This is a genomic window from Paenibacillus sp. CB74 (genome assembly GCF_055687625.1).
Map to the genome: position 1 here is coordinate 4,785,472 of NZ_CM146009.1, position 115,343 is coordinate 4,900,814.

Consider the following 115,343-nt stretch of genomic DNA (forward strand, 5'->3'; position numbering starts at 1 on the left):
ACCAAACTCCATGTCATTCAGCTGTCCGGCAATTCGGTCCAACCATACCTCATCCACTTTTAACGGCTTAGCCATAGAGCCGCCTCCTCTTCTCGGGCTGCTGCCCGTCATATTCCTAAGTCCGTTGTCAACCAACATATTTATAAATCATTCTTATCCAACCTATATACTTGGTTTATACATTATCAGGGCTTCCAGTAGCTGTCAATCTGTATTTTCTTCTTCTCATAATATGAAATTGATCCGCTTTGTATCACTTTTCCGAAACCGCTTTGTGTCCAAGCCAGCTCTTGAGTAACAACGTGGCGAGAGCCAAAATCAGGAGCAGGGAAGCTACGGCAAATGAAGCCGAGAATTGATATTCGTTATACAAAATTTCCACATGCAACGGTAGCGTATTCGTCTCTCCGCGGATATGTCCGGACACCACTGATACCGCTCCGAACTCGCCCATAGCACGGGCATTACACAGAATAATACCGTACAGCAGCCCCCATTTGATGTTGGGCAAGGTTACGCTCCAGAAGATTCGCCACCCGGAAGCACCCAGCGTAACCGCTGCTTCCTCTTCCCGGGTTCCCTGGTCCTCCATGAGTGGAATTAACTCCCTGGCTACAAAGGGGAACGTAATAAACAGCGTTGCAATGACGATGCCTGGCAGCGCAAAAATGATTTTGATATCATGTTCGGACAGCCATGGCCCAAACCACCCATTCGAACCAAAGACCAATACAAAGATCAAGCCGCCCACCACAGGTGAGATCGAAAAGGGAAGATCAATCAGGGTGATCATAAGTCCCTTGCCTTTGAACTGGAACTTGGTAATGACCCAGGCAGCAGCCACACCAAATATCGTATTCAGCGGCACGGTAATCGCCGCAACCAATAATGTGAGTTTCAGTGCAGACATGGCATCCGGCTCGGTAAGAGCCGCAATGTATACGCCCCAGCCCTGTTTCAGTGACTCCATGAGCACGATCACCAGCGGCAGAATAAGCAGCCACAATAACACCAGACTTGCAAGTCCGATCAATAACCATTTGACCCATCGAGCTTCTGTTGTTGCACGGTTGGTTCCGCGGCCAGCTCGTACGGGTGGAACAGGGCTCAGTGGGACAGAACCCGCCATATGCTGCACCTCCTTTGGTTTGGGTGAGTGACGTTTTTATCTTTAAATATCCTTATTCCATCATGCTTCATCGTCATGCCCTGCCCGCCTTCCGACTCCAACGTTGCAAGGAATTAATGATCAACAACAGGATGAAAGAAACCAGAAGCAGCAGCAAAGCTACCGCTGTAGCGCCTGCATAATCGAACTGCTCCAGCTTGGCCATGATCAGCAAGGGCGCAATCTCTGTTTTCATCGGCATATTACCTGAGATAAATACAACGGAGCCGTATTCACCAATGCCCCGGGCAAATGCCAGAGCGAACCCGGTCAATAGTGGCGGAATCAGATCCGGCAGCAGAATCGTACGGAATATCCGCCATCTTCCTGCGCCCAGTGTGGCAGCCGCTTCTTCCACCTCCGCCTCCAGCTCCTCCAATACCGGTTGCACCGTACGAACCACGAACGGAATGCCAATAAACATCAGCGCCAGCGTAATCCCAGCCTGGGAGTATGCGAGCTTAATACCCAAAGGCTCTACAAACTGTCCAATCCAGCCATTGCCGGCATAGATCGCCGTGAGGGCTACCCCCGCTACCGCCGTTGGCAAGGCAAAAGGCAGATCAATAACCGCATCGAATAGCCGTTTGCCCGGGAATTCATACCGAACAAGCACCCATGCCAGGAGTAGCCCCAGCACGAGATCGATCAGGGCCGCTGCACCTGCGGTCAGAAAGCTGACCTGGAAGGAAGCCAGCACCCTGGGATTGGTCGCAACCTCAATCATGGTTGCCCATGTCAGCCCTGTTGAGTTAAACAACAGCGCTGCCAGTGGAATAAGTACAACCAGGCTCAGGTAGAGCACACTGTAACCCATCGTTAATCCGAATCCCGGCAATGTGCGTCTCCTCGCCAACATCACCTTGCTCATGTACGTTCATCCTCTCTGCCTTCAGCCGGTAAGGCTGGTTGGCCGCTTACAGCGCGATTGATCGGGTCTTCTAATGAACAGAGCAATCTTAGCTGCCTGGAACATAGATCTGGTCGAAGATACCACCATCATTGAAATGTTTGGCCTGAGTATCCCGCCATGTACCGAATACATCTTTCAATGTGAACAGTTCAAGCGCCGGGAACTGATCTTTGAATTTTTCCTCCACGCTGTCCAGCGTTGGGCGGTAATAATTTTCAGCGGCAATCGTCTGTCCTTCTTCACTGTACAAATATTTCAGGTAGGCATCCGCCACGTCGCGGCTTCCTTTTTTGTCTGCATTTTTGTCCACAATCGCAACCGGGGGTTCTGCTAAGATACTAACCGAAGGCACGACAATATCGAATTTGTCCGGACCCAGCTCTTTTACCGATAGGAAAGCTTCATTCTCCCAGGCAAGTAGCACATCCCCAATGCCACGTTCAACAAACGTTGTCGTAGATCCGCGAGCACCCGAATCCAGCACAGGCGCATGTTTGAACAATTCACCAACGAATTCCTTCGTTTTCTCTTCATCATTGTTATTGTGCTTAAGGGCATACCCCCATGCCGCCAGATAATTCCAGCGTGCCCCGCCGGACGTTTTGGGATTCGGGGTGATGACTTGGGTATCCCCTTTGATCAGATCATCCCAGTCCTTGATGCCTTTGGGATTGCCTTTACGTACAAGGAATACAATCGTAGAGGTATACGGAGAGCTGTTATGCTCGTATTTGTCCTGCCAGCCTTCGTTAATCAGACCTTTATCTTCAATCGCATCAATATCGTATCCCAATGCCAGTGTCACCACGTCTGCATCCAGTCCGTCGATAACCGAACGACTCTGTTTGCCCGATCCCCCGTGGGATTGCTTGATCGTCACTTCCTGGCCCTTCTCTTTCAACCAATGCGCCGCAAACGCTTTGTTATATTGCTCATAGAGTTCCCGTGTTGGATCGTAGGAAACATTCAGCAGTTCGATAGGCTTAGTCCCTTCCTTGCCACCTTCCGCTCCCCCCGATGTTCCTGCTGCACTGGACCCGCCGCTATCCGACCCACATGCTGCCAGTACCCCTGTTAACACCAGTGCCAGACCAACCAGAATACCCTTGTGAATTCTCTTTTTCATCAAAAACACTCCCCCGATATCAATCTGCATGACTACCTCAGGCCGGCTGAACAGGATCGAACGCCCCGTAAAAAAACAAGAAGACGGAGGAACCCCCGCGCACTTCTCCCCATAAAGTCATGCCGGCCCTGGGCCGTGTATGCTTTCATCCGGAAAGGATGCGCTGCGGTGTTCCTCCGTCTATACGGTGAGAACGTTATTCTGTTCAGGTTGCATGTTTTATTATTCCTACCTGTTTAGTAAGTTATATACGTATAATAAAGGCAGTCTATATACCTGTCAAACGTTTTTTCCGATTTTTACCGGATTTCTGCACCATTGGCAAAAAAAAGAGGAACAACGAACCATCGGCCGTTGTTCCCTTCAGCGAATCCCATGCTTCGCTGTTTACGATAAACATGTGCGGAGTTGGTCAGCCACACCTTGTCCATTCCTCATCTGCCCGCATACCGGATATTCGGTACCGGTGGTGGGTTCATGCCTTCGCCCAGATAAAAGCCGGTGTGCGGCGGCTGATTATAGGCTACATTTTGCCAAGCGACGCCAAGACGGTACACCGGATCATGCATCAGCGTGTAGATGCGTTTGTCGGTAACTGCTGTTGTGGTATAGATCCGCAGTGCTGAGCTGTCATTGGTCCGCCACACGACTTCCTCTCTCCAGTCCCCGAAGAGATCGGCCTGCAGATTCGGCGTAGACTTGGTTCCGTTGTTGGAAGAAACGCCGGATGCAGTGAGCAGGTTCATCGTTGTGCTGTTGGTATAATTCCACTTGTCGATTCGGTTGCTGTCCAACAGTTCACGGAGCAGGTCGCCATCCCACCAGATCCCAAAATTCGTGGAGGAAGGCAGGGTTGTCCCGAGTTTCTGCCCTTTGGCTGTGTACAGGCTGCCGTCTGCCCACACTTCGGCACCTTTATATCTTGGATCAATATCTGCTGCCATGCCACGTCCAATATCCTTCGTTGTTTTGACTCCCCAGATTAATTGGCCTGTACGTGCATCACGGAATTCCACTCCGGCATTGGACGGTGTCTCATGGACCTGAAACACCTCAAGTCCAGGGCGGTCAGGGTCCAAGTCACTCAGATGCATGGCATCGCCATGATGAAGCCCTGTCGTATATAAGCCTTTGCCGTTATCATCCACCGCCATGGCGCCATAGACAATCTCGTCTTTCCCATCTCCATCTACGTCCGCCACACTCAGATTGTGATTGCCCTGTCCGGCATAACCCGAATTGCCCGAGGTATTGGAATCAAATGTCCACTGTTTGGTCAGCTGTCCATTCCGCCAGTTATACGCCACCAGTACTGTGCGGGTGTAGTATCCACGGGCCATGACCAGGCTTGGGCGCTCCCCATCCAGATAAGCAATGGCAGCAAGGAACCGGTCCACCCGGTTGCCATAGTTGTCTCCCCAGTCGGATACATTGCCACGCGCCGGTTCGTAATTTACCGTGGAGAGCGCTTTGCCAGTCTGCCCATTGAAAACCGTCAGGAATTCGGGGCCAGATAATACATAACCGCTGGAATTGCGGTAATCCTTGCTGGCATCCCCGATGACCACGCCAGTGCCATCCCTGGTGCCATCGGCTGTTTTCATCGCAACTTCGGCTTTGCCATCACCGTCGAGATCGTACACCATGAACTGGGTGTAATGAGCGCCGGCACGGATATTTTTGCCCAAACCAATTCGCCAGAGGCGTGTTCCGTTTAATTTGTAGGCATCGATAAACACTTCTCCGGTATAACCGCTCTGAGAGTTATCCTTGGAGTTGGAGGGGTCCCACTTCACGATCAATTCATACTCACCATCACCATCCAGGTCACCTGCACTAGCATCGTTAGCACTGTAAGTGTAGGCTACTCCATCAGGTGTTGTCCCACCAGCGGGTACACTCAGCGGTACAGATAGATAGTTGTTGCCCCATACGCTTGCTGCCGCTGAAGCAGCCTGCTCCGTTCCACTGACTACTGCGCGAACTGTGTATTTGGAACTGCTTGTCCCGCTTGCATCCTGAAGGTTCGTGCTGTTCGTTATGGGTGTAGCATTCACCTTGGTTCCGTCCCGATAGACGTTAAACGATACATTCGAACCTTCCGTACCCAGAAGCCGCCAACTGACAAAAACACCTGTCCCCGTCTTCACAGCCACCACACCGCGATCGAGATATTCCATCTGTCTTGCCCCCGCTGCATGTGTTACTGGCGTGTTGCCAAGGCCTAGCGAAGTGACCAGTAACGCGGAACTCAGCAGGGATACTCCGGCTGTACGTAATGTGCGCTTCCACAACGATGATCCTTTTCCCATAAACAATTGCCTCCCCAATTGTAGTGGTAAGCCCGCTGCCCTTGTAGCGCCATTTTTTGTGTAAGCGCTTTAATATATTTATTTTAAATTAAACATATAATTCCATCTATAGGTCTAATTTAGTAATTAAATGGATGGCATATAAAAAAGCCGAAGGATTTCTCCTTCGACTTATATAATTACAACTTATACCACAGGCGCAACACATACCGGACGAGGCAGTTCCAGCTTGAACCCGTTATGTGTCAAACGTCCGTCTTCTTCGCTGATCTGGAAACCTACGAGATTATTGCTATCCTGATTCGCCACGACCAGAATCCCACCCGGCAAAATATTGAAGTTACGCGGTGTCTGCCCAATCGTGGACGTCCACTCTACGGCTTCCAGCTCACCGCTCTCTTGGTCAATATGGTAGAGTACGATGCTGTCATCTCCCCGATTGGATGCATACAGGAAACGTCCACATGGAGATACACGGATGTCCGCAGCGGTACCCTCGCCTTTATGCCCTTCTGGAAGTGTGGATATGTGCTGCACCGTAGTGAATTCCCCTCTGCGCTCATCGTATAGGAATGCCGTAACCGTGTTGTTTAATTCATTGATGACATATGCCCACTTCGAGTTGGGATGGAACACAAGATGCCTTGGCCCTGCGCCTGGTGGCTGATCCATCTCACGATGGGTTACCAGACGTCCTTCTTCCAACCGATACACAATGATCTGATCCAGACCGAGGTCACATACGACAGCATACTGTCCGGACGGATCTGGCTGAATGGAGTGTGCATGCGGCCCTTCCTGGCGATCTTCGTTGATTCCACTTCCCGTGTGCTCCACCCATGCACTCATCTCACCAAGCGTCCCCTGATCACCTACCGGAAATACATTGACACTGCCGCTGCTATAGTTGGATGAGAACACCCACTGACCATCCTTCGAGACAGACACATAACATGGAGAAGCTCCACGGGTCTGCTTGCGATCCATCAGGTGCAGTTCACTCGTAGCCGCATCTCTGCGATACACCAACACCTCTCCCTCGTCCGTCTCACTCGCCACATACAGACAGTTGCCATCCGGGCATAGCGCCAGATAAGACGGATTATTCACACCATCCATGTGATTGACGATTCGCATCTCTCCTGTATCCGTATTCAACGCACATAGAAATATTCCTGGTTCTTCCGCTGACGCATACGTACCTGTATAGAAAAGTGTTTCCTGAGTTGTGACTGGTTCCATATCTCAATCTCTCCCTTATCCTATATATTCTCTGGTCTCATTCTTCCCACTATGATGTACTTACCCAATTCACGGGCAACTGCTTCACTTCCTGTAACGTGGCTTTCTATATTCAGAATAACTCCGCTCAGCGCTCTCATATCTGTCATTGACTCCCTTATCCCCGCTCACCATAATACAAAGTATGAGACCTAACAACAGACAACCCCTACAGCGTAAATCTGACGGATTTCGTATGCAAAAACTCATGGTGCTTCCAGACTCACTGCTGCAAGAAACCGCAGCTTATCCGGCCACGTCCGGATTATACGTAACCGATATCGGTTACTTTCACGAAGCGGAACATCATTACCGTGACCGTCCCGATGGTTGTGAATCACACATTCTGATGTACTGTGCCCAAGGCACAGGTTGGTATACGATGGAGGGCAGCAAGACATATGATGTCCGCCCGGGAAACCTTGTCGTATTGCCTGCACATATTCCTCATGTGTATGGTGCCAACGTAGCTGAACCATGGAGTATCTTCTGGATTCATCTGCGCGGGGAACACGCTTTAACCTACATAGAACCATTGCTAACCCATCATATTACTACGATGCCACCGGCCAAGGCCCAAAAATGGCTCGAGCTGTTCCATGAATGTTACGGCGCGCTAGAGACGGGTTACTCCATGCAGACGATGACATATGCCTCCCAGATTATCGGTTATATGCTTGGTATGCTCGCTTATGGACCGGAGACGACAGGAACAGATGGTGGGATTGTGAGCAGCAAACGTGCGGCAGAACAATCCGTTCAATACATGCTGGAGCACCTGGAGAACGGAATCACCCTCAAGGAACTGGCGGCACATGCCCGGCTGTCTGTCTCTCATTACTCACAGTTGTTCAAGCAAGCGACCGGGCATTCACCCATTGATTATTTCCTGAGGCTCAAGATCCAGCATTCCTGCCGCTATCTGGATTTTACCGATTGGACCGTGAAGCAGATCAGTTCCGAGCTTGGATTCAAGGACCCTTACTACTTCTCCCGTCTGTTCAGCAAAATGATGGGACGTTCACCCACGGATTATCGAAATAAATCCAAAGGATAGGTGCCGTATGCTTCACAAGTGCTTTCAACTAAAATCTTTCGGAATGGTTATCTACTCCATTGGAAAATTTCAGCAACCTTTTGAACAGTAGGGTCGTCTATAGGGGCAAATAACTTTTATATAAAGGGATCATCCCTGGAAAAGTGAGGCGAACCTATTATGAAAAAAAATATACTGGCTACATTAACTGCGGGAGCTCTGCTCACGCTGTCTCTAAGTGCAGGCCCGATCAACGCTGCGCAGGCCCAATTCACGGATATTCAAGGTATCACAGGAGCAGACAAAATCGAATCTCTCCATCAGGATGGATTCATCAAAGGTGTGAGCGACAGCTTGTTCAAACCTGAACTGGAGTTAAATAACGCCCAGGGCATTCAACTGATTGCGGACGGACTGAATCTGAATCTGGATACGATTCGGTTTATCAAAATGCCGGTACCAAGTGACTACTTCTCTGCTGTAAAAGATGGCGTGTGGTATAGTGACGCATTTATCCGCGCCCAATATAATGGCATTCAGATGTCACAGGATATCGATCCGTCCAAACCACTCACTCGTGAACAATTCACCCTGTTCCTGATGCAAGGCATCGAGGCCAAGGGCGGTCTGCCGATGATTAATATCAAACCTGTGGACATTACCGATGAAAAGGAACTTACCCCTGCGTATCAAGGCGCCATTCAGCGTTCACTCGTTCTCAAAATTAATGAACTGGATGCCGATGGCAACTTCAAACCGAAACAAACGATTACTCGTGCCGAAGCAGCAGTGATGATGTATAACGCAATTGAATACATGGAATCGTTCCATGCACCGCAAATCCCGGAAATACCTGAAAAGTAATCATTTCATGGTGGAAACCACGAATTCACTTGAGTAGTGAATTCGCTCAAGTGGAGTCACCGTGAGTGGACTTTTCCATACAGCCCCCATATGCCAAACAGCCGCACCTTCCCTCAGTAGGAAAGCGCGGCTGTTTGTATTACACCTATATCACTGATGTGATCATCAGATTCTAGCTTTATAACTTAGAAAGTTCTAACTTAGAAAGAACCTTTAACAACAACCTCAGACAACGGTAAACGTCCTGACGGGCGAGCTGGCTGCGCTGCTTTACCTACAGTGATCAGCAACGTTGGCACAAACCGTGCAGGAATGTTGAAGGTTTCAATCAGTTTTTGTGGATTATATCCACCGATTGGACAAGTATCGTAACCCAGGGAGCGTGCAGCAAGCATGATATTTTGGGAAGCAAAGGATGCATTACGGATCGCTTCATCGCGAGCGATTTGCGGGCTTTGGTAAGCACCGTTGATCTGTCCAACCAATGCGTCACGAACCTCAGCAGTCAGTGCGCCTGCTTCAACAGCATGATCGTAGATTACAGTGTTACGGTTCGCTTCCAAATCTCCGAGAACAGCAATGGTAACTGAGCTTTCCACGATCTGACTTTGACCGTAAGCAACTGGCAGCAATTTCGCTTTGTCTGCTTCGGATTCAATGACGAGGAATCTCCAGTGTTGCAGGTTCCATGAAGATGGTGCTTCCGCAGCTGCTGTCAAAATCGCATTGAGATCAGCTTCAGGCAATACAAACCCTTTTTCGTACTTTTTGACAGCATGGCGTTCGCTAATGACGCGAAGTGTTTCATTTTTTTCAATGCCTGACATGTGTTCCACTCCCCAGAATCTATTTTTTGTGTTTTTCTTCTACTTTCGCAAAGGATCTTGAAGTCTACTCTACCGAGTATTGCCTTCCGAAAATAACATCAGCGCAGACGCTCTCTCCTCATCTGTGTTCACGTTATGCCCGGAATCGCTTTAAAACCATCGATGGATCTTTCACCGGAGCATAAGCCCATACCCTAACCAGTCGACCATATGAACCTTACCACCATGCCTGACTAAACCAAAGCCATATCTCGAAAGACCTTTGATTATGGAGTCTGTCAGGACTTCTCTTTTACAGACAATCCGTCTAATGCTAAGTCACATGCATCGCCACGACCTATACGTTCTTTTACGTCCTGAATGGATATACGGTCAAAATAAGCACTTAGCGCCTCTTCGCCCCCGTTATATATGTTCCCCATCACATCCTGCATATTGGAAGATACCACGCACGATGAACCGGACTCTCCTGAACACCAGCTTGGACCGAGTGAACCGCCGGCTACCAGTCTGTACAATTCGCCAAGCTTAATCTCTTCACTTGCACGGCTAAGCAAGTACCCACCATGAGCACCTTCCTTGGTCGTCAGGTAACCATGCTTACGCAGAACACTTAGTACCTTACGGACTCTGGCCGGGTGTGTACCCACACTCTGGGACAAATCTTCACTATTGGCCATACACTCATCTCTCATCGACAGAAAAACAAGACAATGCACCGCTATGGTAAATTCGCTGTTCATTACTTACTCCCTTCCCGGCTTACAACACCGATGAACTTCACCCAAGGTAAGTATAACTGTCATTATATGAATAACAGTTATGTTTGTCAACTTTCACCCAGGATGGGGATCACATATGATTTTTCCTGTTATACCAATACTTACAGCTCGTCCACACCATTAAGCTAGGATCAAGTTCTCATCTGCGTTTTAATCCAAAAAGAACAAAAAAAGTGAGCCTTTCGCTAGGCGAAGGGCTCCAATAAGATAGACATATGAAAGGGCTTACGTGATTATTATAATCGGTAATCTTCATTTTGAAAACGCTTTTTTTGTAAAGTGGCTCATTATTTAAAAAAATATTTTATTGAACAAAGTAAACTCCGGCTATTGCCAAAACTAATGTCATTAGTTATTATACTAATATCATTAGTTTTAAGGAGGATTCCTCGATGCGCATTACCCGAGAATTTGATGTCGTTCAGATTACGTTTTTTCCGAGACTCTTCCCTGTGAACGTATACCTGGTTGAAGAAGAAGATGGATTAACCCTGGTTGATGCCGGAATACCATTCAGTCTTAAGGGCATCTTGGCAACTGCCCAGTCCCTTGGTAAGCCCATTACCAGGATCATTCTGACTCATGCTCATAGCGATCATATTGGCGCATTGGATCTTCTCAAAGAAGCACTACCCCAAGCCGAGGTCTACATCTCCAGACGGGATGTTCGGCTATTGGAGGGAGATACTTCCCTTCTTCCCGGTGAGTCTCAAACCCCGGTACGCGGGGGCGTGCCCAAGCCCAAAGCAGTACGTACCCAGCCAGACCACTTGCTGGATGATGGTGACCAGATTGGTTCGCTGGCTGCCATTGCCTCACCAGGACATACGCCGGGGCATATGTCCTTCATGGATACGCGCAGCCGTGTGCTTATTGCTGGCGACGCGTACCAGCTGCAAGGCGGCCTTGCTGTATCCGGCCGCATGCGCCCGCTCTTCCCGTTCCCCGCGCTGGCGACGTGGAACCGCGAAGCGGCTCTGGCCAGCGCGAAGCGCTTGGCGGAGCTGGAACCGTCCGTACTGGCTGTAGGCCACGGACGGATGCTGCGCCAGCCCGCGGCCGCCATGCGCGCGGCAACCGCTGATGCTCAGCAGCGGTTCGGCCTTGCCGGGGGGCAATTATGAGCCCCCGGCAAGGGCTGGATCGCGGCGCTCTGCTCAGCGCCGCCGCCCAGCTTGCTGACAGCGACGGCTTTCAGGCGCTGACACTGGCCGCACTCGCCCAGCGTCTGGATGTGCGCTCGCCGTCGCTCTACAACCACATCAGCGGACTTCCCGGGCTTCGCCAGGAAATGGCGCTGATGTCCGTACAACAGCTCAGCCGAGCACTAACCACGGCTTCGGCTGACCGCACAGGCGACGATGCTATCCAGTCCATCGCTGCGGCATACATTGGCTTCGTTCGCGAGCACCCTGGGCTCTACGAAGCCTCATTTCATGCCCCGGACCGCGAGGAGCCACAGCTAGCCGCGGCCAGCACAGCCACATTGGAGCTGCTGCTGCACAGCTTGCAGCCCTACCCGCTAACCGAAGCAGAAGCCTTGCACGCTGTTCGTGGTTTGCGGAGCCTCTGCCATGGATTTGCCTCCATTGAGGCACAAGGTGGCTTCGGCATGAATTTTGATCCAGACGAAAGTCTGCGTCTGACCGTATCCGCCTTCCTGCATGGACTCCGGCATCTTCATCAGGACTAACAAGGCAAGCATTTCATCATGAAAAAGGACTGCAGATCCGCTGCAGTCCTTATTGCATTGCCGTGTACTACGGGTATCCCCCATGAATTCGACAATCATAATGTTATAGTTACGCCAATTACGCTAAGTACTTTCAACACAGTAACACCCACTTTGAACTCGACTTTCATCGCATTGCGTTATTTACCATTTCTGTTGATACCAAAGAAAAAGAGCGTTTTGGTTGCGAGATACCTTGAATGGTGCCTCTGACTAGCCCTGTAACTGAAATCTAACGAACCGAGGACACTCTATAACGACGATTAGAGTAATTAACAAAAACTAACGAACTCCACACGTCTTATTTCGCAGAAAACGGGCAGTTGGACAGTAAAAATGAGCGTATTCAGCCATTTAACGTGTCTGTGATTCGTTACATCTGCCAATGTACCCCATTGGGCCGAAGTAAGATGTGCTGGTTTCGTTAGAACGTGCTACGTACGGGTACTTCTGATCATAATGCAATATCGGTGCACATCGAGACACACTTTGTGTTATGGACTCTACATACGCGGCGAGCGCGATGTGTTGCAATGGAATTTGCATTGATTATGCTGGTACAAATCCAGATACCTAGCTTACTCTGATCATAATGCACACAGTAGTACCACTGTTTTAATACCATTCCTGCTATAGCTCACGCCGCCCGCAGTGGGATGATTCTTTTCACCGATCCAGCGACAGATCCTATTCTTCATGGTGGTAAGGGTCTAACCTTCGAGCTACCCATATCGCATTGTACATAGCAAGCAAGATTCTGCCTGATATGCATCGCGCTCCAACCACACTTTTACGCCTTACCTCTACACACCTTCTCTAATATGTACATCTCCCGTTCCTCAGTCGGGTAGAACGGCCTTTCGCCGTCTGTTCCCCATCCGAACGTTTTTCTTTACAACCATCCTATGGCCATTGCTGCCGTCCATCCTGCACTTCCTCTAAAATATGCTTCATCACGGGCACATACACCTTCCAGTAGAACATGTCAGGAATATCTTTCTGATCTGGCGTAAGCTTGGACCGGATGACCTCCCATCCCCGAATTCGACGCCAGAAGGAATAATGCTTCATCTCTCCGAATGACCCTGCCATGTAATACGATCGATTATAGTCGTCGTAGCGCACAAGTGCAGCAAATTCCGCAGGTATTCCTGCATTCGCCAGCTTCTGCTGGCCTGTCTCCGTCAGATCAGTCTTATACCAAGCCAATATGGAATCCTGTTGTTGCGGCAAAATGATATCAAACCAGCCACTGTATTGAATGTCCTGGCTTATGCCACTCCAATCTCTGCCTTCCTGTGTAAATGCAACCTGTACATCTCCTGTCTTTACGTCCGTGCCTTTCTCCAGCACGATGACCTGCCCATCTGCACCAACTAGCAGAATACCGGCTCCGGAATAAGGCCATTTTTTCTTCTCTCGCTGCTCATAACTCGCCTGAACCCACTGAGGGACTTCTTCCATGCTTTGCAGATTAGATACCGATTTCCCTTGCCATCCACTGCTGTTCACCCCCAAGATGGGATACAGCTGCTCTCTCGTCATCTTCGAAGCCGTATTCGCCATTGCACTGTATTCGGCAACAATCGTTACCCCTTTATACGCAGCCTCGCGAATCTTCTGCGTATCATATATCGTTAGTCCTTCATAGATTCCGTCTTGTTTTCGTCCCTTCTTCTGTGCAGACAGACTACTCCGGTTCGCCGTCAGATAGATCAGATCCGTATCAGTGACCTCATCTGGCAGCAGTTGCTTCATCCGGGGAAGCCCGTTCTGAATATCATAGCCGTAATAATCCTCTTCGTATGAGTAGTATTCCCCTGTGTGCTGTACAATCTTCTGCTGATTCAGAAGCCAGACTAATCCCTTATGCCCCTGATAGGACGAGTCTGGTCTGCTTTTGTCAATAATCATGATGTTCAGCGGGACAGGGGCCTGAGATTGCCACATAATCCAGGGGACAACCAGCACCACCGATACCACTGTAAAACAAGCCAGTGTCCACATCGTGGCTGGCCTGTAACTTTTTTTCATGAAGCATCTTCCTCCTTGCTTTGTTCCAAGGTATGGCCCAAGTTACCGTTAGATTACCCCAATCCATTCCTGATCTCCTTCTCCTCTGCCTTCCTCAATCCCATAGCATGCAAGATGCCAATCATACGAAATATATTGTTCAGCGGTCTGAACCAGAACGTCTCCGAACAAGCGTATACTAGCAGACGCGTCACCTCTCTGGACGTGTACGCTTTGCGTGAACACCATATTTCGAACATGACCATACCTGCGGAAAACAGTGAACCGTAGAGCATCAGCAGTAGAGCAATAATGATGCACAGGTTGATATCTACCAACTGAAGTCCTATGCCTGAGATGAACAGCAATAACGCTCCCAGTTCCATCACAGGTCCCAGCAATTCGATCAGAATAAAATACGGGATGGATACCATCCCCATCCAGCCGAAGGCTGGATTAAAAATCATGCTCCGCTGGGCCCATAGACTGCTCGCAAGCTGCATATACCAGCGGGTTCGCTGTCTGCGCAGTTGACGCCATGTACCCGGCACTTCTACCCTGCAGATCGGATCGGGAATGTATATAATACGACCCCGTTCCCGAATTCGCTTCATATGTTTTTGCAACCGCATCACAAGTTCCATGTGACCGGCCTGATCACCGCGCCTATAACCACCGACTTCCATCACCCGGTTCTTTTTGAATACACCGAATACTTGAGCCGTAAATAAAAGCACATTAATATTGTAACGAACGAGTCCCACCCCGCCAATTAAAAAAGCACGCACGTATTCAATGCTTTGCATCACATACAACGTACTGCCCGTCGGTGTTGTGCTATTATCCGTCAATTCCGCATGAGCCGTATTTCTAGGAACCATAAGATCTACTCGTCCACTACAAGCAACGACCTCTTCTCCTGGTAGAGCATCCATAACGGGTTTCATAATCTTCACCAGTGCATCCCGTTCCAAAAATGTCCGGGGTCCAACAGAGGCGATATAAGGATATTGCGAGATATTCAGACCTGCATTCAAGGAGTCCATTCGTCCTCCATACGCCTTGTCGATCACAATCAGACGATGATGCAGCCTGGATTGGTAGACACCTTTAATCTGAGCCGTCTCCTGACCGAGTCCCGAGTAATGAACTTTACTCCGAATGGGCATCAGATCATAGGTTTCCATTAACCGCGGCATTGTTCCATCCTCTGATCCGTCATTAATGATAATAACTTCATAGCGTGCATATTGAATCTCCAATAGACCGTTAATTCGCTGCACGATCGTATTCTCGCTATTACGCGTCGGAACAAGCAGAGATACCGCCGGAGCCAATTCTTCGTCCAACATCTCATGATATTGCAGCGGGTCCAGATCCCTTCTCAGGATCATTGTGCGAGCGGCAGCAACTACCAGAACACTGCACATCACAATCGCTAGCACCAGATAGACAAATATCCCCTCGTAACATGCCAAAACAAAACTCCGCAGCATCTCAATCCATCTTTCGTCCATACTGCATCCTTTCCAGCGTTTCTTCCGCTATCTGCCTTGCATACCTATCCGGATGGTTTACAGCTGTATCCCGGAGTTCTTCAAGTCCCTGGTCGTAACGGGCGAGGGAATTCGCCGCCTCCTGTCTGATCTGAAAAGAAGGATCTCCCATCATCACCTTCAGGCGAGGAATAAAAGCATCCGCATGAATATCGCCCATAAGCCGGGTCACTGTTAGTCTTTCAGAACGTTGTCTTTCCTCGCCAGCTTCGTTCCATACCAGCAATAGACCCTTCAGCATATCTTCACGGTATCTGCCCACTTGAGCCAATGCCTGATAAGCATGGGTACGCAGCAGTGCATCCTCTTCAAGAATGAGCTTCTCCAGCAAAATAAAAGCACTCTCCGTCTGGTCATCCCGAATACGAATGGCATGGACGATATTGGACTGGACCTGATAAGGTACATTCTTGAAATGATCCTTCAGACGAGTCCAGGACGAATCGGTAAGCAGCAGCAGAATCTGCAGAACCTGCGAATTGGACCATACACATTGCTCACGCATCAATTCCTTCACAATTCGGAAATAACCGGTTCTGGCATATATGCGCAAAATGATGAAGCGTTCAAGCGGTGTGCAGGAGGTAACACGGAGCATATCCTCTAACTTCGGCAGAAGCTCCACCATATGAAACTGTTCAATATATAACAACGTGTTGACCCGTTCACTCCACTTTCCCGTCTTCAGAACGGACCGGTATGAACTTCCGAAGACTTGCCAGGATAATAGACGAATTCGCAGAATCTCCTGCTCTACCGGACCTTGAGCGAGCCTTTCCAATAACAACTGCTGCAAAACGATCTGTTGATCTCCAGTCATATTCAATACATCTACACCGATTTCTCCGTTGTTCAGATATTGCTGTAGATATGAACCTTCTGCAAGTAATTCCTGCCTCAGTGTTGTCTTAACTTTTTCCCTGCGTTTGCTGTTATACTTCAACCATAAAATATAACTATAGATAACCAGCAAAAGAATCAGTACACTTGCACATATGAGGCTAACCACATGTACCAGCCAATCTGTATTACCTGCAAGCCATCCCGTATGGTGTGAACCGATGAGCTTAGTATACATCCATTGTTGTCCAATCATTGTATGATTTCCCCTTAATCGAATAAACGGCCTTACAACGGGCACAATAATACAAAAATTTCAAATAAACCCTGTGAATACATATCGGGTATATGATACACTAAGCTTTCTATCGGCTATATGCGTTTGTGATATAATAGGAACTGAAAATTCCGGCAATTCGTACTGGGTTCCGGATCTACGGATAATATATTATTCCAGAAAGAGGGAGTTCTACGTGGCTCAAATCAGTCCGTACTACCTGCAAATTGGAGCAACCGTGGGCATGCTCGTCATGGCACTGCTTGCCATCTTCATCCGCATGAAAGCCAGTCACAGACCGGTGACCATTCGCAAAATCCTTATTCCCCCGCTCGGCATGAGCACAGGATTTCTTATGTTTGTTGTACCGGAGACACATATTCCTTTACTCTGGGCATTCATTGCATTTCTGGTGGGCTGGTTCCTTTTCTCCTATCCCCTCATTCGCAGTACACGGTTTGAACGAGTAGGTGAAGAGATTTTCGCCACGCGCTCCCGCAGCTTTGCTTTCATTCTGCTTGGATTGCTGGCCGTACGCTTAATTCTGCATGAAGTCATTCAGCGATATGTAAGCATTCCGCAAACAGGCGGACTATTCTTCCTATTGGCCTTCGGCATGATTGTACGCTGGCGTGTATATATGTACAAACACTACAAAGAAGTGCTGGTTGCCGAACACTAGTCATCATAAGCAGCCCACACACAGATCTACAGAAAAAAGACACGTTCTGATACACCATCGGTGTGCAGAACGTGTCTTTTCGTTTTCATCTACTTATTAAATTGTAAAACCATGCGATATCTATTCTGGATCTGCAACCTTAACCAGCTGCTTGCCCAGATTATCTCCAGAGAATAGGCCCATGAATGCTTCCGGCGTCTGTTCAAACCCGTCCACAATGTTTTCTTCATACTGGAGATGACCTTCCTTGATCCATTTCGCCAACTTGGCGCGGCCTTCCTTGAAGGATTTGGTGTAGTCACCCAACAGGAACCCTTTCATTAATGCTGTATTGGTTAAGAGCAACGTCTGTGGACGCATCCCGATATCCGGTTTCTCCAGATTATAAGACGAGATCTGACCGCATAACGGAATACGTGCATTCCGATTAATGTGGCGCAAGACTGCATCCGAGATGTCGCCGCCCACATTGTCGAAGTAGACGTCCACGCCATCCGGGCAAGCCCGTTCAATGGCCGCTGACATATCCGGCTCTTTCTTGTAGTTCAATACCACGTCGAAGCCCAGTTTTTCTTTCAAATAGACGCATTTCTCATCAGAGCCTGCAATACCGACTACGCGTGCTCCTACGATTTTACCAATCTGACCTGCGATCATGCCTACCGCTCCGGCTGCTCCCGATACAACAACCGTTTCGCCGTCCTTCGGCTTGCCGATGTCTTCCATGCCAAAATAAGCTGTCAGACCCGTCAGGCCCAGTGCGCCCAGGTATGCCGTGATTGGTGCCTCTTCGGTATCAATCAGCGACAGATCCGTTGTATTCACTGCGGCGTATTGTTGCCAGCCCCACATGCCGGATACGAGATCTCCTTTGCGCAGATTAGGTTCCGAAGATTCCACAACCTGCCCAATGGCTCCACCCTTAATCACTTCATTCAACGCGTACGGTGCAGCATAGGATTTTGTATCTTTCATGCGGCCCCGCATGTACGGATCGACCGACAAATATAATGTACGTACCAGGACTTGCCCAGCTTCCGGTTCAGGAAGAGGTGCATCAATAAATTTGAAATTTTCTCTGGATGGGGCACCTTCGGGACGAGACGCAAGTACGATCTGTTTATTTACAGACACCAAAATTACCTCCTTGTTGCCAAGTGGACGCAAGGTTAACCCTTGTCAGCTGAGATCCCTCACCACTGGCTCTGTGTTATCACTTCTTATTAGTTTAAACCGAAACAGGCGGATCACAAACGTGGGCCGCCTTGAAATATGCAAATATCGTCACATTGTAGCTGCTTTTAGCTATTATTGTGCTGTCAAAATCACAGGACCGTCTGCTGTGATTGCAATCGTATGTTCATACTGGGCAGACAGACTTCCATCCATAGTACGTGCAGTCCATCCATCCGAATCCAGCTTGCTGCGATACGTACCAATGTTCAACATCGGTTCAATCGTAATAACCATACCTTCCTTCAGGCGCGGACCCCGATGTGGCGGACCATAGTGAGGGACTTGTGGTTCCTCATGCATCTTCTCACCAATGCCGTGTCCAATAAACTCGCGTACAACCGACAGACCTTCACCCTCTGCATAGACTTGAATGGCATGGGAGATATCGCCGATCCGGTTACCCACCACGGCCAATTCAATACCTTTGTACAGTGACTTTTTGGTTACATCCAGCAGATGTTGCGCTTCTGGGGTTACTTCACCTACAGCATATGACCAAGCCGAATCGGCGAGCCAGCCATTCAGATTAACCACCATGTCGATTGTGACGATATCGCCGTCTTTCAGTGCATATTTTCCCGGAAACCCGTGACAGATCACATCATTAACCGACGCACATGTCGCATATTGGTATCCGTTATATCCCTTTTGTTCCGGCGTAGCGCCATTTTTCTTCATAAAAGCCTCTGCAAACTGGTCGATCTCCTGTGTCGTAATGCCCGGACGAATCATCTTTGCAATTTCTCTATGGCACGCGGCGAGAATTTCTCCGGCTTTTTTCATATATTCAATCTGCTCTTTGGTCTTCAACGTAATCATAACAACTACTCCTGTCCGTTAAAATCTTATCCTGTCCTCTATTGTAACGCTAAACGCGCAAAATAAAAAATGTCGTGCAACAGCAACATCCTATTATACGCCAAGCTCCTGTCCAATGAATACAATTATCCATGAAAAACTCGAAACCCCTTCGGATCTGGCCACGTATATGGTTAAAACAGTTGAAGTCGAAAGGGTGAAAGCTCATGTTCAAAAAAATCATCGGTAAACTTATCGATTCCAAATCTTCATCTCACCGCAAACGTTACAGTTCTTCGGACAGACGCTCATATAAACGTCACAGCAGTTCCTCCGGCAAGCGTTCCTACAAGCGCTATTCTTCTTCGGATGTGAAATATAGGGACAGCCGCAGTGGCTCCGGGTATTACAAAAGCAGAAAATACAGCTCCAGCTAAGCGGCCTTTACTCCTGCTACTAAAAAGTAATCATCAGCCTGCTCAGTGGACAGGTCCATATATCAATGATGTAACAAAAATAAAGGGGTGTTCGCTAGCCATACACACGGCTAACAGAACACCCCTTTATTGTTTCTTTATATGTATGTATCAATTTTGCTGATTTTGATGTCTTAATGCCTCAATGAAGCAAATTCGCTTATCCACCGAGAACGAGTAATACACTTTAAATAGAGCTTTGTTTCTTCCTGAGTGAAACGAACACTGCCGATTTGAGCGAGAGCCTGTCTTGCTGAAGGTGTCCACTGGATCAACATCTATAAATTCCCTTTTTCAATTGCGTCAATTATATCATCTGTGGAGTAGACCCTACCCGAAGAGATATCCTTCTTGGCATGTAAAATTAAAGTTTTGAGTTCGTGATCACTTTCTATTTCTTCCTGAACGACGTTTTCCAGCGGCTTGATTAAATAATGCTTTCCTTCGATATCCACTATGGTGTCTTTTTTGCTATGAAACCACGTTTTAAATAATTCGGCATGATCGCCTTCCAGTTTTTTAAGCATATGATGAATCGCCTCCTTCAACGTATAATTGTTATTCATTATATCATTCAACCCACTGTTTTGATACGTTATGCATGTATCAGTAAAAAGGAAAAAGACCCCTACAGATATCATACGAAGAGGTCACGAATAACCAATATAGGTCCGCCTATAGAACTTATTCATCTTACCTTCATCAACACACGTTCCATCTCTGCCCGTAACTCCATTGCTCCGCCTTGATAACCCGGGCGAAGTCCCAGGAGCCGCTCCAGCATCTGGTGCAATTCCCGCGTAAGCTTAAGTTCCTCCTGCCAGCTGGCAGGTTCACGACCCTTCTCTGGCTCGTAAGCCGAATACAGCATAAAGAGAAGAAAGTGGCCGATATCCTGCAAGTCATGATCCGGTGTAGCGAGTTCATCTTCAGGCTCAGGGACTTCACGCATACGTCGCTTTAGCTCAGGCAACAACGGCTCCCCCAAGCGTCTCGCCAGGCCAAAGTCAATTAGATGCACCTTCCCTTCACGTAAAATAACATTGGGAATCCGCACATCTCCATGAATATATCCCTGCTCATGCACATGAGCCACTGGCGCCAGTAGTTGACCAGCCAATTCCAGACATTCCCGCTCCGTATATCGAAGACCTTGCTCAAATATGCAATCTTCCAGCGTCTGGCCACGAATATACTCGGTAACGATATAACTTCGTCTCCCGAATGTGAACACATCCAATAGATCGGGAATCGCCGGATGATGCAGAAGTTTCATCACGTCCGCCTCCCGCTCCAACAGATGTGCAGCGAGTCTTCCCTTGCTGGGCTTGGACTCCTTCAACGCCACTTCCCTGCCGTTCTGCTCATCTGTACACAGGTATGTCAGCCCATAGCTCCCCATACCCAGCAATTCCTGTATTGTATATCGCTCAGCAAGGGCCGTCCCTTTCCGACGAGGACGGTCTGTCCACAGTCCGAGCAATCTTTGCCAACTTCGTCGCAGCTCCACAGATCCTCCCACACCAGCTTTCCGAACTCATCCCGGTCTGTTTCTATACCGAGCGATCCATGGCCAGTCTTCATGTTGTATGGAGCTTATTATATCAGGCCGATCATGCAAAATCACGATGAGCCATAGTCCGTTGCTTAAGCTTCCTTATGCTTCTTGGGCAGGAATCCAAACAACATACGCAGGGATACTCCTTTGGGTTTGCGTTTTCTTCCCTGGAAACTGCGCAGATTGGTCACGAGTTCGCGATCTCGCTCTTCCTCCAGCTTTTCGTTCATCCATAGGCGTTGTTTCTCCATCTGTTCCTGAAGAGCCATATGTGTATCAGCCAGATGCTGAAGGGTCAACTCCAATTCATCAACCCGCTGTTGCAGCAGCTGTACCCGATCGTCCTGCTGCTGTTCTACAGCACCGTATGTTACCTCACTTACCAGTTGTCCCAGACCCTCATAGGATCTCAGATTGCCGATGGATTCCGGGCCCTCAGGAGATATTGATGGCATGACTGTCACTGCACATTCGGACTCTGAAAGACCTTCAATCCCCACCACAGGTACATCTATTTCCGCTACAGCTACAGGTGCCTCTGGGGCCAATACAGTCACCACAGCATCAGCCAAGGGCAGATTATGCTCTCTGAGTTCGGTCATCAGGCGTTCAATGCACTCGATGTCGTCGGACTTGAATAGTCTGGATTTGTTGGCGGAACGTTCGAACCGGTATCCCTGCTCTTCCAGTGCCGCCGCATATTTACGAAGAGTACTGGCACCTATGCCCAGGCTCTTGGCCGTTTCCGTCGTTGCTCCTGCTTCTTCAATCATCATTAATTCCCTCCCGGAATGAAGTCTTTTGGGAATCCATTTCATAATACCTTTAGTGAGTTATGAAATGGACTCTTGGATAAAACATTACGGCTTCAGCGTTCCTTTTTGGAACCGTCATCGGATCGGGGCAACCTGTCTCATGGATCAAGTATGTTAATCTTTTGCTTGTCCGTATGTATTCGTCGGCTTCTCGGCAGATCCCTTTGACGGTTTTGTTCTGTTTCTGCGGATTCCTAAGAAGTTTTGTCAGGTATATATTCCGCACAAATAACCCCGAATCCGACAACGAGCATGAATGCTGTCATGTCGAATGACACAGGTGCAAATGCCGTCAAATCATATGATTATAAATTATTCATGTCAATTTTGTTAACTCCGTTACTCCAATACGCTCCCGCGATAGCGGATATCATTGCTGTACTGCTTTTTCATGTGTTATCTTATGTAACGTAGAAGTGCATTCCGGCATAAAATAAAGGACTATACTTAACATAGAACGCGTTAGTAACGGAAAATATCAATCTAATTGGGGGCTGAACGGAAGTGTTAGGCAAATCAGGTAAAGTAGCGGTGATCGGGGCGGGCCTTGTCGGTTCAAGTTGTGCGTATTCCATGATCAATCAATCCATATGCAGAGAAATTATGATGGTTGACCGGACTTATGACCGTGCCGTAGCACAGGCACTGGATTTCTCCCATTGTATGGACTTTACACATAACCGAACCAAAGTATATGCGGGCACGTACGCGGATTGTGGCAATATGGATGTGATTATCTTAACCGCAGGGGCGAATCCGAAGCCAGGACAGACACGGCTGGATATTTTGGAGGAAGCAGAGTCCATCGCCAAAGACATCGTGGTTCCCATCATGAACAGTGGATTTAACGGGATTTTTGTCGTCGCTGCTAATCCGGTTGACATAGTAACTTATATGGTATGGAAGTTATCAGGTCTTCCCCGTGAGCATGTTATCGGCACAGGGACGTCCATTGACTCTTCACGACTCAAAACGCTGCTGTCTGAAGTCTTCTCCATCGATCCACGCAGTGTGCATGGTTATGCGCTCGGGGAGCATGGAGAATCCCAGTTCGTGGCCTGGTCACATGTGACCATTGGTGGCAAACCGATTATGCACATTTTGGATCAGCACAAGGAGCGCTTCAAACATCTGGATCTGAACGATATTGCCCGCAAAACGAAGGATGCCGGTTGGGAGATCTTTACCCGTAAAGGCTCTACTCAATTCGGAATCGGCAATGCCCTCGCGCACATTACCCGTTCAATCCTCAATGATGAACACAAGATCATCGCCGTATCCGCTATTCTGGATGGTGAGTACAATCAGCATAATGTCTGCGTCGGTGTTCCTGCAATCATCGGAGGAGATGGCATTCAAGAGGTGATTGAATTGAATCTGGATGCGGCGGAACGCCAAAAATTCAATAATTCCTGTGAGATACTATCTGGCAATATCAATCGTCTCACATTAGCATAACTCATTCGTGTACCGCTCTACTTCGATATGCTTCGGCTCATCTTCAGTAGCCTGTCAACGCAAACACGCCAATCACACTCCATCTGAGGAGTATGATTGGCGTGTTTGCGTTTGTTATTTTCACAGCTACATCGTTATCGTTAACAGATCGTTATTCAGTTCGGTGCAAGCTGGGGTTCGTCCCTTGGCCCCCATTGCTGTAACACCCGTTTCAACTCACTTAGCATGACCGGTTTGCTAATAAAATCACGCATACCAATCTCCAGACAAGCTTCCTTATCCTCACGTTTGGCATTGCCTGTAACTGCAATGATTGGAGGTATACGATCCCTTGGAATCAGGCGGTGTAACAGGTCTGTCGCCTTAAGTCCATCCATCACCGGCATATGAATATCCATCAGAACAATATCATAAGCATTCTGAGAGATGGCATCAATTGCTTCTACGCCGTTGGTACACACATCTGCCTGATACCCCAGCTTCTCCAGATATTCTCGCAAAATCTTGCGGTTCACTGGATGATCCTCTGCCACCAGAATACGCATGGCGACCTTGTCACTCTGACGTGTACGATCATGATGGAATTGACTTGCTGTCTGTTCGGCTGAAGCATCTACACTTGCCGCAGGAACAGCAAATCGGAAGGTTGAGCCTTCCCCTTCTGTACTCTCGACACTGATACTACCTCCCATGATCTCCACGAGTCGCTTGGAGATGACCAGTCCCAGCCCCGTACCACCATATTTACGGTTAATCACCGGATGCAGTTGAGAGAAGGACTGGAACAACTGATCTAGCTTGTCAGCCGGGATGCCAATTCCCGTATCTTGCACAGCGAAATCAAGCACGCTATCTTCAGGCTTTCTGCCTTTGATAATATCCACGGTAACATCAATGCTTCCCTGGTCCGTGAACTTAAGCGCATTGCCAACCAAGTTCACCAGAATCTGCCGGATACGTATGGCGTCACCAACCATGAATTCAGGGATGCTTGGATTGAGACGATATCTGATTTCCAGATGTTTCTCATCTGCGCGGGGTTTAAACAGTTCGGCAACCTGTTCCAGCATCTTACGTAATGCAAACGGCTCATAAGCCAAGGCCATTTTCCCGGATTCCAGCTTACTAAAGTCCAAAATATCATTAAGGATGTTCAGCAGTGCATCACCACTATCCTGAATAATCTCGGCATATTCACGCTGTTCTTCCGACAGATCGGTACCGATCAATAATTCGGTCATCCCCACAATCCCGTTCATCGGTGTCCGGATCTCATGGCTGACCATCGACAGAAATTCCGACTTGGCCTGAGCTGCCAGCTCAGCCGTCTCTTTAGCACGTACAATTTCACGCTCGCCAGTCACGTCATTAAACACAACCACCGCGCCCTGAATCTGTCCCTGTTCAATAATCGGCGTCACCTGGTACTGCACCAGAAAGCTGCTGCCATCTTTACGCCAGAACACATCTTCTTTGATTGAACGACTTTGTCCATCCAGCACGGTCATGTGGATCGGGCACTCTTCTATTGGGAAATGACTTCCATCTGCACGAGTGTGATGGATAATGGGATGTGAATTCTTGCCAATGAACTCTTGCGCCTCATAACCGAACATGGAGGCTGCTGCAGGGTTCATAAACATGGTAATTCCATCCGCATCCAAACCATATATTCCTTCTGTCACCGTGTTGAGGATCAGCTCATGTTGCTTGCTTAGCTCCTGAATCCGTTCCGTGTATTCCTTACGCTCGGTAATATCGGACACGATTCCATAGACGCCTACCATTTCCTTATCCACAATAATGGGCACATTCGTAACGGATACTTCAATCTTCCGACCTCTGGAATTGACGATTCGGGTCTCATAATACTGAGGTTCGCCCTTCTTCACCATTTCAAAATAGTGTTCGCCGTACTGCACTTCGCATTTATCCAGATTGGATAGAAAAGATTTGCCAATCAGCTTATTACGCGGAATATCCAGCATTTGCACAAGTTTGCTGTTCACAGCACTATACTTGCCTTCCAGATTCAATGAATACACAGCTGCCGGATTATGTTCGAACAGCGATCTATATCGCTGACGACTTTCCCGAAGACGTCTGTCCGCATCCTTATGCTGGGTAATATCCCTGCTGATGCTTACAATCTGGACACTCTTGCCACGCTCTTCGGCCACAGGCTTCGCCAAGGTCTCCATCCAGATATAGTGTCCCTTCTTGTGCAACACACGCATCTTGCAGCCATTGCCGATCTTGGAAAGATCCATAGGGTCCGGGTAATCTCCCGGATAACAATAATCCTTGAAGGACTTTCCTGTGACTTCCTCCGGCTTATAACCCAGCAAGGTGTGCACAGAAGGTGAGACATATAACAACTCTCCATCTATAGTACAAGTCGTAATCAGATCTTGTGCATGGTCAGCCAGCACCTGATATTTCTCCTGTGCCTCCTTAAGCTCACGTTGCACTCTCAGGATATCGGTAACATCTTTGGCAATACCATAGATTCCTACAACTTCGTTTCCATCCGTTATAGGCACATACGTGATCTCTGCTTGTTTCAGGGAACCATCTTTATGATAAAAGGTAATGGAATTACTGACTGAACGTCCAGCCAGTACCTCTTTAATATATTCATTGCGTAAATTTGCACTGTCCGGAGGACAGAGCTGATTCTGATTCATACGAATCAAGCCATCCAGTGTATACCCCGACATCCGCTCCACCGAGGGATTAGCATCAATATAATTTCCATGGATGTCCATCACATAAATGGCATCCGGGTGGTTAAAAAACAGTGATTGGTAAGAACTTCCCTCAGAAATAATGCGCTTCAGGGTTTCCGTTTTATTAATATCCAAGGCTTACCCCTCTTTTCTCAGCCAATATCTTCATCTAACAACAGGGATATATTATCCCTTGCCGAAATGGGCCTACCCTCGAATAACCATGTAAGCCTGCCTAGAAACAGCTTTTTTTATTTTACCAGATTCTCGTCTCATTTTGCTTACAATCTATGATTTAATTCACATGTTGTGTGATGTAATACTTGGAATTTTAATTTTTGCTTAGAAGGCGTTTCCAAATGCATGTAAGTTATATAAGGTAGAAAGCCACGACATAAAATTAACGATACATTTTGTATCAAACAGGCTATAATCGTTAAAAAACGTTTTTGACGAAGGTGAGGATGAATGAATCATGCTGCCCAACAGAGTTAAAATTGCCTATGGCAAATTAAGAGGCTTGACCATTTTTGGTAAAATTCAGCCCTCAATGGGCCTACTGCCACGGATCAGGGGAAAAGTATATCTCAATAAACATGGTGATTTGCAGGTGGGAAAGCGGCTTAACATCATAGGTAAACCTTGGGGAACCCAACTAACTGTGGTCAAAGGGGCGCGATTAACGATTGGCGATGACGTCATGATTAATGCCGGTGTGGGGATCGCCGCCAACGTAGAGGTGACCATCGGTAATAACGTCATGATCGGGCCTCGAACAAGCATATTTGACAGTGCTTATCACCGAATTGATTCACTGGATGATGGGAGCCAGACTGCCAAGCGAATTGTCATTCAGGATAATGCCTGGATTGGTACAGGCGCGCTCATTCTTCCCGGCGTGACAATTGGCAGGAATGCCGTCGTGGCAGCTGGAAGCACGGTGACCAAAGATGTACCCGAGAATACACTTGTAGCCGGAGCGCCGGCCAAAATCATTCGGGAACTGACCATTCATGACGGTTGGGTCAGACATTAGAAAAAATCCCCTCAAGCTCACATACAATAGAACGTTGCATGTTTTGCTTAAAAGAGGATATTGGCCATAGGATAAGTAGGGATATATTCAATTATTCAGATTTCTTTCTTCGCAAAATACAGCATGCCAATTCCTATGAAAATGACAGCACTGCCCCCAACGACTGACAGCAGCGTCAGCAGCGGCACGTTATAGGCTCCGAAACCTCCGCCGTCTACGGGTGTCATCAGAATCATCGGTTGCGCCCAAGGATAATACGGTCCATATGCCGCTGAGTTGACGATAAGGATATTGGGCACAGTCAGTGCAAAATTCAATGCGAGCGGTGCAGCAAAGCTGCTCCACACGAGAGAAACGAACATCTGCAAGGCGGCAAGAGGTACACAAGCCAATAACCCAAGCAGCATTTTGCCCACCAGGAATCCCCAGGGTATCTGCATCGTAATGCCATGAATCGTGCCTGCCAGCAGAATGGATAGCAGCAACAACACTTGTGTACCCGCCAGAAGCATGAGTACAATCGTCAGTTTGCCTGCGTATACACCTGAACGTGTGAGCGGCAGAACCAGCATCTGCTTCCACCCTCCTCCTGCATGTTCGAAACGACAGACAAAGGACGTAAACACGCCAGTCAGCATCGGCAGCAAGAGTAATCCGTGCAAGAATACCATGGTGCCCATCAATACCTGCCAAGTTCCCGATGGAGTGGACAATAGTCCGATGAGCAGTGCAATAAGTGGACTTAACAGAATCAGGAGCCATATGGGTGACTTACCCATCTTCAAGCGCTCAGCCGATAGAATGCGAAAATACGTTGTTGCAAAGCTCATATCAGGCCACATCCTTCCGGCTAAAATGCACCATACCCAACAACAGGATCAAGAGCCCCAGACCTGCCCCCATGCCTGCATACAGATATGGATTAGGTCCATTCCAAGCCATCTGTGCCCAAGCAAGTGGAAAATACGGTGAGATACTGAGCGCGAACATGCCTGTTATCGCGAGAACAATTCCCAGAGTGACGGGAAGCGCCTGATTTTTATTGACCATTGTGAGCCATAACTCCAACGACAACACGGGAAGCGCACCAGCTAATGGCAACAGCCCCAGCTTGATGGCATGCGTCCAAGGGATCTCACTGGCATGGAATCCGAGGATCAGACCCAGACCTATAATTCCTGCGGTTAGTAGCAGGCAGGAGATTACCAGCAGCAGACAAGCCAGCAAGAACTTGGCCAGATACACGGCCGGTCTTGAAATTGGCATCGCTAGCAACTGTTTCCACGATCCTTGTTCATGCTCGACACTCGCGATCATGGAGCTGAGAATGGTTGCTCCCAGCATCAGGGACAACGGTACAAAGACAACTACATTGCCGAGCAATCCGCCCCACAGGTTATCCGCATACTGTTCTTTCAGATAGTCCAACCGTAAGCCAAAATTAAGCGCCTGCATCGCTGTCAATCCAAACGGGGCCAGAAAAACGAGAAACCAGATTCCCTTGCCCCGAATCTTGAGCCAGTCCGACGATAATGCACGTCCGGTCATATGGAAGCCCCCTCGCCAATGACCCGCATGAACAGATCTTCCAGCGACTGACGCTGTTCCTCAACACGATACACATCATGATCCTGTTCAATCAATCGGCGCACAAGCAGTGCAACCGAAGGGTTATCCATATAAGGGAACGTTAACGCAGAACCTTGTCGCTGACCAAATTGCCCCTGCTCTCTCGCCAGTTTCATGGCCTCTTCCGGCTCGGAAACCGTTAAGCGGATAGAACTACCCGTCTGACTATGCAGACTCGCAATGGTATCCTGGAGCACCATCTTGCCTTCACGGATAATGCCGACACGACTTGCCATCTGTTCGACTTCACTCAACAAGTGGCTGGAAACGAGAACGGTAATGCCATGTTCCAGAGGCATGCGTTTGATCAGTTCACGAATCTCCTGAATACCGGCCGGATCAAGCCCATTCGTTGGTTCGTCCAGAATCAGCAGCTCCGGTTCACCCAGCAAAGCGCTGGCAATACCCAGACGTTGCTTCATGCCAAGGGAATACCCCTTCACTGAACGTTTGGCATCCTTAGTCAGATCTACAATGGACAGCACTTCAGCAATTCTTGATTTCGGGACATTGAGGATGCGGCGCAAAGTTTCGAGATTCTCTACCGCATTCAGATGTCCGTAATAAGAAGGGTATTCCACTAGGGAACCCACACGGCGCAGAATGTCCATGCGCTCCTTGCGGATATCCTTGTCAAAGACACGGATCACGCCTTTGGTTGGTTTAATCAAGCCGAGAAGCATGCGAATCGTTGTTGTTTTGCCGGCACCGTTGGGACCGAGGAAGCCGTAGATATCTCCCTTTTTAATATGCAGATCAAGTTCACGGACCGCTGCACGGTCCCGGTATGTTTTCCATAGATTCGCTGTTTGAATAATATTTTCACTCACTGTATGATCACCTCGGAACTATCGTAACCTTCCAAGGTTAAAGCCAAGGTGGTCTCCAGTTTAAGTTTAGTTTAAAAAAGAGATCTTAAGGGTTCGTTGTGTCCTTACTTCCCTTACCACTGTAGATGTATGTCCGAACGCCCGTATCGGAACTGTCTACCCGCTTGCGCAGTCCCATCTCACGAATTAACAGGTCTACAATGGATAAACCCAGACCTGTGCCTTTGGTGTCGGAATCCTGCTGCATTCCCGGACCGAGATCCTGAATAACGATAGCCGTCTCCCCCTGAATCTCCCGGGTTGAGATGCCAATATATTTCCCGCTGGCGGCATGGCGGATCACGTTCTGGAACAGATTATCCAGAATACGGCGCATGCCTTGTTCATCCATATGCCAGATCAACGGTTCATCCGGCAGATCAATATCAATTTCGAATTGCTCTTTCTCCCAGACCGGATACCAGGCCGCTGCCGTTTCTCTGACAATCCGCAGCATATCTTTCTCTTCCAGCTTCAGCGTATATTTACCGCTCGTGAGCAAATTATAGGATAACATGTTGTCAATGAGCCCGCCGAGATCCTCCATCTTCGCTTCCATGCGATGTAATGAACGGTCACCTTGCTCGCTTAGCGCTTCCTTATGCAAAGCATGCATATGTCCACGAATCACCGTTAGCGGGGTGCGTAGATCGTGGGAAAGCCCCGCAATCAGACGTTTGCGCAATTGTTCTTCCTCACGCTCACGCTGGCGGCTATCGGACAGTTGATGCACCATCTGGTTAAATGATTCCTCCAGTTGACCGATCTCATCTGACCGGCGGATATCAACCGGAAGCGGAATGCCCTCCTTGCCCGGGGTCATCATCGCCGTCTGTAAGCGAATAAGTCGTTTGCGAATGCGCGCGAAGAAGAGAATCGACATGATGATGAAAATCATGAAGATGATCGTCATCACAATGCCAAGATACAGGAGCTCCATCGGCCAGTTACTCTGTGTCGTTTGCAGAAGTGATCGTGGCACTTCTATGATCATGAAGCCCTGTCCCTTGTCCTTTTCACCTCCACCGATGTATGTAACTACGGTTAGCGGATCTCGATAGGAAGCTTCTTTCATGAATTGAACCGTGTTGCTCACATTCCATATGGCCGGAATTCGAGTCTCTGCCGTTTTCCCGGAATCCAGTGACCATCTCAATGTCGTGTCTGTCCCGCCATCCGGCGATGTGGAATTCAGAAGCGTTACATCTTCACCACCGAGAATAAAGAGGGTCTCACCGCTCGCATTCACACGATACATGGAAGACTTGGGGTACGATGCATGTAATTGCTCCAAACGGGCCTTAATCTCCTCATCTGAAGCACCATTCAGGTTCACCGCTTCACGCGACCATAGGTTACTGATCCGGGTAACATCACCGTACGGTGCCGCTTGATTCGTATTTGTGTTGTTCACTACGACAACATATATGATGGATATGATCGGCAGAACGACGGGCACGAATAATACGGCCGCCAGAATCAGGATGATATATCTGGACATCAAGGACCGCCCAAAGCGTAGCTTGCCCTGCCTGGTTTGCTTATGCTTAGGAACCATGCGCGGTTCTCCTTTGCGTTCTCCATTCATCGTCTTCCGTGCTCTGAACCGTCGGATCATGGCTTCTTCACACGATATCCCACACCGCGGACCGTCTGAATAACGACTGGATTGGCCGGGTCAAGCTCCAGCTTCTCGCGAAGATGTCGAATATGTACCATTAAAGTCTTGTCCCCATCCAGATAAGGCTCGTTCCAGACGGCTTCATAGATCTGCTCTTTGGTTCGAATCATGCCCATATGTCGTAGCAGGTAAGCGAAGATGTGGAACTGTTTCCCCGATAAAACAATTTCATCCCCCGTCTCCTCATTGACGATGCGGTTGTCCTTCTCATAGATGGAGAGATGATCCAGCTTCAGAGCTGTATCCGATGAGACCGCAGTTCCCGCCTTACGCAGTTGGACCTCAATCCGGGCAGCCAGTTCATCGGGGTGAAATGGTTTCGTTACATAGTCATCGGCAAAATCGAGACCGTGCAACTTGTCGTCAATGGACGTTCTGGCCGAGAGCATGACAATGGGCACGGCTGGATGTTCTTTTTTCAGTCGCTGGCCCACCGTAAATCCATCCAGCCCGGGCAGCATGACATCCAGAATAATGAGTGAGCAACCAACAGCAGCCTCCGCTGCACCTTCACCACTGCCGAGCCATACCACCTCATAACCACGCTCCTCCAGATCGGCTCTGACCCAAGTTGCAATCTCCGTATCATCTTCAATGTATAACAGTTTGGTTTTCATTCGAATATTCGTTTCCTTTCCGCCCCCATTGGGTTAATGATATATCTGAGCATCATCATAAAAAAGCTATCTATAACAGATGGATTCAAATCTTGTTATCTTGTTATCTTGTTGAAGCCATGTTGAATTCCTTTACGTTACCACACATTCTAATTATAGCTTATCCATTAACGTGGGGAATGTTATATCAATCAAATCGACCAAGTACATATTATACCTACACCTGACGGGAGGAATTTCATTATGCTGCTGGAAGCCATCTATCATCAACCGAAACGCAATTGGGCCTATGCCTATGACCAAGACACAATTCATCTGCGCCTGCGCGCCAAAAAGAATGATCTGACTGAGGTACATGCCCTGACTGGAGACAAATATGCATGGGATGCAACCAAAGCGCTGGTTCCTTTAACAAAGTTCACCTCTGACTCGATGTTCGATTACTTCGAGGGCGAGGTGAAACCTCCCTACCACCGACTAAAATACTCTTTTCTTCTCAAAAGTGGAGATGAACAGATTTGGATGACCGAGACGGACTTCCAGGAAGAAGAACCGGACGATCCGGGTCGTATGTTCCAGTTCCCTTATATTCATGCAGGAGCTGTATTCACACCCCCTGCATGGGTTAAGGATGCCGTGTTCTATCAGATTTTCCCTGAACGATTCGCGAACGGCAACCCGGATATTAGTCCGGAAAAGGTGGAACCGTGGGGTGGCGAGCCGACACCTTTCAATTTCTTCGGCGGTGACCTTCAGGGTGTGATCGACCATCTGGATTACATCAGTGATCTGGGCATTAATGCGATCTACTTCACACCCATCTTTGAAGCTACCACCAATCACAAATACGATACCGAAGACTACCTGCGGGTAGACCGGCATTTTGGTGACGCAGATACCGTGAAGCGACTGGTCGAGCTGTGCCACGCACGTGGAATTCGCGTCTTGCTGGATGCTGTGTTCAACCATTCCGGGAAGACGTTTGCCCCGTTTGTGGATGTGCAGAAGAACGGAGAACAATCCAAATACAAGGACTGGTTCCATGTACATGAATTCCCGCTGGACGTGAAAGACGGCATTCCTACGTATGAGACTTTCGGATTCGAAGCGCACATGCCTAAGTTGAATACGGAGAATCCCGAGGTTAAGGCCTATCTGCTGGAGGTTGCCGAGTACTGGATTAAGGAAGTGGGTGCAGACGGATGGCGATTGGATGTTGCCGACGAAGTGGATGATGCCTTCTGGCGTGATTTCCGCCGAGTAGTCAAAGATGCTAATCCGGATGCCTATATTCTGGGCGAAGTATGGAATGAGTCCTCCTCCTGGCTTCAAGGCGACCAGTTCGATGCGTCCATGAACTATCCGTTTACCGATGCTGTGAATGCTTTCTTTGTAAAAAATACAATGCATGCCGAACAGTTCGCGAACTCCATCGGTCGGCAATTATCCCGTTATCCGCTTCAAGCCAGCGAAGTTGCATTCAACCTGCTGGACAGTCACGATACCCCGCGGCTGCTCACGCTATGTGAAGGCGACCAGCGCAAGATGAAGCTAGCTGCGTTATTCCAGTTCAGTTACATGGGCGCGCCGTGCATCTATTACGGAGACGAGATTGGCATGGACGGTGACCATGATCCGGGCTGCCGTAAATGCATGGAATGGGATGAAGCGAAGCAGGACCGTGAGCTGCTAGACTTTTATCAGAAACTGATCTCCCTGCGTCATGCTCATCCTGCCCTGCGTGCAGAAGGCACCGTTCGTTTCCTGCAGGCTCGCTCGGATGGCAGCCAATTGGTATTCGAACGGCAGAATGAAGAGGAACGCATTCTGGTTCTGTTCAATCGCTCGGAAGAGACGGCTATTGTCGAGCTGGAGGCGGGTGACGAGGAATGGACCGAGCTATTCGGTGGAAACCATCGTACCGCCAAGGATGATGGCGTGTATGCCATTGAATTGCCCGCGTATGGATATGCCGTACTGAGTACGGCTGTAAGCCAGGACTAGATTCATAATACAGATACATCTGAAGTCACTTATAAGTAGCCTAGCTTCACATCATTTGGCGGCATTAAACAAGCGTCCTGCAGAACCCGAATTCGGGTTCGCGGACGCTTGTTTTTATATCGCCGTTATACATCATCATGTCACTGGTTATTCCTCGGTGACCCCCGTTCAGATTAAACCTGAGGATCCGTTTCCGCTTGAACAGTATCCGTCCCACTTGTAGCTGTGTCAGCATCCGCTGGCTTCGACTCCGTCTCAGGCTCTGCACGCTTGGCCTTCGGTTTAGCCAGCTTCTGCATCATTTTGCGACCCGTTGGTGTCTGAGCCAACCCACCTTGGGCTGTCTCCCGGTGGCGGCTCGGCATCGCACTGCCTACTTCCAGCATCACGTCGATGACTTCATCTGACGGAATAGCACTACGCACTCCGGCCAATGCCATGTCGGCCGCAGCCAGCGCCGTAACGGCACCCAGTCCGTTACGTACGATGCATGGAATTTCAACGAGACCTGCGACCGGATCGCAGATCAGGCCCAGTGTATTTTTTAACGCTAGACCAACGGCATGAACGACCTGTTCCGGTGTACCTCCACGCAGTTCAACCATGGCACCCGCAGCCATGCCGATCGCGGAACCCACTTCTGCCTGACAGCCACCTTCTGCACCAGAGATAAATGAATTGTTGGCAATAACATAACCAATCGCTCCCGCGCAGAACAACCCATTCACCAAATGTTCGTCCGTCCAGCCAAATCGCTCCTGTGAGCTGATAAAAACACCAGGGATGATGCCGCAGGAACCGGCTGTAGGTGTTGCCACAATCCGGCCCATGGAGGCATTCACTTCAGATACACACAGGGCATACGCCATGGCAAGTGCGGAAGCATCTCCTGAGCAAGTCTCACCTTTGCGAATGTACTCGGCCATTTTTTTACCGTCTCCACCCGTTAATCCACTACGTGATGTGGTATCTTCCGTTAACCCTTTACGCACCGCTTCCTTCATCACCTGATAATATTCAGACATCTGTTTCACAACATCCGCTTCCGGTGTATTGGTCTCCTGAACCTGCTCCTCGATCATCAATTGAGCAATCGTTTTGGATTCCGCTGTACAGATCGTATTCAGTTCATGTAAATGTTTAAATCGCATCCGAATCAACTCCTCTCTTCAAATCGATGACACGAATGTCCAGTACATGATCCAGCTCTTTTAGACGCTTGAGCATATCAGGATTCGGCACGCCGTCCATCTCCATCGCAGTAAGTGCTTCGCCATCACGGGCTTTCCGATCCACCTGCATATACCCGATGTTAACCCCAGATGAACTGATCGTGGACGTTACCGAGGCAAGCACCCCTGCCTTGTCTGCATGTCGCAGCACGAGTGTCGGAAACTCACCACTAATCTGGACACGAAAATCATTCATCGCATGCACCGACACACTACCACCACCAATAGAAGCACCGATTAAGGAACATGTACGCCCTTCATGCCACAACTCAATTTTGACCGTATTGGGATGAGGAGCAGGCAGACCGCTTGTATAAAACTCAACCTCCATACCCGCTTCCTCTGCGTATTGCTCCGCATCCGGGATGCGCGGATCGTCTGTAACATAATCCAGCAGACCGCCGATCAGTGCCAGATCTGTTCCGTGGCCCTGATACGTATCAGCAAATGAACCGTAGAGCGTCAGCCGGGCACGTTCAGGCGTACAACCTAGCCACTGACGCGCAATTCTTCCCAGTCTTGCTGCTCCAGCTGTATGTGAACTTGAAGGCCCCGTCATCGACGGACCAATAATTGAGAAAACATCTTTAAATCGCACCTCATAACCCTCCAATTGTATTCGTCATTTCCATCCAGATCCCATGCCATAATGTTCCTTTATTACTGAATGATGACATCAAAAAAGGACAGAAGAAGGCCACAGGCCCTCTCTCTGTCCTCGATACCTGAGAGTTTCACGATCAGCAGTGTCTCACGACAAGGTGCATGCCCTACAATTGCAGACAAGTCACCAGACTGACTGATCATATACCCCTTGGGTGGCGCAGTTCGCGCACTCTCCAGAGTTGCGTCCAACGATGGTACATTTACCTGAGAGATTAACCACTGGGCCGGGTGCGCAGCAGCTTGCTCCTTCGGTGCCTGAACACTAGCCATTGCTCGGCTAACTCAGGTCTCTCCCGCTCGTTATCATCCGCTGTATGGAACCATTCTGAGCGTATGTCAGAACAGTAATGGAAATCGTTCATTCTTCTTCATTAAGATTAATCGACCGGAAGATCAGTGTCAACAAACTTAACGATTTCTTTAGATGTTTTTCCTTCATTTTCGATTGATTCGATGAAAACCAGAATATTTTGTCAGCTTTCATCACATTAATTCGGTAAAAGAAATTTTTTAAACAGATTATTTCATTTCCCTTCAATTCATAAAGCGCTTACTACTATTTATGATATTATCCACGAAACTGTTCGGGTATTCAGGCAACCATGATTTTTGAACTACCTGTTCATAGCCCTTCCGGATCTGCACATCTGAATTATAATTCACAGTTCGTAGAAGATACTCTCGTTCTGTACATAAGGTCTGCAATACTTGCTGCATAACTTCGGCATGCGATCTTTCATCCATTCGTGCCTAGACTCGTTCGCCATCTGAAAAGCATAATAACCAAGTGTAAAGATCAGCATGAACCCTTCCATTAAACGGATATCTCGATCCGTCAGTGGTGCGATCTGTTTTGTGTATCCAGATAAGAATATGTCACGTTCCTCCCGATTAAATATAAGCGCTGCCCCCCCGGCATCAAAAAGATAATAACCATAACCGTGTAGACAAAAATCAATCATGGACATCCCCTGATCCGTGATCAGCAGATTATTGCGAGTAATATCTCCATGAATAACGCCCCAGGTCTTTTCATCGAGAGGGTACGCTCCTAACTGCTCGTTAATGTTCTCAAACGTCTCCCGAAGCAGATCGAAGTCTTCCGTTGTAAAAATTCCCAATCGGACTCCCTCTTCCAGCTGCCCTAGCATGACCAAATTCTCATGGCCATTGCCATATGCCGGGCGTACCTTAGTTCGATCTGTCTGATTCTCCACACGTCCATATTGATGAAGCATCTGCAGCTGAGCACCAAGATCATATATCTGCTCTGTTGTCAGGCGTTCTCCCTGTTGGATGTCCCTGCCCTCAATCCACTCCAGTACTGTACAGCAGATTTCTTTACCTTCTTCACTTGTCCATAACGTGACCCAATCTCCCGATACATTGCGTACCGGATGTTGGACGCGTAATGCTGTTGTTGCATTTAACTCATGAAGCAGGTCCATCTCTGCCTCCAATGCAGAAGGCGTGTGCTGAATGCCTGACATACTTGCATATGCTGCTTGATGGATACGGAGCAGATACTTCTGCCCGCTTGCTTCATCAACGACATGATACGTCAGATTCTCGTTATGACGAATATAGGAAACGACAGGTTTTTCAATCGCGTAATTCTGTATGACCTGTGTTGCCACATGGTAGTAAGACCTCTGATCCGTAGTGATTATCAACATCTCCTTTAAATTTATGTAAACGCTATCTTTGTACTAAATATCGTAGCATAATGTTGATCCTGCATACAGAAAATCCCACTGTAATTATAAAATAAAAAGCACAACCCCCGAACAAACGTCCAGGCATTGTGCTTCTGTCTCTATTTATTTCTTCATCTCTCTGTCTGTTGCTCTATGTGACACTCCACTCCATGATCCAATTATCCGAAACGCCCCATAATGTATTCTTGCGTCAGACGATTGTCCGGGTTCGTGAAAATATGCTCTGTATCCCCGTGCTCAATCATGCTGCCCAGATAAAAGTAAGCTGTATAATCCGAAATACGTGCTGCCTGCTGCATGTTATGGGTAACAATAACAATCCGCAGCTCCTTCTTGAGCTCGGTAATCAATTCTTCAACTTTACCCGTGGATACCGGGTCTAGTGCAGATGCAGGCTCATCGAGCAGCAGAATCTGCGGATCAACAGACAAGGCGCGGGCGATACATAACCGCTGCTGTTGTCCACCTGAGAGAGACAAGGCTGATTCATTCAGTCTGTCTTTCACTTCGTCCCAAAGCGCAGCACGACGCAAGCTTTTTTCCACAATCTCATCCAGTGCCTTCTTACTCTTCGTACCACGGTAGCGGGGGCCAAACGCGATATTGTTGTAGATGGACTTATGAAAAGGATTCGGCTTCTGCCACACCATGCCAATCTTCTGGCGAAGCTTGATTACATCGGTTCCAGGCTCATTCAGATCGTTACCATCCATCCAGATATGTCCCTCTGTGCGGGAACCGGCGATCTCGTCGTTCATTCGGTTAAGCGACCGTAGGAACGTAGATTTACCACACCCAGACGGCCCGATAAGTGCCGTTACACTCGATTCGGGAAACGTCAGGCTGATCTGCTTGACCGCCTGAAAATGTCCATAATATATGCTTAACTGTTCCGTACCAAAAGGTATGGCCATGTTGGTTCCTCCTTATTTCGAAGCTGTCATGCGGCGGAATACAACCCGACCGATCCAGCGCGCACTTAGATTGAACGCCAGCACGAGAATGACAAGCACGGCGGATGCCCCTGCTGCCACCTCTTTGGAATCTGGTCCAATGCCTTCACTGTTCACTTTCCAGATATGGACAGCAAGTGTCTCTGCCGGACGGAACGGATTAAGCGGTGATCTCGGACTCGTCGGATTCCAATCTGTAAAGTCCAATGGCGGACTACTCATACCTGCGGTAAACATCAATGCTGCCGCCTCACCGAAGATCCGGCCCGATGCCAGAATCGTACCCGTAATCAAGCTCGGCAATGCCACAGGCAGCAGAATGGAAGTGATAATCTTCCACTTGGACAGTCCAAGTGCCAGACCTGCTTCCTTCTGTTCCTTCGGAACGGCCCGGAAGGCCTGCTCCGTTGTCCGCACCATCAGTGGCAAGTTAAAGATCGCCAGAGCCAGGGCACCCGAGATCAGGGAGAAACCAAGACCAAATTGATTGACTAGCAACAAGAGACCAAACAAACCGATAACGATGGAAGGGAATGATGACAACACTTCAACGACAAGACGAATGAAGCTGGTGATCTTGCCTGGCTTGGCGTACTCCGCCATGTAAATCCCACCACCCCATCCGAGTGGAATGGTCACAATCAACGTCAGAATCAACAGGAATACGGAGTTAAAGAGCTGTGGACCAATCCCGCCGCCACCTTTAAGCAACTGGGGTGCGCTCGTCAGGAAGTTCCAGCTAATATGTCCAATGCCTCTATACATGATGAAGCCAAGCAGACCGAGCAATATAATAACAATGAACAGGGCCAATACAACGATAACGGATGTTGCAATTTTATCTACCGTCTTTGCCTTCATTTTCATACCCGGTTCCTCCTTTCAAGCAGGCGAACCAGAATGACGAAGACAAATGTCATCACCAGCAGGACAAGCGCCATACTCCACAGTGCATTGTTATGAACAGAACCCATCGTGGTGTTACCCATGCTGAGTGTAATTACACTTGTTAATGTTGAAGCCGATTCGAGCAAGGATGTTGGAACATGCGGTGCATTACCGATAACCATCTGCACAGCAAGGGCCTCACCAAAAGCACGGGCCATACCCAATACGACACCTGTCAACAAAGCTGGCAAAGTCGTTGGAATGATGACACGGTAGATGGTTTGCCAGCGAGTGGCACCCAGTGCGTACGAGGATTCACGCAATCCTTTTGGCAACGCGGACAAAGCGTCTGCCATAATACTTGTTACCGTAGGAAGAATCATTACCGCAAGAACAAGACATCCGGCTGCAATCCCGACGCCTGTTCCACCAAAGATACTGCGCAGCAAAGGTACGATGACACTCAGACCGATAAATCCATACACAACGGACGGAATTCCGGACAAGAGCTCAATCGCAGGTTGCAATATCTTTTTCCCTTTACCCGGTACAATCTCTGTCATGAAGAGTGCTGCACACAGGCCAAGTGGACTAGCGATCAATGCTGCAAGCAAGGTTGTAATGAAAGAACCTGTAATGAACGGCAATGCCCCGTAGAACGCAGGTTCTCCAGTTGGATTCCACGTCTTTCCACCAAGGAATTCGCTTATGCTTATTCCGTTTTGGAAAAATGTGGACAGTCCCTTGGACGCTACAAAATAAACAATGGAAAACATGACAACGATCAGGAAAACGACACAAATCGACGTATAGATCCGTCCCGTCCACTCTTCCCAATAATGTTTTTCTTTTAAGGGCCGGCGCGGTTTCAACTTGTTATTCATTACCGTTCCCCCTTCGGTCTGTTCCATAACAACCATCCTTCTATAGTAGAATTAATGCAAAATATGGGATTATTTCAGAGCAAACCGCGTAAAGAGGCGGGACCTAAGTCCGCCTCTTTCGCTGTATGCGCAAGTTCAAAGATTATTGAACCACATTACCTGCTGCATCGCGTTTTACTTTCATGCCTGACATTGGAATGTATCCAAGTTCTGTCACGTCGTTTTGTTGAATTTCGTCACTCAGGATATAGTCCAGGAACGCTTTTGTTGCTGCATCCGGCTCACCTTTGGTGTACATGTGCTCGTAAGCCCACACTGGATAAGTTCCTGCTTCCACGTTCTCAACTGTTGCTTCTACACCTTCGTATTTCAGCACTTGCAAGCTGTCATCCAAGTAAGACAGGGCAAGGTAACCAATAGCACCTGGTGTTTCAGCTACCAATTTTTTTACGTTACCAGAAGAATCTTCTTGAATCGAACCTTGGATATCATCCATTTTTGCACCCAATGCATACTTCTCGAACGTTGCACGCGTACCGGAACTACTTGGACGGTTTACAATAACAATTGCTTTATCCGCGCCACCAACGTCTTTCCAGTTCGTCACTTTACCGGAGAAAATGTCGACCAGTTGCTGCTTCGTCAAATCTTCTACACCTGCATCTTTGTTGCTAACTGGAGCCATAGCTACTACGGCTACTTGATGGTCAACCAGTTCTTTTACTTTGGCTTCGTCCTCCAGCTTCTCTTCAGCGAATACATCAGAGTTACCGATTGTAGCTTGTCCGTCAGATACTTGTGTCAAACCAGTACCACTACCGCCACCTTGAACTTGAACCGTTACGTTCTTATATTCATCAACTGCCATAAATTTCTGTCCAGCTTGTTCTACCAGAGGTAACAATGCTGTCGATCCGACTGCCAGAATGTTACCGCTAAGCTCAGCAGTAGCTTCCCCTGAACCATTGCTTGCAGCACCCTCTGTACCCGCGTCATTTTTCGATCCGCATGCAGCGAGCACCAGTACGAACGTTAAGGTCATCAAAATAAACGGCAACTTTTTAAACATGTTTTGTTTTCCTCCCCCAATGTAGTGATGGCGTTTTGTGAATTTGTTTGTTCACCATCAACTCTTTAATCATTGTAGTTTCGGTATGTCATCTTAAAATCAGTGTTTTGTAAACGCAATGTTAAAAATATCGGCTGCATATTGAAATTTATCTGAGACAAATTGCTCTGAAGTGGCCGCTTCGGGAACGGACGTTGTTTCAATCCGTATTGTGTCCAGATTTCCATGAAGATTTTACACATTAATAAATTAATATAAATTTAACACTCTGAGTGGCCGTTCCGGTTACGGATCGTTCTTCTGATCGCTGTTGTCTCCAAATTTCTCTGATCAACAATTTGATTGTTGAAATTTGGAGACAAAGGCGAACGCTTCGCTTCTTCAGAATCGATTCCGTCCCCTTCACTACGATCGCGGTTTCCATGTACTGCGCTGTGTCAGCGCTCGTTGAATCTCAGGCATTTCAATCTCCTGCCTGGGAAGTAGGCAAAAAAGGCCAGCCCTATAGTAGGCTGGCCTTACGTAAATTTCTTTGTTGATTCTTTGATAGAGTAAGAAAATCTGTTTCTTCTATAAGAAGGTACAAAAGTAGGAAACAAAAAACTGCCCCACAGCCAGTGCGTAGCACCGGCTGTGAGAGCAGCTTTTTACATTACAACAGAATTATCTTATGGATACTTAATGTAAAACTACTTTTTCTAACCCAGAATCCATAACCATAACGCCAACCCGGCTAGGGTAATGAACAAGGTTGGAATGGTCAGGATGATACCTGCTTTGAAATAATACCCCCATGTGATCTTCACACCTTTACGGGATAACACATGCAGCCATAGCAATGTGGCAAGTGAACCAATCGGCGTCATTTTGGGACCCAGATCGGAACCAATGACATTGGCATAGATGAATGCCTCTTGGATGATCCCTTCCGTGTGCGCACCCTGGATGGCTAGCAGGTTAATCAATACGGTAGGCAAGTTGTTCATCAGCGATGACAATACGGCCGCTATAATGCCCATTCCGAGCGAAGCGGCCAGCAGGCCATGCTCTGCTATGGCATCTAGCCAGCGGCTCAGATGAGCCGTTAATCCTGCATTACGCAGTCCATATACGACGATGTACATACCCACGGAGAACACCACAATCGACCACGGTGCTTCCTTGATGACCCGTTTCAGATCAACTGCCTCGCTCTTGCGTGCCAGTAAAGCGAACAGCAGTGCAACCGAGCCCACAATCACCGACACGGGAATCGGCAGGAACTCACTGGATGCGTAAGCCACCAATAGCAGCCCTAGCATGAACCAGGCAATGCGAAACATCCGTGGATCACGTATTGCCTCTTTCGGGTCGCGAGCCGCAGAGATGTCATAGCGAAGGGGGATGCTTTTGCGATAGAACAAAAATAGCATTCCCGTACTCGCTACGATCGAGATCAGATTCGGCACGGCCATGCGTACCGCATACTCCACAAAGGTAATACCGAAGAAATCGGCAGACACAATGTTAACCAAATTGCTGACGACCAGCGGCAACGATGTGGTATCTGCGATAAATCCACTCGCCATTACAAAAGCCAGTACCATCCGCTCATCAAACTTTAATGCACGCACCATCGCCAGCACAATTGGTGTCAGGATGAGCGCTGCACCATCATTTGCGAACAGGGCCGACACTGCAGCACCGAGTAAAATGGAGTAGAAGAACAATCTGCGACCGTCTCCTCCAGCGAGTCTAGCCATGTGAAGAGCGGCCCATTCGAAGAAACCCGTCTCGTCGAGAATGAGAGAAATCATAATAATACCGACAAAGGCCAACGTTGCATTCCATACAATGGACGCTACATCCGAGGCATCGTTCAAGCTGACGACTCCACACAGCAAGGCAACCAAAGCCCCACCCGATGCAGTCCAACCAATTCCCAACCCACGAGGTTGCCAGATCACCAAAGTGATTGTCACTACAAAAATCAGTATTGCTACGTATACCATAAAGCCTCCTGCTGTACCCTGTATTCATATAGTATTTCGTTTATTCAATCTTATGTTGTTAGATTACACCGCTATATGCTCGGAATAACCAGACGATATATTTATACAGGGCTACAGGAACATTGTCTATATTTATTTTTCTTCTATTATAAAAGTTGTGGTAAATTATGGTTTAAAGTGTTGGGATTTATTCTTTGCCTTTATCTTTCGGCGTATCCTCTACCATCTTGAACATGCCAAGCAATCCTTGCAGTTGTTCCGCCATACTGTTCAGATGTGCCGATGAGGATGCAATTTCTTCTACCGATGCCAGTTGTTCCTGCGAAGATGCAGATACGGATTCTGTATTCGCAGCCGATTCCTGGGTCACATTCGAGATATCGCTCATCGCCTTGGCAACGTGGGATGCCCCACTCTCCAGTTGTTTCGTTGTTTCAGACAAGTCATCCAAGGTATGAACCGCCTCTTCCACCGCCTCCCGAATCTGGGCAAAGGATTGTCCAGACGTATTCACGGCCTGAATCCCTTCTCCCACACGCGTCTGAGCCGCATTCATGGCGATTAGAGCGGCATCCATGTCCTGACGGATATTATGAACGACCTCACCGATCTGCGCTGCCGAACTTCCGGATTCTTCTGCCAATTTGCGAACTTCTCCGGCTACAACAGCAAACCCACGCCCCGCATCACCTGCTCTGGCCGCTTCAATGGAAGCATTCAATGCGAGCAAGTTCGTTTGTTTGGAGATGGATGCAATGACATCCACCATGCTACCAATCTCAACGGAACGGGCATTCAGAGATTGAACCACAGTCCCTAGCTGCTCTACGGTTTCCTGGATGCTGTTCATCTGCTCTACAGCTTGTCCTGCTGCCTCATTACCAGAAGAAGCCGCTCCGGATGTATTCCGCATATTCGCCGTAATCGATTGCACACGCTCCGACATCATCCGAACATCTTCGGCCATTCGGCTCATCTGTCCAGATCCGTCTTTCACGCTGTTCACCTGCTGCTCAGCGCCTTCGGCCAGTTCCTGAATAGCCAGTGTTGAATGTTCGATTGCTTTGGTCGTTTGTTCCGCACTGGCAGACAATTCTTGAGAAGAAGCAGATACCTGCTCTGTTGTTTCCTGTACACCAAGAATCATCATCCGCAGGTTATCCACCATACGCTCGAAATACTTCGCCAGATCACCGACTTCATCTTTACGGCCTGTTTCCATTTTCACGGTCAGGTCACCTTTGCTTACAGCTCTGGCCGATTCCTGCAGTCGCTTGATCGGACGCAGCATGGATCGTGTAAACCAGATAATAAAGATAAGGGTTAGGAAGGTCGCCGCGAAAATCACTATAAATGTAATCATGCGAATGTCCTTGCTCGCACTGGTTATTTCACTCTTGAACATCGTACCGGCAATTTTCCAGCCCGTTGCTTCATTGGTAGCAAAGATCATCGTTTTCGGTTGCTCATTGAATACATAATCGAATTGACCTTCTTTACCCTCATACATTTCATCCAACAAACCACTAGCTTCCTGTGTACCTGCATCTGCTACAGGCGATACGACATAATTTTTGTTTGCATCCAAAATAATGACGTAACCTTCTTTACCCACCTTAATGGATGCTTGCTCTTGCAAGTCTGTTAGATCCAGAGACAAACCGACAACACCGGATTGGTCCTTTAATGTTTTGGAGATAAATACAACGGCAACGCCATCGGTATTAACAGACACAGCGGATACAACGGCTGTACCCGGCTTTTCCATCGCTAGTTTGTACCACTCCCGCTCCCTAGGATCATATGCATCTCCCCGCGTACTGCTTGCTGTTGCTTTACCCCGAACCATGACTCCTTCCGTTGTTCCCACAAAAATGTTCATGGCATCGGGATGCAAGCCCAGATATTGCTCCAGCTTCAACTGAAGCTCTGGACTATCGTTCTCCCCTTTGACCAAGCTCGGATCAAGGGCATCCGCAAAATAGTTAATGTCATGGATCTTGTAGTTCACTTGGCTTTCTACAATGGTATTGGCCGTACTCACACTTTGCTTGGCACTATCCACTAATTGTCCTTGTACGCCATCTTCAGCCATCGTTAGTGTGATCAAGCCGATCGCCAAGCTTGGCAGGAGCAGAACGGCCAGGAAGGAGACCAATAATTTGTTCCTTATATTCCAGACGAAACCTTTCTTTTTCTTCTTCTTTTTATTTTGATTATGTTTTGGTTTAGCAGGTTTCGCTGCTTTCATTGGTGTATTATCCTGAGTTTCACTCATGTCTTTATCCCCCTCTAAATGTAAAAATGCCCTCTTTCTTTGTATGTATGAATCAATCTAAAAGGCTTATCTTATATATCGGCTAAATGAGGGGATTTATTTGAGAGAAAAATGTGCAGGCACGCCAAACAAGCCACCTCTGATCAGAAGTGACTTGTACAAGGTACAGATTACTAATTATTCCATGTATTAGATGAAGTATTAGAGTACGGATCGCCTGGAGGTTGTGCCGAGGGTTTACCAAAATAGTAGCCCTGTGCAAGTTCAATACCTATGGAGCGACAGAATTCAAACTCTTCCATCCGTTCGATCCCCTCGGCAAGGACTTGACCTCCAAATCGACTCGACATCTCAACAATATGAAGAATTTGCTGTTGTTTGGTCGAATCCTGATCACAACGATCAATAAGACTTCGATCTATTTTGACAAAATCCGGTTCTAACCGATTCATCAACTCTATTGTTGAATATCCAGCACCCACATCATCCAGTGCAACCGACATTCCACGGGAACGATACACCTCAAATATCTGCTGCAAGATGGGCATATGTTGGATCTGCTCTGTTTCCACGACTTCAAACACAAAATCTTTAGGGTCCAGCGAAAGACGTTCAATCGCTTCAAACGTATGTGTCAGACAATATTCGGGATTATATATGGAGGAAGGCAGGAAATTTACGAAGCGTTTCACACCATGTGGCAAAAAAACAGCACTGGTCTCAATGGCAGTAATTCGCGCCATTCGATCCAGAAAAGAATGTAGTCCAGTCTCGCGTGCAACTTCAAATAATTCATAGGAACTGAAGGATTTTCCATTCTCAGCAGGACGAAGCAAAAACTCGTATCCGATAATCTGCTCCGATGCATCAACGATGGGCTGCATATGACTGCTGAATTCATGTTCCAGAATGATGGAAACAAGCTCCGCATGCCTGAAACGTGACTCCTGCATGCTTAGACTAATCCAGCTTTCTTCATTCGCCTGTTCGTATAAAGGCATAATCTGAACGGTTAGGGAATCACGTAATGTCGAATCCATTTCGCCGATCTTTTCTATTAAGCTCTGAACCGCCTCAAGATTCGAAAAATGCATCCACATCATATCATCCGACGTCTCGATAAGTCTTCCCGGCGTTTGCAGCGCTTCCAGCAAAGCGGGGGAAATGGGACGCAGGTACAAGGTACCTTGGCCCTCTATAGGATAGATTGGACTGCAGCCACTGCAATTCATGTAGGACCCCCTTGCCAATTTATGATTCCATGTCCATTAATGATTACTGGTATATACCCAAAGTTTGTAAATATTATATCATGGGTCTTAAAATTAATCTCTACTGTTTTGATGACTTCGTATATGACGGTTGTTGAAACAAATATATTCAAAATTTGCAGAAAAAAGACCGACAGTCTGATGACTGTCGGTCTCCTCCTCTCCGCTTATTAAACGTTATGAAGCGGGAATCACGATTTTCTGTCCAACTTTCAGGTTATGCACATTTGAGATTTTGTTAGCTGTTGCCAGCTTGCGCCAGTCCACACCATATTTCAAACCGATGCGGTACAGGTTATCCCCTTTTTTCACCACGTATACAACCTTGTTGCTAGTTGCCGGTTTCTCAGGTTGTGGCTTAGGCGTTGGTGTTGGAGTTGGTTTAGGCGTCGGTGCTGGCTCCGTACCTGTTTCAGGTGTTGTCGTTGCTTCACCTGTCAGTTTCAAGCCATACTCTGCAAAACCTTCTTTGTTCGTACCGATGAACGACATCGTCGGATTCGCTTCAACCAGACCTTTCGCATCCGGGGAAGAAGCAAACACAACTTCAAGATCGTTCAACGCCGCTGCAGTTACACCCGCAGATGGTTTGATTGGTGCCAGGGACCAGTTACCGTCCGCTGCCGGATTAATCGTTTTATTTTCACGGATGTAGTCGATGATCACTTGACGGTTCTCATCCGGTGCAGCCAGAACGATCCGTTTGCCGTCCGGGTTAGCCAGTTTGGATGAAGAAGCACGGTAGTTATTTGTCGCTACAATGAATTTTTGCGCTGGGTCAACCGGTTTGCCGTTAAAGCTCAGGTCCTTAATCCGGCTTGCAGATGCATTAACGATTGCAGCTTTGCCATCGTATTTGGCTGGTTGGGTCACATCAATCTGATACGTTACCCCATCGATAACATCGAAGTTGTAAGTTGGGAAGTCATTATTGATCAGTTGCTGTTGTCCACCTTTAGCCGGGTCGATCTGGTTGAACTGGCCTGCAGACCATTCCAGCCATTCTTTCAGTTCTGCGCCGTTAACCATTACAGCATGTACCGTATTTGGATACACGTACAGGTCAGCAACGTTTTTGATCGCAATGGTGCCTTTAGGAATATTCGTGTAATATGAAGCGCCTGAACGTCCACCGGCCTTGAATGGAGCACCTGCAGACAATACAGGAATTTTCTCATACTCCGTACCTTGCATATGTTTTTCGACATACCATTTCTGTGCATTCGTTACGATCTGAATGGATGGGTCATCCTGAACCAGAGCGAAGAAGCTGTTGATCGGTGCTGTCGTTTCGCCTACTGGACCACGAACATACTCCAATGTACCTTCATGCTCTTCATGAACCGCATCAATGATGTCTTTATCCGCATCTACCAGTGGCTTTTTGTTCTCAGTGTCATAGATCGGGCGTGCTTCCGTTTTGGAATCCACCACTTTCCATTTGCCATCTACCAGCTCCAGATCCAGATCGATAATACCCAGATGATCACCCCAGAAACCTGGCTCAACAGCAGGAACGCCATTGATTGTGCCTTTCTCAAGGTCTACCCCTTTTTTGCCGGCAAAATCAGCACTTGGGAATACTTTGTGAGCATGTCCAAACAGAATGGCATTAATGCCTTCTACCTGACTCAGGTACAGTACGGAGTTCTCCATCAGGTCCGTTTGAGGGATATCCTCAAATCCGGAGTGAGGAATGGCTACAATAATGTCCGCACCTTCGGCCTTCATTTTTGGAATGAATTTTTTAGCGGTAGCAATAATATCCTTGGCGATGACTTTGCCTTCAAGGTTAGCACTGTCCCACTGCATGACTTGTGGCGGTACAAATCCGATCACACCCACTTTGATCGTATGTTCCTTGCCAGTCTCGTCCGTTACTTTTTTATCCAAAATCTCATACGGTGTGAAGTAATTCTTGTCATTCGTCTCATCATCATCACCATCGTCTACATAGACATTGGCATTAATGTAAGGGAAGTTCGCTCCCTCCAGCGTCATGTCCAGGAAGTCCAGACCATAGTTGAACTCATGGTTACCGATGTTACCTGCATCATAATCGAGCAGATTCATCGCTTTATATACAGGGTGAGTCTCACCCTTTTTCAGTGGATCAATCTTCGCCACATAGTCTCCCAGCGGGTTACCCTGAATCAGATCACCATTGTCGAACAGCAAGCTGTTCTTGGCTTCATCACGCGCTTTCTTGATCAGTGTAGCTGTTTTGGCAAGTCCATACTGGTCTGTCTCTTTGTCGGAATAATAGTCATAGTTAATCAGATTGTCATGAATGTCTGTTGTCTCCATGATCCGCAGTTTAACTTTGGCAGCATCCGCAGCCGATACAGGTACCGGAAACACCGCAAGCACGTTTAATGCAACCAAAGCGGCAGTCAGGCTTGATAATACTTTTTTACTCGTTTTCAAAATAACCCCTCCCGGTTATGTACATTGAATCATGCATTATTGGGCAAACGAAGAGCGCAGAAAAAAGATAGATTTCATGGGTTGTGCGTACTGACGCTCTGATGACATGCATCCGAATTTCAGGTAAGTTTATCTCACATGAACATCTATTTATGTCTGTGCTTGTCGTTTACATTCCAAATCATAACGCAATGTTCAGCCATTGAAAAGCATTATTTTTTACATTACCCGCACATATCTAGGCCGGTTTACATTATCATGCGTGATTTCGACATATTTTTCAACATTTTAGTAGGTATTTAGTGCTCAATAGCTTTAAAATACGTATATTACATGTTTCTTACATGTATATCCATTCATCATTATTCACTCATATCAAAAACCGTGAAACCTTAAAGGCTTTCACGGTTGGAGTGAACTCTGCGCGCATTCCGCATAAGGACGCTATTTGGCAGAGGTTATTTTCATCGTTAGATTATTGTTCCCACACATGATGTTCATGATCTTTCCCTGTATATTCAATACGAGTCGGAGTGATGTCCAGAATGACATAGTTCGGATCATTAGGTCCATCGAACCACGCCTTCAGTTCGTCATTCCATACTTGCTCACGCAAACCTTCGTTCTTGGTCACTTCACAGGTTCCTTCAATCTCAACGACTTCCTTGGAACCACCAGCCTCATAACCAAGCAGCAGGCTAACATTCGGATTATTCTCCAGTTCCTCTACTTTGTGTGTACGGCGGTTCGTTGCCAGATGAATGTTCAGTCCATCGTTGAAAAGCGCCATATAGCGGGATTTCGGTTTACCATTCTCTACAGTCGAGAAGCTGCAAAAAGGGTTGTTTTCCAATGCTTTTACAATGTTTTGTTCCAATTCAGTCTGGTTCATGGGAAGTGCTCCTTTCGGTTTGGGGGAATATTGGGAGGACTATGTAGGCGGCCGTTCCGGGTACGGATCGTTCTTTGGATCGCTGTTATCTCACGATGATCCTGATCTCTTCCTCATATACATTGGATTAAAACCGATTCACACTGGCACTACGATGACAGAACAACCTTCCAATCGCTGTTACCCCCAGATTTTCTGATTCCCTTCTCTCAAAGGGAAAAATCCGGTGATAAAGGCGAGCGCTTCGCTTTTTCAGGTTTCTTCTGTCCTCTCCGTTATCGTGTGAATGCTTAATTCCAAAGGATATATGAATAAAAATTCAAGATACATGCGAACGCTTCGCTTCCTCAGAATCGATTCCGTCCCCTCCACTACGTCTACTGTTCTCCCAATTAAGGGTGAATAATAAAAAGTACAAGAGAAGTGTAGTTGTTACTCTCTCTTTTGTTTAATGACAGTTCATTAATCGCTTATCACTAGCGCCAGCTTAATGCTGCTCTGTAATAAGCCTGTACTTATAGTGTACCCACCTCACCTATGGTGAATCCCATGAACCTGTTTGCAAACGTGACAAAATTGGAAAAGTCCTTTATGAAAATGTTTACATACAGGGATTAGCGCGTCATTTTCTTCATATCTGATTTAATTCAAATCTCCAAGATAGATTGATGAAGAACCCGATTGAAGCAGTAACTCACCAATGGTTTTTGGATATAAACGAACCTGAGACAGCTCTTCCAGAGCAATCCATTCCACGGCGACTTGATGGTCGTCAGGATTGGAGCCTTCAAAAATAGTTGCCTCCGGATCGATCAGGCTGCACGCAAAATAAAATTCAACCTGGTGGATATCTGCATCCCACTCGGCGAATTCATGATTTTTTCCGATATACTCTCGAATATGCAACAACTCTCCCACGTTCACAGCCTGGCCAATCTCCTCCAGACATTCACGTGCGACCGCATCCTTGAGTTCTTCACCTTTCTCCTGTCCTCCACCCGGGAACACATAAGCGGTACCATATTGGTCTTCCAGCCGAATGACCAGCAATCGTCCATCCTGCACAATAACGGCCTTCGCCGAGTTGCGTATGGGTTTCATTCTGTTCTTTCACTCCTTGTCATTCCAAAATTATGCGTGGATAACTGAATGCCTTCCGATTCCAGCACACGACGAATCTCTTGAGCAAATGCTAGAGCATTCGCTCCGTCACCGTGGATGCAGACCGTCTCTGCCTTCATGGAAACCCGCGTGCCATCCGTGGATACAACCACGCCGTCTTTCACCATCTGGAGCACTTGAGCAATCGCTTGTCCCGACTCTTCAATGACAGCCCCCGCTTGGCTTCGAGGGGTTAGCTTACCATCCGCCCCATAGGTTCGATCCGCAAACACCTCGCTCACACTGCGCAGACCGATGCGATCCGCAGCGTTAATCAGCTTACTGCCCGCCAGACCATACAAATATAGATCAGGCTGAACTTTATAGATTGCCTCGGCAATAGCTTCAGCAAGCTTCGTATCTTCTGCAGCCATATTGTATAAGGCGCCGTGCGGTTTCACGTGATGCATTCGCCCCCCACTTGCACGGACAAAGGCATCCAGCGCACCGATCTGATACACCACCATGTCATATGCTTCCCGTGGCGTAATGTCCATACGTCTTCTGCCAAACCCTTGCAGATCCGGCAATCCGGGGTGAGCGCCAATTGCCACCTGATGCTCCAATGCCTTCTCCACCGTGATCCGCATCGTAGCCGGGTCCCCTGCATGAAACCCGCAGGCTATATTGGCTGACGTAATTAAGGGCAGAATGGCTTCGTCCGATAACGTGCGATATATACCATAACTTTCGCCCAGATCACAATTGATATCCAAGGTTTTTGAGGTATTCATTGAGCGCCCTCCATTCCTGCCATTCTTCTGCGTATCAGCTTATCCATGAGATGCATATTGATCTCCTGTTCCATGTACAACTGCCGGGCTTGATCATGCGTAATCTGTGCAAAAGAAATTCGGGTTCCCGGCCTAGCCTGAGCCAGGATTGGCATATCCACCTGAGCTACCTGTGCTATGACAGGATAACCTCCAATGGTCTGATGGTCTGCCATCAAGATGATCGGCTGACCATCGGGTGGCACCTGCACCGTGCCATAGGTAACGGCTTCTGACAGCCGATCCAACGGCTGATTCAACTCCAGTCTGGAGCCTTGCAGGCGATAGCCCATCCGATCGGATTGCGGAGAGATTACGTATTTTTCGGCATAGAAATGTCCCAGACTTGCCTCGCTGAACAGCGAGCTGTCCTTGCTCACCATCACACGAATAACAGCTCTCCCGTAATAGTCAGGTCTTTCACGTTCAGATAAGAACCACGCAGGCGCCAATATTCGGCGGCCCCGCTCACTTTCTTCTACCTGCTGCTCCATACGCTTCATCCATACTTGTGCTTCACCAGAAGGTTCACCTGTAGATAACAGGTCTGTCACACGCAGGGGTCTTCCTGCCAAACCGCCAATACCTGTCTTAAGATCTGTACTTCGACTGCCCATCACTTCCGGTGCAGCTATTCCACCCGCTAACGCCAGATAACAACGCAAGCCATGACGACACGGGCCAAATTTCAATACACTTCCAGCCCGCACCAGCACAGGACGCCACAAAGGTACAGGCAGATGATCCACCGTTGCTGTCAGATCCCCCCCACATAATGAGACTAGCTGGCTCTCCTGAAATCGAAGCTCCGGCCCCGTCATCGTCATCTCCAGCAGTGCTGCATTTCGGGGATTGCCCACAAGCATATTGGCGGCTCTGGCTGCAAAGGTGTCCATGACCCCGCCAGGATGAATACCATACCGGCGATAGCCGGTTCTGCCTTCATCCTGAATGGTAGATAACAGCCCAGGACGAATCACTTCAACACTCATCGCTCATCCTCCATCCGCTTCAACGCCAGATAGTCCTGCTTCGTAATCTGTTCAAATCGAACCCGATCACCTGCTGCCAGCAAACTTGGTACCTTCTCATCCGGCCGAAACAACCGGAGGGGCGTTCGTCCAATACATTGCCATCCTCCGGGTGTATCTACCGGATAGATTCCTGTCTGTTTGCCCCCAATCCCTACTGTACCGGCCTCTACCCGAAGTCTTGGCGTTGCCCGTCTGGGCGTAGCAATCCGTTCAGATAACCCACCGAGATACGGAAAACCTGGGGCAAATCCAATCATATGGACCAGATAATCCCCGGATGTATGAATTGCAATAACGTCCTCTGAGGTCAGTCCATGCTCACTGGCAACATAGTCCAGATCAGGCCCCCATTCGCCACCGTAACATACGGGAATCGTGACCGTTCTGGGCTTGTCTTGTACGGATTCCTTCATTTGGTTCAACTGTTGAAGCAGAGCGTGGCACAACTCGGGGTACGGGGAGATGAACGGATTATAAAATAGTGTAACGGAGGTGTATGAAGGCACCCATTCGATCATGGCAGGCAGAGTTCTTTTTTCCAGCAAAGCACATACAGACGCCACTCTGCGCTGTACCGCGACAGACAAGTGATCCCCGCAATCGATGATAACGGCTGTCTCACCCAGCGGAAACAAAATCTCCTTTGTCCAAGCATACGGTAATTCCCTCATGCGCGATCTCCCCTCTGTCCACACGTTTAGCGTATCGTTATTTCTCTCTCTCCAATGTCAGCAATACTAGTGAACGAACCGCCGGAAACGGCTCGTCTTCTTCTGTACGTATCGCAAGATACAGTGTCTGCAAAAACAGACGCACATTCAGGTCTCTATGACTGGTATCCAGAAATGGTCTGTTTACTGCCTTAGTTTCTTGATGAAGGGAATCGATCCACAACGTAATATCTTTTTGCTCTAGCAGATTACGACGAAGAATAGTCACTACAGCATGCGCTATTCGCTGATCTTCATCATGGATGTAAACGTCACTTGATTCGGTTATTTTCCGACTGATTGCATGCAGAAGTTCCAGCAGTTCCATTCGCTCCAGATATGGTGACTGAGCCAGGTCTTCAACCGCATCCGCCGCATGTGCGGGGGCATGCGCCCAGCCCTTATCATCGACATAGCCGCGAAGATCTTTTTCACATGCCAGATATGTAATTAACCGTTGATGAATCCCTGCGATATCCACCTTGTTCAGGAAAGGTTTCTCTCGATCCACATTCAGGATTGGAGGCAGTAACAATATGGAGAACGTCCGTGTAAACACACTGTCCGTTCCCTGCTCTCCGATGCCATGGAAGAGGTGCTGATCATCCAGAGCCAACTGCAACAGATGCCTCAGCTCGTCTTCCGTAAATACACCCTTTCCAATCCAGGTTGCAAACGTAATATAGATCAATTCATCCCGCAGGACAGGGTCAGGACTGCCAATATGTTTCATCATATGCAGCGCCAATTCGTAAGGTTGTTCCACATGGTCTATGGACCGATTAGCTGACTGGATATGCTGCAATTTTTGCTTTAACGTCAGAGCATCCATCTATTGTGCATCCTTGGACGAATTCAAATGCACGCTGCAATTGTACAGTTCGCATTGCCATGTATCATCTTTCTTGGCAATCCGCGTAATGGATGTATTGGACAGCTTCACACTAATATCAAGCTCAGGCACCAGACCTCGTAATGTATTCCGCAGGACGGCTCCGTGACTGACCACGATTACTTTGCCATCAGGATGCTGCTGTACAATCTCTTCAAGCACTGCACTGCCTCGAACAGTCCCTGCATCTGCAAGCTCCCGTCCCAGATCCAGGGTACTCCAGTCCGCTCCCCACTTGGCTAACCGTTCCTCTTCCGTCGTTCCTTCGACCTGTCCTCCGCCCATCTCGCGAAGTCTGGAGTCCAGATGGATCTCCTGAATGCCCAAGCGATCACCAATGATGCGAGCCGTCTCACTTGCACGTTCCAAGTCACTTGCATAGATGGCATCCCATGATTCCTCTGCCAGTCTCGTTGCAAGTAAAACCGCTTGTTCCCTTCCCTCCTGATCCAGCGGATTGTCCGTCTGGCCCTGAGAACGTTTTTCCTTATTCCACGCTGTGCTTCCATGGCGAATCAGTGCAATTTCAGTCATTGTTGTTCCTCACCTTTTTCGATATGAAGTTCATCTTCTGTAAAATGTTTGCGTGCCTTTGGCTTGGCAAATTTGCCGCCATTATATTGAGCAGATCCGTTTCTCGGGATCGAGAGACTGTCCCACGCTGTTTCTTTAAGCATTTTTGCGGCAAATACAATCTGTCCGACATGATATGGATAGTGCGCCAATTGCCGAATAATGGCCTCCATGACGGTATGCCCTTCATTGCGAATATATATGATATGAGACAATTGTTCCGGGGTAAATGAACGAATGGCTTCGAGCAGGCATGTCCAGCCTTCCTCCCATTTTGCGAGCAACTCTTCCCGGGAAGCAATATCATTCACGAATTCGGCATCCCGTTCACGCCAAGGTTTCTCTCCATCTGTTGTCAGTACATCTGTCCAACGGGACAGCATATTGCCCCAGAGATGTTTTACAATCACCGCGATGCTGTTCGCGTCTTCATTCCAGGATTGAAACAACTGCTCGTACTCCAGTTGCGCCATAGCTTTTTCCCCGAGCTGCTTGTAATACAGAAATTGCTTCTCCGCCGTTTCCAGAAAAACCTGATTCATATCCATCCGTTAACCACCCTTCGAAAAAAGTAATATCGCCCTGATCACGTTCAGCCCGATACGTCACTTGCCTTTATTCAGGAAATGAGAATGTACCATCAGCATTCGGTTCAAATGGAATGACTTTACGTACTGCATCCAAATTAAGTTCTCCATAAATATGTGGAAATAGTTCATTCAATTCGTATAGATCTTCATACACCAGTTCCGGCTTTAACGCCTTCTCATCAATACTAAGCAATAACAGATCCGTACGACCTGCATAATATTGCCCGGCTACCCATGGAATCTGTTCCTTGGTGGAACAATGAATGAATCCGTCTGTCTCCAGGCTGTCTGGTGCATACTCACTGCCCTTGGACACTTCCTCCCATAATGAACGGGAAATAATACTGTAGATCATGGTTCCGCCTCCTTCATTTTCTGGTATGTACCCTATGTGTCGTTGGAAATATTATAGATCATCCCGGATACGGGAGTACATTTTTTGATCTGTAAAGATACCTTTGATCTTCAACTGTTTACGCAGCAAACCTTCATACGACATGCCCAGCTTTTCCATGACACGTGCTGAGCCTATGTTGCCTGCATTACATTTCCCTTCCAGCCGGTTGCAGTCCAGTTCCTGAAAACAATAATCCACGATGGGTTGCATCGCTTCTACAGCGAGCCCCTTGCCCCATTGACTGCTGGCTATCGCGTATCCCAATTCAGCACTTTGCATGTCTTCGTTGAGATGAAAAATGCCACCTCTCCCGATTAACGTCCCTGTTTCCTTCAGGACAAAAGCCCAGATATGGACCGTTTTCCGTTCATAATTATCCAGTACCCGCTGAATATATTGCATTGAATCTTCAACCGTCTCATGGCAATTCCACAAGCTTTGCTGACTCACCCTTGGATCAGAGGCAAACGCATAATATTCGTCGAGATCATCCATCGTAAGACGTCTCAGTCTTAAGCGCTGTGTTTCGAATTCGGGTGATTCGGCAAAAAGTTTTTCTACATTCATTCAGCATACCTCCATGATTCACTTGAGTTCAGGTTCCACCCATCTTATTTCTCAGGAAATAACGATCGATCATAACCATGCATAGAATACCGACCATATATCGAATCAGATCGATCACCAGAAAACCATGTCCCAAAATAAGTGCACCCCATACGGTTGAACGTATTTCAATCAGCCAAGGCGTCTGAATCAACTGTGAGAACTCAATCATCCAGCTGAATGCACAGCTCAAACACATCGCCCATACCAAACTGCGACGAGGCCACACCATGCGTACTCCGAAATAAATCATACCCGCCCAACATGCATCCCCGAAATGTTCGTACACCCAACCCGGCAATCGTTCACCATAGTGTCTGGATGCGAGTCCTGCCGCCATGGTCATCATGACTGCGAAGAAATAGATCAGCCTGTCTCTGATAAGTACGATTTTCAATCAATCACACGCCTTCATCAAGCACTTGTAAAATAAATTGCGTTTTGGCCGCGGTATACGATTCCCTATCTTCCTTGTTCTCATCAGCAAGCTTCGTCTTCAGGACGGCGTAAGCTTCCACCAGATCTGGGCGTTTTCTGAGCACATCCCGAAACCGAATTTGACGATCCCAGCGTTCTTCTCCCGGGCGCATCAGATGAAGGTGTACAGCTCTCTTTCCATCCTTAACCCTGACCCAGAATCGTCTGTACTCCCGTCCATCCAGTTCAGGTGGAACGTAGTTCCAGCCCAACGGATTCAGCTGATCCGCAATCAGATCCATGTCGTCCCATGACTGTACCTCTGCCATCAGATCAATAATGGGTTTGGCGGGTAACCCTGGTATGGACGTGCTTCCGATATGTTCGAATTGATGGATATTAGATTGCTCTAAAAGGCGTTTCAGTTGCCGGATTTCGTCCTGAGCCTGCATGTCCCAATTCGGATTGGGCGGAGCGATCTCTACCGACTCTGTCGCCCAGGCCGGCCAGTTTTCCGGTTGCATTGGATCTGTCATTCAGGTATCTCCTCTTCCACATGACATCTTAAATGGTAACCTTCTCTGTATTTTTCATAGGTGCGTTGCTTCATGCATTCAATCGTAGTACTCCGTTGAAATGTAAGTATGGAACTTAGTGATAGAAGAAGATATTTCAGGTATGCCAGATCACTAGAGTTAGGGTCCGAGCTGATAATCGAAGCTTTCATATTCATCCCACCCATTCCCGTTATATTGTTGTTAAAACAGAAGGCATTCCAGATCCCTATTTCTATATATCCAAAAAGGAGCGTATGTCTACGCCCCTAATTGTCTGATACCCTTGATCATATAATGCTATTTAACGTGATGATGTACTGAATTTTTGGATTGATGCAAAGTGCTTCATTATATATAAATTTATTTTACCGTAACAGGGATGGTCACTTTTTTGTTGCCCCACTTAGCCGTTATGGATGTTTTGCCTTTGCCTACAGCTACAATCTTGCCATTCGTTACTGTCGCTACGCTCGGCTTTGTGCTACTCCACACCGCACTGTCAGTCACAACAGTGGTTTTACCCGTATCATACTGGGCCATCACACTCAGCGTTGTACTTCCCTGTGGGGATAAAACCAGTTTTTTCTGACCTGTAATCAGCTTTTTGAGCAAAGGTACAACGGTAACCTCTGCCTTTATTGTCTGATTTTGATAAGTTCCTGTCAAGGTAGCTTTTCCTTCGGTCAGCGTTTTGACTGCTCCATTTTTCACGATAGCTACATTTGTATTGGAAGAGGTCCATATCACTTGTTTTGAAAGGTTGATCGTCTTGCCGTTTGCATAGGTGCCAATCACCTTCAACGCTTTGGACTTCTTGATGTTCAGCTGCATGGATGCAGGTGTAACCTCAACTTTGGTAATTTCGTCCGTCACAGCAACGGGCACTTTCACAATCGTTGTTCCGTATTTGCCTTGAAGCAATACTCTGCCTGGCGTAACGCCTTTGATTTTACCGTTTTCCAGCACAGCCGCGCTACTTGATACCGACCATACAATCTCAGACGTCACATCCTCTACCTTTCCGTTCGCACGGGTAATACTTACTTTCGGGAGGGTGTTTTCACTGCCTTTAACAAAATTATAGGAGTTTGGTGAAGCTTTGATGCTTTTAATCTTCTCCTGAACTTGCACAACCAACTGGGCCTTAACCCCGTCTACTTCTGCAAAAATGGTTGCTTCGCCTGCGGCCACAGCCTTGACTTTGCCTTTTACCATCGTTGCAACTGCTGCATTACTGGTGGACCAAGTCACGCCTTCGGTAACATCCTGCTTATTATCAAAACCTTCTACTGTGGCCATCACCTGAAGTGTAGCTGTTTCGGATACACTCATCTTCTGCGGACTGTTATTGGTTATTTCAATCGATGTCACATCACCTGTAGCCGCCAAGGCCAACGAAGGGACAAGTATTGTTAATGCCATAATTAGAGCAAGCGTGCCTCGAAGCGCCAGTTTGATTCTACTCATTTCTATCTCCATCTCCCATAATCCAATATTTTACTTCTATTATATTATATCGGATATGATTGGCATAAAGTTGAATAACGCAAGTGGGAGTCTTGGAACAATTCATGATTTTCATTGTATAATATGGGAAGGTCGCGTAATACTGTTTTAATAAACCTAAAAGATGGGGGTGGGATACGTATGATCGAAAAGAATTTGCTTGATATGGTTTCACCTAAAAATAATCGTAAACGTATGAAAGCTATCGTCACTTCGACATCCACCATGATTCGTCCTGAAGACGAAATGGTTCTATTGATGAAAACAGCCCGCAATCGTTTCAAAAAGGCCCTTGAATCTGGACAAATTGAAATCATTAACGAGCGTGAATGGAAGCTGCGTTAACATTTAAGAAATAATTTCATTTACTTACATATAACGAAGAAATTTGTGATCAAGAAAGTAAGCTATACCTTAGGTCCGAGCACTAACCAAATCTGTTAAATTTGGCACAAATATTTAGGGGATTGATTGATTCAATAGCGTTACCGTTTAAAAGGGGATGTTCCACATGTAACTTGACGTGTGGAACATCCCCTCTTCTAGTGCCTAAAGCGTCACATAACCTCTCTACTTCACTTCATCCTGCTCTGGCAAAATCAAGCTCTCCACGCCTCCCACATAGGGCCGTAGGGCTACCGGAATGCGAATGCTTCCATCCTCTTGCTGATGATTCTCAAGCAACGGAATCAGGATACGCGGCGATGCCACCGCCGTATTATTCAGCGTGTGACAATAGGCCAAATTACCCTCGGCATCCAGGCAACGAATATTCGAACGGCGAGCCTGAAAATCATGCAGATTCGACGACGAATGGGTTTCCCCATATGCACCACGGCTCGGCATCCAGGTCTCGATGTCATACTGTTTGTACGTTTTCTGCGACATATCTCCGGTGCACACGGCGACAACACGATACGGCAGTTCAAGTAATTGCAGCAATTCCTCAGCGTGTCCCGTAATCTCTTGCAGCATGCGCTCCGATTCTTCCGCATCAGGGGCACAGAGAATGACCTGCTCGACTTTGGCAAACTGATGCACACGGTACAATCCGCGTACATCACGTCCGCCGGAGCCAACCTCACTACGGAAACACGTCGATACCGCGGCCAGCTTCACCGGCTCCTTCACATCGACAATCTCATCCGCATAATACGAGACAAGCGGCACTTCAGAAGTCCCCACCAGCCACTTGTTCTCCCCTTCGAGTTCGTAGACCTGATCCCGACCCGTTGGGAAGAATCCGGTGTTCACCAGCGCATCCTCCCTGACCATCAGCGGAACCTCCATTGGTGTAAAGCCGTGCTTCAGCAACAGATCCAGCGCCAGTTGCTGTACTGCCCGATGTAATAACAGGCCAGCGCCTTTCAATACATAGCTTCGCGTACCACCAATCTTAACGCCACGGGGAATATCGATCAGATCATGCAACTCCCCAAGTTCCACGTGATCTTTGGTGGTATACTCGAACGTTGGAACCTCTCCCACACGTCGCAATTCCACATTATCCTCATCCGACGTGCCTTTCGGGGTATCCGGGGATACAATATTGGGGACCAGCCATTGCAGCTTCGTTACTTCCTCTTGCACAGGGGCAAGCTTCGCTTCCACGTGTTCCAACTGTTCATTGATCTGTTTCACCTGCGCCCGCAAACCATCGGCCTCTTCCCGATTCCCGGCTTGCATGAGTCTGCCGATGTCTGCGGATAACGTATTGCGTAATCTGCGCCCTTCTTCCGATTCCTGCAAAAGTGCTCTGCGTTCCTCATCCCGCTCCAGCAATGTGCGAATGTTAATCTTGATTTTTTTCCCGTCTGCTGCCGCCTGAACCTCTTCTGCGTGTGCCCGAATCCACTTCATTTCCAACATGGTCACCGTCTCCTTTGGCTGTAAAAATACAAAGAGCGCCCTCATCCCTTGGGACGAGGAGCGCTCTGCTCGCGGTGCCACCCAACTTGCTGAATCAGGATATCCTGCTTCCAGCCTCTTGGTCCGCGATAACGGGCGGTTCCGGTTAACTTGGGGAAATATCGCTCCCCTGGCGAAAACACCTCCGAGTTGGATGCTCATCAACGGCATGGTCCGATCTGTAATTGTTGTGTCTCAGTATATACGAACGATAGACCAGATTGCAACCTTTTGTATCGAGCAGGAATTCATGGCACAACGTAACCTGTCCTGTTATGATAGACTTTGTCTTCATGGTTGCGCTTTATTGTGATCCTCAATTTATGTATATATGTAGAAGGAGTTCTTTATGAAAAAATTACTTTGGATCGGGTGTCTCTCCTATTTCCTCATTGGACTTGCCCACGTTGTGCTTGGTTCCATTCTGCCCGTTGCACTGGAACATTACGGCAAAGATTATAGCCAGGGCGGGACATTGATCTTCGCTCAATTTGCCGGATTCCTGGGCGGTGTATTGTTATCTCCGTGGCTGAACCGACGCTTTGGTAAAAGGGGAGGCCTGTTAATCGCGACAGCATTGCTCTGTATCGCAGAATTATCCTACATGCTGTTGCCGCCATGGGGCTGGATGTACGTCATCGCACCCGCTGCCGGTTTCGGATTCGGAATGGTTGAAGCTGTCATTGGCACCATTATCATCGCTGCAATCAAAGACAATACGGCTGTTGCCATGAGCCGACTGGAAGTGTTATTCGGGATCGGAGCGATGGTCATGCCGCTCATGGCCAGCGGTCTGATTGCTGCCGGATACTGGCGTTTATCCTTTCTCGTTGTTGCGATCTGTGCAGCGCTGACCTTTGCTTTCTGGGCGAAAGGATCATTCGGTGAGCTGGACAAGGTTCTGGAGCGACGAAAGCCAGCCGATGCTTCGAGACACACTCACACTGCCGGTGCATCAGGTGAACCGCATTCCGCAGATACCCCTATACACGGTCCAACCTATCGTGGACGCAACCTGACTCTTCTGGTACTGTTCGTCCTGTTCTTCTTCCTTTATGTTGGCACTGAGATGAGCCTTGCAAACTTCATGCCAGCGATCCTGATTGAGAAAATGAACATGAAGGAAGCCGGAGCAGCGCTTAGTGTCACCTGCTTCTGGATTGCCATGTCTGTAGGACGACTCTTCGCGGGATATATCGCAGAGAAATTCCAGTACCGCGTCTATGTGCTGTACAGTTGTCTTGCATCTGTGCTTTTGTTAATGGTGTTTCCATTTACAGACCAAATTTGGTCTGCGTTTCTCATCATCTTGCTGCTCGGACTTGCCATGTCAGGCATTTTCTCGATTGCCCTAGTCTTCGCCAGTAAACTGCTGCCTGGAACCGAAGAATCCACACCCAGCATTTTGATTGCCTCAGGTGGGGTTGGCGGTGCCATTTTGCCTTTGACCACGGGATGGAGTCTTGATCATCTGGAGGTTAATCAATCCGCATGGATGCTTGCTATCTTTGCAGTTGGCCTGCTTGTCATTAGCGTAATCACGTATCAGTGGCAGAACAAACATGTGGTCGATCCAGCAACTTAACAGCTATGGGTGATACAGTCCAGAGCCATAGAATCAGAATTACCTATTAAAGAAATCGAAATGTCTACTGTCATGACTTGACGGTAGACATTTTTGGTAGCGTTACTCTGTTTTTTACGAACCCAGCACACGCTATTCCGCTCCATTTCTGTATGTTCGAAATCTAACGAACCTTAGAGAAGTTATTGTAGATAATTAGCTTCAAATCAAGGTCTTGTTGCATTTTTTTGGCATATTAACGCCGCTAAGATTCGTTAGATTTTTCATTCCCCAAGAACCGACTTAATAAAGTGTTCTCGATTCGTTACGATCTATTCATTTGCACAAGATTGCCCAGGAAATACTTTAAGGCCATCGGAATTACACACTTTTGTTAACAGTAGGCATTATATGCCCGTTGCTCTTGATGAATTTACCGAATACATATCGTACGAGCGGCCCTAGAATGATCAACTGATATGGAAGTGCCAGACTGAAATTACGAGCGATTGTATGCAGGTACGTACCAAGTACGGATACCCCATTTAATTGGTCCGCAAGATACGCTGAAATCATTCCGTACAAAGACATGATCAGAACCATGCCAATCACCATAAAAAATGACATGACCAGCCCACCAAGGATCTTGTTGGACTTGTCAAAAGGTAAGGAAAATGCAATTTTTCTCGCTACAGGGCCAACAATGAAGGACTCCACCAGAAAAGCGATGACAAAACACAATAGGAATTGAAACAGGATCTCAAGCGGGGACAACTTGCCAAGTATCCCAGTGTGCCACAAATTGAAAGTCATCATCACCAGGACCATTCCTGTACACATCATTAAGCCGAAAATAATTTGTTCCTTCTTGCTCGTTGGCAATTCTCTCATCCTCTCTGTTTACCTTCGTAATTATAGAGATGATGACCCCCACCACATAAGTGAACATTCCGTGAACAAATCTGATTTTCAAGTTTTTGATAAACCGGAGAAAAAGTTAAGCTCAAGAGAATACGATTTTTTTTCTACAACATAAATTTCCAGAGAAAAGACAGTTTGGATAACGCTGTGATTGCTATTCGTTTGAAAATAGAGCCTTTCTGATTCGTAGATTCTGCTGGATGTTCATCTTTAACCGCAAGTGTACTATGTGCACGTTTGATATCCATAGCCTCTGTTAGTTCGTTGGCGAATGCAGAACCGTAAATGACCACAGCGGATTCGGTATTTAGGAAGGCAGATCTGGGATCAAGATTATACGAACCAACCATGCTGAGGTAATCATCCATGACAAATGATTTGCCGTGTATGGAATAAGGGCCTTCGTATTCATATACGGCCAGACTGGTATCAAGCAACCGTTCCTTAGAGCTTAAGTATCCCGCGAAAGCCAAAGGGTTAGGGGTCTGCTGGATTGAATTCGTCAGCATGACCCATTCTGCTTTTGGATTCATCGACAGATGTACGGCTTTCTCCATTTTCTTGGTAGGAATGGCATATGGCGTCTGAAGGTACACTTTCGACTTTGCTTGATTGGCGAAATGAACAAATGTCCTCCACATGATGGGGTCTTTATACAGCCTTTTAATTGGATTGTGAATGAAAGCAACGTGGTCGGAATGAAGCGCTCCTCGAACCCATTCCTTGGGCAACACTTTCACAAAAGGATCACTCTGAGCCTGGGCTTTTTGATATAAATCAGCCAGCTGAGCCAGCTCTTTTAACCCTTTTGCATGATGCTGACGTTTTGCATGTTTTTCTGGTTTGGTGAATGGATGGTTCCATAACTGATCTAGATATTGTTTCATTTCAACAACCGTGCTGTTCGTATTATCGTTTGCATTGTAAACAAGGACATCCCGATCAAAAACATAGTCTTTTGGGGGTTGCAATGCCATATATTTATCACCAATATTTTGGCCGCCAATGATTCCATATGTGTTGTCGACAAGAAGGATCTTGTCATGCAGACGATTATGCCATGTCCATGGCATAAATAGGTGGAGTGGTTCATAATATCTTAATTCGACATTGGGATGAGCTGCAATGGCATCTGGAATATCACGCAATTCTCCGCGCATGCTGTGAAAAATCCCGTCTAAAATGATTCGAACTTGAACACCCCGATCAGCCGCATCGAATAAAGCAGCAAAAAAAAGCTGAGATGTTTTTCCTTTTTGAATGGAGTAATAGGCCAGGTCGATGCTTGTTTTTGCCTCTCGAATGGTCTGGATTCTCACCTGACCCGATTGAAAGCCGTCCTCCAGGAGCATTACGCGATCTGTTGTACTTCCTCTTGTTAACGATTTTTGCATATCCGTATTTTCAATAGCAGATGGAGACGGAACCAAAAATAAAAGGTAGGCTGTGAAGAAAACGTAGGCACTATAACACAGAATCATTGCGATTATGGTTTTAAGGATCATTCAGTACTCCCCCATTTTTATGTAAAAGTATTTATTGGTATAGCAGTACTATCTCCTTTTGTACCTAAATTATGTTGTTTAAATGAATCAAGCTGCTCGGCTCAAGGCCAAACGATCAAAAACTAATCACCGAAGCGGCTTAGAAGCAAATAGACGATGACCGGAAATCCGTTCCCATCCAGTTCCTGACTGGACACGACTGGGCCTCTGGCCTATAATTACACCTAGTAATGCCCGTAACTTCATAGTTTCCCAGGGGAGTCGGAATTGGCCGGCTGAGAGTGTATCCCACCAAGATACTAACCCTTAGACCTGATCTGGATCATGCCAGCGTAGGAATCGGAGTATATCGAAATGGCACAGCCCTATGGCTGAACGCCACCTCTCTAACGCCTGCACGCGTCCCGGATTACGGGGCGCTTTTTTTAATGTTCTTTTATATAGCCAGAGAGCTAAAAAAAGTGACGTTATCCGGATCATAGCTGGTATAAATCTGCCGATTTATGCAAGAAGCTTGGATATGAAGCCAAGGAGTACCCGTGCCACTGGCCGGACATACCGAAGGAGAGAATCACAGATGAAATGGCGTAAAACAATGGGACTGTTGCTCTTATGTGTACTACTGGTGACTGTGGCCGCATGTGGCGGTAAAGAAGCTGCCCCGGCTGAACAGAACGGCAGCACGAATACGGAGAGCAGCAATGAAGGTGACAACGCAGCCCTCAAGGATGTTAAAGTGGTGCTCGACTGGACACCAAATACGAATCATACCGGCTTGTATGCGGCCGTAGATCAAGGTTTTTATAAGGCCGAAGGCTTGAATGTGGAGATTGTTCAGCCAGGTGCCGGCGGCGCCGATACGATGGTTGCTTCCAATGAAGTGCCATTTGGCGTAAGTTATCAGGAAAGTGTAACGCAAGCCCGTACACAAGGGGTTCCACTCGTCTCCATCGCAGCAGTTATTCAGCATAATACATCCGGGTTCGCTGCTCCGGCAGATCGGAATATTAAATCACCGAAAGATTTTGAAGGCAAAACTTATGGCGGCTGGGGTTCCCCAGTGGAAGAAGCCGTGATGCAATCCATTATGGAAGGCGAAGGCGCCGACGTATCCAAAGTGAAAAACATTAACATGGGTGATGCCGACTTTTTCACCGCTGTAAAACGGGATATTGATTTCGCATGGATTTTCTACGCCTGGACGGGGATTGAAGCTGAACTGCGCGGGGAACCGATCGACATGTTATATGTGAAAGATTATTCAGATGCACTGGATTATTACACACCTGTCCTCGTAACGAACGAGCAGACGATTCAGAACGACCCTGAGCTGGTGAAAGCATTCCTGAAGGCAACTTCCGAAGGGTATCAATACGCAATTGATCATCCCGAAGACGCAGCGAATATTCTGATCAAGGCCGTACCGGATCTGGACAAGGAATTGGTACTGGCAAGCCAGAAATGGCTGAGTCCGAAGTACACGGATGACGCCCCGCGCTGGGGAGAACAGAAACAGGAAGTGTGGCAGAACTACACCGACTGGATGTTTAGCAAAAAACTGCTGGATGAACAGGTCGACGTGAGCAAGGCATACACAAACGAGTTTTTACCCCAATAAAATATCTCATATAAAACGAACTTAATATTTACACGAGGACGGAGAGGACAGAAATAACGTGAAAAAGCGAAGCGGTCGCCTTTATCACCGGATTTTCCCTTTAGAGAAAGGGAATCAAAAAAATCTGGGGATAACAGCGATTGGAAGGTTATTCTGTCATCGAAGTGGCAAGTGTAACCGTCATTAGTTCATTTTATATATCACGAAAGGAGCCGTGATCTCTCATGGCAAGCACATTACTTAGCATTCAGGTTATTCCAAAAACGCCAAATGGCGAGAACTCTTATCCTTATGTAGATCGCGCCATTGAAGTTATTCAGCAATCCGGCCTGAAATATCAGGTGAACCCGCTCGACACCACGATGGAGGGGGAACTGGAGGAACTGCTGGAGGTTGTCCGCAAAATGCACGAAGTACTCGTCGAGGCTGGCAGCCCAAGCATCATCTCCCAGATCAAAATCGCCCATAGCCCTACTGGCTTCAGCATGGATACCCTGACGGAGAAGTACCGCTAATGAATGCCTATTTCAAAAGTGTATGGCCGCCCTTCGTGGCGGTTATTCTCTTTATAGCGTTATGGCAGGGAGCTGTATCCCTGTTCCACATCGAGAAATGGATGCTGCCCGCACCGTCCGATATCGCCCGCGAAGCGGCATCCCAAGCGGAGCGACTGGGCATGCATGCCTCCGCAACCATTCAGTTAACGCTGATCGGATTCGCCGCTGGAACAGCGGTTGGATTATTGATTGCAATGGTGCTGCATTTGGTTCCTTTTCTCAAGTCAGCCCTGTATCCTTTACTTATTCTTAGTCAAAATATACCGACCATCGCGCTCGCACCGCTCCTGTTAATCTGGTTCGGATTCGGGCTGTTGCCCAAGCTGATTACCATCATATTAGTCTGCTTTTTCCCCGTTGCGGTGGCGGCCATGGACGGCTTGACCCGTACAGATGCAGCGATGATGAACTATATGCGCATGGCTGGTGCCAAACGTCGTCATATCTTCTGGAAGCTGGAGCTTCCCCATGCACTACCATCAGTATTCTCCGGTATCAAAATCGCCGCTACCTATAGCGTGATGGGCGCCATCATTGCCGAATGGATTGGTGCAGACAAGGGTATTGGTTATTATATGATGCTGCAAAAATCAGCTTATCGCACAGATCGCTTATTCGTGGCAATCATGATTATTGTTGCGCTCAGCTTGCTGCTCTTCCTGCTCATCGCGCTGCTGGAGAAGCTGCTCGTGCGCTGGCGGCCACAGAAGCGATAACAAAGCATGTAAGTCTATATATTAGGAAGTGATCAGCATATGAATCAGCAACAGGACGAACACGTCCAGCCTGAACGGGGAGCACGCACATTGGAACCAAAGCACGGTGAAAAAATTTACTCGACTAATTCCGGGCTACCGACATATACGACTGCTGCTTCGGTTCCACCTGCACTGGACGTCGTGGATGTTCATGCATCATTTCGTGAACGACGGAGCAGGCTACCGGTGTTGAACGGCCTGTCCCTGACTGTGAAGCAAGGTGAGTTTGTCGCTATCGTTGGGCCATCCGGCTGTGGCAAAAGCACCCTGTTCCATATCATCGGTGGTCTGCTGAAGCCACAGGAAGGGCAAGTGCTCATGAACGGTCACGATGTTACGGGCCAACGTGGCAAAATCAGTTATATGCCACAACAGCCTGCCCTTTTCCCTTGGCGTACCATTGAAGACAATGTACTGCTTGCTGGTGAAGTAGCTATGGATACTCCTCCCCGGGCTGAAGCACTTGCGGAGGCTCGAAAATGGTTAAGTAGCGTGGGTCTTGCCGGATTCGAGCAGGCATACCCGCATATGCTGTCGGGCGGTATGCAGCAACGCGCTGCATTCCTGCGCGCCCTGCTTAGTCCGCAGGAGTTGATGCTGCTGGACGAACCCTTCAGCGCGCTGGATGCACTCACACGTAGCGACATGCAGCGCTGGCTGCTCGATATCTGGGAACAGAACCGTCGTTCGGTGCTGTTCATCACCCATAATATCGAAGAAGCATTGCTGCTTGCGGATCGGGTCTATGTATTATCCAACCGGCCTGCAACGGTGTTGCATGAGGTACATGTTCCTTTTGATCGCCCTAGACGAGAAGAAATTACGGAGGAATCCGCCTTTCTGGAGCGTAAACGGCAGATTGCACAGTGGATGAGAGAAGAACAGCAGAAAGCCCGCCTATCTTGATAGCGCGGGTTTTAAAGTTATTATTTTCCTTTAATGGGTGATCCACCACAAGAAATTCTGCGTAACATAGATAAAATATATAGGAACACAAGGAGGAATTCCCTCGTGCATTCTCAAGCTTTTGCTCCATTGATCGATGCTCATATTCATTTGGATCAGTATACCCCTGACGAACAACGTGAGATGTTGCTATCATTTTCGTCTCAGCAGGTCGAAGCGGTCATTGCGGTATCCATGAATCTGGCTTCTGCCCACGCCAATCTGGAGCTTGCTAATCAATATCCACGCACTATATATCCGGCCTTCGGTTTCCATCCGGAACAGGAACTGCCATCCACCGCAGAGATGGACCTGTTCTTCCAATGGATTGAGCAGCATATGGGACAAGCCACAGCTATCGGAGAAGTCGGCCTTCCCTATTACAATCGACTGGAGGCTGAGCAAGCAGGAAAGCGCTTCGATCAAAGCGGGTATATCGAGCTGCTTGAACGTTTCATCCAACTCGCGAAAAAGCACAACAAACCGCTTGTCCTTCATGCTGTATACGAAGATGCGGATATCGTCTGTGATCTGCTGGAGCAAAATCATTTCCGACGTGCTCATTTCCACTGGTTCAAAGGGTCCCGTGAAACGGTAAAACGCATGGCAGACAACGGTTATTTCATCTCTTTCACGCCGGATATTCGTTATGAAGATGAGATTCGTGAACTCGCCCGGCAATATCCAGCAGAACAAGTCATGGCCGAGACCGACGGCCCTTGGCCCTTCGAAGGGCCGTTTCAGGGACGAATGACACACCCTGCAATGACCAGACAAGTCATTCAAGCATGGAGTGAGATCACCGGCATGGGAACCGACCGGGCCGCCCGTCTCTTTTATCAGAATACAAAGCGTTTCTATGGCTTAACTTGATTACAATCTGGTAGAAGCAAGCGCACTCGCTTGCCCTGCCAGCACAACACAAAGAAGCCAGTCGACTTTTCCCCGACTGACTTCTAATTTACATAGATATAAGTTGAACAAAATTTTTACCTTCCGTTCAACTTAACGCTTCAAAAATCCCTTGCCTTCCAGGAACGGTCTCACCTGCAACCGTGCCGGCTCAGTCAGGCGCTTCGCCATCAGTTCGGACCATGGGGTCGTTCGTTCTCCATTGGTCCGTTCTTTCATGTACGCAGTTGTAGTCTCATCATACTGCTCAACACCTTGAAGGCTCTGCTCGGCATTATAGCGATTATGATGCAGAACGGCTTTCAATGGCAGACGTGGACGAATTCCTGTTTCCTGATCTGCAACACCAATACACATGCCGTACACCGGATATACCCCTTCCGGCAATCCCAACAGCTCAGCGACTTCTTCAATCCGAGTACGAAGCCCGCCGATATATACAATTCCGAAGCCAAGAGATTCGGCTGCAAGAGCGGCATTCTGGGAAGCCAGAGCAGCATCAATCGTGGCTACCATGAAATTCTCGGTCGAATCGGCATACGATTCCTTCTCAGGAAGATGACGTTTCGCAGCATCACTCAGCCGATATAGGTCAGCACACCACACGAGAAACACGGGACATTCATTGACGTAGGCCTGATTGCCTGCCAATTCAGCCAGCTTGGCTTTTTGCTCCGATTCAGTCACGGCAATCACGGTGTAAGCTTGTACACTGCTTGAAGAAGAAGCCATCTGCCCTGCCGATACAATGGCTGCAAGCTGCTCATCACTTACCGGGTCTGGCTTAAATTTTCGTACAGAGCGGTGTTTCATCATCAACTCAATGGTTTCATTCATGGCGATTCACTCCCAATCCTCGAAGTACGAACTCAATGGTCTGCTCCGCGAGCTCGTCTGTATTCATATGTTGATAATCAAAGCCAAATCGTGAATTCTTGGCCCGTTTGTGTGCCAAAGCCACACCCATAACCTGAAGCATTGCATAAGATACGGACTCGATTTGGAACAATCCCTGGTCCTTTCCTTCTTGCAGCAGTTCCCTCACGCGTGTCCAGACGGGGTCCAGAAAACGAAATACGGTAGCTGTGCGATGTGTACGCAGTGTAATTTCAAGCTGCACAATATCGCTCATCTCTCGATCTGTCATCGTGAACTTCACAACTTCACCAATAATTCGTCGGATACCTTCCACAGGCGAGGACATGGACTCTTCCGCCAACGAGTTCATCATATGATCGGGGAAGAAATGTTCAAATAATGCCTCGAACACCTTTTCTTTGCCGCCAAAATGGTATGACACCAGCGACACATTCGCACCTGCCTCATCACAGATTTGACGAACACTCGTCCCGTCATACCCCTGCTGTGCAAAAAGCTTCTTGGCTGCAAGCAATATCCTCGTTTTGATATCCAACTCCGGTTCCGTCATTCCGTCCCGCTCCCTCTTGTCCGTTCATCTCATTCGCTCTAGCTCAAGGACTGCAGCCAGCGAATCATCTGTCTATTATATTACACCAAGCACCCCGATGAAAATCATCGGGGTGCTTGTCCTATCTTATGAAGCAATTACAATGCTTCTGCTATATTAGTTCGCGCGAGCCGGGCTTGGTGCACCAGCTGGCATGCGTTGTTTTTTCAACAACGTCACGACCAGGGACAGAGCAACAGCAACCAACAGTACAATGACGATAGATCCTGCAGCAGACTGAACTCCTGGGCCTCCCAATTGCACGCTCAGAATACCCTGAACGGCGTATGTTGCAGGCAGGTACTGTCCAATGCCGCTATAGAAGCTGTTCAGCAATTCACGCGGTACCATAGCACCGGAAGATACCAGTTGCAAGGACAGTGAGATGATGTTGAACAGACTTCCTGCCGGTCCGAAGCAGATCAGGAAGAACTGGGAGAAGAACATGAACGTACACAGGAAGAGTGCCTGGAACAACCAGAACGCAACGAATCCTTGTGCAATCTGTCCGCCCAATGCAACGATCAGCGATGATCCCAGCAAGGAAACGACCAATGCAGAACCCACGTTAATGACAACTCTCGCGCCAAACAAAGTCAAGCGGGAATAGGTAGATGACAGCATACCCATGGCTGTCTGCAGGTTCATCCCCATAATCATGGCACCTACATAGGAAGCCAGTACCATCATCATCGGCACCATCTGATTATTCATCCCGTTAACCGGGTTGATGGACGTTGTTGCCCCTTCCACTCGGGTAGCCAGGTTCGCAGCAGCTTCAGCAGCCTGATCGGCAGGCGCACCTGAAGCAGTTAACACCGTCTGAACGCCTTGTGCTGTAGCTTGTTTGTTAATCGTGTTTGTCACACTTTGCGATACACCTTGCATCATGCTTTTAATCGTAACCGGGTTCGCTTCATTTATGGTGTATTTAATCTCGGCGGTTGAGCCAGCCGTCTGAAGCAGTTCGTTGAACCCAGCCGGAATATCCAGCACCATGTGTACTTTGTGATGATTCAACTGATCCAACGCTTCAGCTGCACTCAGATTGGATACGGTATGGAAAGGCAGTGTTCCTGCGAGCGAATCCGCAATTCCTTTGGACATTTCACCATCCTCGTTCACAATCGCAACCGTTAATTCTTTCGTACGGTCATTTACTCCAGAATATGCGGTCATCCAGATCACGCTAAAGATCACTTGGAACATAAGTGCTGTTACGATCCCTATAATCACTGGCGGTTTTTTAAACAATGTACGTAAAGCCTGTAACATAAAAGGTGTCCTCCATTACTCAAAATAGTTCTAATTTGATTTAAACAGTTGTTTGAATCAAACGATCGTTTAAATTTTATGTGAATATGACCATATTGTCAACTCATTTTTGAAATATTCAGAAAATATAAGATTTATTCATGAATGTAATTAATTCATTTTCACAAAATAGCATAATACCAACTTTTCTCCATAGAAAAGGACATCTAGACCAACGATTCAGGCCGTACTTCTCTCACGATTCAAACTGTCTCTTCTCAACAAAAAGCGCGGCCCGCCTGCAGCGAACCGCGCATGTATTATCCTCACTTTGTTACAATGAGGCATTGAATATCTCTGTAAACATGGGCCGGTCAGCCATTTCTATTCAGCTTCATGCGTTGCAGTCGCAGCGCATTCAGGACAACCGACACGGAACTGAACGCCATCGCCGCCCCTGCCAGCCATGGGGCCAAGAAGCCAACTGCCGCAATGGGAATACCAATAACGTTGTATCCGAGTGCCCAGAATAAGTTTTGTTTGATATTCCCCATCGTGTGCCGGCTCATCTCAATCGCATCTGCAATGCTGTTCAGATCACCACGCATCAAGGTAATATCCGCCGCTTCCATCGCTACATCCGTTCCTGTTCCAATGGCCATCCCAATGTCAGCAGTAGCGAGTGCCGGAGCATCATTAATGCCGTCACCTACCATCGCAACTTTCAGGCCACTCTCCTGAAGTTTCTTCACTTCCGCAGCTTTACCTTCGGGCAGAACCTCAGCCAGCACTTTACCGATCCCTGCCTGTTCCGCTACAGCGCGAGCAGTCCGCTCATTGTCTCCCGTGATCATGATCACATCAATCCCCATCGCCTGAAGACGACCGATCGCTTCACGAGAGGTATCCTTAATGGTGTCAGCCACTGCCACAATGCCTGCCCACTGACCATCTACCGCTACCAGCATCGCTGTACGCCCCTGCTCTTCCAGTCGGTTCATCTGCTGAACGGTTTCCTCAGAGACATTGACCTGTGCATCCGCAAGCAATCGCCGTGTACCAACCAGAATCTCCTGCCCTTGTACTGAAGCTCGCACACCATATCCCGGTATGTTCTCGAACTTCTCTGTTGAGGTCAGCTCCAGACCCTTGGCACGGATACCTGCAACAATCGCCTCTGCCAGCGGATGCTCCGAACTCTGTTCAGCCGCTCCCACATGCTCAAGCAGATCGGATTCCGTCCAATTCGGAGCCGTGATAACGTCGGTAAGCACGGGTTTACCTTGAGTCACTGTACCTGTTTTGTCGAGCACCACGGTCTGAATCTGTTGTGCGGACTCCAGATGTTCGCCGCCTTTGAACAGAATGCCGTACTCAGCGGCACGGCCTGATCCAGCCATGACTGAGGTCGGCGTGGCCAGCCCAAGTGCACATGGACAGGCAATGACGAGCACAGCAATCGCTTTTTCAAGGGAACCCGCAAAGTCACCCGGACTTGCAAACAGATACCAGATCAGGAATGTCAGCGCGGCTATGCCAACGACGATCGGAACAAATATGCCTGATATAACATCTGCGATTCGTTGAATCGGTGCTTTGGAACCCTGCGCCTGCTCTACCACTTTGATGATCTGGGACAACGCCGTGTCCGATCCCACTCGTGTCGCACGCAGTCGTAATACGCCATTTTTGTTCAACGTAGCACCTGTAACGGCATCTCCCGGTTTTTTATCCACGGGAAGGCTCTCTCCGCTTAGCATGGATTCATCCACAGAGGATTGCCCCTCCTCAACGATACCATCTACAGGTATGCTGTCACCCGGCTTCACCAGAACGAGCTCTCCTACCGCAACATATGCAGCAGGAACCATAACTTCCTGTCCATCCCGGATGACACGGGCTTCACGTGGAGCCAGTTCAATCAAGCTTTTAATCGCCTGTGAAGATCGGCCTTTCGCCACAGCTTCGAACCATTTTCCCAGTAAAATTAACGTAATTAGAATCGCACTTGTCTCATAATAGAGTTCTACCGAAGGCATGGCGGCTGTACCCGTTCCCATTGCCCCATGATCCACCGACGCAAAAGGCAAGTACCCACTGGATAACGTCAGATACAGACTGTAGAAAAACGCTGCGCTGGTACCCAGTGCGACAAGAACATCCATATTCGCGCTACGGTTGCGTAGTGCTTTGTACGCTCCTACATAGAACTGCCACCCAATCACGAACTGTACCGGTGTTGCCAGCAGCAGTTGGAACCACGGGTTCATGAACAGCTCAGGTACATAGATTCCGGATGTGAACGAGAAATGCCCCACCATGGCCCACAGCAACGGAATTGATAACAAAGCTGATATCATCCATTTCCACTTTTTGCGTTGCAGCTCACGTTCACGAACCGATGTAGTCTCTTCTTGCGTCAATTGCAGTTCAGCACCGTAGCCCATTTGCTTAATCTTGGCGGTAATATCCGAAGGTTTCAATGAGCCCGCGGCATATTCGATATGCCCGGTCTCCAGGGCCAGATTCACATTCGCCTGAGATACCCCGGGTAGTCGGGAAAGACCTTTTTCAATCCGCGCAGAACAGGCAGCACACGTCATACCGGTGATGTTCAGATCTACTGATTCGGACACCGTACCGTAGCCAAGCGCTTCTACTTTATCCCGCAATGCATTCACGTTGGTTGTCTTCGGATCATAAGAGACGGTTGCCTGCTCAATCGCAAGGTTCACATTAGCCTGATGCACACCCTCCATGCGGGACAAGCCCTTCTCCACTCTTGTCGAACATGCGGCACAGGTCATGCCCGTGATGTGAAGTGTTGTTTTTAGTCCAGGCGCGTCAGCCATAGGCGGCAAAGGTGTAGGTTCAGATGATGCATCCATTGGTTTATTCGTTGAGTTAACCATCATGTCAGCTCCTTTCATGTCGATTCATATTATTATATGTTGCAATCAATTATACCCCCAAGGGGTATGTGCCAGACAGAAAATTAGGCTTAAACCTGACTCGTAGGAAAAAAGACCTCTGACCTCTTTTTACCCATGAGCATGTTCGGTTTAAGCCTGCAATGCCGTTAGACTACATCGTATCCCTGATCTTCAATTGCAGCTTTGATCTGATCCACGTTCACTTTCTGCTCATCATATTCCACAGCTACCGTTCCCGCTGCCAGATCCACGTGACCACTCGCCCCAGCATTCTTCACAGCCTCTTCAACCGACTTCACACAGTGATTGCAAGACATTCCCGTAACGTTCAACGTAACATTAGACATTGTAAATTCCTCCTTGGGATATATTAAAATGATAAAATTAATTAGGTGAATTGATTCAGCTTACTTCATTAACTTCCGCATCGTAACCAGCAGTTCATCCACAACCTCATGTTCACCAGCTTGAATACGCTCAACAATACAGCTCTTCATATGGCCTTCAAGCAGAAGTTTGCCTACTGAATTAAGAGCAGACTGAGCCGCCGCAATCTGCGTCAGCACATCATCACAGTACGTATCCTTCTCGATCAATCCCTTGATCCCGCGAATCTGACCTTCCACACGGTTCAAACGAGAAACCAGGTTACTCTTCATCTCCTGCGAATGGTGACTCTTGCGCACATGCTTCCCATCACTGCCTTCGGTATGACAGGATACTGCTTCTTGAACTGTAGCCGAAGCTTCCGTTGAATCGGACATGGAGGATTGCAAAGGTTCCTCGGGATGGCTCTGATAATCCATCATGAACACCCCTTTTCTTTCGTTCTTTTCTAAGAGTAACATACCCCATGGGGGTATTCAAGTTCATTTTGATATTTTGTTAAAAATAGATGATTGCTTGTTCGATTGATAAAGAGCAGTGCATCTTACAAGGTATATTCCATCCTGCTGCTGCGAACGACCAGACCCATCTGTTCATAGAAAGCCTGTGCGTCCGAGTTAAACGTCGACACGGATAATTCCACGCTGTCTGCCTGAAGCTCTCTTCCTAGCTCGATGAATGCCTGGATCAACTGTTTGCCCGTTCCTTGGCCCCGATGCTTGGTATCCACTACAAGTTCATGGATGTACAGCATCTTGCGATCCACCATCAATGGGTTATCCTGAATTACACTCAACTGCGCACTCCCGTAACCCAGAATCAAGCCTGTTTCTAAAGACTCGGCAACATACAGGTATCGCTTGTCCGTTTCCAGTAGTTCGGTAAACTCCCTTTCCTCCATTCTAGTCTCTAACACTCTGTATAGATCCGGCCGCGCCTCGACATGCATCTGGTGCAGTTCATCCATCAACAATGACACGCCAGAGTAGTCCCTGAGTTCTGCCTTTCGAATGTTAACATTCCCCTTCGTGCTCATCCCCATCACTCTTTCGTCTGTTGAATTTTACATTATTATATAACCAAAAAGCAGATACCATAAGGGTACCTGCTTCGCTAAATTTATCTTCATTCCATCAAGCCCATAGGATGTTCATGATGATTATTTTTTCGAAGAAGTATTTCCTTCATTAAAAGCAACAGGTGATGGCTTCGCTGCCCATTCATCCGCCTGCGGCTCAATGTCCACTCCGCTCAAGATTTTCTTTTTCTCCATCAAGGAATCCCCGTCTTCATCCAGCTTGTTGCGAATTTCCGCTTCATCCTGAGGTTGATTGTTCTGTGTCATCATAGAGTCCTCCCTTTTTCGTATTCATGTTGATGTTCCTTTATATAACGTGCCCATTTTCTGCATTATCATTCTCAGCGAGGGATAGACGTCAGAGGCTAACGAATCCTACACACCTTATATGGGCAAATATCGACGGAGTGAAAATGTAGCGAATCTCAGACACGTTATTTAACGGTAATTCATTATAATGGATTGAAAACAGGCATTAATTCCGGCATTAGCGTGCCAACGATTCGTTAGATTTTCATACTTGCGATATCCCCTCGAATAAGACGTGCTGGGTTCGTTAGAATGACTTTAAACGTTCCATTCACTTCTACGATAATAAAAAAGGCGTTCCGATAGGTCATATGTATGACCTATCGGAACGCCCCCTTTAATAGTCCATCTCAAATGGACAATAGCTACTATTTTGTTTTGTAGCACTAGCACAAACTCATCCTTGAAACACAAACGCGTCCTTACCTTAACCAGGCTATGCCTGATCCTGACGAGCAATTGCCGCTAGCGCACGTAGCGCTGCATTAATCTCTCGCTCGACCGCTTGTCCAACCGCATCTGTATGCGGATCATACTCAGCAGCCAGATCGCTGTCCGCGAATCCGTCAATCGCAACAATGGCTCCGGCACGAGCGCCACGCAAGGTGCTGACGATGTAGAGTGCCGCAATTTCCATCTCGGCCGCAAGTGCTCCAGCCTGCTTGTATTTGCGATGTGGAATCTCTTCCACGCCTGCAAAGAACGCATCCAGTGTTACGGTGATACCAACGCCGACTTTGCCTGCAAATGTTGCAGCATCCGCGCTTTCTTGCTCACGAGCAGCTTCAATCAACGCTTGCGTCACCCCAATGTCTGCTACCGCCGGGAAACCATCCGGTACCAGTTGGCGAGTCAACCCGTCTGTACGAACAGCGGCTGTACTCACAATCACACTACCTGCCGGAAAATCCGCTGTATACGATCCCGCCGTACCTACACGAATCAGAGTTGTTACACCCGCTCGAATCAATTCCTCGAAGCAGACAGCCGCTCCAGGTGACCCTACACCATGGCTGACCACAGCGATCTGTACCCCTTCGTACAGACCAACAAACGTGCGATACTCCCGACTGAACGCCAGTTCTCTCGCTTGCTCCAACTTACGGGAAATCTTCTCCGCACGTGCCGGATCACCACAGACAATGGCATATGCCGGCATGTCTTCCGAATGAATCTGCAAAATAGGCATCAACATATCAATCAAACTCCTTCTTCGTCCACTCGTCTTCCGGAATCGGCAGATCTTCACCCGAGAAACGTTGTTCCTTGAACGGATCGGCAAAATGGTGGAAACCATTCACTTCCCAGAATCCGTTACGGTCTTCTGTCATGAACTCCAAACCACGTATCCACTTCGCACTCTTCCAGAAGTAAAGTTGTGGCACAACCATACGCAGTGGAAAACCATGCTTGGGCGTTAGTGGTTCGCCGTTATATTTGAATGCAAGCAATACATCATCATGCATCAATTCTTCGAGCGGTACATTTGTCTCATAATCATGATCCGCATGGATCATGACGTATTTCGCTTCCGGTTTAACGCCAAGAAGTTTCACAAAATCAGAGAAGCGAATGCCTTCCCATGGCGTATCGAATTTCGACCAGCGTGTGACACAGTGAATATCACTTACCGTGTTCACCTGTGGCATCGCCTGCAATTCGGCCAGGGAGAACACCTTCTCCTCTTCCACTTCGCCGAATACTTTCAGGTCCCATGTGGACAGGTCATATTCCGGCACTTCCCCTTCATGCAGAATCGGGAATTTCTCCGTCAACATCTGTCCCGGCGGCAAGCGATCTCCATAATCATTGCCCGCTTTCGGTGCCGGGGCTTTTCCTTTTTTCAAACGTTCAGCCTTGTTATGCAAGTGGAATTCCTCCTTCTTTTGCTGCCTCTACATCGGCATTCAGGAATTAACGCGAGCTTCCGCCCGCTTTCAGTGCATCTTGTGCATAAGTACGGTCTTTGAAAAAGAACATCGCGACCAGCGTCACAATATACGGCAGCATCAACGTGAAATGCGTTGGCAAGGAGAAGCCTTGCAGACGAATACTCAATGCCTCCATGAAGCCGAACAACACACTGGAGCCCATGACGCCAAGCGGATTCGCTTGTCCCAGCATCGTTGCTACGAGTGCAATGAAGCCACGACCCGCGGTCATGCCTTCGGTAAACATCGTCACCTGACCGAGCGACAACTGTGCGCCAGCCAGAGCACACAACACACCGCACATCAGAACGGCGCCATACTGGATGCCGCGTACCTTGATCCCGATGCTCTGTGCTGCAATCGGGTTCTCACCGACAGAGCGCAGGCGGAAGCCGGATACACTTTTGAACAGATAGAATTGCAGTCCAATCACGAGCACAATACCGAGGTAAACCAAGGGACTATGTCCCGATAATACATCGCCCAACCACGGAATGTCCTTAATCAGCGGAATATCCCACTTGGGAAGTCCCACCATGTCTTTGTCGTAGTATGCGCCTTTTACATCAAAAATTGCACGCAGTGCAAAGGTCGTCACCCCCGCAGCCAGGAAGTTGAGCGAGATCCCGACCACGATGGCGTTGGCCTTGAGATTAATACTTATAAAAGCAAAGAGCGCCGAGAATAACATCACAATAATAATGGAAAAGAGTACAGCCAGCAGCACATTGCCAAACAGATAATTACCGACAATGGCGGAGAATGCACCGATCAAAACCAGTCCTTCGAGACCCACGTTGAACAGACCGACACGGGAACATAAAGCCCCACCGAGCGCTGCAAGCAGGATTGGAGTCATAATCCGCAAGGTTGAGCCAAACATGGCTGCATCAAACAGTTGTTGCATTGGACTTTTTCTCCTTTCTCCGCTTCAGGAATGAATAACCGATCTGAGCTGATACAAATAACGTCAATACGGCCTGGATGACACTGCCGACTTCCAGCGGCACATCCGTATTCCGTTCCATCCCCATGGCACCTGTCTGTAACGCAGCCAGCAAAATAGCTGCTACAGCTGTACCGAGTGGATGCGAGCGGGCAAGCAGCGTGGCCATAATGCCGCTCCAGGCGTAACTTGCAGATGACAATGAGCCATCAAGGAAACGGTACTGTGTACCGAGCACTTCCCCCGCACCTGCCAGTCCAGCAAGTCCACCACTGATGACCATGGACAGCATCATCATGCGAATGCGGCGAACACCGCCGTAGGTTGCAAAGGACGGGTTGCTGCCGAGCATGCGGATCTCGTAACCCGTCACCGTTTTGTGAGTGAACCAGTAGATCAGAATAGCCGCGACAATGGCAATGATGAAGCCGGCATGCAGTCCCATACCTTGGAACAACTTCGGCAACCAGATACTCTGATCAATCATGGGTGTCTGAGCCATCGCTGCAGATCCAGTCCGATCCTTGAATGGATAGGAAACCATGTATCCACCGAAATAAATAGCGATATAGTTAAGTAGTAAGGTTGTAATCAATAGATTCATGCCGAAACGAGCATCCAGCCAACCTGCAAACAGAGACCAGATTCCCCCGGCAACAATACCTGCGACAATCGCAGCAATACACACGAACCAGCCCGGGCCTGGCAGGTAGAGCGCCGTGAGCGCGGCACTGAGCCCGCCAAGAATCATCTGGCCTTCGGCTCCCATATTGAAAAATCCGGCACGGAATGCCAAGGCTACGCCAAGTCCCGCCAGGATGATCGGTGTGGAACGAGCCAGTGTATTGGTGAAGAAGTAGAAGTTGCCGAAGGCCCCTTTCCACATCTCCGCATACGTATCCACCACATTACCGCCAACAATCAGAATCGCCACAGCCCCTGCAATCAGACCGATGAATACGGCAAGCAGCGGCTGTACGAGTCCGCGAAGTGTTTCTTTTACCCGATTCATATCCGCTCTTTCCCTCCTGCCATTAACAAACTGATCTGTTCCTCCGTCGCTTCCTCTGCTCTCAGTTCTCCGGCAATTTCGCCTTCATACATCACTATAATGCGATCCGATAATTGCAAAATCTCAGACAACTCCGATGAAATGAGCAGAATACCTGCACCCTCACTGCGTTTACGTAGCAATTCGGCATGAATCGTCTCCATCGCTCCGATATCCACACCACGAGTCGGTTCGGCTGCAATTAGAAACGGTGTATCCTGTGCGAATTCACGAGCGGCAATCAGCTTCTGCAAATTACCTCCAGACAGAAACTGTGCCTTGGTTTCCGCAGAACCCGTCTTGATGCTGAACTGTTTGATCCAACTTTCTACCATTGTTCTTGCTGCTTTCGCTTTGATAATGCCACGTGATTGCAAGCGATGATGATGTCCCATCAGCCCGTTCTCACGAACGCTCGCATCCTTGGCCGCTCCCCACATATAACGATCTTCCGGGATATGAGCAAGTCCATGCTCCCGAATGCGCCGTACAGGCCAATTGGTTGTATCCTGCCCGGAGAGCACAACGCGACCACTATCCGCCTTACGCAGTCCCGCAATCACTTGAATCAATTCCGACTGGCCGTTACCCGAGATACCGGCTATGCCAACGACTTCGCCTTTACGAACCTCCATATGGATCTCCTTGAGCGCCGAACGATCCTTGGCGCCAGACAGATTGACCCCTTCCACCTGAAGCACCGCTTCGGCAGGAACCGATGGCTGCTTGTCCATACGCACAAGTTCACGACCAACCATCAGACGGGATAATTCCTCCACATGTGTATCCTTGGCTTCGAGCGTACCCGTTACCTGACCATCCCGAAGTACCGTAATCCGGTCGGCTACATCCATGACTTCTTGCAGCTTGTGCGTGATTAGTACAAAGGTTTTGCCCAGCTTTGCGAGTGATTTCATGTTCGCGAGCAGTTCCTTTACTTCCAGAGGCGTCAGTACTGCCGAAGGTTCATCCAATATAATGATGTCTGCGCCCTGATGCAGCACCTTGAGAATTTCAACACGCTGCTGCATGCCAAGCGGGCACTCGGATACTTTTTTCCACGGGTCAACCGGCATGCCATATTGTTTACCAAGCTCATTCACCTGAGCCGCTGCTTTTTTACGGTCAAATACACCTGCCGCTGCCGGTTCGCGTCCAATCACGATGTTCTCCGCCACCGTAAAGGAAGGGAACAGCATGAAATGCTGGTGCACCATGCCGATGCCACTTGCCATCGCCTGGGACGGCGTAGCGAAGCTCACTTCGCGTCCACGGACTTTGATTGTTCCTGACGTAGGCTGTTCCATACCGTACAGCATACGCATCAAGGTTGTTTTACCGGCCCCGTTCTCACCTACAAGGGCATGAATCTCTCCCTCACGCAAATTAAAACGGATGTCACGGTTCGCGGTGAAGCCGCCGTATTTCTTCGTAATGTGCTCCATCTCCAACAGCATATCTCGCGTTCGCTCCTCTCAGTTCAACTTAAAAGGTTACACTCGCCACTACGATGACAGAACAACCTTCTGATCGCTGTTATCCCCAGATTTTTCGATTCCCTTTATATAAAGGGGAAAATCCGGAGATAAAGGCGAGGTGTATGCTTCCGAAGTAGCTTTCTTTCAGAAAGCTTTTAGCTTAGCTTCTTCAGGTTATTTCTGTCCTCTTCGTTATCGTGTAAACGATAAGTTGAACATATACTGGTCATTTAATAGCAGCAAAACCGGCTGCCTGATCGGGCAGCCGGCTGATCCATTCCATCACTCATTCATTGAAAAGAACAATTCAAAACTATTGTTGCAATGGATCTTTGACTACGATTTTACCGGATACGATATCATCCTTGATTGCTTTCACTTTGTCGATTACTTCTTGTCCAACAAAAGCATTCAGCGGGGATTCGCTATCACGTGTAACATAAGTCAGGCCCACACCGTCTTCTTTCAAGCCATAGTTCACTGCACCTGCTTTGAAGTTGCCTTCTACAAAATCTTTCACAGTCTCATAAGCAACGGTATCGGTTGATTTCAATTGAGACAATACGATATGTTCGGGGTCTTCAACCGTACGGTCCGTATCCTGACCTGAAGTATAGAAGCCTTTTTCTTTCGCTGCTTCGAACACACCCAGATCACCTACAGCGGATGCGCCAGCGATAAAATCAGCGCCTTTGCCGAATTGCACCAATGCCAATTCTTTTGCTTTGGCCGGGTCATTAAATCCACCTACATAGTTCACGAGGAATTCTGCATCAGGATTTACGGATTCCAATCCCGCTTTGAAACCTTCTGTATATTTCTTAATCAATGGTACGTCCATTGCTGCGATCATGCCGACTTTGTCTGTTTTGGTGGACAATCCAGCGGCTGCACCGAGCAGGTACGCCCCTTCATATTCACGGAAACCAACGCTACGTACGTTAGGCAGATCCACGGTTGTATCTACAATTGCAAAGGACTTGTCCGGATTTTCTGCAGCGACTTTCTTCAATGCATCTTCTGCCTGGAAAGTGGCTGTAATAATCAGATCATAATTCTCGGCAACCGCAGCACGCAGATTTTGTTCAAATGCTGCCGGGTCTGTCGATTCAATTGTCTTGGTGTCTACTTTGAATTCTTCGCCTGCTTTTTTGAAGCCTTCATCCATCTGTACAAAGAAAGGGTTAACCCCTATTTTTTCGGGAAGTACGAGGGCCATCCGAAGAGATTTCTCCGAATCACTGCCTTGGGCGGATTGTTCGTCTTTGGAAGCCGAATTCCCACAAGCTGCCAACAAAATAGCCAACATGATGATCGATAAGACGAACGATAAACCTCTTTTCATTTTGAAAATACCCCTTTTCAATATTCTTTTTTCTTATCCTAGCGGATACTGTCGATCCTTGTCAATAAATCTTTGAGCGTATACACTCAATTAGAATATATTTGATGATTTGCTTTCTACCAAGCTTTGGAAACCGCTTTATAGCAAGCTTTTTTTCCGTTGACATCCAGCGCGTCTCCGTGCTAAAGTCAATCCAATTATTCTATTCTGATAGGATTTGTCAGAATTATAACCGAAAGCTACTCATTTTCCAACCCATTTTAAGGAGGCTATTCATTTGAAAAAAATCACCCAGATCACGTTAGCGGCCCTGCTCGCCGCTCCGGTAACACTCGGCAGTCTAAGCTTGCCCGCTTCTGCTTCTGCAGCATCTGCAACTCCGGCTAAACCAACCACTTCACAAATTGTCAAAGGACCGTTAGCTCAGGCTCCAGTCGCTTATACGGAAAGCGCAGCGGATTTTGCTCAATTCTTGCAAGCAAAATACAATATTCAATTGCCGCAACAGATAACCAAAGGTGATTTCATTCAAGCCATTGCAGCCGTTACGGAAGCCACTCAAGCAAGTGACAGTGAAGCCAAAGCTCCTATCTTTACCGATCTGGCCTCTGGTGATTCTTCTTATGATGCTGCCGTTTCCTTATTCAATAGTGGGGTTATTACAGGTACAGAAGTACGTGCCAAGGATCAACTGAGCACTTATGCCGCCGTCTTCATCGCGGTGAAAGCAGCCGGATTCAAGGAACTCGCTTATACATATCCTGCCGAGAAAACGGCCAAAGCACTTGCCAAAGTTGGCATTAGCCCGAACCGTGTTCAGGGACAAGCCGCACAGGAACTGGCTGCAGCGATCGATACAGGCCTGATTCCCGAAAATCTGTACCCCGCTCTCCTAAAGGGTGGCGTAGCAAGTAAAGATTTCGCTAATACTTTGCTTGGACGTGTTCTGGTCAGTCAAGGGAAATACAAACATGAGATTGGACGTTCCGGCGATGCGGACATCTATTCCAAACTGTATGCTGCATATCGCACAGCGGATCTGATCGAATCACCTGAGCTGAGAAAGATTGTGGATCAGGCCCTGCGAGACGATCTCGTCACAGGTTATAATCTGAAGGATAGCCGTTTTGATTCCAACTTTATCGATGAACTGACACTTACCTACGGCCACGATAACATTCAACATGCTGTACAGTTGGTTGGTTTGCTACGTAGCGAAGGCATTGACGCCGATGTACAATTCCAGCCGAAGACATCTGCCTTCATTTATTTGAAGGAATGGGGCGAGCCGAAGGAAACACCAGACTATAAAGTGACACAGATCGAGAACGGTAACTATATTGCCTCTGCGAAGGAGTATGATATTCAGTTCGAGTTCAACAATGTGGCAGACAAAGTCCGCTTCAATGATATTGTTCTGAAATATGCCAAGAAGAACAGTGACAGTACTTCACCATTGATTCTCAGTTCCTGGTGGCAACCACTGTATTACTCACCAACGGCATTGGCCAACTATCCGGTCATTTCCAATAATAAGATCGCGCTTGGCAATTACTATGCTCAGTCCTTCTCTCTGAAGGAAAATGCCAAATCCATTCGGGAAGGTTTCCTGAAACTCGCTCCTGATGCAGACATTACAACATATGACTTCTGGGTGGATCAGCCTTTCTTCAACTATCTGAACGGTGGTTCCGAATAAAATAAATTCCATTTCCAACCGAATTAAAGCTCGTATTTTGCCATTATAAGTAACCGTCTTTACTGAATTCGTCAGGGTTTTCGACCCTTTGGTTCGTAAAGACGGTTTTTTGTTCAGCATTTTGCAAATTTCTTCTAAAAAATCATTTTTCTCATGCAGGAATTACCAATATCAGGTCGAATCCTTTATGTACACAAACACGCAATCCTATTGCACATCTCCGCATGAACAGGAGTTACTTATGGTATATGACGGTATTTTACTCGGCTTGATCGTTGGATTTTTTCGAGGCGGGCTGCGGCATGGGCTCCATCAGTTTGCATCACTCAAGTTGCGAAGTGGCTGGATTTTCCCTGTATTGCTTCTAATCCAGTTCTTTATTTTCTATCTGCAGGAACGATTCGAATGGGTGGCATCTATTAATGGTTATCTCTTTGCTGCCGTCTACATTACAGGGCTCGCATTTTTGTGGCTCAATAGGCACCATACCGGTTTTATGCTCATCTGGATTGGTGTGTTTCTCAATTTTGCCGTGATGGCTGTCAACGGTGGACGTATGCCGGTTTCTGTGGAAGCCTCCGCTGTATTGGGACCCTACTATGTAGATATGCTCCGGGAAGGCGGAGCCGTATCGAAGCATTTTATGATGGATGCGTCTACACGTTTGCCTTTTCTCGGTGATATCATCCCACTCTCCAGCCCTTATCCACGAACTCAAGTTATCAGCATCGGTGATGTAGTCATGAACGTTGGCATATTCCTTTTTATCCAGTACATGATGGTGAATCGGGACAAAAAGGCTGTGCAACCTGCTAAAACTCATCAGGCTTGACGAGAACCAGGTAGACTCCAAGGAAGGGAGGTCTTCTCCATGAAAAAATTTGAAGGTGTGAAATATTCCCGCATTGTCATCAACGCAATCATCGTGGCTTCTGTCGTTGTAGCACTAACTTCGGGATACAAGCTGGGCGGCTAGTATCCATACCGCCAAACAAGACAAACAGGCTGCCAGCGGCCTGTTTTTTCTTTCTGGATTTTTGCCAGGCAAATTGGTATGTTATACGTCTATATAGTATATCCCTATACAAGAACACCCATTATATACACATCAAGAGTAGACTAAACCCAAGCAGGAGATTTTTTATGAACTTTATTCGTAACCTTATCCATAAGGCAGATCGAAGCAGTCTGTATGTTATTTTGCTTAGTTGTACCGGGATCGGTGTTTTTCTGTACATGAACAAGTGGTCTTACCTTCATCTAACCACGGCGGATTGGGTCATGGTCTATACCATGCTGGGTGCGGCGCTAATTCTGGATTATTTCACGTTTCAGATTCCACCCAAAGGCAATCAGCAATCCATGGATTCATCGGTATACCTTGCCTGTATATTCATGTTTGGCGGAGCCTTCAGTTTATCTGTACTGCTTCCTGTCTCCATCATTCTGTTAATCAAAGAGCGCAAGCTCACCTGGTGGAAACACATTGTCAATTTCAGCATCTACAGTCTCATGATTACGGGAGCAGCTGCCGTGTTTGAGTGGACTGGCGGGCAATCGGGAACGCTGGACGGCTATAATCTGCTTCCTTATTTTGCAGCGCTTGCGGCCTATTTCATCATCAACACGATTACACTTGGCTTATTCTTTCATTTCTCAACGAAAGATGCATTACAGCAGATGAAGCGGGCATTTGTTACCGAATCCTTGCTGGTTTATTTATGTACGCTGATTCTGGCGCTTGTCCTGACGATTCTGGTTGTACACAATGGCGTGCTCGGTCTGTTGTTGTACTTAAGTCTCAGTATTCTGCTCTCCCATGCATTCAAGCAATTGTTTGTCATGTATCAGACCATTGAGGAGAAAGCTAACACGGATCAACGCACAGGTCTTTTCAACCATAGTTATTTTGAAAGTATGTTGGAAAATGAACTGACGACCGCTCGTATGCAGGGAACACCGCTCTGTCTGGGACTGATTGATATCGATGATTTCAAAAAGTATAACGATCGGTTTGGCCACCTCCAAGGCGACAGTCTGCTGGCCCTGCTGGGGGATTTTCTAATGCGAAAGACCGAAGGTACACCTGTTACCGCCTTTCGTTATGGAGGGGAAGAGTTCACACTTCTCATGCCAGGAATGGAATTGGACGAATCCTACAAGTTTATGAATAAGCTGCGCAAACAACTAAATGACACGCCGTTTGAAGGCGTTGAAGTGTTTCCGCACGGTTGTCTCTCCTTCTCGGGTGGCGTCGCACCCTATCAGGTGGATATGTATAACAAATCCCAACTCGTGGATCAGGCGGATAAAGCACTGTATTACGCGAAGAAACAGGGCAAAAACAACGTGCACCGCCACGGAAGCAATGATGGCATGGAACACGAGATTGATCTGGTACAGGACGTTCGTGACATCGAGCAACAGCTCAATCTGTTCAGATACAAGGACATGGATACGTTTAAACATTCCAAACGGGTCTACAAATATGCACTGGATATCAGTGAACTGCTTGCACTGGACAATGCGGAGAAACGCCGTTTCGTGCTGGGAGCACTGATTCATGACATCGGCAAACTGGAGATTCCCTGGTCTATTCTGAACAAGAAAGACAAGCTCACCGCAGAAGAATGGGAAACGATCAAGGGACATGTCACCTGGGGTAAAAAAATGGTGATCACGAACGATCGCTTCGCCGATCTGATTCCGTATATTGAACTTCACCACGAGCGCTATGATGGCAAGGGCTATCCTTACGGCCTGAAGGGTAACGAGATTCCCCGGCTGTGCCGGATGTTGACCGTCATTGACTCCTTTGATGCCATGACGACAGAGCGACCGTATCAGGAGACCAAGAACGTGGAGGAAGCCATTCGGGAGCTGCGCGCATGTTCGGGTTCGCAGTTTGATCCGGAGCTTGCCGAGTTATTCATTCGATATATTGAGAAAAGAACCGCTCAACAACAGTTGCTGTAAGATAAATGAAGCTTCTTCTATCTCAGAGAAAATCAAAAGCGCTATCCCCGGTCTGATTCGGAGATAGCGCCATTTTCATTTTCATCATGGAATGAATCGTACACCAGACAGCTTCATTCTCGTGCAGATTCTACATTAAGATTTGGTATTCAGTTCATGTGAGGTCTGATGCAGCTCTTTGATCATCTGCTGCAAAAACATGTTGTCTTGACGACTGATACCGTGCTGATTGTCTTGAACAAGCATCTGGTGAATGTTCTTTTTGAGCAATTCACTGCGACGTTCCAATACTTCTTGACTCATGTTGTTGCTTCACTCCTTAACATGTTTTGTAATGAATTCACGTTCTATATAAGTATAGAGGACCTTCTCCGATAGGGAAAACGGACTCAGCCTTCCTCAGCTGTTCACACCAACCCTCACCTAGCGTGACAACATTTCACCCCTTGTCATTCTTAGATATCCTTCTAAATACTCCCTGATCCTCCCCAGCTTTCTCCAAAGACACAGACTAGGGTCTTGGACAAGCTTGCGTTATAATGATCCCATCCCTGTATAAATAAATTACCTTATTAAGCTAATCCTAGGTCAAAGGAGTTCTGCATTCATGTCCTATAAACAAATCAAATGGATGATTCTGCTGATCCCCACATTTACGGTTGGCATCTGGGAATATATTCGCCATCAGTTTCTGATGCCGTACCTTTCGATGGACGCCGGGAACTGGTTAACACCCGTCATTGTTTATCTCGTCAGTGTGACACTGCTCAGCCGATTGTTCCACATGCTCGAAGGCGCCAGGGCTGCTCTGGAGCAGGAACGCGCAGCCAAAGCAGCTCTGGAAGCTCGTGACCAATTGGCCCGAGAACTTCATGATGGCATATCTCAGTCTCTTTTCCTGCTGTCCGTGAAGACCGATAAAGCGGGCCGTAGTCTGGCAGGGAGCGGACATGAGCATGAGATCCAGGAGATTCAAAAAACCGTGCATGAAGTCAATACATATGTAAGGCAAGCGATTGCTCAGTTGCGCTATGTTCCCTCCTCTACCGCGGCACCCGAGATTATTTCACTGCATGCACAGGTCGAAGTGCTCGTGATGGAAACCGTACCCGGCGCACAGATTCACTGGGATCTGCACGGTATAACCTTCTCTGCCAAGGAACAAGTGGAACTGCTCGCCTGTATCCGGGAGGGTTTACTGAATGTACGCAAACATGCACAGGCTACCCGCGTTCAGGTTCATGCGGAGGGTAACCCAATTGCCTGGTTCATTTATATTCAGGATAATGGGAATGGACTAAGCGGAGATCCTCTTCATCTGAAGGATCGGTACGGACTACGAATTACGAAGGAACGTGCTGCCGAGATGGGTTGGTCTTTTACCCTCAATTCAAGACCGGGGCATACACGAATGACGATAGGAAAGGAGCATGCTTAGTATGGAACATGTACGTGTATTGGTTGTTGACGATCATGCGCATGCGCGTGAAGCAATCTGTAGCATTTTATCCGAGGACAGCCTGTTTGAAGTGATTGGTACAGCTTCGAATGGACAGGAAGCGTTGGAGCTTACCGGACAATGGATGCCTGACCTGATCCTGATGGACGTGCAGATGCCGGAGATGGATGGGCTGGAAGCCACCCGTCAGATCAAGCTGCGATTCCCTTATGTTATTGTTGTTATGGTCACGGTATCGGATGATGTGACCTTCCTGTTCGAAGCACTAAAGCAAGGTGCTCAAGGCTATTTGCTCAAAAATCTGACGCCTTCTACCTGGCTTGAATACCTGCGCGCCATCGTCAGCGACGATGCACCGCTCAGTAAGGAACTGGCCTACCGGATTTTGCAGGAGTTTCCCGCACCACGCAGTGAAGATGTGCAAGATAATCCACTTACGGCGCGGGAACTTGAGATTCTGCAATGGGTATCCGCGGGATACACCAATCGGGAGATCGCTGATCAGCTCGGTATTTCAGACCAGACGGTGAAGAATCACCTAAAAAACATTTTGCAGAAGCTCCAGCTGGAAAACCGGGTACAACTCACCCGCTATGCGCTAGAGAGTGGGCTTGCGGGACGTAAGCTTCGCAAATAGCGCAGCTTCGTGGTGATATGTGAATGGTAGCACGAACGTATCGCATACCCATATGAGATTTGTAACATGAGACGAGATGGTGCTCTACACCATACACATTCATGCTTTTGTCACAATTATGAAGACCAAATCGTTTTTTTATAGCCCAATGTAGTCATACGCAGTCATTTTGGACAAAGTTATAATGGGATAGATTGTGTATAAAGGGCCAGGAATGACTACAAATCTATAACCTGAGGGTGATGATTTTTTGATTTTGACAAGCTTTACCCTGAAATGGGGCAAACGGCACTGGGCATTGATCACCAGCCTGTTGCTTGTGTGCTGCCTTGTTATGCCACAGTGGGCATCTGCCCATGCTTATATTGTTAAGGCTTCGCCAGGAGAGAACGAGATACTCGTAACGGCTCCGGAGCGGCTGACACTGGAGTTCAACGAATCCTTGCAGACGGCTTTTTATGATATCAAAATTACCGGGCCTGACGGTACTCAGGCAGGCGATGGAAATGTACAGATCGATGCGGACCGCCTTCATATTCTGGAGACTGGCCTGCAGGCCGGACTCGGGAACGGGACTTATGCCGTCAACTGGAAAGCGGTATCTGCCGATGGGCACCCGATTCAAGGCGCCTATGTTTTCCATATCGGAGAACCTTCTGGTTCTCCTGCCGGACTCAGTGATCTTACATCTGGTTCTGGTTCAACAGGTGGACCGCTGAAATGGATCGTATCCCTGACAGACTGGATTCAGTATCTCGGATTGTCTGTCATCCTGGGGACACTTGCATTCTTGCTGCTGCGAATCGCACCAACATCCATGACAAGAGAACCTATGGACGTTCCGGGTAGCTACAGATTGTTATGGATCAGCTATGCTGCCGCTTCCTTTGCCGCTCTGGTTAGCTTGCCACTGAATACGTTATATGAATCTGGTGTGGCGCTGAGCGAACTAAGCTGGGCACTGATCGGGAGTGCGCTCAAACTGACATCTTTTGGTCAGATCTGGATGTTACAGATGCTCATTGTCATGCTATTGGCCGTCACGATTCTCTCCGGATATGATCGCGATCGATCCATCCGTGCTCGCATCTGGTCTTCTTACGGCTCACTCGTGCTCGTGCTTGGATGGCTGTTCACTCATGCCATGACGGGACATCCGGCTGCGGCGGATCAACGTGCTCTCGCCATCGCCATGGACTTCGTGCACCTGATCGGTGCCGCTTTCTGGATTGGTGCATTGACTGCCATGGCGATATGTCTGCCTCCACTCGCCGACAAGCTGCCTTCGAAGGTGCGAGGAGAAGTCTACTGGACTGCCATACGTAGATTCACCGCTTGGGGGATCGGCGCCGTAGCCGCTCTGGTGGCTACAGGAATATATAGCAGTCTGATTATTCTACCAGCGCCGGTACTGACCTCCTTGTTCACTACAGCCTATGGTCTTGTGCTGATCGGCAAGATCGTCCTGTTGATTGTGATGGTTATCTTGGCATGGCGTCATGCGCGACTCGCTAGAGCAGCAACGGGGAGCAGATTATCCGGCAGCCTGAAAGCCGAGCTTGTTACTGGTGCTGTAATTCTCGCTCTAGCCGCCGTATTGACACATCTGTCACCGGGGCAACCAGCAGCAGTCGGACCGTATCAGGAGACGAAGACTACAGAAGATGGCTCAGCGATCACACTTCAGGTGAGTCCCAATGTGACAGGAGAGAACCAATTCGAAGTTGATGTGAAACGTGCAGATGGCAGTATCGTTAATGATCTGGAACAGATCACACTGTCACTCACACATCTGGACATGGATATGGGGATCTATGAGATCACCATTCCGAAAAACGATACCGGTGTATACAAGGCTGAAGATTACATCTCCATGCCTGGACGTTGGAATATCAAGGTACATCTGCTGACCAAAACGCTGGATGCACTGGATGCCGAATTCGAGATCGACACTGCCAAACCATAGTTACACAACGTTGATATTGAAAAGTGACCCAATCTAAAATTAGTGTTTCTACGAACTGCAAGTGTAGTGAAGGGAACGAAATTGATTCTGGAAAAGCGAAGCTCTCTGCTTTATTCCCGGATTTGAACTGACTTAATATAAATTTAACTAATGTTTACACTGAAACGGAGAGGACAGAAAAAACCTGAAAAAGCGAAGCGTTCGCCTTTATCACCGGATTTTCCCTTTGAGAAAAGGGAATCAAAAAAATCTGGGGATAACAGCGATTGGAGGGTTATTCTGTCATCGGAGTGTATGTGTAAACCTCATTTAGTTTAATTGATATAGTTGCATAAGAAAATCCGGGAATAACGGTGATCCATAGAACAATTCGTAACCGAAAGGGTACCTTTGCAGAACGTGGACACTCATTTAAGAAAATGGGCCGCATCATATATGATAAGAACTGAGAGGGGTTATTTATTTTGAAGAAAACATCATGGATTTCCAAACTAACATCCACTATCGCAACAGGTACCGCGGCATTCATGCTATTCGCCGGATTCGCTAGCGCTCACGTTACTGTTAGCCCATCCGTTGCACAGACAAGCGCATGGCAGACATACACGATTAAGATTCCATCCGAGAAAGATCTGCCTACAACCAAAATCACCATGAAAGTACCCGAAGGTGTGGCATTCAAGCAATATCAACCACTGGCAGGCTGGAAAATCACCACAGAGAAGAACGATTCCAATGAAGTCACATCGATCACATGGGAAATTGAAGGCGATAACGAGGGTATCATCGCAGGACAATTCCAACAGTTCAACTTTGTTGCACAGAACCCTAAGGCGGAAGCTGAAGTCGCTTGGGATGCCTTCCAATACTACAGCGATGGCAGTATTGTAGAATGGACAGGCCAGCCAAGTGATGCCAACCCACACAGTATTACAACGATTAGTGAAGATCCGGCTGCTGTTGGTAATGCTGCGGCAGGTGGAGGTCATGCCAACGATGGACATAATAGTGCAGGTACAGAAACAGGCACTGGTGATAGTGCAGCTACCGATGATAGCAAAGCAAACGATGACACTACGCTGGGCGATGCACTTAACGACACCGTTACAGGTGAGCCGAATAACACGGATACAGACCCGGGTACATTGAAGCTTCAACAGGCCACATTGATTGTATCCATTCTGGCACTGATCCTCTCCTTCCTGGGAATTGCATTGGCGACACGTCGCAAAAAACGTTAAGAACGATATGCAGCACGCGATAACTTGAGATAACTAAGAAGCCTATGGCATACGGGATCAACCCCGATGTACCATAGGCTTCTTTTTTGTCTATCCATGCTGATTGCCATCCGCAATATGGCAACAGCCACACTGCTCTTTAGCGTTCCTGATCCGTCTGGATCATAATTTCAATATATTGCAGCAAGCTTTTCTTCTGCATTTCGATGGATTGAATACGTTTGGACAGGCCCGCAAAAAACTCTTCAATCTGCTGCCTTGTATAATCAGCAGACTGCCCTTTCCAATCGTTCAGGCGACTGTATAGCGCCCTCGCTTCCTGTTCATCGGCTTGCAGACGGGCAAGCAGCTGTGTCAGTTCTTTTTCCGCAATTCGAAGATCATTCAATTCCACCAGCAATTGTCCACCCACTTGCGTTCCCCTCCCCCATGTACGTGATAGCGACATTAACCAACCTGATTCCTAATTAAAATGAACCGGACTCTCGTCCGCCTGCCGGAAGGCATCTGCTTTCTCATCGATAAAGTTCAGGAACTGGCTGGTATGTTTCATATGCCATGTGCTAAGTTCTTGAATCGACGCGTCCAGTTGGGTGACAATGGGCTCCAGCCTGCGACTTCGGCTTGTATGCAGGTATTGAGCCATGCGGCTTCGTACCTGATTCAGCTCAGCATTGCATTGCTGTGCATTTTGCTTCCACCGGGAGGCGACACTTTTCAGTTCTTCTGGCGTTACCTGAATCAAGCCGGATGCACCTGCCCCAAGAGCCATACCGCCGCCAGACCTGAAACCTAACGGACCGAGGTTCTTGCTGAACGGCCCCATGTGATCCATAAGGCGTGGTGAATAGCGGACTCTCTCTCCAGTAATCGGATCATACAGATCATTGGATATGTATCCATTTTTGAAATTATATTGATCCAGACTGTGATAGTTCTCTCCGCCAAATGAGTTCTTGGCTTTATCAATAATGCCCACTCCATCGTTTGCATCCTCATAATTGGAATTAATGTAGTACGTCGATCCCACATGTCGGTCATATCCGCCCAGCGTTCCGCTGGCTACCAGATCACTGGGATTGGCATAGTTCACAACCTGCCCGTCGAACTCACCCGCTTCAGCCCGGCGACGCATTTCTGGCGTCAAATTGCCCATTACCGATGGTGCACTAAACGTTACGGCTGGAATTCCGGTATAAGCAGAAGCATATTGTGCATTTCCCCCACCCAAGGAATGTCCGGTCATCGAGAAATTCAGATCCTTATGCTTGTTCTGCATGTGACTTGCGTAGTCTTCTGATTGATACATCTGATTGGCCCAGCCTGTAGGGGAAACGGTTTTTTCAATATCTTTTACGCGATCACCGGTCCAGTTCTCCACGTCTCTTACCCTGTCACCAGCCCAATTCTCCACTTTGGATATGCCCGTAAAATCCTTGACGCCTTGCACCCCTTTATCGAGCCAATCCGGTGTAAGGTTATCAACAAAATTCCCGGCCTCCTGCTGACCCTTGCGAATCAACTCTCCGCCCCCAATACGACCATCCATGACAAAGTCTGGTACCGAACGATCCAGAGACGCACTTCCTTCTGTACCACGATAAGCAATGACGGCTTCCTTGGTCTCGGGATTATAAAATGTTACGGCATCAAAACCGGAAAGTTTGTTACTTTCCGTCCCTTCAAGGACCTCCCATCCGGGAAGTTCCGTTAATTTGTCTCCAGCCTTTTGATCCTGATAGGCCAGATCAGACATCGTTTTATACGTTTCATCATCAATGTTGGACCCGTTACTCAATAACTACACCTCCCTTTATTTAGCGTATGGATCATGTCCCTTGGCCATCATCACTTCTTCAATCTCAGGGCTAATGACCAGGTTCTTGGTTACCTTCTTTTTGTAGTCATACGAAATGCCAAAACTCTGATCTTCGTGATCTTTCACATGGCCTTTCAGCCCTATCTGGGACACTGCCATCTCCGGCAACAACTCTTTGCTTGTAATCACAACATCCAGCTCGAACTTCTGCTTGAAGTGCTGAATTACGGTTGCTTCAGCTTCCTTGTATAACGCTTCCTTCTCACTTGCATTCATGTTCTGACAACCCCCCAGAAATATAGTCAACACCATCATTAGTGTGAATAAACCCTTCAACCATCCTGCACGTTTAATACGGATTCCTCCTCTGGGTAGAATCAGGGTGTTCCACCATATGTGAAGCACACCCTATTCATCTGTTACCTGCATCATAGTACAAAATCAACATGAGCCATATCGGCTAACAGAATCGTTTTCATGTAACTTTCTTCCTATATGATTCATTCAGGGTACTTTGGTGTACATTACCCCGTTTCCTAATTCTTGCAACAGATACATGAGATTTTTCCCACGCACGACAAAAAGAGCCTGCTCTTTGTAAGAGCGGCCCTCCTTTTTGCCGTACTTAACGTTCCTACTCAAGCACCATCCGCAGAGCGGTCAGCGCAATCCCGATAATAAATCCGGTAACGGCTCCGTTGATCCGAATCCACTGCAGATCCTGCCCCACCTTATCCTCAATCATTGAGATCAAGGAGGCGTTATCCATTTTGTCTACATTTTCACGCACGAGGTTACCGATTTTGGAATGATTTTTCTCCAGCAGTGTTGTGACGCCATCTACGATCTTGGCATTCATGCTTGTCATCAACTCGTGATCTGACCGCAGATCAACCAATACCCGTTCAATGGCAGGCAGAGCATATGTATCTACATACTGTCCATCTTCCATCGCGGCGAGTGCCTTGTCTCTCAATTCAATGAGTTTGTTCAGCACCGTTTCCTCTGCGTTCCAGCCCTCAAGCATATTGTTCTTCCAGCCGTTGATTCCATCTTGCATAGCCTCGCTCATGGCCAATCGCACCGCCTGGGTACGTACCATATCAAGCACTTTGTACCTTAAAGCGCTGCCTTCACGTTTCATATCCTCTACCCGATCGAAGAGATATCCTTGCAAAATGCCACCCAAACGCTCCTCGTTCATATAACCAAGGAACGCATTCATCGCAAACTGCATCAATCCGTTCATTTGAATGCCGCTGATCGCTTTCATCCCGCTTTCACCCAAAAACATCACATTCTCAGGTTTAACCAGCCACTCTTCGGCTTGCTTCAGTCCATAGTCCAGTGCTTTGGCATCGTAACCCCGCTCTGTCATCTGATGAGCAGCCCGTTCCAGAATCGGACCCAGATCAAAAGCGCCCGCCTGTGACTTGATCTCAGACGCTACGAGTGGAGCAATCTGCTCTAACGGCAGACCCGCCAGAATTCGTTTGCAGAGTGTATCAATCATGGTCTTGATCCCGTCATTGTGAAGCTCACGTGTCAACGTATCGAGCACCGTCTCTGCTGCTTTGAAATCTGCAATTTTCTCGGTAATGCTGTCTTTGTTAAGTAAGTTATTCTCTACTGCGGAGACCAGACCTTCGGTCATTTTATCCCGATTTTTTGGCAGCAAAGCCGTATGCGGAATGGGAATGCCGAGCGGGTGACGGAATAGGGCGGTCACTGCGAACCAGTCCGCAAGTCCCCCTACAAGTCCCGCTTCAAATGATCCTACCAGCAACTTGCCCACGGGAACGCCCTGGAACGGCAAGGATGCTGCAAATCCCGCTCCCATCACCACGAGAGACCAGGCTGCTGCTTTTTTGGTTTGTTTAGGTTTAGCCATTGTATTCTTGCTCCTTTATCATTAAATCGCACGGCCCGGCCTGTACCGGATTCCGTACTCCATCGTTTCTTATGTAAACTCTCCAATAGCAAAAGTCTTGACTTCCATATATCGTATACTTCATCTTATCACCCACGAGCGTCAAAACCAAACCTGTGCTTGGCCAAAAAAGGACATTTATGGTGTTTACCTCGTAAAACGGTTCGCTCCCTTTTCTATACCAGGATTATTTTAGTATAATTCATCATAACGGCCCTCCTATATGGATTGGCTGCTGAACAGCAGGGTAATTACATAGTGGAACAATGAATCAATCAGAGGAGGAATTTCGGACCATGAAACACGTGCAGGACACAACCACGCTCTATAACGGAGTCAAAATGCCATGGCTGGGTTTTGGAGTATTCAAAGTTAAAGACGGGGACGAAGTCGTTCATGCTGTCAAAACGGCCATTCAAGCCGGGTATCGCAGCATCGATACAGCCAAAGCGTATAACAACGAAACAGGTGTCGCTCAGGGTATTCGTGAATCTGGAGTAGCCCGTGAAGATCTGTTCATTACTACGAAAGTGTGGAATAGCGATCAGGGATATGAATCCACACTGGCCGCCTTCGAAGCAAGTATGGAACGACTCGAACTGGAGTACCTGGATCTCTATCTCATCCACTGGCCGGTCAAAGGCAAGTACAAAGATACATGGCGAGCGCTGGAGAAGCTCTACAAGGAAGGACGCATCCGCGCAATCGGTGTGAGCAATTTCCAGATTCATCATCTGGAAGACCTCATGATTGATGCCACGGTCAAACCAGCGGTTAATCAGATCGAGCTTCATCCACTACTGATTCAATCGGAGCTTCGTGAATATTGCAACAAACATCAGATTCAGATCGAAGCCTGGTCTCCGCTCGGACAAGGTCATCTGATGGATCATCCGTTGCTTCAGGACATCGCCGCCAAATACAGCAAATCCCCTGCCCAAGTCATTCTGCGCTGGGATCTGCAGAACGGCATCGTGACCATACCCAAATCCGTCACGCCTGAGCGTATTCGCGCGAACGCCGATCTCTACGATTTTGAGTTAACTTCAGAAGAAGTAGAGCAGATTAACGGACTGAACGAGAACAAACGCTTTGGTTCTGATCCCGACAACTTTAATTTTTAATATAAACATCTTAATTCGATAACACCCGCCCTCCACCTTAGAGGAGCGGGTGTTTTGTCATGTGATGTTATAGACAATCTATTCGTAGTTAAGAATGGAGGCGAGGCCCGCTATCCTACTCAGTGCCGTTTTTGTGCCCCAAAAAAAGTTTTTTGACCATTTAAAACTATTTGATCTCCTCATCAGTCTAACGAGTGTCAAGCGAACTCAAGCACTTATATGGAATCCAGGCCTGGAACGAGCAGTGACTTGAATATTTAGGTTTATCATGGGGGGATCAGGAGTGATTAGACTGAACCATAGAAAGACAAAGGAAGAACAGTTCAGCGAAAAAATAACAGCAATTCAGAATAAATTATATCGATTGGCGTACTGCTATGTTAAAAATGAACAAGAAGCGCTGGATATCGTATCCGAAGCGGTCTATAAAGGGTTCATCGCTTATGGAAAAATGGAATCCATGACTTATTTCGATTCCTGGATGTCACGAATCGTGATTAACACAGCGATAGATCATATTCGACGGAATCAACGAGTGACCTATATGGAGGATCATGTACAGGAATTTGTGGCTCCAGAACGAGGGGCATCCGTGGAAGAGAAAATGGATCTGTACGATGCACTGGATCGACTCGTGCCTGAAGATAGGGCCTATATTATATTAAAATTTTTTGGTAATATGCGTTTTCGAGAAATCGCAGAAGTGCTCTCCCTGTCGGAGAATACCGTGAAGTCAAAATTCTATCGGATTATCAACAAATTAAAAATGGATTTAATCGAAGGAGAGGTTGGAGATCTATGACTAGCAAAGAACGTTATGAAAACATTGAAATTCCAGCTCAACTTTCAGATGTTATTCGTCGTGCCCATCAAAAGGCCGCCGCTCGCAAAAGCTCATCCCGTATTATTCGCTACGCTTCAAGTCTAGCAGCATGTGCCGCTTTACTGCTCATTATCAACATTCCTACTGTCGCCAACGCCATGGTCAAAATACCTGTGGTCGGAACGATTGTTCAGGTGCTTCAATTCGGCGATGGCGGCAAGATTACGGATGGGATAACCGTGGGTTCAGAAGCAACTGAAAATACCCTTAAAATTAATTTCAGCACCGACGAACAGGATCAGGCCAATGATGCGCCTTCTTATAATGTCGAACACAAAGAAGCACCGAATCGTGTCCTCTTCACGTTTAGCGGTGCACGTTACATGGATGTAGAGAAAGTCAAAGCCGACTTTATGACCCAACCTTTGGTGAAAGATGTATATGGCTCCATGATTTTAGACGACTCCTCCGTCGGATTCGTCGTTGTTTTAAAAGAAGGGGTACAGTACGCCGTAACGGAATTCAAGAACCCCGGCTACCTGGAAGTGAAATTGACTTCCGACGGCAATCCAGTCACCCCTCGGAAGGTATACTCGCTTCGCACAGAATCAATGCCTTTTGGAGAATCGATGGGAATAATTAAAGAATCCTATCCGGGTGAGGACATCTCTTTCCTCAAAACGTCCACTGGGCAGTTTACAGCAGTTATTGGAGAATATTCTACCGCTGAAGAAGCTGAACAGAAGCTCAAAGAACTCGCCGGACAACCAGATTATCATGAGGAGTTTTATGTGGACAGCTGGATGAGTAACGAAAATCCAATGGATTAGTCATTTCCCCAAAAAATCCCGATTCGGATGCGCTGAGCATCTCGAATCGGGATTTTATCGGTCATAGGCAACCCTATTCGCTTTTGGATACCAGCTTGAAATCATCAAAGTGGAAACCTGGCGCGACTACGCAAGTGACCAGTACAGGCTCATCACCCAACGGGCGTGCTGTCTGCCATACGCCCGCTGGAACAAGCACCTGTGGTGATTGACCTGCAGCAATATCCATACCCAAAACAAGAACTTCCTCGTTCTCCGGGTTCTCTCCGTTGCCGCCCAGCTTCAGTTCAACCGGACTGCCACTATGCCACAGCCAAAGTTCATCGGACAGAACGGTATGCCACTCGGAGATTTCATGTGCGTGCAGCAGGAAATACGTGGAACTTGCCGAGAATCTTGGGCCGGAATAAGTATCCGGCAGAACCGACTGTGGAATCTGATAAGAAGCCTTCCATTCTTCCTTATACCAACCGCCTTCAACGTGAGGCTGCATATTGAGCGCAGCAACCAATGGCGATAATTCATGTGTCGTCATAACCTGTTTCCTTCCTTCTACATCATATTGGAGACACTCCTTAACCAGAGTTTCGCCTCTCTCCCCCTACTCTAAAACATCATTCAAGTTTTGTCACCTTGACAGCTCCCATGGTCCATGCCAGATTCGTTCTCACGGTATTTTACATATGATTAAAGAAATATTTCATTTCCAATGATAGCGTTTACAAAAAGATGGATTTTCCGTTATGATATGGATATCGTTGTTAATCCGTGAAGCAGAGGGGAGCTGTACCATGAGTCTCATAGAAGATCGGATTGGACCCAAATATCGAATCGGTGAACATTCATTTACCATTGAACATATGCGCAGACATGATGGGAACGGTATGCCTCAGCCTCACGCTCATCCATTCTACGAACTGTATTACCTGCTTGAAGGTGAACGCGTTTATTCCATGAATGGTCAGATTCTGTCTGCCCGCAAGGGTGATTTTATTCTGATTAACCCAAACGATGTACATAGCACCTCCAAAGGAAGTATTCCTGGCTTCGAACGGATTTTAATCGGTTTTTCGCCTGCTTTTGCAACGGGGATGGAGCTTGGCATATGTGGTCTGCTGCCTTTTAATTGTTCAAGACTTCTTCGCCTGCCTGAAGCGGAACAGCCCGAGATGGAGCGTATATTGTGGCAGATGCTGCAAGAATGCAAAGAGCGACGCCCTCACTATGAGATTGCGGTCAGAAGTCTGCTTGCCCAACTTTTGATCCGTATTCATCGGGTGGAGGAGGATATTCGGCAGTCATGCCCCGGTCCTTTGCATCCGATGCAGGACAAAATCAGTGAAATCGTTACATATGTGAACAGCAACTACACCCAACCACTTACGCTGGAGGGTGCAGCCAATCGTTTTTATATCAGTCCATCCTATCTGAGCCGAATGTTCAGCCGGTTTACCGGGTTTCGGTTTAGCGAATATCTGCGTGTTGTTCGTGTCCGAGAGGCACAACGAAGATTGCTGTCGACACAAGAGCGTGTCCAGATGATTGCAGAGAAGGTAGGGTTTGAGCATACGGCTCATTTTAACAAAACATTCAAACAAGTCACCGGTACAACACCGCTACGCTATCGCAAGGAACACCGGTAGATCTTCAGATCACATCATATAAAACCGAGTGGGTAGCCTTGCTCCAGAGATCACGTATTACTTATACCCGAAAGGCATCACGATCATTGGACCCATGGCTACGCCACTGCGGCTGAATTGGAGCCACTTGTATAGACCCTTTTACATACACTTTTTACCTGCGGATGATCACACCACTTCGTACTTCAGGACCCACAGAGATCTGGCGACCGTCTGTGTCCGCATCACTTTCTCGGCACACAATACCTGCGGATTCGTGTCCTGTCACCATCAGAAGTCGACCATCCGCCCCCTTGCCCTGAATGCTCTCTAGCTCCGCCCCTTTGCACTGGTGCAAATGAATTAACGGACCTTCGGTAATCCGGGCGTTCAGTTCTGTAATCCGCAGATGTTTCGCTTGGGCACATTGAATACCTGTGCGGGCTTCTACATGGTATCGTTCAATGACTACGCCATCCAAAGGCAATTCCGGCAACCCACTTATGAGCAACGCAGTGTCCGCACCGGCACAGACCACATCCGATATTCGAATATCCCGGAACACCGGCGTCTCCTCGCTAATCTCCTGAGACAAGTCACTGCCCCGGGCAGACCCTTCCTGATTCGCATAGAAAAAGGAAAACGAGATGGCTTCCATAATAATATCTTTCATATATATACGCTCGATCTGAATATCCTCAACCACCCCACCGCGTCCCCGTGCGCTTTTGAAGCGAAGTCCAATATCCGTGCCGATAAACGTACAATCCGACACTCTCACATGCCGCACACCACCAGACATTTCGCTACCAATGACGAAACCGCCATGACCATGATACACCGTACAATCCCGAATGGTGATGTACTCCGATGGAAGACCCAGTTCACGGCCTTCGGCATCCTTGCCTGATTTCAGACAGATCGCATCATCACCGACATCGAATACACTCTTCTCCACCACCACATGACGGCAGGATTCAATGTCCAGCCCATCTCCATTCTGTGAAAACCATGGATTACGCACACTCACGTTACGAATGGTTACATGCTCAGATGCCCAGGGGTGCAGATTCCATGCAGGCGAGTTCTGGAACGTTGGACCGTCCAGCAGTACCCGTGTACATCTGCGCAAGCTGACCATATTAGGACGCAAAAAGTCTCTGGCTTGTTCATAGGCGGCAACATCACGTACCTGCTCCTTATGCAAACGATTTGCAATGATACCACCTTCAAGTGCAGAGACGGAAGGCCACCAGATTTCTTCATCCCCACCCGATTGCTCTACAACACCACCCGAAGCGACCAATTGGTTCCATTGTGAAGTCGTCATTTTGGAGCGTTTTACCGGACGCCACGCTTCACCGCCACCATCCCATATCCCCTCACCGGTAATCGCAATATCCTCCAGTTGATCACCATCGATCGGGGATTGACAGCGTACCACCTGCCAGCCTTCGAAGCTTGATGCGATCAATGGATATTGATCGAAATCTCGGCTAAACGTAACCAGCGCCCCTGCTTCCACATGTAGTTCGATCCGGCTGCGCATTACAATCGGACCTGTGAGCCATACCCCGGCAGGGATAATGATTCTGCCTCCTCCCGCTTCAGCACATGACGCGATTGCAAGGCGGAACATCTCCGTATTATCTGTTACCCCATCTCCAACAGCTCCATAGTCTGTAATTCGAAAATCCTGAGCCGGAATGACAGGCAAATTGGCTTCATAAGCTTGGACATCAGACTGGGCACCTGTACCCGTCGACATTGGGGAGTGATATGTATTCATTATGCAGAATCATCCTCTCTACCTGTAATGGAAATGGAAGCGTTATGAGATCAACTTTTCGTTTCTACTTTCTTTAGTTTACTTTCAGACAGATACTTTCTCGCTCCATCATATCAATGGCCTGATGCACTAGGTTGAGCTTTTTTGCCATGTACAGTTAGAACTTGATGGAATTTGTTTTTATGATCAGAGTCATAAATGAAACATCATTTCTAGTATACCCTATACATCTATTCCAATGGTTGGTAAACAACTAGGAGAATAGATTCAATTTTCTGTCAGGATTCGTCACAAGAGATTTGATAACATAACAGGTATATAACACAATTACTGCCCATAGCCCTAGAAAGTCTATTACTTATGTCATGTTTTATCACAAACCAATTGCCATTAGCAGGATGAGTATGTATGATTAAATAACTAGTTTCAATTAATTCCTTATTATTCCTTTTACAAACATTCGTTGCAGAAAGGATGGGGTCTACTCTTGATTGAATTTAGGGGTGTCCAAAAGCATTTCGGTCATTTTCATGTCCTCAAGGATATCCATCTTCACATCGAAGAAGGAGAGGTTGTCGTCATCATCGGACCTTCCGGCTCCGGCAAAAGCACGTTACTCCGCTGTATTAACCGCCTGGAGACCATTACCGAAGGCGAACTTGTTGTCAGTGGGGTCCCTCTACATCAGAAAAAGGTGGATATTAACCTCTTCCGCCGTGACATTGGTATGGTATTTCAACACTTCAATCTTTATCCTCACAAAAAAGTCATTGATAACATTACCCTTGCACCCATGAAGGTGCGCAAACAACCCAAAGAACAAGCTGCCTCAACGGCCATGAAGTATCTGACCCGGGTAGGCATTGCCGACAAAGCAGACAGTTATCCCTCCCAGTTGTCCGGTGGACAGCAACAACGGGTAGCCATCGCCAGAGGACTCGCCATGGAGCCCAAAATCATGCTTTTTGACGAACCGACCTCTGCACTCGATCCCGAGATGATCGGGGAAGTCCTCGATGTGATGCGTTCCCTTGCCCATAATGGCATGACCATGGTCGTTGTTACCCATGAGATGGGATTCGCCCGCGAAGTTGCGGACCGGGTCATCTTCATGGACGAAGGCCGAATTGTAGAAGAGGCCACCGCCGCTGAATTTTTTGACAACCCCAGAGAAGAACGAGCACAGCAATTCCTGAGCCGTCTGATTCATCATTGAGAATAATCCAATATTCCATTTTGAAAGGGGTCTTATTCATGAAAAAATTGTTGATGTGGCCGTCATTTATACTTGTCCTTATTCTCTCGCTGGTATTGTCCGGTTGTAGTACAGGTGAGGAGAATAGCAGTAGCGGCGGTAGTAGCGGTTCTGGCGGAGATGCCGTAGCCAAAGGAACGATTGAGCAGATTAAAGAGCGCGGCAAACTTATTGCCGGCGTGAAATATGATACGAAGCTATTCGGACTGAAAGATCCCGCAAGCGGCAACGTTGAGGGATTCGATATTGATATCGCCAAGGCACTCGCCAAACAGATCCTTGGAGATGAGACAAAGGTCGAACTGAAAGAGGTCACTTCCAAGACACGTATTCCCATGTTGCAGAATGGAGACATTGACATCATCATCGCCACGATGACGATTACGGATGAACGTAAGGAACAGGTGGATTTCAGTGATGTTTATTTCGAGGCAGGCCAATCCCTGCTGGTGAAAAATGATAGTCCGATTACCGGCCTGGAAAGCCTCAGCGGGGTGAAAGTACTCGCCGTGAAAGGCTCCACATCCGCTCAGAACATTCGCGAGAAAGCCCCTGATGCTGAAGTGCTCGAATTCGATAACTATCAGGATGCATTCACTGCTCTCAAAGCCGGTAAAGGCGAAGCGCTGACCACAGATAATATCATCCTTATCGGCATGCAACAGACAGATAACAGCTTCCAATTGGTTGGTGGCAATTTCACAAGTGAACCTTATGGTATGGCCATTCGCAAAGGCGACACCGCCTTCGTGGAAGAAGTCAACAAGCTGCTCAAAAGCATGAAAGACAGCGGGGAATATGACACATTACATGAGAAATGGCTGGGCTCCAAGCCCGAGTAACCCCGATTAATGATGAGCACGCGGCGAATTCGTCTGCTGGATGCGATGCATAAGCAGACGTAATCGCCGTTTCTACATCTGGAGAACGGAGGCTTTGCCTATATGGGCACATTGGATTTCAGCGTACTGATGCGACACTCGGATCGTTTTCTGGAAGGATTCCTGAATACCATTCAAGTGAGTATTATAGCTCTCGTTGGCAGCTTTATCCTGGGCGCGATTCTGGCGATCTTTCGGATATCCCCTGTGAAACCGCTGAACTGGATTGGCACGGCTTTTGTGGAGTTTATCCGAAACATTCCCCTGCTGTTGGTTGTGTTCTTCTTCTATCTCGGACTGCCGGCACTAGGCATTTCGCTCGACGGATTTGTCTCTGGTACTCTGGGTCTGACCATCTATACCGCCGCTTTCATTGCCGAAGCGATCCGAGCGGGCATTCAGACGGTGCCGCGTGGACAACTGGAAGCCGCAAGATCCTCCGGCTTGTCCTATGTACAGGCCATGAATCTGATCATTCTGCCTCAAGCGATCAAGATTGTTTTGCCGTCCATCGGCAACCAATTTATTAATCTGGTCAAGAACTCATCCATTCTGGCCGTCGTCGCCGGTATGGATCTCATGTATTTTGCCGACCTGGTTAACTCGGATACGTTCCAACCGCTAAGTGTATACACCGTAGTTGCGCTGTTTTATCTGGTGCTGACACTACCACTCAGCTTTCTGGTGCATTATATGGAGCGCAGGTTCGGACAGAGCGATGCAGAGGCGCGCAGTACCAAGGGAAAACCGAAGAAGAACAAACCGGCCGGTCAGGTTACCATGTAACAGATTGACCTATACATGCTCAGATTTTTAGGGAGATATATTAGCTATTTCAGACCTTTCAATAATTTTATTGGTTCGTTATTTTGGCTAGTCCATGCCCCATCTATTGATCTTCAATATTCCATTCCTGCATACAGAAGGAGGCTAATAAAATATGGACTTTAGCGGGGCCTATGCGTGGCCCAACCTTCGTTTCCTGCTTCAAGGATTCTTGATTACCCTACAGGTCGCAGGGCTATCCATTGTATTCAGCTTCATACTTGGCACCGTGCTGGGTACCGTCCGGTTTACTCGCATCCCCATTCTGTCACAGATCGTAGCGGTCATCGTGGATACGATTCGGAATCTGCCACTACTGCTCATCATTTTCTTCATCCATATCGTACTTCCGCAGCTCGGGATCAAAATGTCCGTCTTCTGGTCCACGGTCGTTGGACTGAGTCTATTTGAAGGCGCGATGATCGCCGAGATCGTACGTAGCGGTCTGAAGTCTGTTGAGCGCGGTCAGGTGGAAGCTGCCCGTTCTTCCGGCCTGAGCTACATGCAGACCCTCGGTGGCATCATCATGCCACAGGCGCTACGCCGCATGTCTCCGCCGATGGTCAGCCAGTTCATCTCACTCCTGAAGGATACTTCACTGGCAATCATCATCTCTTTGCCGGAACTGATGCACAACGTGCAGATCCTCGGCGGCCAAAGTTTCGATTATATTATCCCCGCCCTCCTGCTCGCTGCGGTATTGTATTTTGTCATCAACTATACGCTGTCCATTGTCGCAAGGCGACTTGAGGCACGCATGAATTAAATGACTGAATAAATGAAATGAGCTTCCCACCGATGTTCTAACGAACCGGGGGAAGCTTATTTAGCCATTTTGGGGACAGTTTCTAACCTAACGAATCGTAGACGCTCTATTCTTCCGATTCCCCCGCCTTTACGCCGTATTTCAGGTTTTTGAGTAAAATAACTTCACTGAGATTCGTTACATTTTTCATCTCAGCTTATAGCCCCATATTAGACGTCTCAGGTTCGTTAAAACTTACACCACCGTGAATTAAATAAATAAACATCCACGTTACGCCCACTATTAATGATTCATGCCGCTCCCAAGAATAATACTGCGTCCAATCCGCCCACAATCAGCTTATCCGCTAGATCGCCGCTCCGTTGTGACGTAATTCCGCCTGTAGCAGCTCAATTGGCAGTCCCACCGGATCAAGCTTCATCTTCACGGTTAGTGCAGCTGCTGTCCCGGCGGCCTCCCCGGTAGCCATACAGCTTGGCGTCAACCTTGTCGTTGCATGCGCCTCATGTGTGGTGGAGATGCAGCGTCCTGCCGCCAGCAGATTGCGGATATTGCGAGAGACCAGACAACGATACGGAATATCGTACGCCCCGTCCCCTTTGATAAAGGCAGCTACAACACCTTGACCCGAAGGGTCATGAATATCGATAGGATAACCGCTTCTGGCAATCACATCCTCGAACTTCCGTCCTGCGACCACATCCGCTTGGGTCAACGCATAATGACCGATAATCCGTCTGGATTCACGAATACCAATCTGAGGTGCTACCGCTGAGATGGAAGCCCGTTCGAATCCAGGCACATCACGCTGCAAAAACTCAGCAATCATCAGCACCTGCTTCCGCCCTTCCTGTTCAGCAGAGGTCAGATCCTCGGCATCCGTCGCATCGAGTCCCTGCACCCGGGTACAATTAATCAGCACTTCATCGTCAGCCGGTCCGGTAAAAAACAACACCTGGTCGCGATTAATCGGTACCCCCGCTTTTTTCCACTGGGAATAGAAGCCGCTCACCCCGGTTAACGGAATGCTATCCAGCTCCGAGAAGGGGGTCTTGGCATAGAAATCTTCCGGGTGCTCCTGCATGTATTGCTTCACGCGTCCAAGATCCACACCACGCATGCGGAATTTCATGGTCATCGGCTGAGACTGGTTATCGCCATCTCTCCCCTTCGCCACCGAAGCCCCTGCAAGATAAGCCAGATCCGCATCACCGCTTGCATCCACGAATACGTTCGCTCGGAACTCCTTTCGTCCAGACTTGTTGGTCACTCGCACCGCTTCCACCCGATCATCCCCAACAACCACTTCATCCACGAAGCTGTGCAATAACAGCCGGACACCAGCCTCCTGCAACATCTCTGCCGCAACCACCTGAAAGATCGCTGGATGGTACGGCGTGACAGTATGCACAAATCCAACCGTATCGCGCAAATGCCCGGGGGAGCCGCCACACGCCTGCAAACGATCCACAATCTCCTGCGCAATACCTTGAATGACCTGCTCCCCACGTTCCGTATGGAAAGTCATCCAGGGATAGACCATAGCGGCAGTGGACATCCCACCAACGAATCCATATCGCTCCACCAGCACTGTGCGGACACCCTGTCTTCCAGCCGCAATGGCTGCCGCTATACCCGCTGGACCTCCGCCCACAATAACGACATCTGCTTCTTCCTTTTCCATGCTCATCCGTTCACTCAAATGTTTTCCCTCCTTCCGTTCTATTGCACGTATTGCTCGCCTTTGCACGTATTTCATGGCTTACTCTTTCAGTCCCGTCATGGCAACCCCCTCAATGAAGCGCCGTTGTGCCAGGAAAAAGACAATTAAAAGTGGCAAGGTCGCCATGACTGTGGCGCTCATCAGATATTGCCAGGCTGTGCCGACCTCATCTGTAAACAAAGATAATCCAAGCGGCAGCGTCATTAGATCACGCGAGTTAATGAAAATCAACGGATCGAAGAACTCATTCCAGATCGTCACAAACGTGAAGATCGTCAGCGTAGCCATACCTGGCTTGGCAATAGGCAGCATAATTCGCGCATATATTCGGAATCGGTTGCAGCCGTCGATCATCGCCGCTTCCTCCAGTTCCGTTGGCACCGTAATGAAGAACTGCCTCATCACAAAGATGCCAAACACACCGCCCGCGCCAAAGATTGGCAGTAGTATCAGCGGAAGATGGGTATCAATCCACCCCAGCTGCCGCATGAACAGGAACATCGGAATCGCCGTCACCTCATGAGGAATCATCATGGCACTCAGCAGGATGAGAAATACCACATTACGTCCTTTAAACGGAATTTTGGCGAATGCATAACCGGCGAGAGAAGCAAAAAAAACGGTTCCCAGCACAACCAACGCAGAAATATAGATACTGTTCCAATAGAAACGGTGAAACGGAATCAATCGGAACACATCGATGTAGTTCTGAAATCGGAAGGATTCCGGTATCCACTGTGGCGGATAGGTGAATATGCTCTGAGGCTCCTTGAATGATGTCGATATCATCCAGATAAATGGCACAATCATGATTAGCGAAATCAGTGTCAGCAGCAAATACGTCCCAAGGGCACTTCCTATCTTCCTCCCCGAAGAATTAGGCATCGCCTTCATTGAATACCCACCTCTTTCGGAGCTGCCATTGCAGCAGCGTCAGGATCAGTACGATGAAGAACAGTACATATGCGAGAGCGGAAGCATAGCCGAACTGGAATAGTTTGAATGCTTTTTCCCAGATATAATAAACCAATACCTTTGTGCTGTTACTCGGCCCGCCCTGTGTCATCACATAGATCTGTCCGAATACTTTGAGTGAACCAATCACGGTCATGACCACAGTCAGAAACACCGTTGGTGTGATCATAGGCAGTGTAACGTGAAAGAAAGTTCCCCTTCTGCCCGCACCGTCCAATGTTGCTGCTTCGTACAGTGAACGCGGTACCTGCTGAATAGCTGCAATGAACAGCACCATATTCAGACCTACATTTTTCAGCACACTGGTCACAATCACTGCGGGCATTGCCAAATCTTCATTGTATAGCCACGCCGGACCCTTGATGCCCGTCATCAATAGAAGCTGATTAATCAATCCTGATTCTGTTGCATACATCAGCTTCCATACGATGGCCCATACGATCAGCGAAGTCATGACCGGAACAAAGATCGCTGTTCGAAAAATTCCGATCCCCCGCAGATTCCTGGATAGCAGCAACGCGAGCAGCAGGGCGAGCACAATATTAAGCGGTACCAGTCCGACTGTGAAATAAACCGTATTAGCGAGCACTTTCCAGAACATGGTGTCTGTCATAATATTCCGGTAATTCTCCAGTCCAACAAAATGATGATCCCCCAGCAGCGGCCAATCAGTCAGGCTCATGTATAACGCGAGACCCATGGGAAACAACAGCAGCAGCGTAAACCCAAGCACCATCGGCGATACAAACAGCCACCCCGCGATCTGCGCTTCTCTGGCGAGCGGTCCCCTTCTTTTGCGCTTGTGTGGATGGGTCACAATTAGCCACCCCCTTTTTATTCAAATTTCCTCCGAAGCTGAACCTGTGACGATTCTATATAAGGTGAACTATATATTTACACAAGAACGTAGAGGACAGAAAAAACCTGAAGAAGCGAAGTGGTCGCCTAAAAGCTTTCTGGAAGAAAGCTGCATCGGAAGCATATGCTTATCCCCGGATTTCTCCCTCTATATAAGGGATTCAAAAAAAATCTGGGGATAACAGCGATCGGAAGGTTGTTCTGGCATCGGAGTACAAGTGTAAATATCCTTTAGTTCAACTTATATAGTCTGGACGGTTCAGGCTGTCCACCATATTGCGGAACCCGTTCACAGCCCTTCGCAGCTCTTCCTCCGTGTTGCCTGTCACAACCGCTCCAAGCATAATCGCTTTGACCCCGGTATCGCGTAGCACCCGAACATCCTCCGGTACCAGCTTTCGCTGGGAAGGAACCAATACCGGAACCTGGGCTTGCAAGACCAGACGGCGATACTTGAGCACATCCGCGAAGCTGAGCGGTGTACCATACTCTTTGCCAGGTACAATGGATGCCTCCAGAGCAGTGAAGCCGAAGTGAGCTGCGGATGTTACGAGGGAAGCATCATATTCTTCATTGATCGCAAACGTTGGGTCCAGCCCCAAGTCACTCAGCATGAAGGAGGGCAAGTGATGTGCATAGATGGAATAGAAATCAAAACCCAGTCCAGCAAGGCGCTCCACATCCTCCCGTCGTGCTCCATCTATACTGCCGGAAGGTACGACCCCAAGCGGACCACCAAATTCACTGCGGATCGCCCCAAACACCTCGGCATAACTGTCCAATGGGCCAAAATGATTCCCGCTGGCGCGATGACCGACATTATAGTGCACCTTGAGTGCATCAGCACCCTCTTCCATGGCTGCCCGAGCCAAAGCAAGTTCATTCTCAGGCAGACTGACCACCAGGGACAGCGGTTTCCGCTCAAGTAATTCTTTGAATTTGCCCACTATTCTCACCTCCGGTTTCAATCGACTTACTTAGGGTTGCAGCATGCTTTGGATCTCTTCCTGCATTTGTTTCAGGTTATCCTCAGCTGTCGCTGTCTTGGCAAACAATCGGTCGAATCCCTGCAATACCGCATTGTCGATATCCTGCCATCGGATATGGCCGGGAATTAAGCGCGCTTTGGGCATTTCATCAATGACGGCCTGCACAATATGCTCTTTGCTCGGGTTATTCGGCTGAAGAATGAATGCGTCCGAGTTCAGAACAGAAGTACGAGGAGGCACAAAATAAGTGGCTGTCGCCTGAATCCCCTGCTCACTGGCAAAATATTTCAACAGCTTCTTTGTTTCCTCTGGATGTTTGCTATCGTTGAACATGGCATATCCGGCCTGCCCCAGCATCGGCACACTGCCTTGTGAACCGGAAGGCATAGGCGCGATGCTCCATTCAAAATCCGTAATCTCCCTTGCTTTGGAAACATAGCTGTAATTATCGAAAAACATCCCCACATTGCCGGCATCGAAGCTGACCTGCTCCCCCGCCTTCGGGTGTGATTCATCGGTGAACATCATGCGCTCCAGTAATTCAAAGGTCTGTACGCCATAGGCATCGTTCCAGGTGAACTTCGTCATACCTTCGTCGAATGGACCGCTTCCATTGGACCAGGAATAGGAGGAGAGAACCGCCCAGGTCTTCCAGTCGCGAAAAAAGTTGGCGCCATAGATTCGGTTGGTCGCCTCCTTGCTTGTAATCGCCTTGGCAGACTTTTCGAACTGTTCCCATGTCCATTGTCCTTGGGTGGCAAGTGTGTTTGGATCCGTCAGATCGGCCATGTCGAACAGCGTTTTATTGTAAAACATGACCACCGGAGGTGTAGAAAAAGGGAGCCCCAGCAACTGGTCGCCGTCACGGAATAGATCAAGCGTACTTGGAATGTAATCATCCAGCTTAAACTGTGCATCATCCTTGAACTCCGATACATCGGCCAGAATGTGGTTGGATTTGAATTGTGGTACCATTCGCTCCGATACCCAGGCGAGATCGGGAAGAGAGCCTCCAGCAGCAAGCACCGAAATTTTTTGCTGGTATTCTGCGAAAGGTACGGATTCCATCGTGACTTTGATGCCTGGATTTTCCTTGGTGAAGCCATCGATCAGTTTGTTGTATACATCCATGTGTGCCTGGTTGCCCCACATCATGAACTTCAGCTCCACCTCTCCATTCTCCCCGCCTGCACTGCCAGGTTCACTGCCAGAATTGGAGCTTGTGCACGCGATTGAAGCCACCATCATGAGTACAAGCATCAGTATCAGTCCTGCTTTTTTCATGAAAATCCCCCTTATAGACGTTGTGGTATACAGGTGCAACCAAAGTATAACGAAAGCTTCGTTCCCTCATAAATCACGTCAACTACAGAAATGGTATGGTATTTCAAGAAATACTGAATCGGTCTCGGTATTCTCCCGCAGTCCATCCCACCTGCTGCTTGAACACCAGCATGAAATGTTTGGGACTTTGATGCCCGGATAACCGTGCCACATCATAGATTTTGAGACCCGTGTTGATCAGCAACCACTTGGCCCGCTCCATACGTGCCTCCGTGATGTATTCCGAATAATTAATACCTATTTCGTTCTTGAATAACTGGCTCAAATAAGTGGGGTTTAAGTTAACGAGATCTGCGATCGTCTGAAGCCGCAAATCTCCATCGGGATGCTGCTTGATGTGCTCCTTCACATCTCGGATAATCTTCCGCGTATCTCCACCAGCATGTTCTGCTTTCCCAGATGGCTCCGGGATCGAAAGGGTTGAAATACCATATCTGCGGTCCAGCAACAATTGAATCTTCTGTATGCATAATGCCAGTTCATAGCGATCGATTGGCTTCAACAGATAGTTCAACACCCCGAACTCCATCGCTCTGCGCGCATATTCAAACTCGCCATAACCGCTAATGATGAGCATGAGCAATTCAGGGTACATGTCTCTGGCTTTGCTTACCAGAGTTAATCCATCCATTTCACGCATGCGGATATCCGTGATTAACACATCCGGCACTTCACATCTCAGAAAATCCAGCGCCTCCGTGCCGCTCGATGCTTCGCCCGTTACCTGAAACTGAGAAGACGCTTGTACGATCAGCTCCCTCAGTCCCTGACGGATAACCGTCTCATCCTCTACAAGCAATACTTTATACATGCGCTTCAATCCCCTTTCGGTAGAAGTTGAATGGATATGGTGACCACCAGGCCCTGCCCGGGACTTCCATCAATGCTTAGGCTGCCGCCTTCTCCATAGATGAGGCGAAGCCTCTGGGCGATATTGTTAAGCCCCAGACTGTCCCCCGCATGGCAACGTAATGCCTGACTGGAAGCCTGTTTTGTTATGGACTCGTTTAACTCGTCAATCTTCGCCTGAGTCATACCCTTACCGTTGTCTCGTACGCTAATCAGCAACTCATGGTCGAATCTCAAGGCAGTTATCCAGATTACTCCTCCATTTTCCTGTCCTTCAATACCATGGTAGACTGCA

Annotated in this window: 108 protein-coding genes and 3 riboswitches (2 of these 111 only partly in view); of the genes, 31 read left to right on the forward strand and 77 right to left on the reverse strand. The window is 48.0% G+C overall.

The genetic code is table 11. The features are described from left to right. From ACX9NY_RS21055 to ACX9NY_RS21080, 6 genes are all read right to left on the reverse strand, one after another. Nucleotides 1-75, reverse strand: partial view of a YezD family protein gene (locus ACX9NY_RS21055; protein WP_472474866.1) — the beginning only. 165 nt of this gene lie to the left of the window's left edge; the window shows 75 of its 240 coding nt (coding positions 1-75); the start codon lies at nucleotides 73-75; the stop codon falls past the left edge of the window. A gap of 178 nt (nucleotides 76-253) precedes the next feature. After that, on the reverse strand, nucleotides 254-1,129 hold the full coding sequence (gene cysW / locus ACX9NY_RS21060; RefSeq protein ID WP_472474868.1) for a sulfate ABC transporter permease subunit CysW: 876 nt from the start codon (nucleotides 1,127-1,129) through the stop codon (nucleotides 254-256). Nucleotides 1,130-1,202: 73 nt separating this feature from the next. Further along, the gene (gene cysT, locus ACX9NY_RS21065) at nucleotides 1,203-2,039 is read right to left on the reverse strand and encodes a sulfate ABC transporter permease subunit CysT (RefSeq protein WP_472474870.1); all 837 of its coding nucleotides are present in this window, start codon (nucleotides 2,037-2,039) and stop codon (nucleotides 1,203-1,205) included. Between the two features lie 88 nt (nucleotides 2,040-2,127). After that, a complete protein-coding gene (locus ACX9NY_RS21070) occupies nucleotides 2,128-3,207 on the reverse strand; it encodes a sulfate ABC transporter substrate-binding protein (RefSeq protein WP_472474872.1) in 1,080 nt (359 codons plus the stop codon). Between the two features lie 434 nt (nucleotides 3,208-3,641). Then, nucleotides 3,642-5,519, reverse strand: a complete 1,878-nt coding sequence (locus ACX9NY_RS21075; RefSeq protein WP_472474874.1) for a rhamnogalacturonan lyase — start codon at nucleotides 5,517-5,519, stop codon at nucleotides 3,642-3,644. 186 nt (nucleotides 5,520-5,705) lie between these two features. Further along, the gene (locus ACX9NY_RS21080) at nucleotides 5,706-6,761 is read right to left on the reverse strand and encodes a lactonase family protein (protein WP_472474876.1); all 1,056 of its coding nucleotides are present in this window, start codon (nucleotides 6,759-6,761) and stop codon (nucleotides 5,706-5,708) included. A 235-nt stretch (nucleotides 6,762-6,996) separates the two neighbouring features. Between ACX9NY_RS21080 and ACX9NY_RS21085 the strand changes: the two genes are divergently transcribed. Next, nucleotides 6,997-7,857: an AraC family transcriptional regulator gene (locus tag ACX9NY_RS21085; protein WP_472474878.1), complete on the forward strand. Its 861-nt coding sequence runs from the start codon at nucleotides 6,997-6,999 to the stop codon at nucleotides 7,855-7,857. A 159-nt stretch (nucleotides 7,858-8,016) separates the two neighbouring features. Continuing rightward, on the forward strand, nucleotides 8,017-8,700 hold the full coding sequence (locus ACX9NY_RS21090; RefSeq protein WP_339239290.1) for an S-layer homology domain-containing protein: 684 nt from the start codon (nucleotides 8,017-8,019) through the stop codon (nucleotides 8,698-8,700). Nucleotides 8,701-8,900: 200 nt separating this feature from the next. Here the strand turns inward: ACX9NY_RS21090 and ACX9NY_RS21095 are convergent, their stop codons facing one another. Both ACX9NY_RS21095 and ACX9NY_RS21100 read right to left on the reverse strand, forming a co-directional pair. Further along, entirely contained in the window at nucleotides 8,901-9,527 is a 627-nt protein-coding gene (locus ACX9NY_RS21095) for a nitroreductase family protein (protein ID WP_339258580.1), read from the reverse strand. A 278-nt stretch (nucleotides 9,528-9,805) separates the two neighbouring features. Beyond that, nucleotides 9,806-10,270, reverse strand: a complete 465-nt coding sequence (locus ACX9NY_RS21100) for an Rrf2 family transcriptional regulator (protein WP_472474880.1) — start codon at nucleotides 10,268-10,270, stop codon at nucleotides 9,806-9,808. A gap of 431 nt (nucleotides 10,271-10,701) precedes the next feature. Here ACX9NY_RS21100 and ACX9NY_RS21105 point away from each other — a divergent pair, with 431 nt between their 5' ends. Both ACX9NY_RS21105 and ACX9NY_RS21110 read left to right on the forward strand, forming a co-directional pair. Further along, nucleotides 10,702-11,433, forward strand: a complete 732-nt coding sequence (locus tag ACX9NY_RS21105) for an MBL fold metallo-hydrolase (RefSeq protein ID WP_472474882.1) — start codon at nucleotides 10,702-10,704, stop codon at nucleotides 11,431-11,433. After that, entirely contained in the window at nucleotides 11,430-12,002 is a 573-nt protein-coding gene (locus ACX9NY_RS21110) for a TetR-like C-terminal domain-containing protein (RefSeq protein ID WP_472474884.1), read from the forward strand. Before ACX9NY_RS21105 ends, ACX9NY_RS21110 begins: the two co-directional genes overlap by 4 nt. 942 nt (nucleotides 12,003-12,944) lie before the next feature. Here ACX9NY_RS21110 and ACX9NY_RS21115 read toward each other — a convergent pair. Genes ACX9NY_RS21115 through ACX9NY_RS21125 form a run of 3 tightly spaced genes read right to left on the reverse strand, consistent with a single transcriptional unit; the run spans nucleotide 12,945 to nucleotide 16,706 of the window. Beyond that, complete coding sequence (locus tag ACX9NY_RS21115; protein ID WP_472474887.1) at nucleotides 12,945-14,075, reverse strand: hypothetical protein; 1,131 nt, start codon at nucleotides 14,073-14,075, stop codon at nucleotides 12,945-12,947. Between the two features lie 53 nt (nucleotides 14,076-14,128). Next, complete coding sequence (locus tag ACX9NY_RS21120) at nucleotides 14,129-15,571, reverse strand: glycosyltransferase family 2 protein (protein ID WP_342571705.1); 1,443 nt, start codon at nucleotides 15,569-15,571, stop codon at nucleotides 14,129-14,131. Beyond that, complete coding sequence (locus tag ACX9NY_RS21125) at nucleotides 15,552-16,706, reverse strand: HEAT repeat domain-containing protein (RefSeq protein WP_472474889.1); 1,155 nt, start codon at nucleotides 16,704-16,706, stop codon at nucleotides 15,552-15,554. Before ACX9NY_RS21125 ends, ACX9NY_RS21120 begins: the two co-directional genes overlap by 20 nt. 217 nt (nucleotides 16,707-16,923) lie before the next feature. On the opposite strand from ACX9NY_RS21125, the gene ACX9NY_RS21130 reads away from it, so the two are divergent. Next, nucleotides 16,924-17,409, forward strand: coding sequence for a CcdC family protein (locus ACX9NY_RS21130; protein WP_338590424.1), 486 nt, complete (start codon nucleotides 16,924-16,926; stop codon nucleotides 17,407-17,409). A gap of 120 nt (nucleotides 17,410-17,529) precedes the next feature. On the opposite strand, the gene ACX9NY_RS21135 is transcribed toward ACX9NY_RS21130, so the two are convergent. Both ACX9NY_RS21135 and map read right to left on the reverse strand, forming a co-directional pair. Next, nucleotides 17,530-18,543 (reverse strand): NADP-dependent oxidoreductase, encoded by a 1,014-nt coding sequence (locus tag ACX9NY_RS21135; protein WP_339239282.1) that lies wholly within the window; start codon nucleotides 18,541-18,543, stop codon nucleotides 17,530-17,532. Nucleotides 18,544-18,717: 174 nt separating this feature from the next. Beyond that, nucleotides 18,718-19,464, reverse strand: coding sequence for a type I methionyl aminopeptidase (gene map, locus ACX9NY_RS21140; RefSeq protein ID WP_339239281.1), 747 nt, complete (start codon nucleotides 19,462-19,464; stop codon nucleotides 18,718-18,720). 206 nt (nucleotides 19,465-19,670) lie between these two features. On the opposite strand from map, the gene ACX9NY_RS21145 reads away from it, so the two are divergent. Continuing rightward, a complete protein-coding gene (locus ACX9NY_RS21145; RefSeq protein ID WP_017690946.1) occupies nucleotides 19,671-19,880 on the forward strand; it encodes a hypothetical protein in 210 nt (69 codons plus the stop codon). Nucleotides 19,881-20,197: 317 nt separating this feature from the next. Here the strand turns inward: ACX9NY_RS21145 and ACX9NY_RS21150 are convergent, their stop codons facing one another. From ACX9NY_RS21150 to ACX9NY_RS21160, 3 genes are all read right to left on the reverse strand, one after another. After that, the gene (locus ACX9NY_RS21150; protein ID WP_339258572.1) at nucleotides 20,198-20,446 is read right to left on the reverse strand and encodes a hypothetical protein; all 249 of its coding nucleotides are present in this window, start codon (nucleotides 20,444-20,446) and stop codon (nucleotides 20,198-20,200) included. A gap of 161 nt (nucleotides 20,447-20,607) precedes the next feature. Beyond that, the gene (locus ACX9NY_RS21155) at nucleotides 20,608-21,429 is read right to left on the reverse strand and encodes a serine/threonine protein kinase (RefSeq protein ID WP_472474893.1); all 822 of its coding nucleotides are present in this window, start codon (nucleotides 21,427-21,429) and stop codon (nucleotides 20,608-20,610) included. 137 nt (nucleotides 21,430-21,566) lie between these two features. Further along, a complete protein-coding gene (locus ACX9NY_RS21160; RefSeq protein WP_472474895.1) occupies nucleotides 21,567-22,253 on the reverse strand; it encodes a hypothetical protein in 687 nt (228 codons plus the stop codon). Nucleotides 22,254-22,796: 543 nt separating this feature from the next. Here ACX9NY_RS21160 and ACX9NY_RS21165 point away from each other — a divergent pair. Beyond that, entirely contained in the window at nucleotides 22,797-23,750 is a 954-nt protein-coding gene (locus ACX9NY_RS21165; RefSeq protein WP_472474897.1) for an L-lactate dehydrogenase, read from the forward strand. A 155-nt stretch (nucleotides 23,751-23,905) separates the two neighbouring features. Here ACX9NY_RS21165 and ACX9NY_RS21170 read toward each other — a convergent pair whose 3' ends face one another. Further along, a complete protein-coding gene (locus ACX9NY_RS21170; RefSeq protein WP_472474899.1) occupies nucleotides 23,906-26,614 on the reverse strand; it encodes a PAS domain-containing hybrid sensor histidine kinase/response regulator in 2,709 nt (902 codons plus the stop codon). A 340-nt stretch (nucleotides 26,615-26,954) separates the two neighbouring features. Here ACX9NY_RS21170 and ACX9NY_RS21175 point away from each other — a divergent pair, with 340 nt between their 5' ends. Then, complete coding sequence (locus ACX9NY_RS21175; RefSeq protein WP_342571697.1) at nucleotides 26,955-27,515, forward strand: acyltransferase; 561 nt, start codon at nucleotides 26,955-26,957, stop codon at nucleotides 27,513-27,515. Between the two features lie 95 nt (nucleotides 27,516-27,610). Here the strand turns inward: ACX9NY_RS21175 and ACX9NY_RS21180 are convergent, their stop codons facing one another. The 5 genes from ACX9NY_RS21180 to ACX9NY_RS21200 all read right to left on the reverse strand — a co-directional run bounded on the left by ACX9NY_RS21180 (nucleotide 27,611) and on the right by ACX9NY_RS21200 (nucleotide 32,311). After that, the gene (locus ACX9NY_RS21180; protein WP_472474902.1) at nucleotides 27,611-28,345 is read right to left on the reverse strand and encodes an ABC transporter permease; all 735 of its coding nucleotides are present in this window, start codon (nucleotides 28,343-28,345) and stop codon (nucleotides 27,611-27,613) included. A gap of 1 nt (nucleotide 28,346) precedes the next feature. After that, nucleotides 28,347-29,063, reverse strand: coding sequence for an ABC transporter permease (locus ACX9NY_RS21185; protein ID WP_339239273.1), 717 nt, complete (start codon nucleotides 29,061-29,063; stop codon nucleotides 28,347-28,349). Further along, the gene (locus tag ACX9NY_RS21190; RefSeq protein ID WP_339239272.1) at nucleotides 29,060-29,974 is read right to left on the reverse strand and encodes an ABC transporter ATP-binding protein; all 915 of its coding nucleotides are present in this window, start codon (nucleotides 29,972-29,974) and stop codon (nucleotides 29,060-29,062) included. Before ACX9NY_RS21190 ends, ACX9NY_RS21185 begins: the two co-directional genes overlap by 4 nt. An 85-nt stretch (nucleotides 29,975-30,059) precedes the next feature. Beyond that, nucleotides 30,060-31,571: a HAMP domain-containing sensor histidine kinase gene (locus tag ACX9NY_RS21195; RefSeq protein ID WP_342571695.1), complete on the reverse strand. Its 1,512-nt coding sequence runs from the start codon at nucleotides 31,569-31,571 to the stop codon at nucleotides 30,060-30,062. A 56-nt stretch (nucleotides 31,572-31,627) separates the two neighbouring features. Continuing rightward, nucleotides 31,628-32,311 (reverse strand): response regulator transcription factor, encoded by a 684-nt coding sequence (locus ACX9NY_RS21200; protein ID WP_253429484.1) that lies wholly within the window; start codon nucleotides 32,309-32,311, stop codon nucleotides 31,628-31,630. A 243-nt stretch (nucleotides 32,312-32,554) separates the two neighbouring features. Here ACX9NY_RS21200 and ACX9NY_RS21205 point away from each other — a divergent pair, with 243 nt between their 5' ends. Beyond that, nucleotides 32,555-34,315, forward strand: a complete 1,761-nt coding sequence (locus tag ACX9NY_RS21205; RefSeq protein ID WP_472474905.1) for an alpha-glycosidase — start codon at nucleotides 32,555-32,557, stop codon at nucleotides 34,313-34,315. A 173-nt stretch (nucleotides 34,316-34,488) separates the two neighbouring features. Here ACX9NY_RS21205 and sdaAA read toward each other — a convergent pair whose 3' ends face one another. The 24 genes from sdaAA to ACX9NY_RS21325 all read right to left on the reverse strand — a co-directional run bounded on the left by sdaAA (nucleotide 34,489) and on the right by ACX9NY_RS21325 (nucleotide 59,761). Next, nucleotides 34,489-35,466: an L-serine ammonia-lyase, iron-sulfur-dependent, subunit alpha gene (sdaAA, locus tag ACX9NY_RS21210; protein ID WP_472474907.1), complete on the reverse strand. Its 978-nt coding sequence runs from the start codon at nucleotides 35,464-35,466 to the stop codon at nucleotides 34,489-34,491. Beyond that, nucleotides 35,456-36,145 carry an L-serine ammonia-lyase, iron-sulfur-dependent subunit beta gene (sdaAB, locus tag ACX9NY_RS21215; RefSeq protein ID WP_253429474.1) on the reverse strand — a complete coding sequence of 230 codons (690 nt, stop codon included), beginning with the start codon at nucleotides 36,143-36,145 and terminating at the stop codon, nucleotides 35,456-35,458. Before sdaAB ends, sdaAA begins: the two co-directional genes overlap by 11 nt. A gap of 112 nt (nucleotides 36,146-36,257) precedes the next feature. After that, nucleotides 36,258-36,392: riboswitch (glycine riboswitch) on the reverse strand. A gap of 4 nt (nucleotides 36,393-36,396) precedes the next feature. Beyond that, nucleotides 36,397-36,519, reverse strand: a riboswitch (glycine riboswitch). 353 nt (nucleotides 36,520-36,872) lie between these two features. Next, a complete protein-coding gene (locus ACX9NY_RS21220) occupies nucleotides 36,873-37,850 on the reverse strand; it encodes a phosphotransferase enzyme family protein (RefSeq protein WP_472474910.1) in 978 nt (325 codons plus the stop codon). A 239-nt stretch (nucleotides 37,851-38,089) separates the two neighbouring features. Then, nucleotides 38,090-38,845: a phosphate ABC transporter ATP-binding protein PstB gene (pstB, locus tag ACX9NY_RS21225; protein WP_339239266.1), complete on the reverse strand. Its 756-nt coding sequence runs from the start codon at nucleotides 38,843-38,845 to the stop codon at nucleotides 38,090-38,092. Nucleotides 38,846-38,857: 12 nt separating this feature from the next. After that, a complete protein-coding gene (gene pstA, locus ACX9NY_RS21230; protein ID WP_339242887.1) occupies nucleotides 38,858-39,745 on the reverse strand; it encodes a phosphate ABC transporter permease PstA in 888 nt (295 codons plus the stop codon). A gap of 2 nt (nucleotides 39,746-39,747) precedes the next feature. Then, nucleotides 39,748-40,683, reverse strand: a complete 936-nt coding sequence (gene pstC / locus ACX9NY_RS21235) for a phosphate ABC transporter permease subunit PstC (protein WP_017690972.1) — start codon at nucleotides 40,681-40,683, stop codon at nucleotides 39,748-39,750. Nucleotides 40,684-40,798: 115 nt separating this feature from the next. Then, nucleotides 40,799-41,725 carry a phosphate ABC transporter substrate-binding protein PstS family protein gene (locus ACX9NY_RS21240; RefSeq protein ID WP_339258548.1) on the reverse strand — a complete coding sequence of 309 codons (927 nt, stop codon included), beginning with the start codon at nucleotides 41,723-41,725 and terminating at the stop codon, nucleotides 40,799-40,801. 698 nt (nucleotides 41,726-42,423) lie between these two features. Further along, nucleotides 42,424-43,716, reverse strand: coding sequence for an arsenic transporter (locus ACX9NY_RS21245; RefSeq protein WP_339258546.1), 1,293 nt, complete (start codon nucleotides 43,714-43,716; stop codon nucleotides 42,424-42,426). A gap of 187 nt (nucleotides 43,717-43,903) precedes the next feature. Beyond that, entirely contained in the window at nucleotides 43,904-45,994 is a 2,091-nt protein-coding gene (locus tag ACX9NY_RS21250) for a methyl-accepting chemotaxis protein (protein ID WP_472474913.1), read from the reverse strand. Nucleotides 45,995-46,167: 173 nt separating this feature from the next. Continuing rightward, the gene (locus ACX9NY_RS21255; RefSeq protein ID WP_472474915.1) at nucleotides 46,168-47,226 is read right to left on the reverse strand and encodes an EAL domain-containing protein; all 1,059 of its coding nucleotides are present in this window, start codon (nucleotides 47,224-47,226) and stop codon (nucleotides 46,168-46,170) included. 216 nt (nucleotides 47,227-47,442) lie between these two features. Next, nucleotides 47,443-49,692 carry a bifunctional 2',3'-cyclic-nucleotide 2'-phosphodiesterase/3'-nucleotidase gene (locus ACX9NY_RS21260; RefSeq protein WP_472474917.1) on the reverse strand — a complete coding sequence of 750 codons (2,250 nt, stop codon included), beginning with the start codon at nucleotides 49,690-49,692 and terminating at the stop codon, nucleotides 47,443-47,445. Between the two features lie 475 nt (nucleotides 49,693-50,167). After that, a complete protein-coding gene (locus ACX9NY_RS21265) occupies nucleotides 50,168-50,584 on the reverse strand; it encodes a pyridoxamine 5'-phosphate oxidase family protein (protein WP_074093246.1) in 417 nt (138 codons plus the stop codon). A gap of 642 nt (nucleotides 50,585-51,226) precedes the next feature. Beyond that, nucleotides 51,227-51,685 carry an NUDIX domain-containing protein gene (locus tag ACX9NY_RS21270; protein ID WP_472474920.1) on the reverse strand — a complete coding sequence of 153 codons (459 nt, stop codon included), beginning with the start codon at nucleotides 51,683-51,685 and terminating at the stop codon, nucleotides 51,227-51,229. After that, nucleotides 51,682-52,479, reverse strand: a complete 798-nt coding sequence (locus tag ACX9NY_RS21275; protein WP_472474922.1) for a LamB/YcsF family protein — start codon at nucleotides 52,477-52,479, stop codon at nucleotides 51,682-51,684. The genes ACX9NY_RS21270 and ACX9NY_RS21275 overlap by 4 nt, the downstream gene beginning before the upstream one ends. Next, entirely contained in the window at nucleotides 52,476-53,510 is a 1,035-nt protein-coding gene (locus ACX9NY_RS21280) for a 5-oxoprolinase subunit C family protein (protein ID WP_472474924.1), read from the reverse strand. Before ACX9NY_RS21280 ends, ACX9NY_RS21275 begins: the two co-directional genes overlap by 4 nt. Continuing rightward, a complete protein-coding gene (gene pxpB, locus ACX9NY_RS21285) occupies nucleotides 53,507-54,223 on the reverse strand; it encodes a 5-oxoprolinase subunit PxpB (RefSeq protein WP_472474926.1) in 717 nt (238 codons plus the stop codon). Before pxpB ends, ACX9NY_RS21280 begins: the two co-directional genes overlap by 4 nt. A gap of 37 nt (nucleotides 54,224-54,260) precedes the next feature. Then, nucleotides 54,261-55,094, reverse strand: coding sequence for a DUF2785 domain-containing protein (locus tag ACX9NY_RS21290; RefSeq protein ID WP_472474928.1), 834 nt, complete (start codon nucleotides 55,092-55,094; stop codon nucleotides 54,261-54,263). Further along, a complete protein-coding gene (locus ACX9NY_RS21295; RefSeq protein ID WP_339239256.1) occupies nucleotides 55,095-55,688 on the reverse strand; it encodes a histidine phosphatase family protein in 594 nt (197 codons plus the stop codon). After that, nucleotides 55,685-56,275 (reverse strand): DUF1572 family protein, encoded by a 591-nt coding sequence (locus tag ACX9NY_RS21300; RefSeq protein ID WP_472474930.1) that lies wholly within the window; start codon nucleotides 56,273-56,275, stop codon nucleotides 55,685-55,687. The genes ACX9NY_RS21295 and ACX9NY_RS21300 overlap by 4 nt, the downstream gene beginning before the upstream one ends. Nucleotides 56,276-56,342: 67 nt before the next feature. Continuing rightward, the gene (locus ACX9NY_RS21305; RefSeq protein ID WP_339258533.1) at nucleotides 56,343-56,672 is read right to left on the reverse strand and encodes a DUF952 domain-containing protein; all 330 of its coding nucleotides are present in this window, start codon (nucleotides 56,670-56,672) and stop codon (nucleotides 56,343-56,345) included. Between the two features lie 51 nt (nucleotides 56,673-56,723). Continuing rightward, the gene (locus tag ACX9NY_RS21310) at nucleotides 56,724-57,281 is read right to left on the reverse strand and encodes a GNAT family N-acetyltransferase (protein WP_339258532.1); all 558 of its coding nucleotides are present in this window, start codon (nucleotides 57,279-57,281) and stop codon (nucleotides 56,724-56,726) included. Between the two features lie 28 nt (nucleotides 57,282-57,309). Beyond that, complete coding sequence (locus ACX9NY_RS21315; protein WP_339239252.1) at nucleotides 57,310-57,717, reverse strand: ribosomal maturation YjgA family protein; 408 nt, start codon at nucleotides 57,715-57,717, stop codon at nucleotides 57,310-57,312. Nucleotides 57,718-57,721: 4 nt separating this feature from the next. Continuing rightward, nucleotides 57,722-58,273 carry a GrpB family protein gene (locus tag ACX9NY_RS21320; protein WP_472474933.1) on the reverse strand — a complete coding sequence of 184 codons (552 nt, stop codon included), beginning with the start codon at nucleotides 58,271-58,273 and terminating at the stop codon, nucleotides 57,722-57,724. 381 nt (nucleotides 58,274-58,654) lie between these two features. Then, a complete protein-coding gene (locus ACX9NY_RS21325) occupies nucleotides 58,655-59,761 on the reverse strand; it encodes an Ig-like domain-containing protein (RefSeq protein WP_472474935.1) in 1,107 nt (368 codons plus the stop codon). A 180-nt stretch (nucleotides 59,762-59,941) separates the two neighbouring features. On the opposite strand from ACX9NY_RS21325, the gene ACX9NY_RS21330 reads away from it, so the two are divergent. After that, nucleotides 59,942-60,145, forward strand: a complete 204-nt coding sequence (locus tag ACX9NY_RS21330; protein WP_339239248.1) for a hypothetical protein — start codon at nucleotides 59,942-59,944, stop codon at nucleotides 60,143-60,145. A 225-nt stretch (nucleotides 60,146-60,370) separates the two neighbouring features. Here the strand turns inward: ACX9NY_RS21330 and serS are convergent, their stop codons facing one another. Continuing rightward, the gene (gene serS / locus ACX9NY_RS21335) at nucleotides 60,371-61,669 is read right to left on the reverse strand and encodes a serine--tRNA ligase (RefSeq protein WP_472474937.1); all 1,299 of its coding nucleotides are present in this window, start codon (nucleotides 61,667-61,669) and stop codon (nucleotides 60,371-60,373) included. Between the two features lie 388 nt (nucleotides 61,670-62,057). Between serS and ACX9NY_RS21340 the strand changes: the two genes are divergently transcribed. Next, nucleotides 62,058-63,293: an MFS transporter gene (locus ACX9NY_RS21340; protein WP_339258523.1), complete on the forward strand. Its 1,236-nt coding sequence runs from the start codon at nucleotides 62,058-62,060 to the stop codon at nucleotides 63,291-63,293. A gap of 360 nt (nucleotides 63,294-63,653) precedes the next feature. Here the strand turns inward: ACX9NY_RS21340 and ACX9NY_RS21345 are convergent, their stop codons facing one another. Beyond that, a complete protein-coding gene (locus tag ACX9NY_RS21345) occupies nucleotides 63,654-64,088 on the reverse strand; it encodes a DUF2798 domain-containing protein (RefSeq protein WP_472474939.1) in 435 nt (144 codons plus the stop codon). Nucleotides 64,089-64,297: 209 nt separating this feature from the next. Further along, complete coding sequence (locus ACX9NY_RS21350; RefSeq protein WP_339239243.1) at nucleotides 64,298-65,698, reverse strand: phospholipase D-like domain-containing protein; 1,401 nt, start codon at nucleotides 65,696-65,698, stop codon at nucleotides 64,298-64,300. A 244-nt stretch (nucleotides 65,699-65,942) separates the two neighbouring features. Then, nucleotides 65,943-66,055, forward strand: a riboswitch (TPP riboswitch). 220 nt (nucleotides 66,056-66,275) lie between these two features. On the opposite strand from ACX9NY_RS21350, the gene ACX9NY_RS21355 reads away from it, so the two are divergent. From ACX9NY_RS21355 to ACX9NY_RS21375, 5 genes are all read left to right on the forward strand, one after another. After that, nucleotides 66,276-67,316, forward strand: a complete 1,041-nt coding sequence (locus ACX9NY_RS21355) for an ABC transporter substrate-binding protein (RefSeq protein ID WP_472474941.1) — start codon at nucleotides 66,276-66,278, stop codon at nucleotides 67,314-67,316. A gap of 224 nt (nucleotides 67,317-67,540) precedes the next feature. Further along, nucleotides 67,541-67,831: an MTH1187 family thiamine-binding protein gene (locus ACX9NY_RS21360; RefSeq protein ID WP_105601532.1), complete on the forward strand. Its 291-nt coding sequence runs from the start codon at nucleotides 67,541-67,543 to the stop codon at nucleotides 67,829-67,831. Beyond that, nucleotides 67,831-68,589 carry an ABC transporter permease gene (locus ACX9NY_RS21365; protein ID WP_472474944.1) on the forward strand — a complete coding sequence of 253 codons (759 nt, stop codon included), beginning with the start codon at nucleotides 67,831-67,833 and terminating at the stop codon, nucleotides 68,587-68,589. Before ACX9NY_RS21360 ends, ACX9NY_RS21365 begins: the two co-directional genes overlap by 1 nt. A gap of 39 nt (nucleotides 68,590-68,628) precedes the next feature. Further along, nucleotides 68,629-69,537: an ABC transporter ATP-binding protein gene (locus tag ACX9NY_RS21370; RefSeq protein WP_339239239.1), complete on the forward strand. Its 909-nt coding sequence runs from the start codon at nucleotides 68,629-68,631 to the stop codon at nucleotides 69,535-69,537. A gap of 105 nt (nucleotides 69,538-69,642) precedes the next feature. Beyond that, nucleotides 69,643-70,449, forward strand: a complete 807-nt coding sequence (locus ACX9NY_RS21375; protein ID WP_472474946.1) for a TatD family hydrolase — start codon at nucleotides 69,643-69,645, stop codon at nucleotides 70,447-70,449. Between the two features lie 132 nt (nucleotides 70,450-70,581). Here the strand turns inward: ACX9NY_RS21375 and nfsA are convergent, their stop codons facing one another. The 14 genes from nfsA to ACX9NY_RS21445 form a co-directional block, all read right to left on the reverse strand. Further along, a complete protein-coding gene (nfsA, locus tag ACX9NY_RS21380; protein ID WP_339239237.1) occupies nucleotides 70,582-71,325 on the reverse strand; it encodes an oxygen-insensitive NADPH nitroreductase in 744 nt (247 codons plus the stop codon). Continuing rightward, entirely contained in the window at nucleotides 71,318-71,917 is a 600-nt protein-coding gene (locus ACX9NY_RS21385) for a TetR family transcriptional regulator (RefSeq protein WP_091018425.1), read from the reverse strand. The genes nfsA and ACX9NY_RS21385 overlap by 8 nt, the downstream gene beginning before the upstream one ends. A 156-nt stretch (nucleotides 71,918-72,073) precedes the next feature. After that, nucleotides 72,074-73,231 carry a YhgE/Pip domain-containing protein gene (locus ACX9NY_RS21390; RefSeq protein WP_472474949.1) on the reverse strand — a complete coding sequence of 386 codons (1,158 nt, stop codon included), beginning with the start codon at nucleotides 73,229-73,231 and terminating at the stop codon, nucleotides 72,074-72,076. Between the two features lie 353 nt (nucleotides 73,232-73,584). After that, a complete protein-coding gene (locus ACX9NY_RS21395; protein ID WP_472479370.1) occupies nucleotides 73,585-76,098 on the reverse strand; it encodes a heavy metal translocating P-type ATPase in 2,514 nt (837 codons plus the stop codon). Between the two features lie 191 nt (nucleotides 76,099-76,289). Continuing rightward, a complete protein-coding gene (locus tag ACX9NY_RS21400; RefSeq protein WP_339258509.1) occupies nucleotides 76,290-76,490 on the reverse strand; it encodes a copper ion binding protein in 201 nt (66 codons plus the stop codon). A 60-nt stretch (nucleotides 76,491-76,550) separates the two neighbouring features. Further along, entirely contained in the window at nucleotides 76,551-76,907 is a 357-nt protein-coding gene (locus tag ACX9NY_RS21405; protein WP_091018657.1) for a metal-sensitive transcriptional regulator, read from the reverse strand. A gap of 167 nt (nucleotides 76,908-77,074) precedes the next feature. Further along, nucleotides 77,075-77,566, reverse strand: coding sequence for a GNAT family N-acetyltransferase (locus ACX9NY_RS21410; RefSeq protein ID WP_472474951.1), 492 nt, complete (start codon nucleotides 77,564-77,566; stop codon nucleotides 77,075-77,077). 123 nt (nucleotides 77,567-77,689) lie between these two features. Continuing rightward, a complete protein-coding gene (locus tag ACX9NY_RS21415; protein ID WP_036616704.1) occupies nucleotides 77,690-77,875 on the reverse strand; it encodes a hypothetical protein in 186 nt (61 codons plus the stop codon). A gap of 478 nt (nucleotides 77,876-78,353) precedes the next feature. After that, a complete protein-coding gene (locus ACX9NY_RS21420; RefSeq protein WP_472474953.1) occupies nucleotides 78,354-79,112 on the reverse strand; it encodes a nucleoside phosphorylase in 759 nt (252 codons plus the stop codon). Nucleotide 79,113: 1 nt separating this feature from the next. Further along, the gene (locus tag ACX9NY_RS21425; protein ID WP_210109989.1) at nucleotides 79,114-79,785 is read right to left on the reverse strand and encodes a sulfite oxidase-like oxidoreductase; all 672 of its coding nucleotides are present in this window, start codon (nucleotides 79,783-79,785) and stop codon (nucleotides 79,114-79,116) included. 46 nt (nucleotides 79,786-79,831) lie between these two features. Continuing rightward, nucleotides 79,832-80,755 (reverse strand): ABC transporter permease, encoded by a 924-nt coding sequence (locus ACX9NY_RS21430; RefSeq protein WP_074093220.1) that lies wholly within the window; start codon nucleotides 80,753-80,755, stop codon nucleotides 79,832-79,834. After that, nucleotides 80,739-81,806: an ABC transporter permease gene (locus ACX9NY_RS21435; protein WP_017691012.1), complete on the reverse strand. Its 1,068-nt coding sequence runs from the start codon at nucleotides 81,804-81,806 to the stop codon at nucleotides 80,739-80,741. The genes ACX9NY_RS21430 and ACX9NY_RS21435 overlap by 17 nt, the downstream gene beginning before the upstream one ends. Continuing rightward, the gene (locus tag ACX9NY_RS21440) at nucleotides 81,803-83,302 is read right to left on the reverse strand and encodes an ABC transporter ATP-binding protein (protein WP_339258501.1); all 1,500 of its coding nucleotides are present in this window, start codon (nucleotides 83,300-83,302) and stop codon (nucleotides 81,803-81,805) included. The genes ACX9NY_RS21435 and ACX9NY_RS21440 overlap by 4 nt, the downstream gene beginning before the upstream one ends. Nucleotides 83,303-83,636: 334 nt before the next feature. Further along, complete coding sequence (locus ACX9NY_RS21445; protein WP_017691014.1) at nucleotides 83,637-84,668, reverse strand: BMP family lipoprotein; 1,032 nt, start codon at nucleotides 84,666-84,668, stop codon at nucleotides 83,637-83,639. Nucleotides 84,669-84,945: 277 nt separating this feature from the next. Between ACX9NY_RS21445 and ACX9NY_RS21450 the strand changes: the two genes are divergently transcribed. The 3 genes from ACX9NY_RS21450 to ACX9NY_RS21460 all read left to right on the forward strand — a co-directional run bounded on the left by ACX9NY_RS21450 (nucleotide 84,946) and on the right by ACX9NY_RS21460 (nucleotide 89,343). After that, entirely contained in the window at nucleotides 84,946-86,367 is a 1,422-nt protein-coding gene (locus tag ACX9NY_RS21450; protein WP_472474957.1) for a hypothetical protein, read from the forward strand. Nucleotides 86,368-86,608: 241 nt separating this feature from the next. Next, entirely contained in the window at nucleotides 86,609-87,199 is a 591-nt protein-coding gene (locus ACX9NY_RS21455) for a DUF5317 domain-containing protein (RefSeq protein ID WP_339261285.1), read from the forward strand. 311 nt (nucleotides 87,200-87,510) lie between these two features. Next, on the forward strand, nucleotides 87,511-89,343 hold the full coding sequence (locus tag ACX9NY_RS21460; protein WP_472474960.1) for a bifunctional diguanylate cyclase/phosphohydrolase: 1,833 nt from the start codon (nucleotides 87,511-87,513) through the stop codon (nucleotides 89,341-89,343). A 135-nt stretch (nucleotides 89,344-89,478) separates the two neighbouring features. On the opposite strand, the gene ACX9NY_RS21465 is transcribed toward ACX9NY_RS21460, so the two are convergent. Continuing rightward, nucleotides 89,479-89,646 (reverse strand): hypothetical protein, encoded by a 168-nt coding sequence (locus tag ACX9NY_RS21465; protein ID WP_017691019.1) that lies wholly within the window; start codon nucleotides 89,644-89,646, stop codon nucleotides 89,479-89,481. Between the two features lie 304 nt (nucleotides 89,647-89,950). Here ACX9NY_RS21465 and ACX9NY_RS21470 point away from each other — a divergent pair, with 304 nt between their 5' ends. From ACX9NY_RS21470 to ACX9NY_RS21485, 4 genes are all read left to right on the forward strand, one after another. Next, nucleotides 89,951-90,781, forward strand: coding sequence for a sensor histidine kinase (locus ACX9NY_RS21470; protein ID WP_472474964.1), 831 nt, complete (start codon nucleotides 89,951-89,953; stop codon nucleotides 90,779-90,781). Nucleotide 90,782: 1 nt separating this feature from the next. After that, nucleotides 90,783-91,439 carry a response regulator gene (locus ACX9NY_RS21475; protein ID WP_150365287.1) on the forward strand — a complete coding sequence of 219 codons (657 nt, stop codon included), beginning with the start codon at nucleotides 90,783-90,785 and terminating at the stop codon, nucleotides 91,437-91,439. A 250-nt stretch (nucleotides 91,440-91,689) separates the two neighbouring features. Further along, a complete protein-coding gene (locus ACX9NY_RS21480; RefSeq protein WP_472474967.1) occupies nucleotides 91,690-93,405 on the forward strand; it encodes a copper resistance CopC/CopD family protein in 1,716 nt (571 codons plus the stop codon). 464 nt (nucleotides 93,406-93,869) lie between these two features. Further along, nucleotides 93,870-94,646 carry a YcnI family copper-binding membrane protein gene (locus ACX9NY_RS21485; RefSeq protein ID WP_472474969.1) on the forward strand — a complete coding sequence of 259 codons (777 nt, stop codon included), beginning with the start codon at nucleotides 93,870-93,872 and terminating at the stop codon, nucleotides 94,644-94,646. A 139-nt stretch (nucleotides 94,647-94,785) separates the two neighbouring features. Here ACX9NY_RS21485 and ACX9NY_RS21490 read toward each other — a convergent pair whose 3' ends face one another. The 4 genes from ACX9NY_RS21490 to ACX9NY_RS21505 all read right to left on the reverse strand — a co-directional run bounded on the left by ACX9NY_RS21490 (nucleotide 94,786) and on the right by ACX9NY_RS21505 (nucleotide 98,356). Then, entirely contained in the window at nucleotides 94,786-95,058 is a 273-nt protein-coding gene (locus ACX9NY_RS21490) for a hypothetical protein (protein WP_091018402.1), read from the reverse strand. A 51-nt stretch (nucleotides 95,059-95,109) separates the two neighbouring features. Continuing rightward, entirely contained in the window at nucleotides 95,110-96,402 is a 1,293-nt protein-coding gene (locus ACX9NY_RS21495; RefSeq protein ID WP_445252956.1) for a Tle-like phospholipase domain-containing protein, read from the reverse strand. A 57-nt stretch (nucleotides 96,403-96,459) separates the two neighbouring features. Next, on the reverse strand, nucleotides 96,460-96,741 hold the full coding sequence (locus tag ACX9NY_RS21500) for a hypothetical protein (RefSeq protein WP_143786547.1): 282 nt from the start codon (nucleotides 96,739-96,741) through the stop codon (nucleotides 96,460-96,462). Nucleotides 96,742-97,099: 358 nt separating this feature from the next. Next, the gene (locus tag ACX9NY_RS21505; protein WP_339258491.1) at nucleotides 97,100-98,356 is read right to left on the reverse strand and encodes a DUF445 domain-containing protein; all 1,257 of its coding nucleotides are present in this window, start codon (nucleotides 98,354-98,356) and stop codon (nucleotides 97,100-97,102) included. Between the two features lie 335 nt (nucleotides 98,357-98,691). On the opposite strand from ACX9NY_RS21505, the gene ACX9NY_RS21510 reads away from it, so the two are divergent. The 3 genes from ACX9NY_RS21510 to ACX9NY_RS21520 all read left to right on the forward strand — a co-directional run bounded on the left by ACX9NY_RS21510 (nucleotide 98,692) and on the right by ACX9NY_RS21520 (nucleotide 101,172). Beyond that, nucleotides 98,692-99,519: an aldo/keto reductase gene (locus ACX9NY_RS21510; RefSeq protein ID WP_472474973.1), complete on the forward strand. Its 828-nt coding sequence runs from the start codon at nucleotides 98,692-98,694 to the stop codon at nucleotides 99,517-99,519. Between the two features lie 283 nt (nucleotides 99,520-99,802). Further along, nucleotides 99,803-100,321 (forward strand): sigma-70 family RNA polymerase sigma factor, encoded by a 519-nt coding sequence (locus tag ACX9NY_RS21515; protein ID WP_339239221.1) that lies wholly within the window; start codon nucleotides 99,803-99,805, stop codon nucleotides 100,319-100,321. Beyond that, nucleotides 100,318-101,172 carry a hypothetical protein gene (locus ACX9NY_RS21520; protein WP_472474975.1) on the forward strand — a complete coding sequence of 285 codons (855 nt, stop codon included), beginning with the start codon at nucleotides 100,318-100,320 and terminating at the stop codon, nucleotides 101,170-101,172. Before ACX9NY_RS21515 ends, ACX9NY_RS21520 begins: the two co-directional genes overlap by 4 nt. Nucleotides 101,173-101,245: 73 nt before the next feature. Here the strand turns inward: ACX9NY_RS21520 and ACX9NY_RS21525 are convergent, their stop codons facing one another. Next, the gene (locus ACX9NY_RS21525; protein ID WP_017691032.1) at nucleotides 101,246-101,707 is read right to left on the reverse strand and encodes a cupin domain-containing protein; all 462 of its coding nucleotides are present in this window, start codon (nucleotides 101,705-101,707) and stop codon (nucleotides 101,246-101,248) included. A 256-nt stretch (nucleotides 101,708-101,963) separates the two neighbouring features. On the opposite strand from ACX9NY_RS21525, the gene ACX9NY_RS21530 reads away from it, so the two are divergent. Continuing rightward, nucleotides 101,964-102,815, forward strand: coding sequence for an AraC family transcriptional regulator (locus ACX9NY_RS21530; RefSeq protein WP_105601564.1), 852 nt, complete (start codon nucleotides 101,964-101,966; stop codon nucleotides 102,813-102,815). Nucleotides 102,816-102,969: 154 nt separating this feature from the next. Here the strand turns inward: ACX9NY_RS21530 and ACX9NY_RS21535 are convergent, their stop codons facing one another. Next, on the reverse strand, nucleotides 102,970-104,583 hold the full coding sequence (locus tag ACX9NY_RS21535) for a glycoside hydrolase family 28 protein (protein ID WP_472474978.1): 1,614 nt from the start codon (nucleotides 104,581-104,583) through the stop codon (nucleotides 102,970-102,972). A gap of 463 nt (nucleotides 104,584-105,046) precedes the next feature. Between ACX9NY_RS21535 and ACX9NY_RS21540 the strand changes: the two genes are divergently transcribed. The 4 genes from ACX9NY_RS21540 to ACX9NY_RS21555 all read left to right on the forward strand — a co-directional run bounded on the left by ACX9NY_RS21540 (nucleotide 105,047) and on the right by ACX9NY_RS21555 (nucleotide 108,310). After that, complete coding sequence (locus tag ACX9NY_RS21540) at nucleotides 105,047-105,799, forward strand: amino acid ABC transporter ATP-binding protein (protein WP_301289677.1); 753 nt, start codon at nucleotides 105,047-105,049, stop codon at nucleotides 105,797-105,799. A gap of 38 nt (nucleotides 105,800-105,837) precedes the next feature. Further along, nucleotides 105,838-106,680, forward strand: coding sequence for a transporter substrate-binding domain-containing protein (locus ACX9NY_RS21545; protein WP_339239218.1), 843 nt, complete (start codon nucleotides 105,838-105,840; stop codon nucleotides 106,678-106,680). A 102-nt stretch (nucleotides 106,681-106,782) separates the two neighbouring features. Further along, nucleotides 106,783-107,505 (forward strand): amino acid ABC transporter permease, encoded by a 723-nt coding sequence (locus ACX9NY_RS21550; RefSeq protein WP_339239217.1) that lies wholly within the window; start codon nucleotides 106,783-106,785, stop codon nucleotides 107,503-107,505. Nucleotides 107,506-107,659: 154 nt separating this feature from the next. After that, nucleotides 107,660-108,310 (forward strand): amino acid ABC transporter permease, encoded by a 651-nt coding sequence (locus ACX9NY_RS21555; protein WP_339239216.1) that lies wholly within the window; start codon nucleotides 107,660-107,662, stop codon nucleotides 108,308-108,310. 346 nt (nucleotides 108,311-108,656) lie between these two features. Here the strand turns inward: ACX9NY_RS21555 and ACX9NY_RS21560 are convergent, their stop codons facing one another. The 7 genes from ACX9NY_RS21560 to ACX9NY_RS21590 all read right to left on the reverse strand — a co-directional run. Then, on the reverse strand, nucleotides 108,657-109,994 hold the full coding sequence (locus ACX9NY_RS21560; RefSeq protein ID WP_472479374.1) for an FAD-dependent oxidoreductase: 1,338 nt from the start codon (nucleotides 109,992-109,994) through the stop codon (nucleotides 108,657-108,659). Between the two features lie 78 nt (nucleotides 109,995-110,072). Beyond that, nucleotides 110,073-110,927 (reverse strand): carbohydrate ABC transporter permease, encoded by an 855-nt coding sequence (locus ACX9NY_RS21565; protein ID WP_339239215.1) that lies wholly within the window; start codon nucleotides 110,925-110,927, stop codon nucleotides 110,073-110,075. Next, entirely contained in the window at nucleotides 110,911-111,825 is a 915-nt protein-coding gene (locus tag ACX9NY_RS21570; RefSeq protein ID WP_253429358.1) for a carbohydrate ABC transporter permease, read from the reverse strand. The genes ACX9NY_RS21565 and ACX9NY_RS21570 overlap by 17 nt, the downstream gene beginning before the upstream one ends. Nucleotides 111,826-112,102: 277 nt before the next feature. Continuing rightward, a complete protein-coding gene (locus ACX9NY_RS21575; protein ID WP_472474982.1) occupies nucleotides 112,103-112,813 on the reverse strand; it encodes a hypothetical protein in 711 nt (236 codons plus the stop codon). 30 nt (nucleotides 112,814-112,843) lie between these two features. Further along, nucleotides 112,844-114,139, reverse strand: a complete 1,296-nt coding sequence (locus ACX9NY_RS21580; RefSeq protein WP_472474984.1) for an ABC transporter substrate-binding protein — start codon at nucleotides 114,137-114,139, stop codon at nucleotides 112,844-112,846. A gap of 103 nt (nucleotides 114,140-114,242) precedes the next feature. Next, on the reverse strand, nucleotides 114,243-115,010 hold the full coding sequence (locus ACX9NY_RS21585; protein ID WP_472474986.1) for a response regulator transcription factor: 768 nt from the start codon (nucleotides 115,008-115,010) through the stop codon (nucleotides 114,243-114,245). 5 nt (nucleotides 115,011-115,015) lie between these two features. Further along, nucleotides 115,016-115,343, reverse strand: partial view of a sensor histidine kinase gene (locus ACX9NY_RS21590; protein ID WP_472474988.1) — the final stretch only. The gene runs 1,496 nt beyond the window's last position; the window shows 328 of its 1,824 coding nt (coding positions 1,497-1,824); its start codon lies beyond the right edge, outside the window; its stop codon occupies nucleotides 115,016-115,018.

Excerpts from the sequence above, each read along its gene's own strand:
- ACX9NY_RS21455 (WP_339261285.1), top strand. The coding sequence starts at position 86,609 with ATGGTATATGACGGTATTTTACTCGGCTTGATCGTTGGATTTTTTCGA.
- ACX9NY_RS21245 (WP_339258546.1), bottom strand. The coding sequence starts at position 43,716 with ATGGTATACGTAGCAATACTGATTTTTGTAGTGACAATCACTTTGGTG.
- ACX9NY_RS21270 (WP_472474920.1), bottom strand. The coding sequence starts at position 51,685 with ATGAAACCCATACGCAACTCGGCGAAGGCCGTTATTGTGCAGGATGGA.
- ACX9NY_RS21520 (WP_472474975.1), top strand. The coding sequence starts at position 100,318 with ATGACTAGCAAAGAACGTTATGAAAACATTGAAATTCCAGCTCAACTT.
- ACX9NY_RS21350 (WP_339239243.1), bottom strand. The coding sequence starts at position 65,698 with ATGATCCTTAAAACCATAATCGCAATGATTCTGTGTTATAGTGCCTAC.
- ACX9NY_RS21445 (WP_017691014.1), bottom strand. The coding sequence starts at position 84,668 with ATGAAAAGAGGTTTATCGTTCGTCTTATCGATCATCATGTTGGCTATT.
- ACX9NY_RS21085 (WP_472474878.1), top strand. The coding sequence starts at position 6,997 with ATGCAAAAACTCATGGTGCTTCCAGACTCACTGCTGCAAGAAACCGCA.
- pstA (WP_339242887.1), bottom strand. The coding sequence starts at position 39,745 with ATGAAGGCAAAGACGGTAGATAAAATTGCAACATCCGTTATCGTTGTA.
- ACX9NY_RS21400 (WP_339258509.1), bottom strand. The coding sequence starts at position 76,490 with ATGTCTAATGTTACGTTGAACGTTACGGGAATGTCTTGCAATCACTGT.
- ACX9NY_RS21160 (WP_472474895.1), bottom strand. The coding sequence starts at position 22,253 with ATGATGATTGAAGAAGCAGGAGCAACGACGGAAACGGCCAAGAGCCTG.
- ACX9NY_RS21555 (WP_339239216.1), top strand. The coding sequence starts at position 107,660 with ATGGACTTTAGCGGGGCCTATGCGTGGCCCAACCTTCGTTTCCTGCTT.
- ACX9NY_RS21240 (WP_339258548.1), bottom strand. The coding sequence starts at position 41,725 with ATGTTTAAAAAGTTGCCGTTTATTTTGATGACCTTAACGTTCGTACTG.
- ACX9NY_RS21550 (WP_339239217.1), top strand. The coding sequence starts at position 106,783 with ATGGGCACATTGGATTTCAGCGTACTGATGCGACACTCGGATCGTTTT.
- ACX9NY_RS21175 (WP_342571697.1), top strand. The coding sequence starts at position 26,955 with ATGCTGCCCAACAGAGTTAAAATTGCCTATGGCAAATTAAGAGGCTTG.
- ACX9NY_RS21365 (WP_472474944.1), top strand. The coding sequence starts at position 67,831 with ATGAATGCCTATTTCAAAAGTGTATGGCCGCCCTTCGTGGCGGTTATT.
- ACX9NY_RS21405 (WP_091018657.1), bottom strand. The coding sequence starts at position 76,907 with ATGTCCGATTCAACGGAAGCTTCGGCTACAGTTCAAGAAGCAGTATCC.
- ACX9NY_RS21110 (WP_472474884.1), top strand. The coding sequence starts at position 11,430 with ATGAGCCCCCGGCAAGGGCTGGATCGCGGCGCTCTGCTCAGCGCCGCC.
- ACX9NY_RS21465 (WP_017691019.1), bottom strand. The coding sequence starts at position 89,646 with ATGAGTCAAGAAGTATTGGAACGTCGCAGTGAATTGCTCAAAAAGAAC.
- ACX9NY_RS21290 (WP_472474928.1), bottom strand. The coding sequence starts at position 55,094 with ATGGATGCTCTGACGTTAAAGCAAAAATTGCAGCATATCCAGTCAGCT.
- ACX9NY_RS21255 (WP_472474915.1), bottom strand. The coding sequence starts at position 47,226 with ATGAATTGCAGTGGCTGCAGTCCAATCTATCCTATAGAGGGCCAAGGT.
- ACX9NY_RS21360 (WP_105601532.1), top strand. The coding sequence starts at position 67,541 with ATGGCAAGCACATTACTTAGCATTCAGGTTATTCCAAAAACGCCAAAT.
- ACX9NY_RS21280 (WP_472474924.1), bottom strand. The coding sequence starts at position 53,510 with ATGAGTGTTGAAGTGATTCGTCCTGGGCTGTTATCTACCATTCAGGAT.
- ACX9NY_RS21530 (WP_105601564.1), top strand. The coding sequence starts at position 101,964 with ATGAGTCTCATAGAAGATCGGATTGGACCCAAATATCGAATCGGTGAA.
- ACX9NY_RS21295 (WP_339239256.1), bottom strand. The coding sequence starts at position 55,688 with ATGACTGAAATTGCACTGATTCGCCATGGAAGCACAGCGTGGAATAAG.
- sdaAA (WP_472474907.1), bottom strand. The coding sequence starts at position 35,466 with ATGCGATTTAAACATTTACATGAACTGAATACGATCTGTACAGCGGAA.
- ACX9NY_RS21275 (WP_472474922.1), bottom strand. The coding sequence starts at position 52,479 with ATGAATACCTCAAAAACCTTGGATATCAATTGTGATCTGGGCGAAAGT.
- ACX9NY_RS21345 (WP_472474939.1), bottom strand. The coding sequence starts at position 64,088 with ATGATGACTTTCAATTTGTGGCACACTGGGATACTTGGCAAGTTGTCC.
- ACX9NY_RS21115 (WP_472474887.1), bottom strand. The coding sequence starts at position 14,075 with ATGAAAAAAAGTTACAGGCCAGCCACGATGTGGACACTGGCTTGTTTT.
- ACX9NY_RS21435 (WP_017691012.1), bottom strand. The coding sequence starts at position 81,806 with ATGAATCGGGTAAAAGAAACACTTCGCGGACTCGTACAGCCGCTGCTT.
- ACX9NY_RS21080 (WP_472474876.1), bottom strand. The coding sequence starts at position 6,761 with ATGGAACCAGTCACAACTCAGGAAACACTTTTCTATACAGGTACGTAT.
- pstC (WP_017690972.1), bottom strand. The coding sequence starts at position 40,683 with ATGGAACAGACCGAAGGGGGAACGGTAATGAATAACAAGTTGAAACCG.
- ACX9NY_RS21150 (WP_339258572.1), bottom strand. The coding sequence starts at position 20,446 with ATGCTTAAAAAACTGGAAGGCGATCATGCCGAATTATTTAAAACGTGG.
- ACX9NY_RS21145 (WP_017690946.1), top strand. The coding sequence starts at position 19,671 with ATGTTCAAAAAAATCATCGGTAAACTTATCGATTCCAAATCTTCATCT.
- ACX9NY_RS21305 (WP_339258533.1), bottom strand. The coding sequence starts at position 56,672 with ATGATCTACAGTATTATTTCCCGTTCATTATGGGAGGAAGTGTCCAAG.
- ACX9NY_RS21205 (WP_472474905.1), top strand. The coding sequence starts at position 32,555 with ATGCTGCTGGAAGCCATCTATCATCAACCGAAACGCAATTGGGCCTAT.
- ACX9NY_RS21330 (WP_339239248.1), top strand. The coding sequence starts at position 59,942 with ATGATCGAAAAGAATTTGCTTGATATGGTTTCACCTAAAAATAATCGT.
- ACX9NY_RS21340 (WP_339258523.1), top strand. The coding sequence starts at position 62,058 with ATGAAAAAATTACTTTGGATCGGGTGTCTCTCCTATTTCCTCATTGGA.
- ACX9NY_RS21300 (WP_472474930.1), bottom strand. The coding sequence starts at position 56,275 with ATGGATATGAATCAGGTTTTTCTGGAAACGGCGGAGAAGCAATTTCTG.
- ACX9NY_RS21395 (WP_472479370.1), bottom strand. The coding sequence starts at position 76,098 with ATGGATGCATCATCTGAACCTACACCTTTGCCGCCTATGGCTGACGCG.
- ACX9NY_RS21510 (WP_472474973.1), top strand. The coding sequence starts at position 98,692 with ATGAAACACGTGCAGGACACAACCACGCTCTATAACGGAGTCAAAATG.
- ACX9NY_RS21475 (WP_150365287.1), top strand. The coding sequence starts at position 90,783 with ATGGAACATGTACGTGTATTGGTTGTTGACGATCATGCGCATGCGCGT.
- ACX9NY_RS21090 (WP_339239290.1), top strand. The coding sequence starts at position 8,017 with ATGAAAAAAAATATACTGGCTACATTAACTGCGGGAGCTCTGCTCACG.
- ACX9NY_RS21410 (WP_472474951.1), bottom strand. The coding sequence starts at position 77,566 with ATGAGCACGAAGGGGAATGTTAACATTCGAAAGGCAGAACTCAGGGAC.
- ACX9NY_RS21105 (WP_472474882.1), top strand. The coding sequence starts at position 10,702 with ATGCGCATTACCCGAGAATTTGATGTCGTTCAGATTACGTTTTTTCCG.
- ACX9NY_RS21120 (WP_342571705.1), bottom strand. The coding sequence starts at position 15,571 with ATGGACGAAAGATGGATTGAGATGCTGCGGAGTTTTGTTTTGGCATGT.
- ACX9NY_RS21320 (WP_472474933.1), bottom strand. The coding sequence starts at position 58,273 with ATGACAGATCCAATGCAACCGGAAAACTGGCCGGCCTGGGCGACAGAG.
- ACX9NY_RS21460 (WP_472474960.1), top strand. The coding sequence starts at position 87,511 with ATGAACTTTATTCGTAACCTTATCCATAAGGCAGATCGAAGCAGTCTG.
- ACX9NY_RS21370 (WP_339239239.1), top strand. The coding sequence starts at position 68,629 with ATGAATCAGCAACAGGACGAACACGTCCAGCCTGAACGGGGAGCACGC.
- ACX9NY_RS21415 (WP_036616704.1), bottom strand. The coding sequence starts at position 77,875 with ATGACACAGAACAATCAACCTCAGGATGAAGCGGAAATTCGCAACAAG.
- ACX9NY_RS21325 (WP_472474935.1), bottom strand. The coding sequence starts at position 59,761 with ATGAGTAGAATCAAACTGGCGCTTCGAGGCACGCTTGCTCTAATTATG.
- ACX9NY_RS21195 (WP_342571695.1), bottom strand. The coding sequence starts at position 31,571 with ATGGTTCCTAAGCATAAGCAAACCAGGCAGGGCAAGCTACGCTTTGGG.
- ACX9NY_RS21355 (WP_472474941.1), top strand. The coding sequence starts at position 66,276 with ATGAAATGGCGTAAAACAATGGGACTGTTGCTCTTATGTGTACTACTG.
- ACX9NY_RS21505 (WP_339258491.1), bottom strand. The coding sequence starts at position 98,356 with ATGGCTAAACCTAAACAAACCAAAAAAGCAGCAGCCTGGTCTCTCGTG.
- ACX9NY_RS21560 (WP_472479374.1), bottom strand. The coding sequence starts at position 109,994 with ATGGAAAAGGAAGAAGCAGATGTCGTTATTGTGGGCGGAGGTCCAGCG.
- pstB (WP_339239266.1), bottom strand. The coding sequence starts at position 38,845 with ATGGCCATACCTTTTGGTACGGAACAGTTAAGCATATATTATGGACAT.
- ACX9NY_RS21385 (WP_091018425.1), bottom strand. The coding sequence starts at position 71,917 with ATGACGGAACCGGAGTTGGATATCAAAACGAGGATATTGCTTGCAGCC.
- cysT (WP_472474870.1), bottom strand. The coding sequence starts at position 2,039 with ATGAGCAAGGTGATGTTGGCGAGGAGACGCACATTGCCGGGATTCGGA.
- ACX9NY_RS21095 (WP_339258580.1), bottom strand. The coding sequence starts at position 9,527 with ATGTCAGGCATTGAAAAAAATGAAACACTTCGCGTCATTAGCGAACGC.
- ACX9NY_RS21565 (WP_339239215.1), bottom strand. The coding sequence starts at position 110,927 with ATGAAGGCGATGCCTAATTCTTCGGGGAGGAAGATAGGAAGTGCCCTT.
- serS (WP_472474937.1), bottom strand. The coding sequence starts at position 61,669 with ATGTTGGAAATGAAGTGGATTCGGGCACACGCAGAAGAGGTTCAGGCG.
- ACX9NY_RS21495 (WP_445252956.1), bottom strand. The coding sequence starts at position 96,402 with ATGTCTGATCTGGCCTATCAGGATCAAAAGGCTGGAGACAAATTAACG.
- ACX9NY_RS21525 (WP_017691032.1), bottom strand. The coding sequence starts at position 101,707 with ATGACGACACATGAATTATCGCCATTGGTTGCTGCGCTCAATATGCAG.
- ACX9NY_RS21585 (WP_472474986.1), bottom strand. The coding sequence starts at position 115,010 with ATGTATAAAGTATTGCTTGTAGAGGATGAGACGGTTATCCGTCAGGGA.
- ACX9NY_RS21580 (WP_472474984.1), bottom strand. The coding sequence starts at position 114,139 with ATGAAAAAAGCAGGACTGATACTGATGCTTGTACTCATGATGGTGGCT.
- ACX9NY_RS21500 (WP_143786547.1), bottom strand. The coding sequence starts at position 96,741 with ATGAATGCAAGTGAGAAGGAAGCGTTATACAAGGAAGCTGAAGCAACC.
- ACX9NY_RS21470 (WP_472474964.1), top strand. The coding sequence starts at position 89,951 with ATGTCCTATAAACAAATCAAATGGATGATTCTGCTGATCCCCACATTT.
- ACX9NY_RS21185 (WP_339239273.1), bottom strand. The coding sequence starts at position 29,063 with ATGACCGGACGTGCATTATCGTCGGACTGGCTCAAGATTCGGGGCAAG.
- map (WP_339239281.1), bottom strand. The coding sequence starts at position 19,464 with ATGATTACGTTGAAGACCAAAGAGCAGATTGAATATATGAAAAAAGCC.
- ACX9NY_RS21070 (WP_472474872.1), bottom strand. The coding sequence starts at position 3,207 with ATGAAAAAGAGAATTCACAAGGGTATTCTGGTTGGTCTGGCACTGGTG.
- ACX9NY_RS21430 (WP_074093220.1), bottom strand. The coding sequence starts at position 80,755 with ATGCAACAACTGTTTGATGCAGCCATGTTTGGCTCAACCTTGCGGATT.
- ACX9NY_RS21125 (WP_472474889.1), bottom strand. The coding sequence starts at position 16,706 with ATGATTGGACAACAATGGATGTATACTAAGCTCATCGGTTCACACCAT.
- ACX9NY_RS21250 (WP_472474913.1), bottom strand. The coding sequence starts at position 45,994 with ATGAGTGAAACTCAGGATAATACACCAATGAAAGCAGCGAAACCTGCT.
- ACX9NY_RS21310 (WP_339258532.1), bottom strand. The coding sequence starts at position 57,281 with ATGAATGTAGAAAAACTTTTTGCCGAATCACCCGAATTCGAAACACAG.
- ACX9NY_RS21075 (WP_472474874.1), bottom strand. The coding sequence starts at position 5,519 with ATGGGAAAAGGATCATCGTTGTGGAAGCGCACATTACGTACAGCCGGA.
- ACX9NY_RS21545 (WP_339239218.1), top strand. The coding sequence starts at position 105,838 with ATGAAAAAATTGTTGATGTGGCCGTCATTTATACTTGTCCTTATTCTC.
- cysW (WP_472474868.1), bottom strand. The coding sequence starts at position 1,129 with ATGGCGGGTTCTGTCCCACTGAGCCCTGTTCCACCCGTACGAGCTGGC.
- nfsA (WP_339239237.1), bottom strand. The coding sequence starts at position 71,325 with ATGAATGAAACCATTGAGTTGATGATGAAACACCGCTCTGTACGAAAA.
- ACX9NY_RS21390 (WP_472474949.1), bottom strand. The coding sequence starts at position 73,231 with ATGTTACAGGCTTTACGTACATTGTTTAAAAAACCGCCAGTGATTATA.
- ACX9NY_RS21535 (WP_472474978.1), bottom strand. The coding sequence starts at position 104,583 with ATGAATACATATCACTCCCCAATGTCGACGGGTACAGGTGCCCAGTCT.
- ACX9NY_RS21200 (WP_253429484.1), bottom strand. The coding sequence starts at position 32,311 with ATGAAAACCAAACTGTTATACATTGAAGATGATACGGAGATTGCAACT.
- ACX9NY_RS21180 (WP_472474902.1), bottom strand. The coding sequence starts at position 28,345 with ATGAGCTTTGCAACAACGTATTTTCGCATTCTATCGGCTGAGCGCTTG.
- ACX9NY_RS21420 (WP_472474953.1), bottom strand. The coding sequence starts at position 79,112 with ATGTTGATGCCTATTTTGCAGATTCATTCGGAAGACATGCCGGCATAT.
- ACX9NY_RS21265 (WP_074093246.1), bottom strand. The coding sequence starts at position 50,584 with ATGAACCAGACTGAATTGGAACAAAACATTGTAAAAGCATTGGAAAAC.
- ACX9NY_RS21100 (WP_472474880.1), bottom strand. The coding sequence starts at position 10,270 with ATGAACAGCGAATTTACCATAGCGGTGCATTGTCTTGTTTTTCTGTCG.
- ACX9NY_RS21440 (WP_339258501.1), bottom strand. The coding sequence starts at position 83,302 with ATGCTGTTGGAGATGGAGCACATTACGAAGAAATACGGCGGCTTCACC.
- pxpB (WP_472474926.1), bottom strand. The coding sequence starts at position 54,223 with ATGAGGGAATTACCGTATGCTTGGACAAAGGAGATTTTGTTTCCGCTG.